91 protein-coding genes, 35 pseudogenes and 1 riboswitch (1 of these 127 running past the window's edge) are annotated in these 112,978 nt (G+C 68.7%); of the genes and pseudogenes, 57 read left to right on the forward strand and 69 right to left on the reverse strand.

Going from position 1 to position 112,978, the window contains the following annotated elements; genetic code table 11:
- From ettA to DPM13_RS05250, 4 genes are all read right to left on the reverse strand, one after another.
- Positions 1–785, reverse strand: partial view of an energy-dependent translational throttle protein EttA gene (gene ettA, locus DPM13_RS05235; protein ID WP_112887590.1) — the 5' portion only. The gene continues 871 nt to the left of window position 1, outside the view; the window shows 785 of its 1,656 coding nt (coding positions 1–785); its start codon is at positions 783–785; the stop codon falls past the left edge of the window.
- Between the two features lie 69 nt (positions 786–854).
- On the reverse strand, positions 855–1,712 hold the full coding sequence (locus DPM13_RS05240; protein WP_112887591.1) for a sulfotransferase family protein: 858 nt from the start codon (positions 1,710–1,712) through the stop codon (positions 855–857).
- Positions 1,713–1,810: 98 nt separating this feature from the next.
- The gene (locus tag DPM13_RS20490) at positions 1,811–2,005 is read right to left on the reverse strand and encodes a hypothetical protein (RefSeq protein WP_189654845.1); all 195 of its coding nucleotides are present in this window, start codon (positions 2,003–2,005) and stop codon (positions 1,811–1,813) included.
- 144 nt (positions 2,006–2,149) lie between these two features.
- Positions 2,150–2,839 (reverse strand): zinc-ribbon domain-containing protein, encoded by a 690-nt coding sequence (locus tag DPM13_RS05250; RefSeq protein ID WP_189654846.1) that lies wholly within the window; start codon positions 2,837–2,839, stop codon positions 2,150–2,152.
- Between the two features lie 153 nt (positions 2,840–2,992).
- Between DPM13_RS05250 and DPM13_RS05255 the strand changes: the two are divergent.
- The 5 genes and pseudogenes from DPM13_RS05255 to DPM13_RS05275 all read left to right on the forward strand — a co-directional run bounded on the left by DPM13_RS05255 (position 2,993) and on the right by DPM13_RS05275 (position 7,128).
- A pseudogene (locus DPM13_RS05255) lies at positions 2,993–3,666 on the forward strand (cell division ATP-binding protein FtsE).
- Positions 3,663–4,591, forward strand: a pseudogene (locus DPM13_RS22290) (cell division protein FtsX). Before DPM13_RS05255 ends, DPM13_RS22290 begins: the two co-directional pseudogenes overlap by 4 nt.
- Positions 4,591–5,364, forward strand: a complete 774-nt coding sequence (locus DPM13_RS05265) for a lysophospholipid acyltransferase family protein (RefSeq protein ID WP_080620985.1) — start codon at positions 4,591–4,593, stop codon at positions 5,362–5,364. The pseudogene DPM13_RS22290 and the gene DPM13_RS05265 overlap by 1 nt, the downstream one beginning before the upstream one ends.
- Positions 5,365–5,521: 157 nt before the next feature.
- Positions 5,522–6,370: pseudogene (locus DPM13_RS05270) on the forward strand (ABC transporter ATP-binding protein); the annotation flags it as partial.
- The gene (locus DPM13_RS05275) at positions 6,367–7,128 is read left to right on the forward strand and encodes an ABC transporter permease (RefSeq protein WP_112887594.1); all 762 of its coding nucleotides are present in this window, start codon (positions 6,367–6,369) and stop codon (positions 7,126–7,128) included. The pseudogene DPM13_RS05270 and the gene DPM13_RS05275, both read left to right, overlap by 4 nt.
- Before the next feature lie 265 nt (positions 7,129–7,393).
- Here DPM13_RS05275 and DPM13_RS05280 read toward each other — a convergent pair whose 3' ends face one another.
- From DPM13_RS05280 to DPM13_RS05290, 3 genes are all read right to left on the reverse strand, one after another.
- A complete protein-coding gene (locus DPM13_RS05280) occupies positions 7,394–7,603 on the reverse strand; it encodes a hypothetical protein (RefSeq protein WP_112888706.1) in 210 nt (69 codons plus the stop codon).
- A gap of 108 nt (positions 7,604–7,711) precedes the next feature.
- Positions 7,712–7,918, reverse strand: coding sequence for a cold-shock protein (locus DPM13_RS05285; protein ID WP_028718976.1), 207 nt, complete (start codon positions 7,916–7,918; stop codon positions 7,712–7,714).
- A gap of 173 nt (positions 7,919–8,091) precedes the next feature.
- Entirely contained in the window at positions 8,092–8,592 is a 501-nt protein-coding gene (locus DPM13_RS05290) for a hypothetical protein (RefSeq protein WP_051578012.1), read from the reverse strand.
- A gap of 124 nt (positions 8,593–8,716) precedes the next feature.
- On the opposite strand from DPM13_RS05290, the pseudogene rimO reads away from it, so the two are divergent.
- Positions 8,717–10,092 (forward strand): annotated as a pseudogene (rimO, locus tag DPM13_RS05295) (30S ribosomal protein S12 methylthiotransferase RimO).
- 3 nt (positions 10,093–10,095) lie between these two features.
- On the opposite strand, the gene DPM13_RS24830 reads toward rimO, so the two are convergent.
- The 6 genes from DPM13_RS24830 to argH all read right to left on the reverse strand — a co-directional run bounded on the left by DPM13_RS24830 (position 10,096) and on the right by argH (position 15,786).
- Positions 10,096–11,577, reverse strand: a complete 1,482-nt coding sequence (locus DPM13_RS24830; protein ID WP_317616434.1) for a DUF4175 family protein — start codon at positions 11,575–11,577, stop codon at positions 10,096–10,098.
- Positions 11,462–12,586, reverse strand: a complete 1,125-nt coding sequence (locus tag DPM13_RS24835) for a DUF4175 domain-containing protein (RefSeq protein WP_262983259.1) — start codon at positions 12,584–12,586, stop codon at positions 11,462–11,464. The genes DPM13_RS24830 and DPM13_RS24835 overlap by 116 nt, the downstream gene beginning before the upstream one ends.
- A 123-nt stretch (positions 12,587–12,709) precedes the next feature.
- The gene (gene lysA, locus DPM13_RS05305; protein ID WP_112887595.1) at positions 12,710–13,975 is read right to left on the reverse strand and encodes a diaminopimelate decarboxylase; all 1,266 of its coding nucleotides are present in this window, start codon (positions 13,973–13,975) and stop codon (positions 12,710–12,712) included.
- Positions 13,975–14,250 (reverse strand): DUF2834 domain-containing protein, encoded by a 276-nt coding sequence (locus tag DPM13_RS05310; RefSeq protein WP_028718981.1) that lies wholly within the window; start codon positions 14,248–14,250, stop codon positions 13,975–13,977. Before DPM13_RS05310 ends, lysA begins: the two co-directional genes overlap by 1 nt.
- Positions 14,231–14,392, reverse strand: coding sequence for a hypothetical protein (locus DPM13_RS20500; protein WP_189654848.1), 162 nt, complete (start codon positions 14,390–14,392; stop codon positions 14,231–14,233). The genes DPM13_RS05310 and DPM13_RS20500 overlap by 20 nt, the downstream gene beginning before the upstream one ends.
- Positions 14,389–15,786, reverse strand: a complete 1,398-nt coding sequence (gene argH, locus DPM13_RS05315) for an argininosuccinate lyase (protein ID WP_112887596.1) — start codon at positions 15,784–15,786, stop codon at positions 14,389–14,391. Before argH ends, DPM13_RS20500 begins: the two co-directional genes overlap by 4 nt.
- Positions 15,787–15,809: 23 nt before the next feature.
- On the opposite strand from argH, the gene DPM13_RS05320 reads away from it, so the two are divergent.
- Positions 15,810–16,352, forward strand: coding sequence for a TlpA family protein disulfide reductase (locus DPM13_RS05320; protein WP_112887597.1), 543 nt, complete (start codon positions 15,810–15,812; stop codon positions 16,350–16,352).
- On the opposite strand, the pseudogene DPM13_RS05325 reads toward DPM13_RS05320, so the two are convergent.
- Positions 16,327–16,906: pseudogene (locus tag DPM13_RS05325) on the reverse strand (DNA-3-methyladenine glycosylase I). The gene DPM13_RS05320 and the pseudogene DPM13_RS05325 sit on opposite strands and share 26 nt — an antisense overlap.
- A gap of 90 nt (positions 16,907–16,996) precedes the next feature.
- On the opposite strand from DPM13_RS05325, the pseudogene DPM13_RS05330 reads away from it, so the two are divergent.
- The 3 genes and pseudogenes from DPM13_RS05330 (at position 16,997) to phbB (ending at position 19,985) form a co-directional block, all read left to right on the forward strand.
- Positions 16,997–17,823 (forward strand): annotated as a pseudogene (locus tag DPM13_RS05330) (EAL domain-containing protein).
- A 171-nt stretch (positions 17,824–17,994) separates the two neighbouring features.
- Positions 17,995–19,169: pseudogene (locus DPM13_RS05335) on the forward strand (acetyl-CoA C-acetyltransferase).
- A 90-nt stretch (positions 19,170–19,259) separates the two neighbouring features.
- Positions 19,260–19,985 (forward strand): acetoacetyl-CoA reductase, encoded by a 726-nt coding sequence (gene phbB, locus DPM13_RS05340; protein ID WP_112887598.1) that lies wholly within the window; start codon positions 19,260–19,262, stop codon positions 19,983–19,985.
- A 91-nt stretch (positions 19,986–20,076) separates the two neighbouring features.
- On the opposite strand, the gene DPM13_RS05345 is transcribed toward phbB, so the two are convergent.
- The 3 genes from DPM13_RS05345 to DPM13_RS05355 all read right to left on the reverse strand — a co-directional run bounded on the left by DPM13_RS05345 (position 20,077) and on the right by DPM13_RS05355 (position 21,268).
- Positions 20,077–20,241, reverse strand: a complete 165-nt coding sequence (locus DPM13_RS05345) for a YdcH family protein (protein WP_080620993.1) — start codon at positions 20,239–20,241, stop codon at positions 20,077–20,079.
- A 69-nt stretch (positions 20,242–20,310) separates the two neighbouring features.
- Complete coding sequence (locus tag DPM13_RS05350; protein WP_112887599.1) at positions 20,311–21,063, reverse strand: tRNA1(Val) (adenine(37)-N6)-methyltransferase; 753 nt, start codon at positions 21,061–21,063, stop codon at positions 20,311–20,313.
- Positions 21,053–21,268 carry a putative signal transducing protein gene (locus tag DPM13_RS05355; RefSeq protein WP_112887600.1) on the reverse strand — a complete coding sequence of 72 codons (216 nt, stop codon included), beginning with the start codon at positions 21,266–21,268 and terminating at the stop codon, positions 21,053–21,055. Before DPM13_RS05355 ends, DPM13_RS05350 begins: the two co-directional genes overlap by 11 nt.
- A gap of 74 nt (positions 21,269–21,342) precedes the next feature.
- On the opposite strand from DPM13_RS05355, the pseudogene DPM13_RS05360 reads away from it, so the two are divergent.
- A pseudogene (locus DPM13_RS05360) lies at positions 21,343–22,343 on the forward strand (polyprenyl synthetase family protein).
- A gap of 67 nt (positions 22,344–22,410) precedes the next feature.
- Here DPM13_RS05360 and DPM13_RS05365 read toward each other — a convergent pair.
- On the reverse strand, positions 22,411–23,853 hold the full coding sequence (locus DPM13_RS05365) for an ammonium transporter (RefSeq protein WP_112887601.1): 1,443 nt from the start codon (positions 23,851–23,853) through the stop codon (positions 22,411–22,413).
- Positions 23,854–24,109: 256 nt separating this feature from the next.
- Between DPM13_RS05365 and DPM13_RS05370 the strand changes: the two are divergent.
- Positions 24,110–26,461, forward strand: a pseudogene (locus DPM13_RS05370) (transglycosylase domain-containing protein); the annotation flags it as partial.
- Between the two features lie 69 nt (positions 26,462–26,530).
- On the opposite strand, the gene DPM13_RS05375 reads toward DPM13_RS05370, so the two are convergent.
- Complete coding sequence (locus DPM13_RS05375) at positions 26,531–27,127, reverse strand: MlaC/ttg2D family ABC transporter substrate-binding protein (RefSeq protein WP_028718994.1); 597 nt, start codon at positions 27,125–27,127, stop codon at positions 26,531–26,533.
- A gap of 129 nt (positions 27,128–27,256) precedes the next feature.
- Positions 27,257–27,706, reverse strand: coding sequence for an MlaA family lipoprotein (locus DPM13_RS05380; RefSeq protein WP_223252366.1), 450 nt, complete (start codon positions 27,704–27,706; stop codon positions 27,257–27,259).
- A 272-nt stretch (positions 27,707–27,978) separates the two neighbouring features.
- Here DPM13_RS05380 and DPM13_RS05385 point away from each other — a divergent pair.
- Together DPM13_RS05385 and DPM13_RS05390 are read left to right on the forward strand one after the other, a co-directional pair.
- Positions 27,979–29,720, forward strand: a pseudogene (locus DPM13_RS05385) (type I secretion system permease/ATPase).
- The gene (locus DPM13_RS05390; RefSeq protein WP_112887602.1) at positions 29,717–31,120 is read left to right on the forward strand and encodes an HlyD family type I secretion periplasmic adaptor subunit; all 1,404 of its coding nucleotides are present in this window, start codon (positions 29,717–29,719) and stop codon (positions 31,118–31,120) included. The pseudogene DPM13_RS05385 and the gene DPM13_RS05390 overlap by 4 nt, the downstream one beginning before the upstream one ends.
- A gap of 158 nt (positions 31,121–31,278) precedes the next feature.
- Here the strand turns inward: DPM13_RS05390 and argF are convergent, their stop codons facing one another.
- From argF to DPM13_RS05405, 3 genes and pseudogenes are all read right to left on the reverse strand, one after another.
- Positions 31,279–32,205, reverse strand: a complete 927-nt coding sequence (gene argF / locus DPM13_RS05395; protein WP_028718998.1) for an ornithine carbamoyltransferase — start codon at positions 32,203–32,205, stop codon at positions 31,279–31,281.
- A gap of 90 nt (positions 32,206–32,295) precedes the next feature.
- A complete protein-coding gene (locus DPM13_RS05400) occupies positions 32,296–33,462 on the reverse strand; it encodes an aspartate aminotransferase family protein (protein WP_112887603.1) in 1,167 nt (388 codons plus the stop codon).
- 162 nt (positions 33,463–33,624) lie between these two features.
- Positions 33,625–34,444, reverse strand: a pseudogene (locus DPM13_RS05405) (ABC transporter permease).
- 143 nt (positions 34,445–34,587) lie between these two features.
- Here DPM13_RS05405 and DPM13_RS05410 point away from each other — a divergent pair.
- The 5 genes and pseudogenes from DPM13_RS05410 (at position 34,588) to rocF (ending at position 38,639) form a co-directional block, all read left to right on the forward strand.
- Positions 34,588–35,228, forward strand: a pseudogene (locus DPM13_RS05410) (GcrA family cell cycle regulator).
- A 19-nt stretch (positions 35,229–35,247) separates the two neighbouring features.
- On the forward strand, positions 35,248–35,700 hold the full coding sequence (locus DPM13_RS05415; protein WP_080622797.1) for an NUDIX hydrolase: 453 nt from the start codon (positions 35,248–35,250) through the stop codon (positions 35,698–35,700).
- Positions 35,701–36,138: 438 nt separating this feature from the next.
- Positions 36,139–36,547: pseudogene (locus DPM13_RS26655) on the forward strand (class I tRNA ligase family protein); the annotation flags it as partial.
- Positions 36,548–36,667: 120 nt separating this feature from the next.
- A pseudogene (locus tag DPM13_RS05425) lies at positions 36,668–37,687 on the forward strand (methionine--tRNA ligase); the annotation flags it as partial.
- A gap of 38 nt (positions 37,688–37,725) precedes the next feature.
- Positions 37,726–38,639, forward strand: a pseudogene (rocF, locus tag DPM13_RS05430) (arginase).
- Positions 38,640–39,071: 432 nt separating this feature from the next.
- Here the strand turns inward: rocF and DPM13_RS05435 are convergent.
- Positions 39,072–39,748, reverse strand: a pseudogene (locus DPM13_RS05435) (energy-coupling factor ABC transporter permease).
- A 30-nt stretch (positions 39,749–39,778) separates the two neighbouring features.
- A riboswitch (cobalamin riboswitch) is annotated at positions 39,779–39,998 on the reverse strand.
- Between the two features lie 812 nt (positions 39,999–40,810).
- Here DPM13_RS05435 and DPM13_RS05440 point away from each other — a divergent pair.
- The 5 genes and pseudogenes from DPM13_RS05440 (at position 40,811) to lpxK (ending at position 43,280) form a co-directional block, all read left to right on the forward strand.
- Complete coding sequence (locus DPM13_RS05440; RefSeq protein WP_080621007.1) at positions 40,811–41,056, forward strand: DUF4170 domain-containing protein; 246 nt, start codon at positions 40,811–40,813, stop codon at positions 41,054–41,056.
- 35 nt (positions 41,057–41,091) lie between these two features.
- On the forward strand, positions 41,092–41,478 hold the full coding sequence (locus tag DPM13_RS22295) for a hypothetical protein (RefSeq protein WP_223252367.1): 387 nt from the start codon (positions 41,092–41,094) through the stop codon (positions 41,476–41,478).
- Positions 41,475–41,939, forward strand: a complete 465-nt coding sequence (locus tag DPM13_RS22300) for a glycosyltransferase family protein (RefSeq protein ID WP_262983260.1) — start codon at positions 41,475–41,477, stop codon at positions 41,937–41,939. The genes DPM13_RS22295 and DPM13_RS22300 overlap by 4 nt, the downstream gene beginning before the upstream one ends.
- Positions 41,933–42,160 (forward strand): hypothetical protein, encoded by a 228-nt coding sequence (locus tag DPM13_RS24840; RefSeq protein WP_262983261.1) that lies wholly within the window; start codon positions 41,933–41,935, stop codon positions 42,158–42,160. Before DPM13_RS22300 ends, DPM13_RS24840 begins: the two co-directional genes overlap by 7 nt.
- A 134-nt stretch (positions 42,161–42,294) precedes the next feature.
- Positions 42,295–43,280: pseudogene (lpxK, locus tag DPM13_RS05450) on the forward strand (tetraacyldisaccharide 4'-kinase).
- Between the two features lie 40 nt (positions 43,281–43,320).
- Here the strand turns inward: lpxK and DPM13_RS05460 are convergent.
- Both DPM13_RS05460 and DPM13_RS05465 read right to left on the reverse strand, forming a co-directional pair.
- On the reverse strand, positions 43,321–43,989 hold the full coding sequence (locus DPM13_RS05460; protein WP_080621009.1) for a DsbA family protein: 669 nt from the start codon (positions 43,987–43,989) through the stop codon (positions 43,321–43,323).
- Entirely contained in the window at positions 43,986–44,543 is a 558-nt protein-coding gene (locus DPM13_RS05465) for a DUF721 domain-containing protein (RefSeq protein WP_028718339.1), read from the reverse strand. The genes DPM13_RS05460 and DPM13_RS05465 overlap by 4 nt, the downstream gene beginning before the upstream one ends.
- 151 nt (positions 44,544–44,694) lie before the next feature.
- Here DPM13_RS05465 and DPM13_RS05470 point away from each other — a divergent pair, with 151 nt between their 5' ends.
- Both DPM13_RS05470 and DPM13_RS05475 read left to right on the forward strand, forming a co-directional pair.
- The gene (locus tag DPM13_RS05470) at positions 44,695–45,708 is read left to right on the forward strand and encodes an A/G-specific adenine glycosylase (protein WP_112888707.1); all 1,014 of its coding nucleotides are present in this window, start codon (positions 44,695–44,697) and stop codon (positions 45,706–45,708) included.
- A gap of 4 nt (positions 45,709–45,712) precedes the next feature.
- A pseudogene (locus DPM13_RS05475) lies at positions 45,713–46,841 on the forward strand (alkane 1-monooxygenase).
- Here the strand turns inward: DPM13_RS05475 and DPM13_RS05480 are convergent.
- The 8 genes and pseudogenes from DPM13_RS05480 to DPM13_RS25790 form a co-directional block, all read right to left on the reverse strand.
- Positions 46,836–47,618, reverse strand: a complete 783-nt coding sequence (locus tag DPM13_RS05480) for a hypothetical protein (protein WP_112887605.1) — start codon at positions 47,616–47,618, stop codon at positions 46,836–46,838. The pseudogene DPM13_RS05475 and the gene DPM13_RS05480 overlap by 6 nt on opposite strands.
- Positions 47,615–48,205: a GSCFA domain-containing protein gene (locus DPM13_RS05485; protein ID WP_262983262.1), complete on the reverse strand. Its 591-nt coding sequence runs from the start codon at positions 48,203–48,205 to the stop codon at positions 47,615–47,617. The genes DPM13_RS05480 and DPM13_RS05485 overlap by 4 nt, the downstream gene beginning before the upstream one ends.
- Positions 48,154–48,663: a hypothetical protein gene (locus DPM13_RS20505; RefSeq protein WP_189654850.1), complete on the reverse strand. Its 510-nt coding sequence runs from the start codon at positions 48,661–48,663 to the stop codon at positions 48,154–48,156. The genes DPM13_RS05485 and DPM13_RS20505 overlap by 52 nt, the downstream gene beginning before the upstream one ends.
- 127 nt (positions 48,664–48,790) lie before the next feature.
- On the reverse strand, positions 48,791–49,921 hold the full coding sequence (locus tag DPM13_RS05490) for a site-specific DNA-methyltransferase (RefSeq protein ID WP_080621015.1): 1,131 nt from the start codon (positions 49,919–49,921) through the stop codon (positions 48,791–48,793).
- Positions 49,922–50,007: 86 nt separating this feature from the next.
- A pseudogene (locus tag DPM13_RS05495) lies at positions 50,008–50,638 on the reverse strand (ribonuclease HII).
- Positions 50,635–51,114 (reverse strand): ureidoglycolate lyase, encoded by a 480-nt coding sequence (locus tag DPM13_RS05500; protein WP_080621017.1) that lies wholly within the window; start codon positions 51,112–51,114, stop codon positions 50,635–50,637. Before DPM13_RS05500 ends, DPM13_RS05495 begins: the two are co-directional and overlap by 4 nt.
- Positions 51,115–51,175: 61 nt before the next feature.
- Complete coding sequence (locus DPM13_RS25785; RefSeq protein WP_317616387.1) at positions 51,176–51,718, reverse strand: MFS transporter; 543 nt, start codon at positions 51,716–51,718, stop codon at positions 51,176–51,178.
- A gap of 14 nt (positions 51,719–51,732) precedes the next feature.
- Positions 51,733–52,362 carry an MFS transporter gene (locus DPM13_RS25790; protein WP_317616388.1) on the reverse strand — a complete coding sequence of 210 codons (630 nt, stop codon included), beginning with the start codon at positions 52,360–52,362 and terminating at the stop codon, positions 51,733–51,735.
- Between the two features lie 330 nt (positions 52,363–52,692).
- Here DPM13_RS25790 and DPM13_RS05510 point away from each other — a divergent pair, with 330 nt between their 5' ends.
- The 3 genes from DPM13_RS05510 to DPM13_RS05520 all read left to right on the forward strand — a co-directional run bounded on the left by DPM13_RS05510 (position 52,693) and on the right by DPM13_RS05520 (position 55,938).
- Positions 52,693–53,373 (forward strand): GntR family transcriptional regulator, encoded by a 681-nt coding sequence (locus DPM13_RS05510; protein ID WP_223252369.1) that lies wholly within the window; start codon positions 52,693–52,695, stop codon positions 53,371–53,373.
- Positions 53,374–53,504: 131 nt separating this feature from the next.
- A complete protein-coding gene (locus DPM13_RS05515; RefSeq protein ID WP_223252370.1) occupies positions 53,505–55,094 on the forward strand; it encodes a L,D-transpeptidase family protein in 1,590 nt (529 codons plus the stop codon).
- A gap of 1 nt (position 55,095) precedes the next feature.
- Positions 55,096–55,938, forward strand: coding sequence for an extensin-like domain-containing protein (locus DPM13_RS05520; RefSeq protein ID WP_112887608.1), 843 nt, complete (start codon positions 55,096–55,098; stop codon positions 55,936–55,938).
- Positions 55,939–55,944: 6 nt separating this feature from the next.
- Here DPM13_RS05520 and DPM13_RS05525 read toward each other — a convergent pair whose 3' ends face one another.
- The gene (locus tag DPM13_RS05525) at positions 55,945–56,676 is read right to left on the reverse strand and encodes a Crp/Fnr family transcriptional regulator (protein ID WP_028718349.1); all 732 of its coding nucleotides are present in this window, start codon (positions 56,674–56,676) and stop codon (positions 55,945–55,947) included.
- 126 nt (positions 56,677–56,802) lie between these two features.
- Positions 56,803–58,113: a FliI/YscN family ATPase gene (locus DPM13_RS05530; RefSeq protein ID WP_112888708.1), complete on the reverse strand. Its 1,311-nt coding sequence runs from the start codon at positions 58,111–58,113 to the stop codon at positions 56,803–56,805.
- Positions 58,114–58,219: 106 nt separating this feature from the next.
- Between DPM13_RS05530 and DPM13_RS05535 the strand changes: the two genes are divergently transcribed.
- The 17 genes and pseudogenes from DPM13_RS05535 to DPM13_RS05615 all read left to right on the forward strand — a co-directional run bounded on the left by DPM13_RS05535 (position 58,220) and on the right by DPM13_RS05615 (position 67,556).
- Entirely contained in the window at positions 58,220–58,507 is a 288-nt protein-coding gene (locus DPM13_RS05535) for a flagellar basal body protein (protein WP_223252371.1), read from the forward strand.
- Between the two features lie 97 nt (positions 58,508–58,604).
- A complete protein-coding gene (gene flgC / locus DPM13_RS05540; protein WP_112887609.1) occupies positions 58,605–58,997 on the forward strand; it encodes a flagellar basal body rod protein FlgC in 393 nt (130 codons plus the stop codon).
- 11 nt (positions 58,998–59,008) lie between these two features.
- The gene (gene fliE / locus DPM13_RS05545) at positions 59,009–59,287 is read left to right on the forward strand and encodes a flagellar hook-basal body complex protein FliE (protein WP_028718353.1); all 279 of its coding nucleotides are present in this window, start codon (positions 59,009–59,011) and stop codon (positions 59,285–59,287) included.
- Between the two features lie 59 nt (positions 59,288–59,346).
- Positions 59,347–59,556, forward strand: a complete 210-nt coding sequence (locus DPM13_RS05550; RefSeq protein ID WP_112887610.1) for a flagellar biosynthetic protein FliQ — start codon at positions 59,347–59,349, stop codon at positions 59,554–59,556.
- Positions 59,557–59,560: 4 nt separating this feature from the next.
- Positions 59,561–60,277 (forward strand): flagellar hook-basal body complex protein, encoded by a 717-nt coding sequence (locus DPM13_RS05555; protein ID WP_112887611.1) that lies wholly within the window; start codon positions 59,561–59,563, stop codon positions 60,275–60,277.
- Between the two features lie 13 nt (positions 60,278–60,290).
- Positions 60,291–61,076, forward strand: coding sequence for a flagellar basal-body rod protein FlgG (gene flgG / locus DPM13_RS05560; protein WP_028718356.1), 786 nt, complete (start codon positions 60,291–60,293; stop codon positions 61,074–61,076).
- Positions 61,073–61,483: a flagellar basal body P-ring formation chaperone FlgA gene (gene flgA, locus DPM13_RS05565; RefSeq protein ID WP_112887612.1), complete on the forward strand. Its 411-nt coding sequence runs from the start codon at positions 61,073–61,075 to the stop codon at positions 61,481–61,483. Before flgG ends, flgA begins: the two co-directional genes overlap by 4 nt.
- Before the next feature lie 15 nt (positions 61,484–61,498).
- Positions 61,499–62,250: pseudogene (gene flgH / locus DPM13_RS05570) on the forward strand (flagellar basal body L-ring protein FlgH).
- Positions 62,251–62,269: 19 nt separating this feature from the next.
- On the forward strand, positions 62,270–62,824 hold the full coding sequence (locus DPM13_RS05575) for a hypothetical protein (protein ID WP_112887613.1): 555 nt from the start codon (positions 62,270–62,272) through the stop codon (positions 62,822–62,824).
- A gap of 122 nt (positions 62,825–62,946) precedes the next feature.
- Complete coding sequence (locus DPM13_RS05580) at positions 62,947–63,957, forward strand: glycosyltransferase (protein WP_189654851.1); 1,011 nt, start codon at positions 62,947–62,949, stop codon at positions 63,955–63,957.
- A gap of 294 nt (positions 63,958–64,251) precedes the next feature.
- Complete coding sequence (locus DPM13_RS05590; protein WP_145963315.1) at positions 64,252–64,782, forward strand: hypothetical protein; 531 nt, start codon at positions 64,252–64,254, stop codon at positions 64,780–64,782.
- Complete coding sequence (locus DPM13_RS05595) at positions 64,776–65,444, forward strand: hypothetical protein (RefSeq protein WP_112887616.1); 669 nt, start codon at positions 64,776–64,778, stop codon at positions 65,442–65,444. Before DPM13_RS05590 ends, DPM13_RS05595 begins: the two co-directional genes overlap by 7 nt.
- Positions 65,445–65,470: 26 nt before the next feature.
- Positions 65,471–66,052, forward strand: a complete 582-nt coding sequence (locus tag DPM13_RS24845) for a calcium-binding protein (protein WP_189654852.1) — start codon at positions 65,471–65,473, stop codon at positions 66,050–66,052.
- Positions 66,030–66,377 (forward strand): calcium-binding protein, encoded by a 348-nt coding sequence (locus DPM13_RS24850; RefSeq protein WP_112887618.1) that lies wholly within the window; start codon positions 66,030–66,032, stop codon positions 66,375–66,377. The genes DPM13_RS24845 and DPM13_RS24850 overlap by 23 nt, the downstream gene beginning before the upstream one ends.
- A pseudogene (locus DPM13_RS24855) lies at positions 66,347–66,640 on the forward strand (calcium-binding protein); the annotation flags it as partial. The gene DPM13_RS24850 and the pseudogene DPM13_RS24855, both read left to right, overlap by 31 nt.
- A gap of 5 nt (positions 66,641–66,645) precedes the next feature.
- A pseudogene (locus tag DPM13_RS26665) lies at positions 66,646–66,762 on the forward strand (calcium-binding protein); the annotation flags it as partial.
- Between the two features lie 122 nt (positions 66,763–66,884).
- Positions 66,885–67,556 (forward strand): calcium-binding protein, encoded by a 672-nt coding sequence (locus DPM13_RS05615; protein ID WP_189654854.1) that lies wholly within the window; start codon positions 66,885–66,887, stop codon positions 67,554–67,556.
- Here the strand turns inward: DPM13_RS05615 and DPM13_RS25795 are convergent.
- A complete protein-coding gene (locus DPM13_RS25795; RefSeq protein ID WP_317616390.1) occupies positions 67,553–67,912 on the reverse strand; it encodes a phosphohexomutase domain-containing protein in 360 nt (119 codons plus the stop codon). The two genes, DPM13_RS05615 and DPM13_RS25795, sit on opposite strands and share 4 nt — an antisense overlap.
- Positions 67,897–68,916 carry a phosphohexomutase domain-containing protein gene (locus tag DPM13_RS05620; protein WP_317616391.1) on the reverse strand — a complete coding sequence of 340 codons (1,020 nt, stop codon included), beginning with the start codon at positions 68,914–68,916 and terminating at the stop codon, positions 67,897–67,899. Before DPM13_RS05620 ends, DPM13_RS25795 begins: the two co-directional genes overlap by 16 nt.
- Positions 68,917–69,088: 172 nt before the next feature.
- On the opposite strand from DPM13_RS05620, the gene DPM13_RS05625 reads away from it, so the two are divergent.
- The 3 genes and pseudogenes from DPM13_RS05625 (at position 69,089) to DPM13_RS26670 (ending at position 70,936) form a co-directional block, all read left to right on the forward strand.
- A complete protein-coding gene (locus DPM13_RS05625; protein ID WP_028718361.1) occupies positions 69,089–69,490 on the forward strand; it encodes a ketosteroid isomerase-related protein in 402 nt (133 codons plus the stop codon).
- Positions 69,487–70,068 carry a GNAT family N-acetyltransferase gene (locus DPM13_RS05630; protein WP_112887620.1) on the forward strand — a complete coding sequence of 194 codons (582 nt, stop codon included), beginning with the start codon at positions 69,487–69,489 and terminating at the stop codon, positions 70,066–70,068. The genes DPM13_RS05625 and DPM13_RS05630 overlap by 4 nt, the downstream gene beginning before the upstream one ends.
- Before the next feature lie 66 nt (positions 70,069–70,134).
- Positions 70,135–70,936, forward strand: a pseudogene (locus DPM13_RS26670) (hypothetical protein).
- A gap of 39 nt (positions 70,937–70,975) precedes the next feature.
- Here the strand turns inward: DPM13_RS26670 and DPM13_RS05640 are convergent.
- A pseudogene (locus DPM13_RS05640) lies at positions 70,976–72,397 on the reverse strand (MORN repeat-containing protein); the annotation flags it as partial.
- A 139-nt stretch (positions 72,398–72,536) separates the two neighbouring features.
- On the opposite strand from DPM13_RS05640, the pseudogene DPM13_RS05645 reads away from it, so the two are divergent.
- Both DPM13_RS05645 and DPM13_RS05650 read left to right on the forward strand, forming a co-directional pair.
- A pseudogene (locus DPM13_RS05645) lies at positions 72,537–74,206 on the forward strand (NAD+ synthase).
- Between the two features lie 738 nt (positions 74,207–74,944).
- Positions 74,945–75,546 (forward strand): annotated as a pseudogene (locus DPM13_RS05650) (Hint domain-containing protein).
- On the opposite strand, the gene pncB reads toward DPM13_RS05650, so the two are convergent.
- Positions 75,543–76,853, reverse strand: coding sequence for a nicotinate phosphoribosyltransferase (gene pncB / locus DPM13_RS05655; RefSeq protein WP_080621033.1), 1,311 nt, complete (start codon positions 76,851–76,853; stop codon positions 75,543–75,545). The pseudogene DPM13_RS05650 and the gene pncB sit on opposite strands and share 4 nt — an antisense overlap.
- Positions 76,850–77,446, reverse strand: a complete 597-nt coding sequence (pncA, locus tag DPM13_RS05660; protein WP_112887621.1) for a bifunctional nicotinamidase/pyrazinamidase — start codon at positions 77,444–77,446, stop codon at positions 76,850–76,852. Before pncA ends, pncB begins: the two co-directional genes overlap by 4 nt.
- Before the next feature lie 94 nt (positions 77,447–77,540).
- Between pncA and trhO the strand changes: the two are divergent.
- Positions 77,541–78,429: pseudogene (gene trhO / locus DPM13_RS05665) on the forward strand (oxygen-dependent tRNA uridine(34) hydroxylase TrhO).
- Positions 78,430–78,518: 89 nt separating this feature from the next.
- Here trhO and DPM13_RS05670 read toward each other — a convergent pair.
- From DPM13_RS05670 to DPM13_RS05685, 5 genes and pseudogenes are all read right to left on the reverse strand, one after another.
- Positions 78,519–80,799 (reverse strand): annotated as a pseudogene (locus DPM13_RS05670) (NADP-dependent malic enzyme).
- Positions 80,800–80,883: 84 nt separating this feature from the next.
- A complete protein-coding gene (locus tag DPM13_RS05675; RefSeq protein WP_112887622.1) occupies positions 80,884–82,239 on the reverse strand; it encodes an oligosaccharide flippase family protein in 1,356 nt (451 codons plus the stop codon).
- 13 nt (positions 82,240–82,252) lie between these two features.
- Positions 82,253–82,534 (reverse strand): hypothetical protein, encoded by a 282-nt coding sequence (locus DPM13_RS22315; protein ID WP_223252373.1) that lies wholly within the window; start codon positions 82,532–82,534, stop codon positions 82,253–82,255.
- Between the two features lie 18 nt (positions 82,535–82,552).
- Positions 82,553–83,734, reverse strand: coding sequence for a GumC domain-containing protein (locus DPM13_RS05680; protein ID WP_223252374.1), 1,182 nt, complete (start codon positions 83,732–83,734; stop codon positions 82,553–82,555).
- A gap of 91 nt (positions 83,735–83,825) precedes the next feature.
- Positions 83,826–84,512 carry a P-loop NTPase family protein gene (locus tag DPM13_RS05685; protein WP_223252375.1) on the reverse strand — a complete coding sequence of 229 codons (687 nt, stop codon included), beginning with the start codon at positions 84,510–84,512 and terminating at the stop codon, positions 83,826–83,828.
- Between the two features lie 94 nt (positions 84,513–84,606).
- On the opposite strand from DPM13_RS05685, the gene DPM13_RS05690 reads away from it, so the two are divergent.
- Both DPM13_RS05690 and DPM13_RS05695 read left to right on the forward strand, forming a co-directional pair.
- The gene (locus DPM13_RS05690) at positions 84,607–85,626 is read left to right on the forward strand and encodes a glycosyltransferase family 2 protein (protein WP_112887623.1); all 1,020 of its coding nucleotides are present in this window, start codon (positions 84,607–84,609) and stop codon (positions 85,624–85,626) included.
- Positions 85,623–86,450 (forward strand): glycosyltransferase, encoded by an 828-nt coding sequence (locus DPM13_RS05695; protein WP_112887624.1) that lies wholly within the window; start codon positions 85,623–85,625, stop codon positions 86,448–86,450. Before DPM13_RS05690 ends, DPM13_RS05695 begins: the two co-directional genes overlap by 4 nt.
- Here the strand turns inward: DPM13_RS05695 and DPM13_RS05700 are convergent.
- Complete coding sequence (locus DPM13_RS05700; RefSeq protein WP_112887625.1) at positions 86,447–87,226, reverse strand: hypothetical protein; 780 nt, start codon at positions 87,224–87,226, stop codon at positions 86,447–86,449. The genes DPM13_RS05695 and DPM13_RS05700 overlap by 4 nt on opposite strands.
- 274 nt (positions 87,227–87,500) lie before the next feature.
- On the opposite strand from DPM13_RS05700, the gene DPM13_RS05705 reads away from it, so the two are divergent.
- Complete coding sequence (locus DPM13_RS05705) at positions 87,501–88,208, forward strand: sugar transferase (RefSeq protein ID WP_028718377.1); 708 nt, start codon at positions 87,501–87,503, stop codon at positions 88,206–88,208.
- Between the two features lie 31 nt (positions 88,209–88,239).
- On the opposite strand, the gene DPM13_RS19640 is transcribed toward DPM13_RS05705, so the two are convergent.
- Positions 88,240–88,428: a hypothetical protein gene (locus tag DPM13_RS19640; RefSeq protein ID WP_080621041.1), complete on the reverse strand. Its 189-nt coding sequence runs from the start codon at positions 88,426–88,428 to the stop codon at positions 88,240–88,242.
- A 174-nt stretch (positions 88,429–88,602) separates the two neighbouring features.
- Here DPM13_RS19640 and DPM13_RS05710 point away from each other — a divergent pair, with 174 nt between their 5' ends.
- Positions 88,603–89,808 carry a glycosyltransferase family 4 protein gene (locus DPM13_RS05710; RefSeq protein WP_112887626.1) on the forward strand — a complete coding sequence of 402 codons (1,206 nt, stop codon included), beginning with the start codon at positions 88,603–88,605 and terminating at the stop codon, positions 89,806–89,808.
- On the opposite strand, the gene DPM13_RS25800 is transcribed toward DPM13_RS05710, so the two are convergent.
- The 12 genes and pseudogenes from DPM13_RS25800 to DPM13_RS05740 form a co-directional block, all read right to left on the reverse strand.
- Entirely contained in the window at positions 89,789–90,592 is an 804-nt protein-coding gene (locus DPM13_RS25800) for a 4'-phosphopantetheinyl transferase family protein (protein ID WP_317616435.1), read from the reverse strand. The genes DPM13_RS05710 and DPM13_RS25800 overlap by 20 nt on opposite strands.
- A 55-nt stretch (positions 90,593–90,647) precedes the next feature.
- Positions 90,648–94,163 (reverse strand): annotated as a pseudogene (locus DPM13_RS05720) (MupA/Atu3671 family FMN-dependent luciferase-like monooxygenase); the annotation flags it as partial.
- Positions 94,106–94,891, reverse strand: coding sequence for a formyltransferase family protein (locus tag DPM13_RS22320; RefSeq protein WP_223252377.1), 786 nt, complete (start codon positions 94,889–94,891; stop codon positions 94,106–94,108). The pseudogene DPM13_RS05720 and the gene DPM13_RS22320, both read right to left, overlap by 58 nt.
- Positions 94,892–95,054: 163 nt before the next feature.
- Positions 95,055–95,825: a glycosyltransferase family 2 protein gene (locus DPM13_RS05725; RefSeq protein ID WP_317616436.1), complete on the reverse strand. Its 771-nt coding sequence runs from the start codon at positions 95,823–95,825 to the stop codon at positions 95,055–95,057.
- Positions 95,732–96,043: a glycosyltransferase family protein gene (locus DPM13_RS22325; RefSeq protein ID WP_223252378.1), complete on the reverse strand. Its 312-nt coding sequence runs from the start codon at positions 96,041–96,043 to the stop codon at positions 95,732–95,734. The genes DPM13_RS05725 and DPM13_RS22325 overlap by 94 nt, the downstream gene beginning before the upstream one ends.
- A 4-nt stretch (positions 96,044–96,047) precedes the next feature.
- Complete coding sequence (locus DPM13_RS26675) at positions 96,048–96,566, reverse strand: hypothetical protein (RefSeq protein ID WP_397245805.1); 519 nt, start codon at positions 96,564–96,566, stop codon at positions 96,048–96,050.
- Positions 96,512–99,901 (reverse strand): SDR family oxidoreductase, encoded by a 3,390-nt coding sequence (locus DPM13_RS26680; protein WP_397245808.1) that lies wholly within the window; start codon positions 99,899–99,901, stop codon positions 96,512–96,514. The genes DPM13_RS26675 and DPM13_RS26680 overlap by 55 nt, the downstream gene beginning before the upstream one ends.
- Before the next feature lie 46 nt (positions 99,902–99,947).
- Positions 99,948–100,448, reverse strand: a pseudogene (locus tag DPM13_RS26685) (acyltransferase domain-containing protein); the annotation flags it as partial.
- Positions 100,430–101,233 carry a ketoacyl-synthetase C-terminal extension domain-containing protein gene (locus DPM13_RS26690; RefSeq protein ID WP_397246287.1) on the reverse strand — a complete coding sequence of 268 codons (804 nt, stop codon included), beginning with the start codon at positions 101,231–101,233 and terminating at the stop codon, positions 100,430–100,432. The gene DPM13_RS26690 and the pseudogene DPM13_RS26685, both read right to left, overlap by 19 nt.
- Positions 101,210–102,318 (reverse strand): annotated as a pseudogene (locus DPM13_RS26695) (beta-ketoacyl synthase N-terminal-like domain-containing protein); the annotation flags it as partial. The pseudogene DPM13_RS26695 and the gene DPM13_RS26690, both read right to left, overlap by 24 nt.
- Positions 102,319–102,417: 99 nt before the next feature.
- Positions 102,418–103,362, reverse strand: a complete 945-nt coding sequence (locus tag DPM13_RS05735) for a hypothetical protein (protein WP_112887628.1) — start codon at positions 103,360–103,362, stop codon at positions 102,418–102,420.
- Positions 103,359–103,820, reverse strand: a complete 462-nt coding sequence (locus tag DPM13_RS05740) for a hypothetical protein (protein WP_145963316.1) — start codon at positions 103,818–103,820, stop codon at positions 103,359–103,361. The genes DPM13_RS05735 and DPM13_RS05740 overlap by 4 nt, the downstream gene beginning before the upstream one ends.
- A 119-nt stretch (positions 103,821–103,939) precedes the next feature.
- On the opposite strand from DPM13_RS05740, the pseudogene DPM13_RS05745 reads away from it, so the two are divergent.
- Positions 103,940–104,706: pseudogene (locus DPM13_RS05745) on the forward strand (WecB/TagA/CpsF family glycosyltransferase).
- Here the strand turns inward: DPM13_RS05745 and DPM13_RS05750 are convergent.
- The 9 genes and pseudogenes from DPM13_RS05750 to DPM13_RS05785 all read right to left on the reverse strand — a co-directional run bounded on the left by DPM13_RS05750 (position 104,642) and on the right by DPM13_RS05785 (position 112,878).
- Positions 104,642–105,784, reverse strand: coding sequence for a glycosyltransferase (locus DPM13_RS05750; RefSeq protein WP_112887630.1), 1,143 nt, complete (start codon positions 105,782–105,784; stop codon positions 104,642–104,644). The pseudogene DPM13_RS05745 and the gene DPM13_RS05750 sit on opposite strands and share 65 nt — an antisense overlap.
- 242 nt (positions 105,785–106,026) lie before the next feature.
- Positions 106,027–107,127 (reverse strand): Hint domain-containing protein, encoded by a 1,101-nt coding sequence (locus DPM13_RS26700; protein ID WP_397246290.1) that lies wholly within the window; start codon positions 107,125–107,127, stop codon positions 106,027–106,029.
- Positions 107,128–107,391: 264 nt separating this feature from the next.
- Positions 107,392–108,216, reverse strand: a pseudogene (locus tag DPM13_RS26705) (hypothetical protein); the annotation flags it as partial.
- The gene (locus tag DPM13_RS05760) at positions 108,183–109,229 is read right to left on the reverse strand and encodes an ABC transporter ATP-binding protein (RefSeq protein WP_112887632.1); all 1,047 of its coding nucleotides are present in this window, start codon (positions 109,227–109,229) and stop codon (positions 108,183–108,185) included. The gene DPM13_RS05760 and the pseudogene DPM13_RS26705, both read right to left, overlap by 34 nt.
- Positions 109,226–110,008 (reverse strand): ABC transporter permease, encoded by a 783-nt coding sequence (locus DPM13_RS05765; protein WP_028718389.1) that lies wholly within the window; start codon positions 110,006–110,008, stop codon positions 109,226–109,228. Before DPM13_RS05765 ends, DPM13_RS05760 begins: the two co-directional genes overlap by 4 nt.
- Positions 110,005–110,848, reverse strand: a pseudogene (locus DPM13_RS05770) (ABC transporter permease). Before DPM13_RS05770 ends, DPM13_RS05765 begins: the two are co-directional and overlap by 4 nt.
- A 48-nt stretch (positions 110,849–110,896) precedes the next feature.
- Entirely contained in the window at positions 110,897–112,000 is a 1,104-nt protein-coding gene (locus tag DPM13_RS05775) for an ABC transporter substrate-binding protein (protein ID WP_112887633.1), read from the reverse strand.
- Positions 111,945–112,100, reverse strand: a pseudogene (locus DPM13_RS05780) (IS21 family transposase); the annotation flags it as partial. The pseudogene DPM13_RS05780 and the gene DPM13_RS05775, both read right to left, overlap by 56 nt.
- Positions 112,101–112,116: 16 nt before the next feature.
- A complete protein-coding gene (locus DPM13_RS05785) occupies positions 112,117–112,878 on the reverse strand; it encodes a fumarylacetoacetate hydrolase family protein (protein WP_080621050.1) in 762 nt (253 codons plus the stop codon).
- Between the last annotated feature and the right edge of the window lie 100 nt (positions 112,879–112,978).

The raw sequence follows: 112,978 nt of genomic DNA on the forward strand, positions 1-112,978 counted from the left end.
TGCTTGGCCTTGTCCTCGCGCGCTTCCTGTTCCAGCCGCTTGGCCTTCTGTTCCAGCCAGGCCGAATAGTTGCCTTCGTAGGGGATGCCGCGGCCGCGATCCAGTTCCAGGATCCAGCCGGTGATGTCGTCCAGGAAATAGCGGTCGTGGGTGACGCAGAGGATGGTGCCCGGGTATTCGATCAGGTGCTTTTGCAGCCAGGCGATGGTTTCGGCGTCCAGGTGGTTGGTCGGTTCGTCCAGAAGCAGCATGTCGGGCTGTTCCAGGAGCAGCTTGCACAGCGCGACGCGCCGCCGCTCGCCGCCCGAAAGGCTGTCCACGTCGGCGTCGTCGGGCGGGCAGCGCAGCGCCTCCATCGCGACGTCGATCTGGCTGTCGAGATCCCACAGGTTCTCGGCGTCGATCTCGTCCTGCAGGCGCGCCATCTCGTCGGCGGTCTCGTCCGAGTAGTTCATCGCCAGTTCGTTGTAGCGGTCGAGCTTGGCCTGCTTGGCCTTGACGCCCTCCATCACGTTGCCGCGCACGTTCAGGGCAGGGTCGAGCTGGGGTTCCTGCGGCAGATAGCCCACGGTCGCGCCCTTGGCGGCCCAGGCCTCGCCGGTGAAGTCCTTGTCGATGCCGGCCATGATGCGCAGAAGCGTCGACTTGCCGGCGCCGTTCACGCCCACGACGCCGATCTTGACGCCGGGCAGGAAGTTCAGGCGGATGTTCTCGAAGGTCTTCTTGCCGCCCGGATAGGTCTTGGACACCCCGTCCATGTGGTAGACGAACTGGTAGGAGGCCATGATCTTTCCCCGTGTTCTGGAAGCGCTGCGTTCGGGGCTATGTAGTGCAGGCCGGGCGAAAGGGAAAGCCTAGCGGAACTGGCTGGTGAAGGCGCGGCCGAAGGTTTCCTCGAGAAAGGCGAACTGCGGTTCGAGCTTTGCGCGCAGCGCGGCGCGGGCCTTGTCGGGCACGACCAGGCTGTTGTCCGAGGCAAAGACCTTGCGCCCGGTGTCGCGATAGTCGTGCGGCGGCAGGCCGAGGAAGGTTTCGACCTGGCGCAGCAGGCCCAGGGGGTCGCGGGCGATGCGGCCGAAGGGCAGGTACAGCATCCGGTCGGCGCCGAAGCGGGCGTTCCAGCGCGGCACATAGGTCCTGTAGTCGCCGCGGTCGACCAGCACCGGGTCCTGGACCTCGGTCAGCCAGTCCTCGACCGAGGCGGGTTTGCGGCGCGCCCGCGTCAGGTTCATCTTGAGCTGCGAGATGGCGCGGTCCACCGGATGGCGGATGATGTAGATGAACTTGGCCTCGGGCAGGAATTTCGCGATGAAATCCACCCCTTCCTCGGGCAGGGTCGAATATTCGGGGGTGATGTCGATGGTCTTGCGACCTTCGGGGGCGGGCGCGAAGACGGTCTTGTACCAGTGGTTGGTGAACATCGGTTCGCGCATCACGCGGTCGAGGTATTTCACGACCGGGGCGGGCACGTCCTCGCCCCGCGCCTCATAGCGTTTCTCGATGTTCTGGCGGGCGCGCTTGAAATGCCAGGGCAGCCATTTGCGGTGCTCCTCGACAAAGCGGTGGTTGAAGAACTGCACCTCCTTGAAGGGGGGCGTCCACAGGCCGGGATGCTGGCCCAGCATCTGCGACAGCCAGGTGGTCCCGGCCTTTTGCGCGCCGATGCCCAGGAAATCGGGTTTGCGAGGCTTGCCGTTCGGGTCCCAGTCCATGCGTTCCGCCTTGATTGCCGATCAGGAGCAGCCCCTCCTTAAGGCAGGGCCGGGGCGAGGGGAACCCGCGGCCAAAAGGAATCTGCGCCAGGCGGCGCTCAACCTGCGGTCAGCAGGCCGTGCAGCCACAGCCGAAGCTGATCGACGCCGTCCCGCAGCGCGCCCAAGGCGCCGCCGCCGTCCTGCCCGGCGGGCAGGCGGGGGGCAAGCGCGTAAAGCGCCAGGAAAGCCAGCGCCAGCATGACGGCAAGGCCGAAGCCCGCCGCATAGCCGCCGCGCCGGGCGGGAACCACGGCCGGCAGGGCGGCGGCGGGCGCGGGGCGGGTGGGCGCGGGGCGGGCCGGCCGGGCCAGGGGGCCTTCGGGGCGGGCATCCCTGTCGCGGGCCTGTCGGGCCGGGCGGGTCGTCCGTGGACGGGGCGGGCGCGGCGCGCCGGGTCAGGGTCGCGGCCAGCAGCGCCGCGTCGGGCAGCCGGCGCGGCGGCTGGTCCGGGGCCGCGTCGGATTCGGGGTCGGTGATCGAGACGGCGGGCTCGGGCAGCGGGCCAGCCTGGGCCGGGGCGCGGGGGCGGGCTCGGGTTGCGGCTCGGGTTCCGACGTGGATGCGGGCGCGGGGGCGAACGCGGGCGGCGCATCGTCGGGCGGCGCATCGTCGGGCAGCGTCACCGTCGCAACCGGCCAGTCGAAATCCGCGCGCGGGGGCGTCGGCGCGGTCGTGGGCTGTTGGGGCACGGGGTGCAGTTCGGGTTCGGCGATGGTCTGCGACGGCGGCGGAGCCGGGGAAATAACGGGAATGTGATCGGCCGCCGGGGCCGGCTTGCGGCCCTCGGCCTGGCGGGCGGAAAGCTCCCGGGCGGCTTCCTCGCGCAGGATGGACAGGATGGAATCGTCCAGCGGGCGGCTCAGCGGCGCGGGTTCGCTGGGGTATGCCGCCCCCTGCCCCGCCGGCGCCGGTTGCACGGCGGGCGGCGGATTCCCGCGTGTTTTCGGGGCTGCGACGGGGGCTGCGGCCGGCATCTGCAACCAGACATGGGCGCAGGATGAACATTCGACCTCGCGTCCGGCGGCGGGAATGGCCGTATCGGGGATCTCGTATTCGGCTCTGCAACGGGGGCAGGTCAGGCGCATTCGGTCACTTTCATCGTCGCTTGGGGGCGGTGCGGGCGCCAGCGTGGCTGCGTCTCGCATTCGCCGCGCGACTGTTCTATCAAGCCGCGAACCGCACGCCAAGCAGCCCGGCCGCCCGCCCGAACGGCCGGCCCGGAAGGAAGGAACCGCCCCGTGATCGAGATGCAGAACCTGTCTTTCGGCTATGGCGGGGACGATCCCCTGCTGGCCGACATGTCGCTGACGCTGCCGCCGGGATCGTTCCATTTCCTGACCGGGCCGTCGGGGTCGGGCAAGACCACCTTCCTGCGGCTGTGCTATGCCGACCTGCTGCCCAGCGCCGGGCGGATGACCGCCTTTGGCCAGGACGTGCGCGAACTGTCGCGCGACGGCATCGCCGCCCTGCGCCGCCGCATTGGCGTGGTCCACCAGGACACCCAGTTCCTGGACCACCTGCCGGTCGCCGAGAACATCGCCCTGCCCCAGATCGTCGCCGGCGAGACGGTGGACATGCAGGCGCTGTCGGCCTGCTGAGCTGGGTGCAGCTGACCGGCCACAGCCGCGCCATGCCGCCGGCCCTGTCGGGGGGCGAACGCCAGCGCGCGGCCCTGGCCCGCGCCGTCATCATGTCCCCCGACCTGGTCATCGCCGACGAGCCGACGGGAAACCTGGACTGGGACATGTCGATGCGGCTGCTGCAACTGCTGATCGAACTGAACCGCTCGGGCAAGGCGGTGCTGTTTGCCACCCATGACATGAACCTGATCCGCGCGGCCAAGCAGCAGGTGCAGGCGCGGGTGCTGCGCATCGCGGGCAAGCGGCTGCAACTGGCGGGGGCCGACCTGTGAAAAAGACCGATCTGAAATCGCTGGACCTGGGCGCGCTGTGGCGCGGGCTGACGCGGCCGGATGCCACCGGCGCCGACCGGGTGGTGCCGCCGACCGGCTATACCGCGCAGCTGACGCTGTTCTCCGCCGGGGCGATGGCCTTTCTGGCGGTCTTTGCGCTGGCCCTGGCGCTGGCCACGGGCCGGCTGGCAGAACGCTGGTCCACGGAACTGGCGCAGACGGTGACGGTGCGGCTGTCCGCCCCCGCCGACCAGATCGACGACCAGACGGCGACCGTGCTGGAGGTCTTGAAGACCACGCCCGGCGTGGCCGAGGCGCGGCTGCTGCCCGACGCCGAGGTCGAAAAGCTGCTGGAGCCCTGGTTCGGCCCCGATGTCCCGGTCGAGGCCCTGCCAGTGCCGCGCCTGATCGAGGTGAGCGAAGGCCCCGAGGGGTTCGATTCCGCCGCCCTGGCGCTGCGCCTGCAGGGCGAGGCGCCGGGCGCGGTGCTGGACGACCACACCCGCTGGCGCGAGCCGCTGGTGCGCGCCGCGGGCCGGCTGCGGGCGCTGGGCCTGTTCTCGCTGCTGCTGATCGCGGCCACATCCGGGGCGATGATCACGCTGGCGGCCAAGGCCTCGCTGGCGGCGAACGGGCAGGTGATCCGGGTGCTGCGGCTGATCGGCGCGCGCGACATCACCATCGCCACCGCCTTCGTGCGCCGCTTTACCCGCCGCGCCGCGCTGGGCGCCGCCGCGGGCACGGTGCTGGGCATGCTGGCGGTCTGGGCGCTGCCCGCCGCAGACGAGGCCGGGGGCTTCCTGACCGGCCTGGGGTTCCAGGGCTGGGGCTGGATCTGGCCGCTGCTGATCCCGCTGGCCGCCGCCGCCATCGGCTTTGCGCGACCCGCTGGGCGGCGCTGCGGATGCTGCGCGAGGTCGCCTGATGGCGTCCCGCCGGCCGGGTCGGGGCGGCGCGCTGGCCTGGGCGCGCACGCTGGCCTATTACCTCTACATCGCGCTCGCGACGCTGGTGCTGGGGCTTTGGGGCTTGCCGCAGGGCCTGCGCGGACGCGCGGCGGCGAACCGCGTCGCCACCGTCTGGCTGCGCCAGATGCTGGGCGCGGCGCGCGTCATCCTGGGGGTGCGGGTCGAATATCGCGGCGCGCCTCCGGTGGGCGACGTGCTGATCGCGGCCAAGCACCAAAGCTTTCTGGACATCCTCGCACTGGCGCAGGCCTGCCCGCGCCGTGCCTTCGTGATGAAGCGCGAGGTGCTGAACGTGCCGATCATGGGCTGGTTCGCCCGCAAGGTCGGCTGCATCCCGATCGACCGCACCAGGGGCAAGGACGCGCTGCGCCAGATCACCGCCGAGGTCGAGGCCGCGCGCCGCTCGCCCGAGGGGCTGGGCCAGCTGATCGTCTATCCCGAGGGCACGCGCACCCTGCCCGGCCACAGCCTGCCCTATAAGCCCGGGGTGGCGATCATCCAGCGCGCGACCGGACTGCCCATCGTTCCGGTGGCAGCCGATTGCGGCCTGTTCTGGCCCAAGCGCGGCTTTCCGATCCGCCCCGGCGTGGCCGTGGTCCAGTTCCTGGAGCCCGTCCCCCCTGGCCAGCGGATCGAGCCCCTGCTGGCCGATCTGGCCGGCCGGATCGAGCCCGCGAGCCTTGCGCTTTACCACGAGGCCGGGGGCGAGGCCGCGCTGGCGGGGCGCTGATCTGGGCGCTTGCCATTGCCGGATCGGTCCGGCGCGCCTATCTGGGCTGGGCTGCCCGCTTTCGGCCGGCGCCCGAGGGGATACAGGGCTGGCTGCGCACGGAGCGCGACCGGCTGTCGAAGCACAAGCCGCTCGCCAAGGCGGTCGACTACATCGTTCAGGGCGGAGCCTGGCCCTGCTGGGCCCCAATGGCGCCGGCAAGACCACGCTGATTTCCATCATCTGCGGGCTGGTCAGGCCCACCGGGGGCACGGTGCGCGTGGGCGGCCACGACATCCGCAGCGACTGGCGCGCGGCCAGGAAGCTGATCGGCCTGGTGCCGCAGGAGATCGCGCTGGAGCCCTTCGAGAAGGTCATCGACTGCGTGCGCTTCACCCGCGGGCTTTACGGCGAGGGCCCGGACGAGCCCTATCTGGAAAGCCTGCTGCGCAGCCTGGCGCTGTGGGACAAGCGCGACGCCCGCACGCGCGAGCTGTCGGGCGGCATGAAGCGGCGCGTGCTGATCGCCAAGGCGCTGTCGCATCGCCCGAAGGTGCTGTTCCTGGACGAGCCGACGGCCGGCGTCGACGTGACGCTGCGGCGCGAGATGTGGCAGGTGGTGCGCGACCTGCGTGCCCAGGGCGTGACCATCATCCTGACCACGCATTACCTGGAAGAGGCCGAGGACATGGCCGACCGCATCGGCGTCATCAACCGGGGCGAGCTTTTGCTGGTCAAGCCCAAGGCCGAGCTGATGGGCGAATTCGGCAAGAAGCGCCTGACCATATCGCTGTACGAGCCGCTGGCCGCCCTGCCCGAGGAACTGGCCGACCGGCTGGCGCTGTCGGCGGACGGAATGGAGCTGGGCTATGACTACGACACCCGGGCCGAGCGGACCGGCATCGCCCGGCTTCTGGCCGAGCTGACCCAGCACGGCATCGCGGTGCGCGACGTCGCCACCAAGCAAAGCAATCTGGAAGAAATCTTCATGTCGCTGGTCGAGGACCGGCAGGAGGCGAGCGCATGAACTGGAACGCCGCACGCGCGATCTATGACCACGAGATGGCGCGCTTCTTTCGCACGGTCTGGCAATCGCTCGCCTCGCCCGTGCTGTCCACGGTGCTGTATTTCGTCGTCTTCGGCGCAGCCATCGGCGGGCGCATCCAGTCGGTCGAGGGCGTGGCCTATGGCGCCTTCATCGTGCCCGGCCTGATGATGCTGACCGTGCTGCAGCAATCGGTCAGCAACGCCAGCTTCGGCATCTATTTCCCGAAATTCTCGGGGACGATCTATGAATACCTGGTCGCGCCGACCGGCTGGATCGAAGTCACGCTGGGCTTTGTCGGCGCCGCCGCCTCGAAGGCCGTGCTGATCGCGCTGGTGATCCTGGTGACCAGCTTCTGGTTCAACGGCATCCACATCGCCCATCCGGTCTGGATGCTGGCCTTTCTGACCCTGACGGCGCTGGGATTTTCGCTGCTGGGCTTCATCATCGGGCTTTGGGCCAAGTCCTTCGAGCAGTTGCAGATCGTGCCGATGATGGTCATCACGCCCCTGGTGTTCCTGGGCGGCGCGTTCTATTCGGCCTCGATGCTGCCGCCGTTCTGGGAAGGCGTGGCCAAGCTCAATCCGGTGCTTTACCTGATCTCCGGCTTTCGCTGGAGCTTCTTCGACATCGCCGACGTGCCGGTGGGCGTCTCGCTGCTGGCGGTCGCGGGGATGATCCTGGTCTGCCTGGGCATCATCCGCTGGATCTTCGTCACCGGCTGGCGGCTTCGCGAATAGGCGGGGCCTTGGGCGCCGAAAGGGCCAAAGGGGCCGCGAGGCGTTTCGTGGCGAACATCGCGGCCAGGCGGCGCTGATCCTGATGCTTGCGGGCGGTCTTTCTGCGGGTGGGTCGTCTGGTGGTCATCGAAACCTTTCATGAGTGTTGAATACGGCAAGGGGGCCGCAGGCGGCGACCCCTTGCCGGGCGGGCAGGATCACCTGCCCCATGCATCGGGAATCCGTCCGTCCCCGGTCTGGCCGGGTCAGGTCGGTCTGCCTGTGATCAGGTCTTCTTGCCGCGCTTGGCGGCGGGCGCCGGTTCCGGCGTGGCTGCCGCCTGGGCCAGGCGCGCGGCGCGCAGTTTTGCGGTCAGCTGCTGGCGACGCTCGGTCTGGTCGGCGATGATCTGCCGCGCCTCCGAGGTCGTGCGGTCCATCGCGGTCAGCGGGGCCGGCGCGCGGAACAGCCCCTTGGTCCCGTCCTTGGGTGCCATGGTGGCCTCCATCAGGGGTTCGGGCCGGCCGGGATCGGCCGGTCCCATCATCATGCCGCAGGCGGGCCGGCGCTAGGGGCGCCATGCCGCCGCAGTCGGTCCCGAGGCTTAGGCCAAGGCCAGGTTGCGCGCCGACTGGCGGCCGTCGCGACCCGATTCGATGTCGAAGGTCACCGCCTGGCCGTCAGCGACGGTGCGCAGGCCGGCGCGCTCCACGGCCGAGATGTGCAGGAACACGTCCTTGCCGCCATCTTCCGGGGCGATGAAGCCGAAACCCTTGGTTGCGTTGAACCATTTCACGGTGCCATTGGCCATCGTGAGATCTCCTTTTGTATGTCGCCCGCGAAATTGCGGCGACCCGGCTCGGTCAGATCAAAACGCAGTCTGAAGCCGAAAAGGAGACAGTGCAGAAGAAATAACGTTGCCCGCCCAAGATAGGGGGCACCGGCGCCAAAAACAACCCCCGACTGCGCATGCCGTGCCCGGCTTCAGCGCGGACACAGCTTGGTCTGCGGGTCCAGCCGGACATAGTCGCGGGCGCTGATCTTGTGCATCTTCAGCGAATGCTTCCATTCGCTGTTCCACTTGCGCAGGATGCCGCCACGGTAAAAGCGGCCCATGATCTCGTCCACCAGGGGCGGGATGATGGTGGTGCCGGGGATGCGCGGGGCGTGAAAGCCGATGGTGGCGTTCGGGCCCAGGCAGGCGTTGGGCAGCGTCGTGTAGATCGTGCAGGCCGAGCGGCAATAGCCCCGCACCTGCACCGGACGCCCGCTGGCCGCAAGCCTGTTGCGGTACTGCACCGCCTCGAGCACGTTGCCGCCCTTGTTGTTCAGGATGATGATCGGCTCGGCCTTGCCGCGCGGCTGGGCGGGGGCGGGACCGGGCAGCAGGGCCGCGACCAGGGCGGCGGCGACAAGCGGAAGCAGGCGGGACATGGCCAGTCTGGCCGGGGTCAGTCGGGGCATGGTGAGGGGGCGCGTGGTCATGGCGCCAGCTTATGCCGCGAAGCCCGCCGGCGTCAAAATGACGTTCCGGCGAGCGCGCCGCCGGCCGCCGGGCCTGCGCTTGGCGCTTAACAAGCGCCCCGGCCCGCACTATATGCCGCCCATCATGAGCCAGAACCCGCCCCTGCTGCGCCCCGATCTAGCCCCCAGCCCGATCTTCGACACCACGCGAAGGGACGGGCAACCGACCATCGGCATGGTCAGCCTTGGCTGTCCCAAGGCGCTGGTCGACAGCGAACGCATCCTGACGCGCCTGCGCGCCGAAGGCTATGCCATCAGCCCCGACTACAAGGGCGCGGGCGCGGTGATCGTGAACACCTGCGGCTTCCTTGATTCGGCCAAGGCCGAAAGCCTGCAGGCCATCGGCGAGGCGCTGGCGGAAAACGGCAAGGTCATCGTCACCGGCTGCCTGGGGGCCGAGCCCGAATACATCACCGGCGCGCATCCGTCCGTGCTGGCCGTGACCGGCCCGCAGCAATACGAACAGGTGCTGGACGCGGTGCACCATGCCGTGCCCCCCAGCCCCGACCCGTTCGTGGACCTGCTGCCGGCTAGTGGCGTCAAGCTGACGCCGCGCCATTACAGCTATCTGAAGATTTCCGAAGGCTGCAACCACGCCTGCAAGTTCTGCATCATTCCCGACATGCGCGGGAAACTGGTCAGCCGCCCGGCGCACGCGGTGATGCGCGAGGCCGAAAAGCTGGTCGAGGCCGGGGTGCGCGAACTCCTCGTGATCTCGCAGGACACCTCGGCCTATGGCCTTGACCGCAAGTTCGCGACCGAGCGCGGCCACCGCGCCCATATCACCGACCTGTCCCGCGACCTGGGGTCGCTTGGCGCCTGGGTGCGGCTGCATTACGTCTATCCCTATCCGCATGTGCGCGACCTGATCCCGCTGATGGCCGAGGGGCTGGTGCTGCCCTATCTGGACATCCCCTTCCAGCACGCCCATCCCGACACGCTGAAGCGCATGGCCCGCCCGGCGGCGGCGGCCAGGACGCTGGACGAGATCGCGGCCTGGCGCGCAGCCTGCCCCGAGATCACCCTGCGCTCGACCTTCATCGTCGGCTATCCGGGCGAGACCGAGGCCGAGTTCCAGACCCTGCTCGACTGGCTCGACGAGGCGCAGCTGGACCGCGTCGGCTGCTTCCAATACGAAAACGTCGCCGGAGCGCGGGCGAACCTGCTGCCCGACCATGTGCCCGCCGAAGTCAAGAGGAGCGCCGGGACCGCTTCATGGAAAAGGCGCAGGCGATTGCCGAGGCGAAGCTCGCCGCCAAGGTCGGACGCCGCATCGAGGTGATCGTCGATTCGGTCGATGAGGACGGGGCGACCTGCCGCACCAAGGCCGATGCGCCGGAAATCGACGGCAACCTGTTCATCGACGACGGGTTCGAGGCGCTGACACCGGGCGACATCGTGAGCGTGACGGTGGACGAGGCCGGGGAATACGACCTCTGGGGCCGGCTCGACGCGGGCTGAGCCCTAGAAGCGGTCCAGAAGCCGGCCCAGATAGTCGCGTTCATCCTCGGGCCGGGTGCGCTCGCCGCTGCGGCGGCGGATTTCCTCTTGCAGGTCGCGGGCGCGGCGCGCGGGATCGGGCCCTTCGGCCAGGGGGTCGCCGGTCGCGATCTGGCCGCCCTGCCCCTCGGTCGAGCGGCCCAGCGGATCGGTCTGGGGGCGGTTCTGATAGGGCTGGGCCAGGCCGCGCTGGCCGTTTCCTTCGCGGCTCTGGCCTTCGGGGCCGCCTTCCTGCCCACCCTGCTGGGGCGCGCCCTCCTGCCCCGGCTGGTTCTGGGCCTGCATCTCGCCCAAGGCGCGCATGCCCTCGCGCATGTTCTGGATGGCCTGGGCCTGGCGCTCCATCGCGCCGGCGGGGTCGCCGTCGCGCAGGGCCTGTTCGGCCCCCTCCATCGCGCGGCCGGCGTCGTCCAGCGCCTGCCGCGCCTGGTCGCCGGGCTGGGTGCCGCGCCCCGGCGAAGCCGCGCTGGCGGCCCAGCGCCTCGCGCAGCTCGCGCTGGCGGTCGGCCAGGACCGGTTCTGCTGATCGCCCTGGCCCTGCTGGCCGTCCTGTCCGGGCTGCCACTGGCCGTACTGGTCCTGCATCTGGCGCATCGCCTCGTCCGCCAGGCGCTGCTGGTCGCGCAGCGTCTGCGCCAGCCGGTCCGAGGGACGCTCGCCCTCGCCGCCCTCGCCCGGCTCGCGGGTGACGCGCATATTCTGCATCATGCGGTTGAACTGGTCCAGAAGCTCCTGCGCCTCGGCCATGCGACCCTCGTTCATCAGGCGCTGGATCTCGTCCATCATCTGCTGGATCTGGTCGCCGGTGATGCGCTGGCCCTGCGCCTTGGGCGAGCGGTCGAATTTCTCGGCCGGGTCCTCGCCCTGCTGGGCCAGCATGTCGGTATAGGCGTCGGTCGCCTCGCGCAATTCGTCCATCAGGCGCTGGATCTCGTCGGGGCTGGCGCCGTTGCGGATCGCCTCGGACAGCCGCTCCTGCGCCTGCTGCATCCGCTCCAGCGCGTCGGCAAGCCCGCCGTCCTCAAGCGCGACGGCCGCGTCCCACAGGACCTGGGCCAGGTCGTTGCGCGAGTCCTCGGTCAGGGGACCGACCTCCAGGACGCCGATCGCGCCGCGCAGACCCTGGGCCAGGGCCGGGTCCATGAAGCCCTCGGGCTGCCAGCTGACGGCGCGCAGCAGCTGGGCGCTGCGGGCCGCGTTCTCGCGCGACCACAGCAGGTCGCGGCGCAGCTCGATCAGCGCCGCCGCCAGCGGATCGAAAAAGCGCCGCCCCGGCAGGATCATCGCCACCGGCTGCGCGCGGCCGGCCTGGTCGATCCCGTCGCGCACCTCAAGCGAGACGGTGACCGGCAGGTTCGCCCAGGGGTGGCGCGACAGGTCGGCGGTCAGCTGGCCCCGCAGGTCGCGGCGCGCCCAGGTCGCGGGCAGGGGCAGGTCCAGTTCGATGGCCGCGCGCGGCTCGGGTTCGACGGCCGGCCAAGCGGCGGTCGATCCCCGACATGTCCAGCGCGATCACCGCCCGGCCGCGCGCGACGCCATTGTCGTCGCTGGCCGAAAAGGGCTGGACGAAGCGGCCGTCGGCGCGGCGGTCGGGCTGGACCAGCGGCCCGACGGTCGGCGCGGCATCGGGGATCACCGTCACCGGAAAGCGCCGGCCGGCGACCTCGACCGTGCCGTCGCGCTCGGCCAGGAACTCGGGCGCGGCGGGATCGGTGCCCGGCAGCGCCGCGCCGATGTCCTGCGCCACCGCCGTGCCCTCGCCATAGATGCGAAAGCTCAGCACCGTGCCCTCGGGCAGGCTCAGGGCCTCGCCCTCGGGCAGCGCGTTCAAATAGATCGTCGGCCGGCGGGTATAGGCGGGGGGCTCGGCCCAGCCCTCCCAGCCGGGCGCGGCCTCGACGTCGGGCCGGGTTTCGGGGGCGGGGCGAAAGGTCGCGCCCAGGGCCGCGATCCCCTGTCCGAAGCGGCCGGCGGGGGCAAAGACCAGCGCCATGACCAGCGCGACCATGCCCGCCAGCCGCAGCGCGACCGGACGCGCCAGCGCAGCCGGCGCGGGCGCGCGGGCCGGGTCGGCGGCCGGCCGCCCGCGCTCACCGCCGTGCAGAAGGCGGAGGCGCGGCGGATGCTCGGCGACGACGGCCGCTCGATCGCGCAGCGCCGCAGGGGCCGCCCCGGCAGGGCCGCATGACGCGGTCCCGCGCCGCCTCGGCCGAGGGCGCCGGAACCGCCGCCAGCCCCGCACTGCAGCGACGACCAGGACCAGCAGCGCCAGGCCCATCGCCCAGGGCAGGACGGACAGGGGCAGGACATCGGCCAGGCCAAAGGCCAGCGCGGCGACCACTGCGGCCAGCACCACGCCCAGCGGCCAGAAGGCAACGGCCACCGCCTCCCACAGCATCGCCGCGCGGGTCAGGCAGACCGCGCGACGCACCTGGGGGGGATCGGGCCTATCCACGGGCAGTCATTCTTTCTTGTCCAAATATCCCACGGGGGTCCGGGGGTGTGAAACCCCCGGCTGCTTGGCACGGGCCCGGAGGGTTGATCCCCCCGGCACCGAGCCTGCGTCCGGGATAAGCGCCTAAAGCCATTCCGGGATGGTATCGCGTCCCAGCATTTCCTCAAGCGTCGGCCGCGCGCGGATGACGGCGAAGTGATCGCCCCGCACCAGAACCTCGGGCACCAGGGGCCGGGAATTGTATTCCGAGGCCATGACCGCCCCATAAGCCCCGGCCGAGCGCAGCGCGACCAGATCGCCCGCCGAAAGCCGCGGCAGGTCCACCGCCTTCTCGAACGTGTCGCCGGTCTCGCAGACCGGCCCGACCACATCGTGGGGGGCGACGGGCGTGCCCGGCGCCTGCTCGACCACCGGAACGATGTCGTGATGGGCGGCATACATGGCCGGGCGGATCAGGTCGTTCATCGCCGCGTCGAGGATCAGGAAATCCCGCCCCTCGCCCTGTTTCAGGTAGATCACCGAGCTCAGCAGGATGCCCGCGTTCCCCGAGATGTTGCGCCCCGGCTCGATCTCGATCTCGCAGCCCAGATCGCCCACCGCCTCGCGGATGACCTGGCCGTACTCGATGGGCAAGGGCGGCGCGTTGTTGTCGCGGCGATAGGGGATGCCCAGGCCCCCGCCCATGTCGAGGCGCCGGATGTCGTGCCCGTCGGCGCGCAGGGCCCGGGTCAGGTCGGCCATCTTGGCATAGGCCAGCCGGTAAGGCTCGAGGTCGGTCAGCTGGCTGCCGATGTGCATGTCGATGCCGACGACCTCGATCCCCGGCAGGGCGGCGGCGCGGGCATAGACGTCGCGGGCGCGGGCGATGGGGATGCCGAACTTGTTTTCCGCCTTGCCGGTCGCGATCTTTTCGTGGGTTTTCGCGTCCACGTCGGGGTTCACCCGCACCGCGATGGGGGCGACCACCCCCAGCGAGGATGCCACCTGCGACAGCAGCTCAAGCTCCGGCTCGGATTCGACGTTGAACTGGCGGATGCCGCCGTCCAGCGCCATGCGCATCTCGGCCCCGGTCTTGCCCACGCCGGAAAACACGATGCGCTCGCCCGGCACGCCGGCGGCCCTGGCCCGGGCGTATTCCCCGGCCGAGACGATGTCCATCCCCGCCCCCAGGTCGCCCAGAAGCTTCAGCACCGCGAGATTGCTGTTCGACTTGACGGCAAAGCAGACCAGGTGGTCGGTCCATTCCAGCGCCTGCTGGAACAGCCTGAAATGGCGCGTCAGGGTGGCCGCGGAATAGACATAGACCGGGGTTCCGACCTGGGCCGCGATGACGGTCAGGGGCACGTCCTCGGCATGGAGCAGGCCGTCCACATAGTTGAAGTGATCCATCAGACGATCCTGCGAGAGCGGATGAAAAGATAAAGCGGCAGCGCGCAGCCGATCCCCAGCGCCAGCGCCGGCAGGGTCAGAAGCGCCGCCCAGTTGCGCCGCACCATGGTCTCGACCAGGCACCACAGCGCCAGGGTGATCTGGGCCACGATCTCGCCCGCGCCGATACCCGACCACAGGTATTCCTCCGACAGCAGTTCGGCCGCACCGCCGAACAGCGCCAGCGCCAGCCAGACAAGCCGCAGGGGGGTCAGGTCAAAGCCCTGTTGTGACACCGATCCGCGCCTCTCCGCTGGCATGGACGCCCGGCTGGGTCCGGGCTTCGGGATCGGGCCGCGTGGGCGGGCCGTCGACGCCGCAGGCGGCCAGGGTCGCCAGCATCAGGGCCAGCGCGGCGATCAGGATGGAATGGGTCATGCCAGCTTCTCCTTCCAGCGCGCGATCTGGGCGCGAACCTGCGCCGGCGCCGTCCCGCCATAGGACATGCGCGAGGCAACCGAATTATGCACGCCCAGAACGTTGTAGACATCCGCCGTGATCGCCGGATTGACCGATTGCATCTGCGCCAGCGTCAGTTCGGGCAGGTCCACGCCCGATTTCTCGGCCATGGCGACCAGCGCGCCGGTGGCGTGATGGGCGTCGCGGAAGGGCAAGCCGGCCTCGCGCACCAGCCAGTCGGCGAGGTCCGTCGCGGTGGAAAAGCCCGAGCCCGCCGCCGCCTCCAGCCGGTCCTTGTTGGCGCACAGGTCGGACAGCATCCCGGTCATCGCCGCCAGCGCCAGCATCAGGTTGTCGGCCGCGTCAAAGACCTGCTCCTTGTCCTCCTGCATGTCCTTGGAATAGGCCAGCGGCAGACCCTTCATCACCACGAACAGCGCCACGGCGGCGCCCAAGATGCGGCCAATCTTGGCGCGGATCAGCTCGGCCGCATCGGGGTTCTTCTTCTGCGGCATGATCGACGAGCCGGTCGAGAAGCGGTCCGACATGGTGACAAAGCGGAACTGGGCCGAGGACCAGATCACCAGTTCTTCGGCCAGCCGCGACAGGTGGACGGCGCAGATCGCCGCGCTTGATAGGTACTCCAGCGCGAAATCCCGGTCGCTGACCGCGTCGAGGCTGTTGGCCATCGGCCGGTCGAACCCCAGCGCCTTCGCGGTCGCCTCGCGGTCGATGGGAAAGCCGGTCCCGGCCAGCGCCGCCGCGCCCAGGGGCGATTCGTTCATCCGCCTGCGCGCGTCCTGGAAGCGCGTGAGATCCCGGCCGAACATCTCGACATAGGCCATCATGTGATGGCCCCAGGTCACCGGCTGCGCGGTCTGCAGATGGGTGAACCCCGGCATCACCCAGTCCGCGCCCCGTTCCGCCTGAGACAAAGCCGCGCGGATCAGCGCGTCCAGCCCCGAAATCGCCGCGTCGCACTGGTCGCGCACCCACAGCCGGAAGTCGGTCGCCACCTGGTCGTTGCGCGAGCGGGCCGTGTGCAGCCGCCCCGCCGGCTCGCCCACGATCTCCTTCAGGCGCGATTCCACGTTCATGTGGATGTCTTCCAGTTCGGTGCGGAAGGGGAAATCCCCCGCCTCGATCTCTGACAAGACCGTGAGAAGCCCTTTCCCGATCGCCTCGGCATCGCTAGTGCTGATGATGCCCGTTGCTGCCAGCATCGCCGCATGGGCGCGGCTGCCCCGGATGTCCTGGGCATAAAGCCGCCGGTCGAAGCCGATCGAGGCGTTGATCGCCTCCATGATCGCGTCCGGGCCGGCGGCGAAACGTCCGCCCCACATCTGGTTGGCGGTGGAGGGCTGCTCGGTCATGGATTGGGCCTCAAGGGGGTGGAATGCGTTGGCTGGTTCTTTATACGGCACTGCTGATCGGTGCAAACGCCGGATGGGCGGGCGAGATCGACTGGCAGGCCGCGCATGACGGCGGGCTTGCCAAGCTGCAACAGACCGACCCGAGGCCGGTGCCCGCGACGACCTTCACCGACCCCGAGGGGGGCACCCATTCGCTGGCCGATTACAAGGGCAAGGTGGTGCTGCTGAACTTCTGGGCGACCTGGTGCGCCCCCTGCCGCGAGGAGATGCCCTCGCTCGATGCGCTGCAGGCCGAGATGGGCGGCGAGGATTTCGCCGTGGTGGCGATTGCGGCCGGGCACAATCCCCCGCCCGCGGTGCGCAAGTTCCTGGACGAGGAAAACATCACCCACCTGCCGGTCCTGCTGGACCCGCGCCAGGCGCTTGCGCGCGAAATGGGGGTAATGGGCCTGCCGGTGACGCTGCTGATCGACCGCGAGGGCAACGAGATCGCCCGGCTGATGGGCGGCGCCGACTGGTCGTCGGATACCGCCAAGGCGCTTATCCGCCAGGCGACAGCGCCTTGACGCGGGCGTGACTGGGGCAACTGGTCATGTGGTCGTTGATCGGCCCATTGCCTGCATGAAGGCATAAGTGATGCCGGGCCGCAGAAATTGAAGCCGCGCTTTTTCAAGGCCTTGGACATGGCTGCGGATTCGGGCGTACTGGCCGGCACCTCCTTCATGCTGGCAAAGGCGTTCTGGATGGTGCGGCCGCCGGTGAAGGACCAGATGAAGGGCGTGAAGCCCTCGGCCGATTCGATCTCCAGAAACAGCCGCGCGCCCTTGACCGTCGCCTCGATCTTGCCGCGGTGGCGGACGATGCCGGGGTTCTTCAGCGCCGATTCGATCTGCGGCTCGCCCCAGCGGGCGACGCGCTCGGGGTCGAAGCCCTCGAAGGTTTCGCGAAATGCCGCGCGCTTGCGCAGGATGGTGATCCAGCTCAGGCCCGCCTGGAACCCGTCCAGCACCAGCTTTTCCCACAGCGCGCGCGGGTCGCGTTCCGGCACGCCCCATTCGGTGTCGTGATAGGCGACATACAGCGGATCGGTCCCGCACCAGGCGCATCGGCCGTCATTCATTTCCGTTAACCCTGAGTCGAGAAATCCCCTGCGGTTTACCCGATGTTAGCGGATAATCGCCAGACTGCTGCTGAAGACAGGAGCCATGGCATGACCGACCCGATTGATCCCTCTGACGAACTCGGCTCTCCGCTGGACTTTGCCGTGGACCAGCAGTCCCGCCTGACGATGGCCACCGTGCGCCGCGCCGTCGCCCGGGGCGACGCGGTGCTGGCCTATCAGCCCGTCGTGCAGTCCGGCCGTCCCCAGCATGTCGCCTTTCACGAAGGGCTGATCCGCATCATCGACGAAACCGGCCGCATCGTGCCGCTGCGCGACTTCATGCCGCTGGCCGAAACCACCGAACTCGGCCGCCAGATCGACGTCTCTCGCTGTCGCTGGGCCTGAAGACCCTGGCCGAGGAGCCCTCGATCCGGCTGTCGATCAATATGTCGGCGCGCTCGATCGGCTACCCCGCCTGGATCCGCACGCTGCGCCAGGGCATGAACGGCGACAGCAGCATCGGCGAACGGCTGATCCTGGAAATCACCGAAAGCTCGGCCATGGGCCTGCCCGAGATGGTCGGCAGTTTCATGAGCGAATTGCAGGCCAGCGGCGTCAGCTTCGCACTGGACGATTTCGGCGCGGGCTATACCTCGTTCCGCTACCTGCGCGACTTCTGCTTCGACATGATCAAGATCGACGGCCAGTTCGTGCGCGACATTTCCGCCCAGCGCGACAATCAGGTGCTGGCCCGCGCGCTGCAATCCATCGCGCATCAGTTCGACATGTTCACCGTCGCCGAAATGGTCGAAACGGCCGAGGATGCGGCCTATCTGATCGACATGGGGATCGACTGCCTGCAGGGCTATTACTTCGGCGCGCCGACCATCGTGCCGCCCTGGCGCTCTCCGGGCACGGCGGCGAAACGGTTCTAGGCCGCGGGCCCAAGGCGGTGCGGAACGCTCCGGGCCGGGGGCATGGGCAAGACCCGGCGGACTGTCAGCGTTATCATCCATCAAGCCTGCCCAAGTGCGCTTGACGCCACGGCGCGAAACGGCAACCTGTCCTCGACGCCGACATTTCGGCACTCAGGGAAGGAGCCTGACATGACCAAAGCCGTGATCGTATCCGCCGCCCGCACTCCGGTGGGCAGCTTTCTCGGATCATTCGCGAACACGCCCGCCCATGATCTCGGCGCCATCGTCATCAAGGCCGTGCTGGAGCGCGCCGGGGTCGATGCATCCGAGGTGTCGGAAACCATCCTGGGCCAGGTGCTGACCGCCGGCCAAGGCCAGAACCCCGCCCGCCAGGCCCATATCAAGGCCGGACTGCCGCAGGAATCGGCCGCCTGGGGGCTGAACCAGGTCTGCGGCTCGGGCCTGCGGGCGGTGGCGCTGGCGGCCCAGCAGGTGATCCTGGGCGACGCCAAGGTGGTGATCGCGGGCGGGCAGGAATCCATGTCGCTGGCCCCGCATGCCGCCTATATCCGCTCGGGCCAGAAGATGGGCGACATGAAGATGCTCGACACCATGATCCGGGACGGGCTGTGGGACGCCTTCCACGACTATCACATGGGCACCACGGCGGAAAACGTCGCCGGCAAGTGGGAGATCTCGCGCGCCCAGCAGGACGAATTCGCCGTCGCCTCGCAGAACAAGGCCGAGGCCGCGCAGAAGGCCGGCCGATTCGCCGACGAGATCGTCCCGGTGACGATCAAGACCCGCAAGGGCGAGACGGTGGTGGATGCCGACGAATACATCCGCCACGGCGCGACGCTGGACGCGATGGAGAAGCTGCGCCCCGCCTTCAGCAAGGATGGCTCGGTCACGGCGGGCAACGCCTCGGGCCTGAACGACGGCGCGGCGGCCGTGCTGGTCATGTCCGAGGACGAGGCGAGCCGCCGCGGCCTGACGCCGCTGGCGCGCATCGTCTCCTATGCGACGGCCGGCGTCGATCCGGCCATCATGGGCACCGGCCCGATCCCCGCCAGCCGCAAGGCGCTGGAAAAGGCCGGCTGGACCGTCGCCGACCTCGACCTGGTCGAGGCGAACGAGGCCTTTGCCGCCCAGGCCTGCGCGGTCAACAAGGACATGGGCTGGGACCCCTCGATCGTGAACGTGAACGGCGGCGCCTCGCGCTCGGCCATCCCATCGGCGCCTCGGGCGCGCGCGTCCTGAACACGCTCCTGTTCGAGATGAAGCGCCGCGACGCCAGGAAGGGCCTGGCCACCCTGTGCATCGGCGGCGGCATGGGTGTCGCGCTCTGCGTCGAACGTCCCTGATCAATCAGGTCTTGCGCGCAACTATGTTGCGTGCAAGACATTTATTATGAAATTCTATTTTACGATGACTCTTGAGAAGGGGGGAAGGACATGACGAAAGTGGCTCTGGTGACGGGAGGGTCGCGCGGCATCGGCGCGGCCATCTCGAAGGCGCTGCAGGCGGCGGGCTTTCAGGTGGCGGCGAACTATGCCGGCAATGACGATGCGGCCCGCGCCTTCACCGAGGAGACGGGCATCAAGACCTACAAATGGTCGGTCGCCGATTACGACGCCTGCGCCGCCGGCTGCCGCCAGGTCGAGGAAGAACTGGGCCCCATCGCCGTGCTGGTCAACAACGCCGGCATCACGCGGGACGCCATGTTCCACAAGATGACCCCCCAGCAGTGGAAAGAGGTCATCGACACCAACCTGACCGGCCTGTTCAACATGACCCATGCGGTCTGGGGCGGGATGCGCGACCGCAAGTTCGGCCGGGTCATCAACATCAGCTCGATCAACGGGCAAAAGGGCCAGGCCGGTCAGGCGAACTATTCCGCCGCCAAGGCGGGCGACCTGGGCTTTACCAAGGCGCTGGCCCAGGAAGGCGCGCGCGCCGGCATCACCGTGAACGCGATCTGCCCGGGCTATATCGCCACGGCGATGGTGCGCGCCATCGACGAAAAGGTGCTGAACGAACGCATCATCCCGCAGATCCCCGTCGGCCGCCTGGGCGAGCCCGAGGAAATCGCCCGCTGCGTCGCGTTCCTGGCCGCGGACGACGCGGGCTTCATCACCGGCTCGACCATCAGCGCGAACGGCGGGCAGTTCTTCGTCTGACGCCCGGCGCCCCAAAGGCAACGGCCCGCGGAGATCCGCGGGCCGTTTCTCATTGAGAATGATGATTTCGTGTCGATGGAGTAGCCCTGGTTCAGTGAGACAGGCGCGTAATCTCTTCCTTGAGGCGCAGCTTTTCCTTTTTCATCTGCGAGATCGAAAGTTCGTCCATGCCGGGGCTGCGATGCGCCGCCTCGATCTGGTTCGACAGTGACTGATGTTTACGGCGAAGCTCCTGAACATGGGATTCAACCGACATATCGTCCTCCTCGTGGATTGATCGAACGGTTACGATAGCAACACAGAATCGTCGCAATGTCACCGAAAATCACCCCTCCCGCAGGTTGAGCGGCGCACCCTCGCGCAGGACGGCGCAGGCAGCCGGAGTCAGGTCCTCGCCATCCGACAAATGTGACGGTTTTTCATGCATGATGAAGGGGTAAAGCAAGCGCATGGGGGCACGCGCGCCCTTGCGGGCCAGGACGATCACCCGGCCTGCCGGACGCCCTTGCCGGGCACTGACTGGCAGGATCGTGATCTGGCCCGCCCCCGCGCCCAGGGCCGACAGAATCGCCCCCAGCCGTTCCGCCCGGTGAATCAGCGTCAGCCAGCCGAAGGGCTTCAGGCGGCGCAGCCCGGCCTCGATCCATTGCGACAGGGGGGTGTCCTCGTGGCGGGCGGCGCCGCGGCCGGCGTCGGGCGCCGGGGTGCCCGCGTCGAAATAGGGCGGGTTCGCGATCACATGGTCGAAGCCCTGCCCGCGCAGGGGCCCGGGCATCCGCGCCAGGTCCCCCGTCAGGACGCTGGCCGCGATGCCGTTCGCCGCCGCATTGTCGCGCGCCAGCGCCGCGTAAGGCTCCTGCAGTTCCAGCCCGGTCAGGTCCAGCCCCGGCACGCGCGCGCCCAGGCACAACAGCGCGACCCCCGCCCCGCAGCCCAGTTCCAGCACCGACTGCCCCGCTTCGGCCGGGCAGGCCGCCGCCAGCATGACCGCATCGGCGCCCGCGCGATAGCCGCCTGCCGGCTGCGCGATCCGCAGCCGCCCGCCCAGGAAGCCGTCGCCGCGCGGTTCAGCCGCCATCGCCGATCTGGTTGTCGCGCAGGATGGCGCTGGCCATGAAATGATCGCGGTCCGCGACCATCAGCCGGCGCGGCAGGATGCCCAGCGATCCCTCCAGCACGCTCATGTGCTGGTCCAGCGCAAAGGCCGCGATGCCCTCGGCCTCCAGCAGGTCGGCGGCGCGGGTAATGGTCAGCGGGTCGGTGGTGCGCAGGACTTCCTTCATGGCCTAGACGTTAAGCGGCGGTTGCGCCTGTGTCCATGGCGTGGCAATGGCTTGCCAGCGAAAGGGATTGGCAGATGGGCATGAACGAAAATGTTTCCAAGCCGCTCGACCGGCTTTCCAGCGAGCTTGCCGGGGATATGGATGCGGTCAACGCGTTGATCCGCGAGCGGATGGCCAGCCGCCACGCCCCGCGCATCCCCGAGGTGACGGCCCATCTGGTCGAAGCCGGCGGCAAGCGGCTGCGCCCGATGCTGGTGCTGGCGGCGGCGCGGCTGTGCGGCTATGCCGGCGAAAGCCATCTGGCGCTGGCTGCGGCGGTCGAATTCATCCACACCGCGACGCTGCTGCACGACGACGTGGTGGACGAAAGCCGCCAGCGGCGCGGCCGGCCGACGGCGAACCTTCTGTGGGACAACAAGTCCAGCGTGCTGGTCGGCGACTATCTGTTCGCGCGCAGCTTCCAGCTGATGGCGGACACCGACAGCATGCAGGTCATGCGCATCCTCGCCAATGCCAGCGCCACCATCGCCGAGGGCGAGGTGCTGCAGCTGACCGCCGCGCAGGACGTCTCGACCACCGAGGACACCTATATCCAGATCGTGCGCGGCAAGACGGCGGCGCTGTTTTCCGCCGCGACCGAGGCGGGTGCGGTCGTGGCCGGCGCCCCGCAGGCCGTGCAGCGGGCGCTGTTCGACTATGGCGACGCGCTGGGCATCGCCTTTCAGATCGTGGACGACCTGCTGGATTACGGCGGCGCGACCCAGGCCATCGGCAAGAACGTCGGCGACGATTTCCGCGAACGCAAGCTGACGCTGCCGGTCATCAAGGCCATCGCCGCCGCCGATGCGGACGAGCGCGCCTTCTGGGACCGCACCATCGGCAAGGGCCAGCAGGACGAGGGCGACCTGGAGCGCGCGCTGGACATCCTGCGCGGCGGGGCGCGCTGGATGCGGCGCGGGCCGATGCCATCGCCTGGGCCGGGCGCGCCAAGGCGGCGCTTGCGGCCGCGCCCGACCACGGGCTGCGCGCCATCCTGTCGGACCTGGCGGATTACGTCGTCTCGCGCCTGTCCTGACAGGGCGCGCACGGAAACGCAAAAAGCCCGGCCTTGCGCCGGGCTTTTTCCTGTCTGGACGCGGATCTCAGTTGTTGTAGGCGTTTTCGCCGTGCACGGTCACGTCCAGCCCCTGGCGTTCGTCGTTCGCGGCCACGCGCAGCCCGATCACCGCCTTGACGATCATCAGCGCGACAAAGGACACGACCCCTGACCAGACCACCGCGACGACGACGCCCAGCGCCTGCGTCGCGACCTGGCCCGCGATGCTGTAGCCCTCGGCCACCGCGCCGGTCGCATAGTCGAAGACCCCCGACCCGCCCAGCGAGGGCGCGGCGAAGACGCCCGTCAGGATGGCGCCGACGATGCCGCCGATGCCGTGGATGCCGAACACGTCCAGGCTTTCGTCGATGCCCAGCCGGCCCTTCAGCGAGATCACGAACCACATGCACAGGAAGCCCGCCGCCAGGCCGATCACGATCGCACCCATCGGTCCGACGAAGCCCGCCGCGGGCGTGATCCCGACCAGACCCGCGATGGCCCCCGAGACGCCGCCCAGAAGCGAGGGGTGGCCGCGGAACAGCCATTCGCCGAAGGCCCAGGCCAGCGCGGCGGCCGAGGTGGCGACAGTGGTGTTCAGGATCGCCATGGCGGCGGTGCCGGTGGCCTCCATGTTCGAGCCCGCGTTGAAGCCGAACCAGCCGATCCACAGCAGGCAGCCGCCGAGCAGCGTGAAGGGCAGGTTGTGCGGCGCCATCAGCTCCTTGCCGAAGCCCAGGCGCGGACCCACGACCAGGGCTGCGACCAGGCCCGCGACGCCCGCGTTGATGTGGATGACGGTGCCGCCGGCAAAGTCCAGGTCGCCATGGCCGAACAGATAGCCCGCGGGCGCGTCATAGGCGCTGGGGCCGCCCCACCACCAGACCATGTGGGCCATCGGCAGGTAGCTGAAGAAGAACCAGATCACCACGAACAGCAGCATGGCCGAGAACTTCATCCGCTCGACGGTGGCGCCCACGATCAGCGCCGGCGCGATGCAGGCGAAGGCCATCTGGAAGATGACGAAGACATATTCCGGGACAAAGACGTTCTGCGTGAAGGTTTCGGCCAGGGTGCCGGTGTTCACGCCCGCAAGGAAGGCCTTGGACAGCCCGCCGATGAAGGGCGTCAGCCAGGTCGCGTCCTCGGCCGAGCCCGCCCCGGTGAAGGCCAGCGAATAGCCGAAGCAGACCCACAGCAGCGACATGATGCAGAACACGGTAAAGACCTGCATCAGCACCGACAGCATGTTCTTGGCCCGCACCAGACCGCCATAGAACAGCGCGAGCCCCGGGATGGTCATCATCATCACCAGGATGGCCGAGACCATCATCCAGGTCGTGTCGCCCTTGTCGACGATCGGCGCCACGGTTTCGGCCACGGCTGCCGCCGCCGGGGCGGGTGCCTCCTGCGCCCAGGCCGGCGCGGCCAACCCGACCAGCGTCAGGGCCAGCGCCGGGATCATGGGTGGGATCGCGGGTAATCTTTTCATGGTTCCTGCACCTTCTCTCTGCTTGCAGCAGTTCCGTGTCGCTGCCAGAAAATCCGGCGATTTCGCGCAAGCACAAGCTTTGTGCAGGTTTTCCCCCGCCCCGCTTGCAGACAGCCCGCTTTTTCATCACGGCGTCGGCGGAATGCGGCCTGCGGCGGCAGTTCACTGATCGGTCATCGCGGTTCTCAATCCCGGGGCTTTCCTGTATCCTGCGCGCCAATCAGGCCGGAGCACCCGGCTGGGCAGGATTACAGGCATGAAGAAACCCACCGGCCGGGGCCGGATCGTCGCCGACAAGCGCAATTTCGACCAACCCCAGAAAAACACGCAGAAACAGCCGGCCAAACCGACCCGCAGGCGGGCCGCGCGGCCGCCCCGGCGCGGCAATGTGCTCAGCCGGGGAATCGCCGGGATCGTCAGCCTGGTCTGGCGGGTGGTCTGGGGCTCGTTCTGGCGCCTGGGGCTGACCATGGTCGCGATCCTCGCGGCGGCCAGCTTCTATTACTACACCACCCTGCCCGAGGCTTCGGCACTGTTCGACGGCCGTGCCCGGGGTTCGGTCACCATGCTGGACGGCGACGACCAGGTCTTTGCCTGGCGTGGCGAAACATTCGGCATGGTCAGCGCCGACAAGATCGCGCCGGTGCTGAAGAACGCCGTCGTCGCGACCGAGGACAAGCGATTCTACCGCCACATCGGCGTCGACCCGCAGGGCATCGCGAGCGCCGTCAAGATCAACCTGGCCGCCGGGCGCGGCCCGCTGGAGGGCAACGGCGGCTCGACCATCACCCAGCAGGTCGCGAAGCTTCTGTGCCTGGGCGAGACCTTCGACCCGATCCGCTGGAAATCCGAGGCCGAGTACGAGGCCGAGTGCCGCAAGTCCTCGATCTGGCGCAAGGTCAAGGAAGTGCCCTATGCCCTGGCGATGGAGTTCAAGTATTCCAAGCAGGACATCCTGAACATCTACATGAACCGCTCCTACCTGGGCGCCGGCGCGCGCGGGTTCGAGGCGGCCTCGCAGCGCTATTTCGACAAGTCGGCCGCCGAGGTGACGGCGCCCGAGGCGGCGATGCTGGCGGGCCTGCTGAAAGCGCCCAGCTATTTCGCGCCCACCTCGAACCTGGAACGGGCGCAGGACCGCGCGACCGTGATCCTGGGGCTGATGCACGACCAGGGCTATCTGGACGACGCGCAATATGCGCAGGCCAAGGCCCATCCGGCCGTGCTGTCGAAGGCCGCCGCCGCGCGCGCGGGCGGCTATTTCGCCGACTGGGTGATGGAATCGGGGCCAGGCTTCCTGACCAGCGAGACGACCGAGGACGTGACCATCAAGACCACCTTCGACCAGCGCATCCAGCGCGCGGCCGAACGGGCGCTGAAGCGCGTCTTCGACGAAAAGGTCGCCAAGGGCTCGACCGCGCAGGCGGCCGTGGTCGTGATGTCGCCCGACGGTGCGGTGCGGGCGATGATCGGCGGGCGCGACAACACCGCGACCGGCACCTTCAACCGCGCGACCCAGGCCAAGCGGCAGGTCGGCTCCAGCTTCAAGCCCTTCGTCTATGCGGCGGCGCTGGACCAGGGCTACGGGCCGAACGACCGCATCCTGGACGCGCCGCTGACGATCAACGTGCGCGGCTCGGGTCCCTGGTCGCCGCAGAACTATTCGCGCCGCTACATGGGCGAGGTGACGCTGACCCGCGCGCTGGCCAATTCGCTGAACACCGCGACGATCCGGCTGCAGGAAATCGCCGGGCGCGAAGCCGTGCGCCGCGTCGCCGCCGACTTCGGCTTTTCCGCCAACGAGGACATGGCCAGCGGCCCTTCGCTGGGGCTGGGGGTGTCGGAATCGACCCTGCTGAACATGACCGCCGCCTATGCCGGCATCCGCAACGGCGGCACCGCCGTGCGCCCCTACGGCCTGGTCGAGCTGCGCATCAAGGGCGACGACCAGCCGCTGATCGGCCAGTCGGGCGGCATGGGCCAGCGCGTCATCTCGCAGAAGGCCGCCGGAGAGCTGATCGGCATGATGGAGCAGGTGATCCAGCACGGCACCGGCGGGCGCGCGAAACTGGGCAACCGCCCGGCGGCGGGCAAGACCGGCACCACCAACAGCTATCGCGACGCCTGGTTCATCGGCTTCACCGGCCAGTATGTGACCGGGGTGTGGCTGGGCAACGACGACAACAAGCCGCTGAAGGGCGTGACCGGCGGCGGCCTTCCGGCCGAGATCTGGCAGGCCGTGATGGCCGAGATCCACGACGGCCTGCCGGTCGAGCCGCTGGGCAACTTCGTCTTCGACGCCTCGGGGGCGGTGCCCAGCGTGGTCAGCTCGCAGACCCCGGACGGATCGACCGACCCGCTGGCGGCGGCGCTGTCCGAGGCGCTGGGCCAGCCCCAGCCGCAGGGCACGGCGCCCCGGACCGAGGGCAGCACGCTTGCCAGCGACGGTGCCCAGCCCGGCCGGACCCTGCCCGATCCGGGCGTGCCGGGCACCACGCCCCCCACCTTCCCGGCCGAGACCTCCTCGGCCGACGGCATGGATACCGAGGTCTCGCCCGACGACCCGCTGACCCAGGCCCTGCGCGGCATCGAGGGCGTCTACAGCAGTGACGCCCGCGCGACATGCCAAGGGCCGGCCCCCAAGGCCGGCCCTTTTTCTGTCGTCCCCCTCCGGGCTTCAGCCGGCCTGTTGCAGGTCCGCGGTCAGCGCCGCCATGTCGCCCTTGCGCCGGGCCAGCATCGCCCCGATCTCGGCCCGCTCGGACGCCAGCATGTTCACCCCTTCGATGATGATGTTGAAATAGCGGCTTTTCCCAGACTTGTCCGAGACGTGCCACTCGACCTCCATCGGGCTGCGCCCCTTGAGATAGGCGATCGAGGTCACGGCGAAGAAGCTTTTCACCGGCCGCGCGTCGGTCACCTCGATCTTCGATCCGATGAACTCGCGGAACCGCTTGCCGTATTTGCGCCCGATATAGCCCTGGAACGCCTGCCGATAGGCCGCGAACTCGGCCGCGCCGGCCTGCCGCGCCGCCGGGCCCAGGGCGGACCGCGCGATGATGTCCACGTCGGCGTAGCGCGCGAAGATCGCCTCGAACGCCCGGTACATCTGCGCCGGCGGCTGGCCCGCGTTGATGACGGCATAGACCTCGTCCAGCGATTGCTGGACCAGCGCGCGCGCGCTCTCGGTGTTCAGCGCAAGCGCGGGGGTGGCGGCCAGGGCGCAGCCCGCGGCCATCAGCCCCAGGAACCCGCGGCGGGTCTCATTCGGCATAAGGGTCAATCTCGTCTCCTTGCGCACCCAGCCTGGCGGCGATGCTGGGTCCAGATCAGCCGCGTCTGGCGCATAACTATCGGCGCGTTCGTGAGGACGCTATCGACGGAATCGCCGAACCGCGCCCGATCACCGGCTTTCTGAGTCGGCGCGCATCCCCAGCCCGATCAGGTATTCGTCGCGGTTCAGCACCGCATGCATCGGGTCGATGACCAGATCGACCAGCCGCCCCGCCGTGTCGCGCAGGGTCGAGGGGCCCAGCACCGGCAATTCCAGATAGGCCCCCTCGCCCACCCCCCAGACGGCAAGCGTCTGGCCGAAATCGGTGTCCAGTTCGGGCAGGGCGAAATCGGCCGTGGCCGGGTCCAGGAACCCGCCAAGACCCAGCGAGGTGTTGACCAGGAACCGCAGCCCGGTGCGGATCGCGGGCTCGGGCCGGCCCTGCAGCAGGTGGTTCACCGCCTTGCCGGGCTGCCCCAGGTTCGAACCGAAGTTCCCGATCCCCGCAAGCACCGCGCCGCCCGCCCCGGACCCGCCGCCGCCGCCCATGCCCGAGGTCAGCGGCCTGAAGACAGGCAACTCGCCTTTGCCAAGAGCGGCCGGCGTTTCGTGCTCAAATTCGGCAACTTGGATGCCCCCCGGCACCAGGTCGAGATTCGGCAAAAGCTGTGTGTCACATCGATGATCCAGCGCGTCAATCTTGTGATAACCTTTCGTTGCTATGCCCGGTCGGGCAACTGGCGGATTCAGGCCGGGGGGCGGGAATAGTTCCTGTTCCGGGCCGTAGCTTTGGGATATGCGCTGCAACGACTCCGGGCAAGCCCGGCGGGACGATCTGGGAAGGAAGCGGCATGGCCCTGGCGCCGATGCGACACGACGGCCGAAACGAACTGCTTCAGGCGCGCGGCAACGCCTGGCATCTCTACGCCTTTGTCGGCGTGTTCTCGTTTGCCGTGAACCTGCTGATGCTGACGGGCCCGCTGTTCATGATGCAGGTCTACGACCGCGTCCTGGCCTCGCGCTCGGTGGAAACGCTGACGGCGCTGTTCCTGCTGGTGGTGTTCCTGTTTTTGCTGATGGGCCTGCTGGACCTGGCGCGCAACCGCGTCATGGCCCGCGTCGCCGCCCGCTTCCAGGAACGGATGGAGGGGCGGGTGTTCACCGCCGCGCTGCAGGACGGCGGCGTCACCGGGTCCGAGGCGGTGGTCAAGGGCGGCATGCGCGATCTCGAGGCCGTGCAGCGCCTGATCGGCTCGCCCGTGCTGATGGCGCTGTTCGACCTGCCCTGGGCGCCCTTCTTCCTGGCGGCGGTCTTCCTGTTCCACTGGTTTTTGGGCGCGGTCGCGACGGCGGGCCTTCTGGTCCTGGTCGTGGCCACGCTGCTGAACCAGTGGATGGGCCGCGAATCGCTGCAAAAGGCCAGCATCGCAGCGCAATCGGCCGAACGCATGTCCGACCTTTACCGCGAGGAGGGCGAGCTGATCGGCTCGCTCGGGATGCGGCAGGCGGCCTTCCGGCGCTGGCAGGCCGCCCGCGACACCGCGACCGAGGCCGCGATGCAGGGCCAGGACCGCGCCACCGGCTTCACCGTCTTTTCCCGCACCTTCCGCCTGTTCCTGCAAAGCGCGCTTCTGGCCGCCGGCGCTTGGCTGGTGCTGCGCCAGGAGGTGACGCCGGGCGCGATGATCGCCTCCTCCATCCTGATGGGCCGCGCACTCGCGCCGATCGAACAGGTGGTAGGCGGCTGGTCCATCGTCCAGCGCGCCCAGGACGGCTGGAAGCGGCTGGGCGACCTGCTGTCGCGCCGCCCGCCCAGCCCCGCCCGCACCCCCCTGCCCCGGCCCCGCGCCCAGCTCGAGGTGCGCAACCTGACCGTGGTGCCGCCGGGCCAGACCGCGCCCACCCTGCGCGGCGTCAGCTTCGACCTGGGCCCCGGCCTTGCGCTGGGTGTCATCGGCCCCTCGGGCGCGGGCAAGACCACGCTCGCCCGCGCGCTGATCGGGGCCTGGCCGGTGGCCGGCGGCTCGATCCGGCTCGACGGGGCGACGCTCGACCAATACGATCCCGACGTGCTGGGCGGCCTGGTCGGCTACCTGCCCCAGCAGGTGACGCTGTTCGACGGCACCATCGCCGAAAACATCGCCCGCCTCTCGCCCGACCCGGACCCGCAGCGGATCGTCGCCGCCGCCACCGCCGCCGCCGCGCATCGCATGATCCTGGATCTGCCGCTGGGCTATGACACGCCCGTCAGCCACAGCGGCGGCCGGCTTTCGGGCGGGCAGATCCAGCGCATCGGCCTGGCGCGCGCGCTTTACGCCGACCCGGCGATCTTTGTCCTGGACGAGCCGAACTCGAACCTCGACAACGAGGCTCGGCGGCGCTGAACCTGGCGATCCGCACCATCAAGGCGCGCGGCGGCGCGGTCATCATCATGGCCCACCGCCCCGCCGCGATCAGCGAATGCGAACTGCTTCTGGTGATGGAACAGGGCATGCGCCGCGCCTTCGGCCCGCGCGACGAGGTGCTGCAGTCCGTGGTGCGCAACGCCGAACAGATCGCGCGGTCCAAGGGCCAGGGCGGAGGGGTGACATGACCGACCTGAAACGCGCGCGCGCCGCCGTCGAAAAGCTGCCCCACGACCCGGCCGCGGCCCGTCCGGCGCCGCAGCCGGCGCCACCCGCCGCCGCCCCGCCGCCGGCGCGACCGGACTGGTCGGCCCGGGGCGCCATCCTGCTGGGGGTCCTGTCGCTGGCCCTGCTGGTCGGCGGCTTCGGCCTCTGGTCCGTCGCCGCCCGCATCAGCGGCGCCGTGGTCGCCTCGGGCCAGGTCGAGGTCGAACAGCGCCGCCAGATCGTCCAGCATCCCGACGGCGGCGTGGTCGCCGAAATCCTCGTGCACGAGGGCGAGACCGTCGCCGCCGGCCAGCCGCTGATCCGGCTGGACGGGGCGCTTCTGGGTACCGAACTCGCCATCGTCGAGGGCCAATATTTCGAGATCCTCGCCCGCCGCGGCCGGCTCGAGGCCGAGCGCTCCGACCGCACCGAAATCGTCTTCCCCGAGGAACTGGTCGCCGCCTCCCGCACCCATCCCGACTATCGGGCGCTGATGGCGGGCCAGCAGGACCTGTTCCGCGCCCGCATGGACACGCTGAACCAGTCGCTCGGCCAGCTCGCCAAGCAGGCCGAACAGATCGGCTCGCAGATCAAGGGCATCGACGCCCAGAACGACGCCCTGCAAAAGCAGCGCGACTTCATCGCCCAGGAACTGCGCGACCAGCGCACGCTGCTCGACAAGGGCCTGGCCCAGGCGCCCCGCGTCCTGGCCCTGGAACGCGAGGCGGCGCGCCTCGACGGGCTCCTGGGCGAAACCACCGCCAGCCGCGCCCAGGCGGAAACGCAGCTTGCCGAGATCGACCTGTCGCGGCTGGAAAAATCCGCCGCCTATCGCGAACAGGCCGAAACCGAGCTGCGCGACCTCGGTTACCGCGAACTGGAACTGGCCGAACGCCGCCGCGCGCTGACCGAACAGGTGGCCCGGCTGGAAATCCGCGCCCCGGTCGCAGGCGTGGTGCAGGAATCCCAGGTCACGACGCCGCGTTCGGTGATCCGGGCGGCGGACCCGATCCTTTACATCATCCCGCAGGACCGCCCGCTGGTGGTGGCCGCCCGCATCGCCACGATCAACATCGACGAGGTGCATCCGGGCCAGCAGGTCGTGCTGCGGTTCTCGTCCTTCTCGTCGCGCACGACGCCGGAAATCGACGGCGTGCTCAGCCGCGTCTCGGCCGACACGCTCGTCGACCAGGCGACCCATGTGCCCTATTACCGCGCCGAGGTGACGATCCCGCCCGAACAGATCGCCAAGCTCAAGGGCCTCGACCTGGTGCCCGGCATGCCGGTCGAGGTCTATGTCCAGACCGGCGAACGCAGCCCGCTGGCCTATCTGATGAAGCCGCTCAGCGACTACTTCACCCGCGCCTTCCGGGAAAACTGACGGCGCGCGCCCGCCGGTCCCGCCCCGGGCTTCTGTCGTGTCGAAATATCCCGGGGGAACGCGCCCGCCGGGCGCGTGGGGGCAGAGCCCCCGCCACCCTCGGCCGCCTGCCACACGGGCAGGCACCATCGCAAGCGGTCCCGGGCCGACGGCCGCCTTCAGACCCCCAGGCACCAGCGCATGACGGCCTTCTGCGCGTGCAGCCGGTTTTCGGCCTCGTCGAAGATGACCGAATTGGGCCCGTCCATCACCGCGCTCGTCACCTCGTCGTCGCGATGCGCGGGCAGGCAGTGCATGAACAGCGCATCGGGCTTGGCCCGCGCCATCAGCGCCTCGTTGACCTGATAGCCGCGCAGCTGGTTGTGGCGCCGCTCGCGCGCCGACTGCGGGTCGTGCATCGACACCCAGGTGTCGGTGACCACCAGGTCCGCCCCCTCGACCGCCTTCATCGGATCGCGCTCGATGGCGACGGTCACGCCCTGCGCCCGGGCAAAGGCCACGGCCTCAGGCTCGGGGTCCAGGGTCGAGGGTCCGGTGAAGGTGAAGTCATAGCCGAACTGCCCCGCCGCATGGATCATCGAGGCGCAGACGTTGTTGCCGTCCCCCGACCACACCACCTTGCGGCCCGCGATCGGGCCGCGATGCTCCTCGAAGGTCATCACGTCGGCCATGATCTGGCAGGGATGGGTGCGGTTCGTCAGCCCGTTGATGACCGGCACGCTGGCGTATTCCGCCATCTCCAGCAGCGTCGCCTCCTCGAAGGTGCGGATCATGATCAGGTCGACATAGCGCGACAGCACCCGGGCGGTGTCGGCGATGGTCTCGCCATGGCCCAGCTGCATCTCCTTGCCCGACAGCACCATGGTCGAGCCGCCCATCTGCCGCACCCCCAGGTCGAAGCTGACCCGCGTCCGCGTCGAGGGCTTCTCGAAGATCAGCGCCACCATCCGGTTCTTCAGCGCCAGGTCCGCGTCCAGCGCGCCCCGGGGCTGGCCCGCGCGGGCGTCCTTCATCCGGCGGGCGCTGTCGATCATGCCCCGCAAGGCGGCCTTGTCGGTCAGATGGATGTCAAGGAAACTGTTCATTGTCACTGTCTTTCGATGCTTGCGGCCAGCAAGCCGCGTCGCCGGCGCAAGGTCAAGGCCCCGCGCCGGCCTTTCCGCCCCGGAAAGCCGCTATTCCAGCCGCCCGGCGGCCCGGTCGAGCCGCTGGACGGCCTCGGCGATCTCCGCGTCGGTGATGGTCAGGGGCGGCAGCAGGCGCAGCACGCCGTCGCCCGCCGGCACCGTCAGGATGTGCTCGGCATAGCCCGCCTTGACCAGGTCGGCCGGCGCCACCTTGCACTTCAGCCCCAGCATCAGCCCCTGGCCGCGCACTGACTCGAAGACCTCGGGATGGGCTGCGACCAGCGCCTCCAGCTTCTGGCGCAGCAGCCCCGCCTTGCGGTTCACCTCGGCCAGGAAGGCCGGGTCGGCGACGATCTCCATGACGCGCGCGCCCACCGCGCAGGCCAGCGGGTTGCCGCCATAGGTCGAGCCATGCGTGCCCGCCGCCATGCCCGCGGCCGCGGCCTCGGTCGCCAGCACCGCGCCCAGCGGAAAGCCGCCGCCGATGCCCTTGGCCACCATCATGATGTCGGGGCTGACGGCCGCCCATTCATGCGCGAACAGCTTGCCCGTCCGGCCCATGCCGGACTGCACCTCGTCCAGGATCAGCAGCGCCCCGGTCCGGTCGCACAGCGCGCGCACCCGCCGCAGGTCGGCGTCGGGCAGCGGCCGGATGCCGCCCTCGCCCTGCACCGGCTCCAGCATGACGGCGGCGGTGCGCTCCGAGATCGCCGCCTCCAGCGCATCCATGTCGCCCCAGGGCAGGTGGACAAAGCCCGGCATCAGCGGCCCGAACCCCTTGACCATCTTCTCCCCGCCCGAGGCGGCGATGGCCCCGGTCGAACGGCCGTGGAACGCCCCCTCGAAGGTCAGGATCTCGCTGCGGTCCTCGCCCTTCTCGGACCAGTATTTGCGCGCCATCTTGATCGCCAGCTCCGCGGCCTCGGTGCCGGAATTGGTGACGAAGACGGTGTCGGCGAAGGTATGGGCGACCAGCAGGTCGGCCAGCCGCTCCTGCTCGGGGATCTGGTACAGGTTCGAGACATGCCAGATCCGCCCCGCCTGTTCGGTCAGCGCGGCGACCAGGGCGGGGTTCGCATGGCCCAGCGCATTGACCGCGATGCCCGCGCCCAGGTCCAGGTATCGCGTGCCGTCCGTGGCGATGGCCCAGGCACCCTCGCCGCGCTCAAAGGCGATGGGCGCGCGGTTGTAGGTCGGCAGGACGTGCGAAATCATGGGATTGTCCTCGCGGAATGCCGCGGCAAGGCGGCGCAGGTTGACAGGAAGAAGGGCAGGCAGGATCGGACGTCGAACAGGTCAACGTCGGGGACGGGCAATCTGGGCGGTCCGAACGATCATGGCCGCCAGATAGCGCGAAACCGCCCCCGGCGCAAGGTTTCAGGCCTTCATGCGATAGCCGCGGTCCAGCCAGCGCCAGGCCAGTGCCAGGACCAGCGCCACGGCAAGCCCGCAGACCAGAAGCCCGCGCAGCGCCGGCGCGTCCGACACGCCCGCAAAGCCGTAGCGCGCCCCGTCGATCAGATAGAAGATCGGGTTCCAGTGCGCCAGCGTGCGGAACGGCTCGGGCAGGGCCTGCACCGAATAGAAGGTGCCCGACAGGAAGGACAGCGGCGTCACGATGAAATTGGTGATCGCGGCCATGTGGTCGAACTTCTGGGCGACGATCCCGCCCAGCAGACCCAGCCCCCCCATCAGAAGCGCCCCCAGCACGACGAAGGCCAGCGCCCAGGCGGAGCGCGATCCCCTGGCCGATGACCAGCGCCATGCCCAGGCCGATGGCCCCCGCCACGATCAGCGCGCGCACCAGCGCCCCCGCCAGATAGCCGGTCAGGATCTCGCCCGCCGACAGGGGCGGCATCAGCGTGTCGACGATATTGCCTTGCATCTTGGCCGAGATGATGCTCGACGAGGTGTTGGCGAAGGCGTTCTGGATCACCGTCATCATCAGGATGCCCGGCCCCAGGAAGGCCAGATAGGGCAGGCCCATGACCTCGCCCCGGTTCTGGCCCAACGCCAGGGCAAAGACCACCACGAACAGCGCCGAGGTCATCAGCGGCGCAAAGATGGTCTGCTGCCAGACGTTCATGAAGCGCATGATCTCGCGCTGCGCCAGGGTATAAAGCCCCAGCCAGTTCACGCGGCCGAACCGGCGCACGCCCATCTGGCGAAATCCTGGAATCGTCGGGTCGGGTTGCATCGGCGCTCCTTGAATTTGCGGGTTCGTGCGGGTAAATCTGGCTATCCCCATTCCCGGACCCCGGTTCTAAGGCGGGGTCCCGCGGAATTGAAGACACGAACAGATGTGCACCGGCGACCGTCGCGGTGCAGGAAAGGCAAGCCATGTCCTGGACCGACGAGCGCGTCGAGACGCTGAAACGCATGTGGGCCGAAGGTCAATCCGCCAGCCAGATCGCCAAGGAACTGGGCGGCGTGACCCGCAACGCGGTGATCGGCAAGGTCCACCGTCTGGGCCTGTCGAACCGGGCCGAGGACGAGGCCGCCCCCGCCGAGGCGGCGCCCGCTGCCCCCGTGGCCCCCGCCCCGACGGCGGCTCGGCCCAGCCTCGCCCCGAACCCAAGGCCGCGCCCCAGCCCGCCGCCGCGGCGGCCCCCGCGCCCCAGCCCGACCCCGAGCCCGAGGATGAGGCGCAACCCGCCGCCCCGGCCGAGCCCGCAGCCTCCCAGCCGGCCGGCTTCAACCGCCGCACCATCGTGCCCGCCGGCCAGCCGCTGCCGCCGCAGCCCTCGGCCAACGAGATCAGCCCCGAGGCGCTGGCCTCGGTGCGCGAGGTCGAAAAGCGCGCCCGCAAGCTCACGCTGATGGAACTGACCGAACGGACCTGCAAATGGCCGATCGGCGACCCGGCGACGGACAAGTTCTGGTTCTGCGGCCTGCCCTCGGCCCCCGGCAAGCCCTATTGCGAGGCGCATGTCGGCGTGGCCTTCCAGCCGATGAGTTCGCGGCGCGACCGCCGGCGCTGACCCGGGGATGGCGGCCCGCATGGATGCCGGCGCCTCCCGCCCGGTGCTGGCCGCGCTGGCCGTCCTGCTCGACCCCGGGCCTGACGGCGGGGCGCGCGCGCTGCTGGTGCGCCGCCGCAACCCGCCCGATGCCGGGCTCTGGGGCTTTCCGGGCGGCCATGTCGAACCGGGCGAAACCGCCCTTGCCGCCGCCGCCCGCGAACTGCACGAGGAAACCGGCCTGACCGCCAGCCCGCTCTGCTACATCGACAATATCGACGTGATCGAACGCGACGCCGGCGGCGGGCTGCGCTTTCACTTCCTGCTCGCGGCGGTGCTCTGCCGGCCGACCGGACCGGCGCGCGCGCCCGTCGCCGCCGACGACGCGCTGGACGCCGCCTGGTTCCCGCTGGACGACCTCCGCGCGGGCCGCCTGCCGCTCAGCGCGCGCGTCATCGAAACCCTCGACCGCGCGCTGCAACTCCACCCCTGAAGTCTTTCGTGTCCCAATATCCCGGGGGGACGCGCCCCTTGGGCGCGTGGGGGCAGAGCCCCCTTCCTTCGCCCCCGATGCCGTCCCGTCCGACGCCCGGTGTACGCCCCGTGTACGCGCGGTGCACGCGGGTCACCCCCCGAAACCCCATGTTTTCCCGGGCTTTCGGACCCTTTGCCCGCGCCCCGTTGCGCGGCCAGGCCCTGCAACGCCCGCAGGACTTTCCAAGCCGCCCCATCGCGGCTAGACAGGGCGCCGACCCCTTAGCCGCACCGCATGGACCGGGATGCCGAGGGCCGTGAAGCGATTCATGACCGCTGCGCGGATCTGGACCTCGGCAACCTGGCGGTCGAAGTCCCGTGACATCAGCCGCAGGCCAAGCCGCTTCACGCAGTTCATTTTCGTTTTCACCCACCGCTGCGGCGGGACTACCGGCTCGAACTGGCCGCCAGAAGCGCGGGCAAGCCGGTCGCGGTCTATTGCGCGGAAATGCATGAAATCCAGGCGGAAATCGCCCGGAACTTCGGCCTGTCCTTCGACCATTTCGGCCGCTCCTCCTCGGAACGCAACCACGTCCTGACCCAGCATTTCGCCGGCAAGCTCGACGAAAACGGCTGGATCTCCGAAGTCGAGGAAAGCCAGATCTATTCCATCGACGACGGCCGCTTCCTGCCCGACCGCTATATCGAGGGCACCTGCCCGAACTGCGGCTACGACAAGGCCCGCGGCGACCAGTGCGAGAACTGCACCAAGCAGCTCGACCCCACCGACCTGATCGAGCCGCGCAGCGCCATCTCGGGCTCGACCAATCTCGAAGTGCGCCGGACCAAGCATCTCTACCTCGCCAGCGCGCCTGAATGATCAGACCATCACCAATGGCTTGACAGGGGACCCGCTTCGAGACCGATCCTGACCACCGGAAAGCCGAGCTCGGCAAAGTGCCGCGACAGGGCTTCCGGCGCGCTCGCCACGCGATCTCGACTGGGGCATCCCGGTCAAGAAGGGCGATCAGCCCTGGCCGGGGATGGAGGGCAAGGTCTTCTACGTCTGGTTCGACGCCCCCATCGAATACATCGCCGCTACCGCCGAGGGCACCGACAAGCGGGGCGAGCCCGACAGTGCCTGGCGCCGCTGGTGGCGCCTGGACGAAGGGGCGCAGGACGTGACCTATACCCAGTTCATGGGCAAGGACAACGTGCCCTTCCACACCCTCAGCTTCCCGGCCACGATCATCGGCTCGGGCGAACCCTGGAAGCTCGTGGACTATATCAAGTCATTCAATTACCTCACTTATGACGGCGGCCAGTTCAGCACCTCGCAGGGCCGCGGCGTATTCATGGACCAGGCGCTGTCGATCCTGCCGGCCGATTACTGGCGCTGGTGGCTGCTGTCGCACGCCCCGGAATCCGGCGACAGCGAATTCACCTGGGACAACTTCCAGCAATCCGTGAACAAGGATCTGGCCGACGTTCTGGGCAATTTCGTCAGCCGCATCACCAAGTTCTGCCGCAGCAAGTTCGGCGAGACCGTCCCCGAAGGCGGCAGCTACGGCCCCGAGGAACAGGCCCTGATCGAGGCGCTGACCACCCGCATCCGCGCCTATGAAACCTTCATGGACCATATGGAGGTCCGCAAGTCCGCCGCCGAACTGCGCGCGATCTGGGTCTTGGGCAACGAATACCTGCAATCCGCCGCGCCCTGGTCCACGGTCAAGACCGACCCCGAAAAGGCCGCGATGCAGGTCCGGCTGGGCCTGAACCTGATCCGGCTTTATGCCGTTCTTTCAATGCCTTTCATTCCCTTCGCCAGCGATGCGATGCTGGACGCGATGCGCAGCGGCAACCGCGACTGGCCCGACGACCTGGCCGCCGCGCTGCGGGTCCTGCCGCCCGGCCACGCCTTCACGGTCCCCGAGGTCCTGTTCGCCAAGATCACCGACGAGCAACGCGACGAATGGCAAGAGCGTTTCAAGGGCATCCGGAGCTAGACCGGCCGCGTCCCGCGGCCCCCACCGCAGGAGAACCGATGACCCATTGCATCCTGGTCGGCGCCCCCGTCGACGAAGGCCAGCGCCGCCCCGGCTGCCTGATGGGCCCCGCCGCCTACCGCGTCGCGGGCCTCGCGCGCACCCTGTCGGATCTCGGCCACACGGTCGAGGATCGCGGCGATGTCGCGCCGACCACCCCGCGGGGGTGTCCTGGCGCCTCGCCGTCCACCACCTGCCGGGACGTCGCCTGGTCCAAGGCGCGGTCGGCCGCGCCGCGACCGCCATGTCCGACGGGCTGCCGATCTTCATGGGGGGCGATCATTCGCTGTCGCTCGGCACCGTGGCGGGCGTCGCCTCGCACGCGATGGCGGCGGGCAGGCCGCTGTTCGTGCTGTGGCTGGATGCGCACAGCGATTTCCACACCGTCGAGACGACCAGTTCGGGCAACCTGCACGGCACGCCGATGGCCTATGCGGCGGGGCGGATGGGGTTCGATCCGTTCCCGCCCTTTCCGGCGCCGGTGCCCGGGGAAAACATCTGCCTGTTCGGCATCCGCTCGGTCGATCCGGCGGAACACGCCATGCTCGAGGCGACCGAGATCACCGTCAGCGACATGCGGGTGCTGGACGAACAGGGCATCGCGGCCCCCCTGCGCGCCTTCCTGGACCGGGTCCAGGCCGAAAACGGCCTGCTGCACGTCAGCCTGGACGTGGACTTCCTTGATCCCTCGGTCGCGCCAGCAGTGGGCACCACCGTGCCCGGCGGCACCACCTTCCGCGAGGCGCATCTGGTCTGCGAACTGCTGCACGAATCGGGGCTGGTCACCTCGTTGGACCTGGTCGAGTTGAACCCCTTTCTTGACGATCGGGGCAAGACCGCGCGGCTGATGGTCGATCTGGTCGGCTCGATGATGGGGCGCAAGGTCTTCGACCGCCCGACCCGCAGCTTCTAAGGCTTGCAATGCCCGCCCGCGCCCGCAGGGGCACGCTTGGGGGTTTGGCGGAATGGTAGACGCGGCAGACTCAAACTCCCTGGGGCGCAAGCCTGTGCGGGTTCAAGTCCCGCCGCCCGCACCAGATTTCCTTTCCTATTGAACAATTTGAATACGACAAGCCGGCATCGGAATTCGTGCCGTCTGCGGCCCCTTTTCCGGCGGACGCTTGGCCAAGGTGGTGCGCGGAGTAATACGGCATGCCAAGTCGAATTGAAGCCAGTTCAATCGGCATAAAATCCATTTTGTACATGGCCATGACGCCCGGCTTGGGCGGCGAGACGCGGAGCAAGCCGCGCGTAGCTCTGGCGCAGCTGTATCCCGGCTTCAGGGACGAGTTCTGGCCCGACCGGCAGCGTTTCTGAACACGAAACGCTGCCGCTCAGACAGGCATCAGCCAGCCGAGTGAAGACGAGGGGTGACCCATCCCGATCCTTTGAGGCCCCGGAGTGCCTTGGCACTGGCGAGCACCAGAAGATCGACCACCGGCTCGATCAGGACCACAAGAAGGTAGGCCCCGCCAAAGGTGCTGATGGCGGCCAGGTTGGCTGCGGTCATGCCCTGACCGTAAAGCGCCCAGAATGCCACCCAGGCCACGATGCCGCTCTGATAGGCCAGAGATAGCGACAGGACCTGGCCATAGCTCAGATCCACATAGGCCATGCCGGACGGAATGATGCGGCGGGCGAGGGCCTCAAGTGCAAAGAGCGGCACCAGCAGGGTGGTCACGTTCATGCCGTATTGGGGCAGGTCGAAGGGTGCGAACAGCAGCCCCTGCAGGAGCAGCCCCAAGGCCAGGCCGAACGCCGCAGGCGCCACGCCGAAGATCAGAAACAAGGTCGAGCCGAGGATGAGATGGACCCGGATACTCCGACGGGAAAATGGGGCAGTATCTCGAAGAACGAGAACACTAGGGCCGTGCTGGCAATGGAGCGTGCAGCGAATGACGCTGCCCCTTGCTCGCGCAGCGTGGTCCGAGCGCGCTGGATGGCATAGGCGCCGGCGCCGGCTGCCGTGACATAACTCAGAAGAATCTTGGCCCCATCCACGAGGCCTGGTTCGATATGCATTCGTCTCTCCTTGCCGTCCCACCGACAGCGTTTGACTTCATCTGCATGGCCGGTCTCCTGACTCGCGGGTCACAGCAGCCCTCCCCCTTCCCAGTCCTGACGGACCAGTGGTTTCCTGGAAGGCCGCTCTCCGCATACAGTCGCGGGGGCGGTTGAGGCTTGGGGCACCACTGGTGGTTTGCCCGTTCCCCATTCCCGATTAAGTCCGGGCATTTTACGCCGATCGGACACCATGAAATCTTGTGGTCATCTTGGAGTGCATGCGTCAAGCAGGATTTGACACCTCCGGATATGACATGCCGGGCGTCACCGGGGATTTGCCTAAGCGAATGACCCTTTCAGCACGTGAGGCAACGGGTGGAGATTGCGAGACGTTTCCCGCTATTCGCGCCCGCGTTCACTGATCGGATCAAGATCCGCCCGAACTTTGGCGCGGGCGTCATCGGCCCTGCGGCGCCTCGGACAAGGCACCGCAGAGAAAGACCCGGGCGCCATTTCGCAGCCTGTCGTGAACGGTGGCACGCAGCACCCACTTGCCCCATGCAGGCTCTTGCTTCACCAGCCACAGCCCCGCGCCATCAACATACTTGCCGGGACCTAGAGCCGCAGCCCCCTTGGCGCGCAATCTGCTCTTTGCTCACACAGTTCACCCTTTGCTTCTGGCAATCTGGTGGTCCTTGGCCACCCTCAGGCGGTTGCTCTTTGAGCTGCAATGAACTCGCGAGGCGAGCGCAGAGCGGAATACCAAGGTGTACTAAGAGGCGATGCGATCTGAGCGCTGATGAATCCCAATGTGTGTGTTCAATCCCCCGCACCAGTCCCGACAACACCCACCCCACCGACCGCCGCGGATGGCCCCACCACCGGCCATCCGCGGCGTCAGGCGAAACATTGTCACCCTTACCACCACGACCGGATGCTCCAGGCCCCCTGCCGCTTCCCACATTATTAGCATTGCGAACGATCTTCTGCAAATGCGAAGCGCAGCGGGCTTGATGCAAGTGACAATGCCCGACGCCTCGGCTAGGGTCGCGGCGAAATTCGACAAGCAGGAGAACACCGATGGCGCAGCGCCTTCACCTCGTCTTTGGCGGCGAACTCACCGATCCCACCCGGACCGAGTTCCGCGACACCGGAAACATCCATATTGTGGGGATCTTCCCCGATTACGCCAGCGCCTTCTCGGCCTGGAAGGCCGAGGCGCAGCGCACCGTGGACAGCGCCCACACCCGCTATTTCATCGCCCACCTGCACCGGCTGCGCGACGAGGAACGCGAGGTCAGCCCGACCGAGGAACTGGGCGCCTGATCCCGCCCGGCTGAGGCACCGGGATGGCCAGCGCCATGCAGGCGACCGCATCGCTCGCGCTTTGGCTGCACCTGCGGCGCCGGGCGGCCCTGGCGCATGAGCCCGCCGAGGCCGTCCAGCCTCCGCCGGGCGAGGCGCCGCTGCTGCTGGTCCACCTGTCCGACACGGCCGAGGACCCGCCCCCGCTTGCGGGTCTTCTGCGCACGCTGCTGGCGCGGCGGCCCGGCCTGCGCCTGGCCTTTTCCGGTGGCCCGCTGCCGGCCGCCGTGGGCGCGACCCTGCGCGCCGTGCACGTCGGCCTGCCCCAAGACCCACAGTCGGCCGAGCAGACGATCAGGCGCGGAGCCGCGCGCACGCTGCTGCTGGGCGACAGCCTGCCGTCGGCGCGATCGCGGCGGCCGCGGCCCGGGGCCTGCCCGTGATCCTGGCCGAGGCGCGGCTGGCCGATCAGGCCGACCGCGGCCGCTGGCGCCGCATCCTGGACAGGGGTCTGATGGGCCGCGTCCAGCACGTCCTGGCCCCCGACCAGACGGCGGCGACGACCGCCCGGCAGCTGGGCGCCGATCCCGCGCGGATCGAGGTGACGGGTCCCGTGACCGAACCCTGCCGCCCCTGCCCGCGAACGAGGCCGAGCGCGCGGCCCTGGCCCAGATCCTGCGCGGCCGCCACGTCTGGCTTGCCGCCTGCCCCACCCTGCCCGAGGCCAAGGCCGCGCTTGCCGCGCATCAGGCGGCGCTGCACCACAACCACCGCTCGCTGCTGGTGCTGGCGGGCCTTCCGCCCGAGACCGTCCCCGAGATCCAGGCCGAGGTCGAGGCGCTCGGCCTGGCCGCCGTCCTGCGGTCCGAGGACGACGACCCCGAGGCCGACGACCAGGTGCTGATCGCCGAGGACAGCTATGAAATGGGGCTGTGGTATCGGCTGGCCCCGGTCTGCTTCATGGGCGGCACCCTGTTCGAGGGACCGTCCCTGCCCCTGAGCCGCGCTTCGACATCCCGATACAACGCTTCCCACATCTCGCGCGGGTCCAGGGTTCGGTTGTCGAGGAGGACCAGCAGCACGGTGTCGCAGGGCGCGCCGCGCTTGATGGTGCCGAGGCGCTGACCAGGCCGTCTCGGCCTGACTGCGCCGGACCAGGCGGCGGCGCTGGCGGGCAGCGCCTGGGCGGTCAGCACCGGCGGCGCGGCGGTGCTGCGCCGCATCGCCGATACGGTGATCGCCGCGATGGAGCGCGACGCATGAGCCGGCGCGCCCCCGATTTCTGGTTCCGCCCGGCGGACCTGCAGGCCCGGTTGCTGGCGCCCATTGGCGCGGCCTATGCAGCGGCGACGGCCCGGCGGCTGGCGCGCGGGACCCGGAGCCGCGTCGGCGTGCCGGTGATCTGCGTCGGCAACATCAATGCCGGCGGCACCGGCAAGACCCCCACCGTCATCATGCTGGCGCAGCGCCTGCTAGCGCGGGGGATTGAGGTCCATGTCGTCTCGCGCGGCTATGGCGGCACCGAAAAGGGCCCGCTGCGGGTCGATGAGGCGTGCCACAACGCCGCCCAGGTCGGCGACGAGCCGCTGCTGATGGCGGCCTTTGCCCCGGTCTGGGTCTCGGACGACCGGGCCAGCGGCGCGCGGGCGGCTGTCGAGGCCGGGGCGCGGGCGATCCTGCTGGACGACGGCTTCCAGGACCCGGCGCTGTCCCACGACCTGTCGCTGGTGGTGGTCGATGCGGCGCGCGGCTTCGGGAACGGCCTGTGCCTGCCCGCCGGTCCCCTGCGCGAACCCGTGGACCGCGGCCTTGCCCGCGCCGACCTGCTGCTGTCGATCGGCGGACCCGAGGCGCAAGCCCGCTTTGCCGCCGACTGGGGAGCGCGCCTGGCCCTGCCGCATCTGCGCGGCCATTCCCTTAGATCATAAGAGTCCGATTTTTCAGGTCGGTGATGTCATTGGCATGAATCCGTTTACCCTGCGCACTCATCAGTTCGCCACCCTGCGCACTCTCGGTGCCGAGTCGCGCGGGCCGAGGGCGAGATCTCCAGCTCTGCACCCCAGCGCACTAGCGGACCCGACTTCAGACCGAATCGCGCCTGCTGGGCGCGCAGCTTGTCACCACGGAAAAGGACGCGGCCCGCCTGCCCCGCAGCTTTCGCCCCCAGGTCCTGGCCCTGCCCGTGCGGCTGGAGCTTGAGGACGCCACGCCCCTGGACGACCGGCTGGCCGCCTTGGGGCTGTAGGGGCATGAAAAACCCCGGCGCGAGCCGGGGTTCCTGCGTCTCAGCCCTGCTTGCCGGCTTCGGCCAGCTTGGCGTCGATGATCTTCTTCATGTCCTCCCACGGCTGGTTCTGGACCTTTTCGCCACCGATGACGAAGCTAGGCGTGCCGTCGATCTTGTCCTCGGTCGCGTGCTTCTGGAAGGTGGCGACCAGGTCGGCGACCTTCTGCTTGTCGGCCCAGCAGGCGTCCATCTGGTCGGGCGTCATGCCGGCCTTGGCGCCGATCTTGCGCAGGTTCGCGGCGATCTCGTCTCCGGTCTTGGCGTCCAGCCAGGTCTTTTGTTCGTCGAACAGCATGTCGGCGACGGGATAGTATTTCTCGTCCCCGCCGCAGCGCGCCAGGATCCCGGCCCACAGGCCCACCGCGTCGAAATAGACGTCGCGCTGGATGAAGCGAACCTTGCCGGTGTCGATGTATTCCGCCTTCAGCTTGGGCAGGTTCTCGTCATGGAAGGCGGCGCAGTGCGGGCAGGTGAAGCTTGCGTATTCCACGATGGTCAGCGGCGCGTTCGCCTCGCCCAGGGCGATGTCGGGCAGGACGCGGCCCTCGGGCATCTGCTCGGCGGCCTGGGCGTTCTCGGCGGGCTTGGCGTCCTGCGCCACGGCCGGCACGGCGGCGACGGTCATCGCGGCAACCAGGGCTGCGATCACGGGGCGGAAAAGGGTCATGGATTGGCCTTTCGGTCGTTGGCGTCCCGGCGGGACAGGATGTTCAGGGCCATCTGCCGCATGGCGGCGGAAAGCCGGGGGTCGTCGAAGGCGCGGGCGACCGCCTCGGCCTTTTCCGTCTTGGCGGGATCGGCGGGCACGGCCCGGCGGGGCGCGGGGGCAAAGCCAGCCTGGGCCTCGGCAAAGCCGTTCGCGTCGGCAAATCCGGTCGGCGCCGTCTGGGTCAGGGTGATGCGGGCCACCGCGTTGAAGCCATAGCAGGCATTCACCCGCGCCCGGATCTGGTCCAGCTGCATGGTGATCATGGGCGCCCGCGCGCCCGCGACCAGCAGCACCAGCGTCGCGCCGAAGCCCTTGCCATGGGTGATCTTGACCGGGCGGGTATGGGCGGCAAGCTCCGGGCCCACCACCTCGGGCCAATGGGTCAGCAGGCGGGCGACGGCGAATCCCCGGCCCTCGCCGACCGAGCGGATGCGGTTCGCGACAAGGCTTGCCGCAGCCTCGAACCCGCGCATCCGGCGGCGCGGGGGGGAATCGGCTTTCTTTGGGGCCATGCCGTGACCATATGGTTAGACTGGCGCGCAGAATGGACCCTGCCGCGCCCGGACGCCAGAGCGGAGAGACTGAAAATTGCGTGACCTTCCGGTGATATCGGCCGAGCTTCTGGCCTGGTACGACCGCCATGCCCGCGTGCTGCCCTGGCGGATGCCGCCGGGCGCCGGCGGGGCCGATCCCTATCGCGTCTGGCTGTCCGAGGTGATGCTGCAGCAGACCACCGTGGCGGCGGTGAAGTCCTATTTCGAACGCTTCACCAGCCTGTGGCCGACCGTGCGGGACCTGGCGGCGGCCGAGGACGCCCGGGTCATGGCGGAATGGGCGGGGCTTGGCTATTACGCCCGCGCCCGGAACCTGCTGGCCTGCGCCCGCGCGGTGGCCGCCCGAGGCGGCTTTCCGGACACCCGGGCCGGGCTTGCCGCGCTGCCGGGGATCGGGGCCTATACCTCGGCGGCGATCGCGGCCATCGCCTTCGAACGGCCCGAGACGGTCGTGGACGGCAATGTCGAGCGGGTCGTGGCGCGCCTGTTCGCGGTGGAAACGCCCCTGCCCGGCGCCAAGCCCCGGCTGGTCGCGCTGGCCGAAACGCTGACGCCCCAGGCCCGGCCAGGCGATTTCGCGCAGGCGATGATGGACCTGGGGGCGACGATCTGCACCCCCCGCAGCCCGGCCTGCGGCATCTGCCCGCTGGTCCTGCATTGCGACGCGCGACGCCTGGGCATCGCGGCCGACCTGCCGCGCAAGGCTCCGAAAAAGCCCAAGCCTTTGCGCCAGGGCACGGTCTGGATCGGCCTGACCGCCGACGCCGTCCTGGTCGAGACGCGTCCCGACCGCGGCCTGCTGGGTGGCACGCTGGCCTTTCCCTCGACCGGCTGGGACGGATCGGACCTGCCCCCGCCCGCCCCCGCCGACTGGCAGGAGGTCGGGCTGGTGCGCCATGTCTTTACCCATTTCGCGCTTGACCTGACGGTGATGCGCGCCCGGTTGACCGCGCCGCCGGAACGGGGCACCCTGTCGCCGCTTGGCGCATTCGACCCCGGCGCGCTGCCCGGTCTGATGCGCAAGGCCTGGTCGCTGGCCCGTCCCGGTGCCAATGGTCCCATGCAAGCCCGCCCTGCGACGACGCGTCCCGCTGGCCAGCCGTCCCCCAACCCTTATGAATGAGCCCATGCAGACTGCCTTTCGCGCCCGCCTGATCGATGCGCTTCCCTTCTGGCTTTCCCTCGGGATGGTGCCGCTTGCCCTGATCGCCATGCGCTGGGGGGGCTGGTGGTTCCTGCTGATGCCGCTTTACGCCTGGTATCTGATGACGGTGCTGGACAGCGTCCTGGGCCTGAACGACGAAAACCCCGATACCGAGACGCCGGAATCGCAGCTGTTCTGGTATCGCGCGATCACCATCATCTGGTTCCCGGTCCAGGCCGCGCTGATCTTTGGCGGCATCTGGTGGGCGACGCGGGGGGGCCTGTCCGGCTGGGAAAGCCTTGGCCTGTTCTTTGGCATCGGCGTTGCCTCGGGGACCATCGGCATCGTCTATGCGCACGAACTGCTGCACCAGAAGAACCCGCTGGAGCGCTGGCTGGGCGACCTGCTGCTGGCCTCGACGCTTTATTCGCATTTCAGGACCGAGCACCTTCTGGTGTATCATTCGCGGGAAATGAGCGATGCCGCCGGAACCGTGCAGTACCGGCTCAACAACGGCTTCACTGTCGTCCGCGATGGGAACGGCCCCTGGAAGGCCGAGAAATCGCAGGAACGTGTTGGCCCGGGCGGGCCGCTCGTCCCTCGACCGCAGGAACCCGTTCTGGCGCTACGGCGCGCTGCAACTGGGGATGCTGGCGCTGGCCGCGCTGATCGGCGGCTGGTGGGGCGTGGGGCTGTTCGTCTGGCAGGCCTTTGTCGCGATCTGGCAGCTTGAACTGACGAACTATGTCGAACACTACGGGCTGAGCCGCAAGCACCTGGGCGATGGCCGCTACGAACACGTCATGCCGCGCCACAGCTGGAACAGCTCGCACACCGCGACGAACTGGCTGCTGATCAACCTGCAGCGCCATTCGGACCATCATTACAAGCCCGACCGCCGCTTTCCCCTGCTGCAGACCTATTCCCAGGACGAGGCCCCGCAGCTGCCGATGGGCTATCCCGCGATGACCTTCCTGGCCATGGTCCCGCCCCTGTGGCGGCGGCGGATGAACCCGCGTGTGCGCGCCTGGCGCCGGCAGTTCTATCCCGAGATCGAGGATTGGCAGCCCTATAACCGGGGCGCCTTGCCGATGCCCCGCAACGCGCTATGACCCCAGCGCCGCCACGATCAGGTCGATCTGGCGCGCGCCATAGGCGGGATTGGCGTGGCCGTATTCCGTCGATTCGTGCGGGACGTCGCGGCGCGGCTGCATCCGCATGGACCCCCGCATCCATTCCGGCGCGGTGAAGACCTCGTCCAGGATCGTGTCGGCGGGCTGCGGCACATGGCGCGCGTCCTGTCCCAGCGCCTGGCGCAGCAGGCGCAGATAGCGGGCGTGATAGGACGCCCCGTCGCCCCGCGCCGCCATCTCGACATGGGGAGCGAAGGTCTGCGGATCGTCCCGGCAATCGGCCGAGGGCAGAACCGTGTCCATGAAGACCACAGGCCCCTGCCCCAGCCCCGCCAGCGCCCGGATCAGCCGCAGCGCCGGCGACCGCTCGATCCGTTGGGCGACCAGCGCATCGGCAAAGCCGGTCGAGATCAGCGTGCAGTCCTCGCCCCGCGCGACCGAGGGGAAATCGCCGCTGCGATGCGTCTCCTGCAGGGCGGGCAGCGAGGAAAAGGACAGGCAGCCCAGCACCACGAAGGCGTCGTAAGCCGCCACCGGCAGGTCGGGCACGCCATTGTAATAGACCATCTTCTTGCGCACGTCGTCATTCGCCGGATGAAAGACGCGGTCGCGCAGGTCGAGTTCGGCGATGGTGTGGCCCGGCATGGCAAAGACATCGGGCGCAAAGCCCGGCCAGCGGCCGGGGTTGTCGCGCAACGCGATGCGGGGGGCAGCCGTGTGCGAATTGCCCAGCACCAGCACGTTCCGGGGGCTCATTTGCGCATGGCCTCCAGCAGGATCTCCTCGCAGATGACATCCTCGGCGGCGTCGGCTGCATCGGGGGATGCCACGGCACGGGCCTTCGGCTGCGGGGCAAGGCCGTGGGCGGCCAGAAAGGCCCCCATCACGGCCTGCACGCCCGCTGCCGTCACCTCGCGCAGGTTCGGCTGAAAGAATGCGCCCCGCGCGGCCGGGTTGGTGACGATCTCGTAGGACGGGAAATAATCCACATCCGCATGCGCGGCGGCGAATTCGTCGGCCGCGGCGCGCAGCACCGCCTTGGAGCGCGCGGTCGCGGCCAGCACATGCCCGCCCGAGGCCGTGGCCGTCAGCGGCACCGGCGAGACGGTCAGGATCATCCGCATCCCCGGGCTGAACCCCTGCAATAGCGCGCGTGTCCGCTCCAGGTCGGCCAGCACGTCCTGAAAGCCCAGGTTCAGGAACATGTGGCGGGCGGCGTCGAAGCGACCGGCGACCACGCCCGGGCAGGTCGGCCAGACACGCCCGTCCAGCCGATCGGCCCAACATTCCGTCAGCCCGAGCGTAAAGACGAAATGCGTGCATCGCGCAAACAGCGCCGCCACCGCCCGCAGATGCGCGCGCCGCAACGCGAGGACTTCGGCGGCCTGCGCCAGTCCGCCGGGTTCCACCGTGGGACGCAGCGCGTCGTAGAACCGCCCGTCCCGCTGCCGAGAACCTGCGCCGGATCGCCGCAGACCGTGCGCGCATCCTCGTCAATGGACCAGCTGGCGAGTCGTGTAGATGTTGCCGTAGCGCCCGAATAGACGCCATAGCCGTAGGCCCGCGCCAGGTCGCGCCCGGCCAGCCGCGGCGGCGGCTCGACATCCAGAACGTTCAGCCCGGCGCCCGCCAGAGCCCGCCCGACATGCTGGGCAAAACAGCTGCCCGCCGTGGCGATGGCGGCGTCGCGGTCCAGCGCGAACTTGGGGCGGTGGATGTCCTGGGGGGCCGTCGGGTCGGCCTCGGCCACGCCGCTGCGCCAGAAGGCCCTGTCGGAAAGATCGGAATAGGGATGCGACATGGCGCGACCTTCCCACATTCGCCCGGCAACGAAAAGGCCCCGCCGTGCGGGCGGCCGCAAGGCGGGGCAAGGCGGTCCCGCCAGCGGCCGAATGGCGCGGGTCGACGGGACCAGGCGAATGCGGGGATCAGTGCGGGCGGCCTTCCTCGCCCTCCATCTCGGCGCGGATCTGCTGGCGCAGGATGTCGATGGGGATCATCTTGCCCTCGCGCCGGAAGTGCCAATAGGTCCAGCCGTTGCAGCTGGGCGCGCCCTCCAGCGCGGCGCCCACCTGATGGATGCTGCCCTTGACGTCGTTGCCGATCAGGCTGCCGTCGGCGCGCACCTTGGCCTTGTGGCGGCTGTTCATCGAATACAGTTCCTCGCCCGGACGCAGCATGCCGCGCTCGATCACCTGGCCGAAGGGCACGCGGGGTTCGGCGCGCTTGGGCCTGACGGTGGCGATCGCCTCGCTGTCCAGACGGCGCACACGGCCGATGCGCTTTTCGGCGACCGCGCGATAGGCCGCCTCGCGCTCGATCCCGATGAAGTCGCGGCCCAGCATCTTGGCGACGGCGCCCGTGGTGCCGGTGCCGAAGAACGGGTCCAGCACCACGTCGCCCGGATTGGTCGAGCCGACCAGGATGCGGTGCAGCAGGGCTTCGGGCTTTTGCGTCGGATGGGCCTTGGCGCCATCCTCGTCCTTCAGCCGCTCGGCCCCGGTGCAGATCGGCAGCACCCAGTCCGAACGCATCTGCACGCCCTCGTTCAGGGACTTCAGCGCCTCGTAGTTGAAGGTGTATTTCGCGGCTTCTGACTTCGACGCCCAGATCATCGTCTCATGCGCGTTCGTCAGGCGCTTGCCGCGAAAGTTCGGCATCGGGTTCGACTTGCGCCAGATCACGTCGTTCAGGATCCAGAAGCCCTGGTTCTGCAACTCGGCGCCGACGCGGAAGATGTTGTGATACGAGCCGATCACCCAGATCGCCCCGTCCGGCTTCAGGATGCGGCGCGCCGCCGCCATCCAGTCGCGGGTGAAGCTGTCATAGGCGGCAAAGCCGGAAAACTGGTCCCAATGGTCGTCCACCGCATCGACGCGGGAATTGTCCGGCCGGTGCAGTTCGCCCCGAAGCTGCAGGTTGTAGGGCGGGTCGGCAAAGATCAGGTCGACGCTGTTTTCAGGCAGCGCGTTCATCACCTCGACGCAATCGCCCGCCAGGATCTGGTTCAACGGAAGGGGTCGCACAGCAGGGCGGATCTTGCTTTCGGTTTTCGTCATCGCTGCCTCAAAGTCCCGGCAGTCTGGCGCCGTGGTTGCCCGCAATGATGATTCAGACCCGATTCGCCGTCAAATTCTTTATTGAATCAACAGCTTGCTATTTCGGCTTTACACAAGATATTGTGGACGGGCGCAAAGCTGCGTCTATGGTATGGGGTTATCCCCAGATCCAGCAGCGCCTGTCGATGGGCCGGCGTCGGATAACCGGCGTTGACGTCCCAGCCATAGCCGGGATGCTGTTGCGCCAAATCCACCATGATCCTGTCGCGAAAGACCTTGGCGATGATCGAGGCGGCGGCGATCGACAGGCAGCGCGCATCGCCCCCCACCACCGCCTGCCCCGGCAGGTCCAGGTCGCGCGGCAGCATGTTGCCGTCGATCAGCGCCACGCAGGGCCGCCGGCGCAGCCCCGCCAGCGCCCGGCACATCGCCAGGTGCGAGGCGCGCAGGATGTTCAGCCTGTCGATCTCCTCGACGCTGGCATGGGCCACGGCCCAGTCGCAACGGGCCATGATCGCCTCGGCCAGCAAGCCGCGGCGGGAAGGCGTCAGCTTCTTGGAATCGTCCAGTCCATCCGGGATGCACGGACGTCCAGGATCACCGCGGCGGCCGTGACCGGCCCCGCCAGCGGCCCGCGCCCGACCTCGTCCACGCCGGCGACATGGCGCGCACCGCGCAGGATCGCGTCCTCTCCAGCGTATAGTCGGGCCCGCTCATGCGGTGACGGTCACCGGGGCGATGGCGACCTCTTCAAGGTTCAGGCCCTCGCCCTCGCGGTCCACGACCAGGAAATCGGCCGGCCGGTCCAGGGGCGTCAGCACGCCGTGCCAGACCCCGGCCCGCAGGTTCACCCCCATGCCCGCGGGCACAAGGAAGGCCAGCGGCGCACCGGGCCGCCCGCCTTCATCCGGGGCCACGATCGACAGCCAGGGATCGGGCCCCAGCGGCACGAAGGCCTGGCTGCCCAGCGGATGGCGTTCCAGCAGCGTGCAGTCATAAGGCAGGCTCACCGGCTCGGACCGGAAGATCGAGAGGATCGCCTCGCCCCCCGACCGTTCTACGGTGGCAAGCGCGTGATGCCGCTCGCAGCGGCCGGCGTTGATCATCTTGGTGGGCGCCTCGCGCGGGGTCAGCAGTTCGCCGAAAGGGGCGAAATCCTGCGCGGTGATGGGCTGGGCCTTGATCGTGCTCATGCTTCTTTCGTGTCCAAATATCCCGCGGGGGTCCGGGGGCGCGAAGCCCCCGGCGCCGCGCTCACAACCGTTCCACTCGTGGCAGGAAGACCGTCAGCAGTCCCATCAGCGGCAGGAAGGAACAGATCTTGTAGACGAACTCGATCCCCTTCGCATCCGCGACCACGCCCAGGACGGCGGCGGCGATCCCGCCCATGCCGAAGGCGAAGCCGAAGAAGATGCCCGCGATCAGCCCCGTCCGGCCCGGCACCAGTTCCTGCGCAAAGACCACGATGGCCGGAAAGGCCGAGGCGAGGATCAGCCCGATGATGACCGTCAGCACCCCCGTCGCCACCAGTCCAACATGGGGCAGGGCAAGCGTAAAGGGCAGGATGCCCAGGATCGAGAACCAGATCACCTTGAGCGGCCCGATCCGATCTCCGACCAGCCCGCCCAGCATCACGCCCCCTGCCATGCCGGCCAGGAACAGGAACAGCATCAGCTGCGCCTGCTGCGTGCCCAGCTGGAACTTCTCGATCAGGAAGAAGGTGTAATAGCTGGAGATGCTGGCGGTATAGATGTTCTTGGTGAAGGTCAGCAGCGCCAAGACCAGGATCGCCGCCATGACCCGGCGCCGCGTCAGGCCCGGCAGGGCGGCGGGCTTGGCGCCGCCGGCCTTGCGCCGGCCCTCGGCCCAGGTGCCGATGCGCCACGGACGCCGAGCCCAGCATCGCCATGGCCGAGAACAGCGCGATCGAGGGCCGGCCCAGCGGCACCACCACGAAGGCGGCCAGCAGGGGCCCCAGCGCCGTGCCGAAGTTCCCGCCCAGCTGGAACAGCGACTGCGCCGTCCCGAGCGCCCGCCCGCGGCAAGCGCGCCATCCGCGTGGCCTCGGGGTGGAAGATCGACGAGCCGATGCCGATCAGCGCCACCGAGACCAGGATGACGCCGTACTCATGCGCCAGCGCCAGCATCAGCACGCCCACCACGGTCGCGCCCATGCCCACCGCCAGCGAACGCGGCATCGGGTTCTTGTCCGTCACCGCGCCCACCACCGGCTGCAGCAGCGAGGCCGTCACCTGAAAGGCGAAGGTCATCAGCCCGATCTGCCAATAGGACAGCGCGAATTCCTGCCGCAGCAGCGGATAGATCGCAGCCAGCATGGACTGCATGATGTCGTTGATCATGTGGCACAGGCTGATCGCGACCAGCACGGCCCATGCCGTCGTTGCGGGGGCAACGCCCCGATAGGATGTCGCGTCGGCCATTGACCAAACCTCGTGCAGATCGGCGGGACATTCCTCCTCGGTGCCGCAATTGTCAACTCGCCCGCCACAGTGCGGGGGATTTAGGCGGATAGGGGTCTTGACCTCGACCCCCCATTAGTCTCAAAAAGTGAACCGAACAGTTCACATTGTATCAGGCGACAGTCCTGCCTCCGCGATGCATTCGCCAGGATTTTCAAAGCGAAATCGCAGATAGACCGAGTTTCCTTTCATAGCCCCCCTCCGCTGATTGGCAGTCCCGATATGTACGAATCCCCTTCTCCGTCCGTCCCCTCCTCACCCGTGTCCCTGCTTGGAAAGAAGCGCAAGGGCATGACCTGGCAGGCCGTGCAGGATATCGTCCTGGAGCGCATCCAAAGCGGCGTCTGGGCCGAAGGCGCGCTGATCCCGACCGAAACCGAGCTTGCCGCCGAATTGCAATGCGCGCGCGCCACGGTGAACCGCGCCATGCAGGCCCTGGCCGAGACGGGCGTGGTCGAGCGCCGCCGCAAGGTCGGCACCCGCGTCGCCATCCATCCCAAGGTGCAGCTGGTCCGTTCGCTTCTGCGCCGCGAGATCGAGACGGCGGGCCGCGAATACGGCTATCGCCTGATCTCGGCGCAAGAGGACCAGCCGCCCCCGGACGTGGCCGCCGCCATGCTGCTGCGCACCAGCGAGACGCTTTTGCGCAGCCGGTCGCTGTTTCTGGGCGACGGCCAGCCCTATTGCTGCGAGGAACGCTGGACAAACACCTATTCGGCCCCGGGCCTGAAGGCCGATGTGCTCGAGACCACCAGCGCCTGCGAATGGCTTCTGGGGCATGTGCCGCTGAACCGGGCCTCGACCTCGCTGGGGGTGACGCTGGCCGACGACAAGTTGATCGCCCCCGCCCTTGGCGTCCCCGTCGGCGACCCGGTCCTGATGCTTGAGCGACTGGAATGGCTCAACAATATGCCCGTGTCCCATTACCGGCGGTATTTCCCGCCGGACCATCGGTTCGAAGGCGAGGTCTGATCCGCGACCCGGGGCGGCCCAACCTTGGCTTGCCTTGCGCGGGCCAAAGGGTCAAAGCTTTCCCCAACGACAAGAAACCAAGCAAGACGACCGGAACCCGGCATGTTCCACAGCACCCTGCCGGCGCAGCGATGCGCCTGACGCTTCTTGCGGCGACGATGCTGCCTGCGGCGGCCGTGGCGCAGCAACCGATGATGCTGCTGGAATCGAACCCGCCGCCGCGTCCCCCCGCGCGCGCCGCCGCGGTGACCGCCACGCTGCCCGCGCAGACCGCCGCCACCCCTGCCCCGCCCGCCACCGCCATCGGCACCACGCCCGCCGGCACGGCCAAGCCCGGCCCCCTGGCCTCGATCTCGGCGGCCGAGATCGAGACGGCCACCTACACCGGCGGCGACCTGCCGCCCGGCCAGTCGGCGCTGACGGCTAAGGTCCAGATCCTGCTGGACCGTTCGGGCATCTCGCCCGGCGTGGTCGACGGCTGGCGCGGCGGCATGAGCGAAAGCGCGATCAAGGCGTTCCAGCGCCGTGCGGGCCTGCCGATGACCGGGCGGATGGATTTCGCGGTCTGGGACCTGCTGCACGGCTTTGCCGCCGAGCCGCTGACCAGCGCCTATACGATCACCCCCGAGGATGCCGAGGGGCTGGTCGACCGCATCCCGACCGACTATGCCGAAAAGGCGGCGATGACCTCGCAAGGATACACCAGCGTTCTGGAAAAGCTGGGCGAGCGGTTCCACATGGACGAAAAGTTCCTGGCCAAGCTGAACCCCGGCATGGCCTTCCGCCCCGGCGAGACGATCAGCGTCACCATGCCCGCCAAGCCGATCCGCGCCACGGTCACGCGCATCATCGTGGACAAGCAGACCCGCCGCGTCGCCGCCTATGACGCGCGCGGCAACCTGATCGCCGACTATCCGGCGACGGTCGGGTCGTCGGACACGCCCTCGCCACACGGGACACATGTGGTGAACGCGGTCGCGCTGAACCCGACCTATACCTACAACCCGCAGCGCAATTTCAAGCAGGGCGACAACGACCGCGTGCTGATCGTGCCGCCCGGTCCCAACGCGCCCGTGGGAAACGTCTGGATCGACCTCAGCGAGCCGACCTATGGCATTCATGGAACCCCGACGCCGTCGCAGCTGTTCGTGAACCAGTCGCACGGCTGCGTGCGGCTGACAAACTGGGATGCGTGGGAACTGGCCCATATGGTCAAGGCCAAGGTGACGACGGTCGAGTTCCTGGACCCGGGTGTCAGCATCGCCGACGTGACCGGAACGACGCCCGCGCCGGATGCGGCGACGGTCCTGGCGACCAGCGTGATAGCCGCGACCCGGCCGCCGATGCGCTCGGCCGGCGTCCTGGCTCGGGCGGCGGCAAGCGCCCTGCCTGCCACGGCCGTCGCGGCGACCGGAGCCGTCGCGGCCGCCGCCGCATCCCCGACCCTGCGGAACCCGTCCCCGCGGCGCCCGCTGACCTCGCACCGCCGCCGCGGATGCTGCGGCCGGGCCTGCCGTTCCGGCGCCCGCCGCGCCTGCCGTCCCGCCCCGAGCCCCGGCGCCGTCAGCCTGTCCGAGGCGCTGGCCCGGGCCGAGGCGCTGGCCGACGAAATGATCGCCCGGCAGGTTCCGCAAATCGCGCCGGAGGAGCCCGAGTATCCCTCGGACGCGCCCGTGCCTGCGCAGGTGCTGCCCCCCGCAACCCCTGCACCGGCGCGATAGGATGCTGCGGGCCGCCCTGCTTGGTCTTCTGCTGACAGGGTTGGCCGGCCCGGGCGGCGCTCAGGACAGCCCACCGGCCCCCCGACCCGCGGCCCCGGCGTCGGAAAGCCCTCGGCCCGAGGCGCGGCCCGAGCGGACCGAGCCGGATACCCTGCCTCCCGAAAAGCCCCAGCCCGCACCTCAGCCCAAGGCACCCGCGCCCCCTGCGCCCATTCCCGCGCCCGAGCCGATCCCGGAACCACAGGGTCCGCCCGCCCCTCCGCTGCGCGAGACATTGCGCGAAAGCGACTTCGTCCATTCCGTCTGCCTGCTGGACCTGTCGCTTCTGGGCGCGGTCTATGACGAGCCCGCGCCCGTCACCGACCCGGACCAGCGCGATTGCGGTATCGCGCGGCCGATCCTGCTGCATGCGCCCCTGCCGGGGATCGAGATCCCGGGCGGCGCCCTGATGCGCTGCGAAACCGCCTGGCATCTGGCCCATTGGCTGCGCGACTTCGTGCGCCCGGCTGCGGCAACGCTGGGCCAGCCCCCGCTGACCGCGCTGGAGCCGGGATCGGCCTATCAATGCCGGGCGACGGTGGGCGACAAGGACCGGGACCTGTCCGAACACGCCTTCGGAAACGCACTGGACATTGCCGCCTTCCGCTTCGCTGACGGCAGCCGGATCGAGATCCGGCCCCGCGACCGGGACGGCGACCGGGGGGCCGCCTTTCAGGCGGCGGTCCGGGGCGCGGCCTGCCTGCACTTCACGACTGTCCTGGGCCCTGGGTCGAATGCCGCGCATGGCGACCACCTGCACCTGGACATCAAGGCGCGTTCGGGCGGCTGGCGGCTGTGCCAATAGGAACGTCTAGCGGCGGGCCCGGTCCAGCTGCAGGTAATCCGGCTTGAACCGGGCCATGTGAGCCAGCCGCGACCAGTTCAGGATCTCGACCTGCTGGCCGGTCCAGCGGATCAGCCGGGCGTCGCGCAGGTCGCGGACGGCGCGGTTGATGTGGATGGGCGTATAGCCCAGGATGTCGGCCAGTTCCTTCTGCAGCAGGGGCAGCGTGAAGACGTGGTTCTGCGCCGCCCCCACGCTGGCAAGCCGGGTATAGATCTCGCACAGAAGATGGGCCAGGTGCGCGCTCGAGCGCAGCGAGGCCGCTGCCACCAGCCATTGCCGATGGACCGCCGCATCGATCACGGTGGACATCCACAGCAGCCGCGTCAGATGGGGGAAATTGACCGTGATCTCCTGCAACTCGTCATGGTCAATGAACTCGACCTCGGATGCGCCCATCGAGACCACCTCGTGGTCAAGACACTCCAGCACGAAGCTGTGCAGGTCCACGAAATCGCCGGGGACATGCAGCGCCGTGATCGCCCGTTCGGTCGGGCGGTCGTTCAACATATGCTGGCGGGCCGACATGCCGCGCAGCATCATGCAGCTTTGCCGGGGGGAAACGCCCTTCGGCACGATGATCTCGCCCGGCTTGAAGGCCGCATGGGTGGTCTTGATCGCCCGCAATCTTTCCAGGTCCGACAGGCTGAGTTGATCACGGCGTTGCAGGTATCGCACGAAATATTCAGTAATTGCCATGTCTTCCCTCAATCGAGCCGCAGGAGATTGTCAACTCGTTCCAAGGCGCGCAATCTGAGTTGTAACGTCTTAACTTACATCAATGCCCCTTCGTTTCGGTGATCGCGCACTTTCTTTCCCTCCGGCTCAGCGCGGCGGCGGCAGACCCAGGGTTTCGGCCAAGGCGCGAAAGCTTTGCCGCGCATCCGGGCACTTGCGGGTGAAGAAAACGTCCAGCCCCGGGTAAAGCCGGACGGCCTCGTCCAGCTTGGGATCGGCGCCCGAGGCGTAAAGCCCCGCGCGAATCATCAGTTCGGATTCCGCATAGGTGCCCAGGGCGTCGCGAGCCTTGGCGATCAGCGCGTTTTCCTGCGCGCTGGCCGCATGCGGCAGCGAACGCGAGACCGAGCGCAGCACATCCACCGCCGGAAACCGTCCGCGCTCGGCAATGGCGCGGTCCAGCACGACGTGCCCGTCCAGCACGCCGCGCAGAATGTCGGCGACCGGCTCCTCCATGTCGGAGCCCGCGACCAGCACGCTGAAGATCGCGGTGATGTCGCCCGCGCCCTGCGGCCCGGGACCCGACCGTTCCGCCAGCGACATGATCAGATGCGAGGTCGAGGGCGGAAAGCCGCGATAGCTGGGCGCCTCGCCAGCGGACAGCGCGATCTCGCGATGCGCCTCGGCAAAGCGGGTGATCGAATCGGCCAGGAACAGGACGTGCCGGCCCTGGTCGCGAAAGTGTTCGGCCACGGTCATCGCGGCCCAGGCGCAGCGCCGCCGCATCAGCGGCGACTGGTCCGAGGTCGCGGCGACCACGACGGCGCGGGCCATGCCCTCGGGGCCCAGGGTTTCCTCGACGAACTCGCGCAGTTCGCGGCCGCGTTCGCCGATCAGGCCGATCACCACCACATCGGCGCTGACCCCCTTGGCCAGGGCCGAAAGCAGCGTGGACTTGCCCACGCCCGAGCCCGCGAAAAGCCCCATCCGTTGGCCTCGCACCAGGGGCAGGATGGTATCGAAGACCGCCAACCCGGTGTTCAGGCGGGCCCCCAGCCGGTTGCGGCTGGCGGCCGGCGGGGGCGGGCTGCGAAAGCCGCGCTCACGCGTGCCGCCGGCCAGGGGCCGCCCGTCCAGGGGCTGGCCGAAAGGGTCGATGATTCGCCCGATCCAGGCGTCCGCCGGGGCCAGCACGGGCGCGAACAGCAGTTCGACCCGCATCCCGATGGACAGCCCGTCGGTCGGCCCCTCGGGCAGGACGGCCGCGGCATCGGGCAGCAGGGAAACAACCTCTCCGAACAGGGGCGCGGCGGAAGCCGTTGAAAAGATGACCCGATCCCCCAGGGCCGCGTGACCGTTCAGCCCCGCGACCAGGATGATGCCCCCCTGGATCGCGCCGACCCGCCCGAAATAGCGCGCCAGCCGCACCTGCCGCAGCCGCGCTGCGGCCGATCGCATCCCGTCCATTCCCGTCCCCCTTTTTTCGCCCCAAGCGGGCAGCTCGAAAGGGTTTCTAAACCTATTGGAGTTAAGACCCGGTTATCGGAACTGAGGAGAAACCTCGATGTTTGACCGAATCGAAACCCTGCGGATGGCCAGCGCCCTGACCGCGCACGCATCGGAACGGCAGAGGCTGATCGCCCGGAACGTCGCCAATGCCGACACCCCCGGCTTTCGCTCCCAGGACCTGGGGCGCTTTGCCGAAACCTATCGCTCCGACGTGGCGACGGAACTGCGCGCGACGCAGCCCGGCCATCTGACCGGCATCACCTGGGGCGGCGACGGGCAGCCAAGGGACGCCGGGGGCGAGCCTGCGCCGAACGGCAACACCGTCACGCTTGAGGACGGATGATCCGCACCGCCCAGGCGCGGCGCGAATTCGATCTGTCGCTGGCCGTCACCCGCTCGTCGCTGTCGATGATCCGCACCAGCCTTGGCCGGAGGGCGTGATGACCGATTCCCTTTCCGCCACCGAAATGGCCGCCTCCGGCATGCGCGCACAGGCGATCCGCCTGCGCCATGTGTCCGAAAACATCGCCAACGCCGACACGCCCGGCTATCGCCGCAAGCTCGTGACCTTCGAGGAGCAGATGGATTTCGGCCGCAGGACCGGCGCGGTCGAGGCCAGCCCGACCCGGCTGGACCAGCGCGAACCGCCCCAGGTCTATGACCCCGCCAACCCGATGGCGGACGAGAACGGCTATTACGACGGCTCGAACGTCGATCTGGTGGTCGAGGTGGCCGACGCCCGCGAAGCCAGCCGCAGCTATGAGGCGAACCTGCGCGTCTTTGAACAATCCCGCCAGATGGGCAGCGCCCTTCTGGACCTGATCCGCCGCTGAAGGGGACGACGATGATTGCCAACCTGAACGCCGCCAGCGCCTATAGCCGCGCCCGGCCGGCCGTCTCTCCGGCCGAGGGGCTGCCGCAAGGTGTCACGAACGCCGCCGCCGATTTCGCTAGGGTGATGGAGCAGGTGGACCGCTCGGCCACCGGCGCGATGACCGGAACCACCGACACGCACCAGCTGGTGCAAAGCATCGCCCAGGCCGAGGTCGCCCTGGAGACCGCGGTCGCCATCCGCGACAAGGTGGTCGAGGCCTATCAGGAAATCCTGCGGATGCCGGTCTGAGCCATGGACGAGAACCGATCTTCGACCTGACCCGGCAGGCGCTGTGGATCGCGGTGCGGATGTCGGCCCCCATGCTGGCCGTGGCGCTGGTCGTGGGCGTCGTCATCGGCCTGTTCCAGGCGCTGACCTCGGTGCAGGAGATGACGCTGACCTTCGTGCCCAAGATCGGGCTGATGCTGGTCGTCTTCTGGGTCAGCATGAGCTTCATGACCTCGACGCTGGCCGGGTTCTTCATCGACCAGATCCTGCCCCAGATCGCCGGGTCCTGAGGCCATGGACAACGCCATCTATGCCTCGCTGACCCGCCAGTCCGGCCTGATGCGCGAAATGCGCGCGGTCGCCAACAACATCGCCAACGTCAACACCTCCGGCTTTCGCCGCGAGGGGGTGGTGTTTTCCGAATACATGGTCCCTCTGCAGTCGAACGGCGAGACGCTGGCCATGGCCAATGTGCGCGGCCGGATGGTGGACCTGAGCCAGGGCGGCATGACGCTGACGAACGGCGCCTATGACCTTGCCATAAACGGCGACGGCTTCTTCATGGTCCAGACCCCCCAAGGGAACCGTCTGACCCGCGCCGGCGCCTTCCAGCCCAATGCCGAGGGCGAGCTGGTCAACCCCGACGGCTATCCGCTGCTGGACGACGGCCAGGCTCCGGTGGTGATCCCGCCCGGCACCCGCAGCGTCGGCATCGGCGAGGACGGGACCGTCTCGGCCGACGGGCAGCCCATCGGCCGCGTGGGCGTCTTCGCCAGCCCCGACCCCGCGGACCTGCGCCACGTGGGGGGCACGCTGTTCGATCCGGGCCGCGCGCCCGAGCCGATGGACGACGCCCGCATCCGCCAGGGCTTCATCGAGGAATCCAACGTCAACCCCGTCACCGAGATCGCCCGCATGATCGAGGTCCAGCGCGCCTACGAACTGGGCCAGTCCTTCCTTGACCAGGAAGACCAGCGCATCCGCCAGGCCATCACCTCGCTGACACGATGAAAGGAAGACATCCATGAGGGCCCTGCAGATCGCCGCCACCGGCATGAGCGCCCAGCAGATGCGCGTCGAGGTCATTTCGAACAACCTCGCGAACATGTCGACGACCGGCTACAACCCGCGTCGCGCCGAATTCGCCGACCTGCAATACCAGCAGGCGACGCGGCCCGGCACGCTGACCGCCACCACCGGGGCGATGGTCCCGGCCGGGGTGCAGCTGGGTCTTGGAGTGCGCCCTGCCTCGGTCACGGTCATGCTGGGCCAAGGCTCCCCGGTCCAGACCAACGGCGACCTTGACGTCGCGATCGAGGGGAACGGCTATCTCGAGGTGACGATGCCCTCGGGGATCTCGGCCTATACGCGCGACGGCAGCCTGAAACGCTCGGCCGAGGGGCAGTTGGTGACCTCCGACGGCTATCCGCTGGTTCCCGACATCACCATCCCGCAAGAGACCAGCAGCATCTCGATCAGCCCCTCGGGCGAGGTGATGGCCTATTTCAACGACCAGGTCGAACCCGAGAACCTGGGCCAGATCACGCTGGCGAACTTCGTCAACCCCAAGGGGCTCGAAGCGATCGGATCGAACCTGTTCCTCGAGACCACCGCCTCGGGCGCGGCCCAGGTCGCCGCCCCGGGCGAGGAAGGGCTGGGCACGCTGCGGGCAGGCTATCTCGAGGAAAGCTCCGTCGACCCGGTGCGCGAGATCACCGAGCTGATCAAGGCTCAGCGCGGCTATGAACTGAACTCCAAGGTCATCACTGCCGCCGACCAGATGCTGAGTGCGACGGTGCAGGTCCGATGAGGGTGCTGGTCCTGATCCTGGCGCTGCTGCCGGCCCCCACCCTGGCGGGCGAGGTCCTGGCCGCCCGCACCCTGCGCGCAGGCACCGTGCTTGCGCCCGAGGACCTGCGGCTGGCCGAGGCCGGCGCCGCCGGGCTGGACGCGATGGAGGCCATGATCGGCCAGGAAACCCGCGTCATGGTCATCGAGGGACGCCCCATCGAGCCCGCCTTCCTGCGCGCGCCCCGCATCGTCGAGCGCAACCAGATCGTCGTCCTGGCCTATGACCGGGACGCCCTGCGGATCGAGGCCGAAGGCCGCGCGCTGAGCGACGGCGCCCTGGGCGACACGATCCGCGTCATGAACAACCTCTCCCGCGTCACGGTCAGCGGCCGCGTCGCCGCCGACGGCTCGGTCATCGTCCATTAGAACAAGGAACCGATCATGTGGCAGAATGCCCGTCTTTCCCCCTGCCTGGCGGCAGGCTCCATCCTTCTGGTGCTGGGCGCCTCGGCCTGCGGCCGGGTCGGCCAGGTCGGGCGCGTCCCCCAGATGACCGAGGCCCAGCAAAGCGCCGAGTTCGACGCCATGACCTCGCCCGAGTTGGCCGTCGAAACGCTGCCGGTGCGGCCAGACGGGGTGGCGTCGCTGTGGACCACGTCGCAGAATTCGCTGGTCGCCGATCGGCGCGCGGCGAACCGGGGCGACATCCTGACCGTGGTGATCGAGATCAACGACCAGGCCACGATCCAGAACAGTTCGGGCCGCAGCCGCAGCGCCTCGGACAAGGTCAGCATCCCGGCAATGGCCGGCCTGCCCCAACGCATCGACGAGGCCCTGCCCGAAGGCGCCAGCATGGACGAACTGGCCGAGGCCAGCGGATCGTCGACCTTCAAGGGCAGCGGCAACATCTCGCGCAAGGACAAGATCACGCTGCGCGTCGCCGCCACCGTGATCGAGCGCCTGCCGAACGGCGTCCTGCGCATCGAGGGCACGCAGGAGGTCCGCGTCAATACGAGGTGCGCGTGCTGACGGTCAGCGGCTTCGTGCGCCCCTCGGACATCGGGCGCAAGAACGAGATCGCCTATGACCGCATCGCGGGCGCCCGCATCTCCTACGGCGGGCGCGGCCAGATCAGCGACGTGCAGCAGCCGCGCTATGGCCAGCAGGTGGCCGATATCCTTCTGCCCTATTAAGCCCGAACGGAATCGCGCGATGAAGAAGATCCTTGTCCTGATCCTTCCGGTGATCGCCTTTCTGGGCGGGGCGGTCGGCGGCGACATGCTGCACGCAGACAAGACATCGTCCGCCGAAGCCGCGGCCCCCGGCCACGAGCCCGCCTCCGGGGGCGGCCACGATGCGGCCGGTGGCGAGGCGGGCCATGACGCGGCGGCCGAGACCGCCGAGGCAACCCCGAGCCACGGCGAAGAGGCGGCGGGCGGCGACTCGGAGGACTGGTTCCATTTCCCGAACCAGTTCTTCGTGCCGATCCTGCGCAACGGCACGACGACGGCGGTGATGGTCATGTCCCTGACCATCGAGATGCCCGCGGAAAAGCGCGCCGACATCGAAGCAAGGGAACACCGGCTGCGCGACGCGCTGCTGAACGCGCTGATGGTGCAGGCGAACACCGGGGGGTTCGACGGCAACTTCACCGCCGAGCCGAACCTTGAACGGTTGCGCAAGGCGCTGCTGGCCGCCGCCCAGAAGGCCGCCGGTCCCGAGGTCACGCGCGTCCTGATCGAGGACATTGCCCGGCAGGACCAATAGCGCGGCCCCCGCGCGCGGAGAGCCGGGCCTGATGTTCTCGGGGCGGGCGGAGCGTCGGCTGCGCCCCTGCAACCCTCCCGCATCGGAGGCGCGCCTCACGCTTGCAGGCAGGGGCTATGGCCATGCTCGTCGCCGGGTATTGTCGGGCGGGCCAGCAGCGGGATTGCGCCTTGTCTTCGATCATCACCATCGCCATGGCGACCTATAACGGCGCCCGTTCCTGCCGCCGCAGCTGGACAGCATCCTGGCGCAGCAGCCGGGCGGACTGGCGACTGCTCGTCTCGGACGACGGCTCGACGGACGGGACGCTGGACATTCTGGACGGCGTTGCCCGGCGCCATCCGGGGCGCATCGCGGTGATCCAGGGGCCGCGCCAGGGAGCCACGCGGAACTTCCTGCACCTGATCGCCAAGGCCGATCCCCAGGGCTGGATCGCCTTTGCAGACCAGGACGACCTGTGGCGGCCCGGCAAGCTGGCCCGCGCCGCGCGCTGGCTGGAGGGGCAGCAGGGCCCAGCGGTCTATGCCGCGCGAACCACCATCTGCGACGAGGACCTGCGCGAACTGGCCCCCGCCCCGCATTTCCCCGGCCCCTTCGGCTTTCGCAACGCGCTGGTTCAGGCCTGCCTGCCGGGCAACACCACGGTCGCCAACGGCGGCGCATTGCGGCTGATGCAGGCGGCGGCGGGGGCGGCATCGGCGGCCGACGTCATATCGCATGACTGGTGGGTCTATCAGGTGATGTCGGGCGCCGGGGCGGCGATCCACCGCGACGCGGCGCAGGTGGTGCTGTACCGCCAGCACCGCGAAAACCTGATGGGGCGCAACGACACCGCCAAGGCACGCGCGGCGCGGCTGTCGATGCTGTTCGACGGCCGCTTTGCCGACTGGCTGGCGCGCAACCAGCGCGCGCTCGAGCCGGTGGCGGACCTGCTGACCCAGGAAAACCGGGCGATCCTGCAGCGTTTTGGCGCGCTGCTGGAATCGCGCGGACCTCGGGCCCTTTCGGCCGCGCTGGCTCTGGGGCTTTACCGCCAGACGCGGGCGGGAAGCTGGGCCATCCGGGCCGCGGCCCTGGCGGGACGGCTGCGGACGCGGAGCCCCGCGCCGGCGGCTTTCGGCAAGGCTGGTTAAGGCCGCCGCCGGCCGCAACCAGGGCCATTCCCGGCAAACCGGCAACCGAAATCAACCTTTTGATTGCCAATGACAAATGGATCAGGCACTGCCTGCTCGAACCCCGCAGCGGTCGTAAACCGACGTAAACGAAAGATAAAATGCCGGGCGATTAGCGAATGACGACGCGCGCGGAATGGCGCCTGAATAGGGCCAGGCACGGTATCACCACGGGCTGACCCTTTCGCAACCTTCGCCAATGCCATGCTCAGCTATCGTCTTGTCGCGACATATCTCGGGTCGAAGATCCCGTTCGTGACGGCCGTCACCGACCTGCGGATCGTCCAGACCCAATCGGGCCAGATGCTTTATTCCGTGACCCAGATGGGCGGCGGGATCAGCGCCTATCGCCTGGGGGACGCCGACCAGGCGGTGCAGCTTGCCGGGTCGCGCGCCTATGCGCCGGCCCTGGGTTATCTGGACACGCCCCAGCTCTCGGTCGCCCAGATCGGCGGCACGACGGCGGTCTTCGGCACCGGCCTGACCAATGGCACGGCGCTTGGCTTTGCGCTGGACGGCCAGGGAAACCTGGCGGGCGGCCTGTCCCTGGCGGGCGCGGGCCGGCTGCCGGGCGACGTGACGATGCTGGGTTCGTTCCAGTCGGCATCGGGGGATTTCCTGTATTCCGCGCGCAACGGCTCCACCGGCTATGACATCTGGCAGGTCAACCCCTCGGGCGCGATCAGCCGGGTTGCCAGCGCCGTCATCCCCTGGGGAAACGAGGGCCAGGGCGCCGAACTCAGCGACATGCAGATGGTCGGGGTCGGCGGGCGAAACACATGGTGACGACCTCGGCCATGGGCAACTTCGTCGCGATCCAGCAGGTCGGCGCCAGCGGAGCCCTGGGGAATGCCCTGGTCCTGTGGGCGGATCGGGGCGACGGCATCGCGGCCCCCTCGCATCTGGGCACGGTCACGGTCGCCGGGGTCACCTACCTGATCGTGGCCTCGGCGCAAAGCTCGTCGCTGACGACCATGCGCATCACCTCTGACGGCACGCTGGTGCCGACCGACCATGTCGTCGACGAACTGACGACCCGCTTCAGCGGCACCACCGCGCTGGAGACGGTGATGCTGGACGGGCGGGCCCTTGTCTTTGTCGGCGGCAGGGACGACGGCATCTCGGTCTTTACGCTCATGCCCGACGGGCGGCTGCTGCATCTGGCCACCCTGGAGGACAGGGGCGATCGCACGCTGGCCGATGTCTCGGCCATCAGCGCGACGGTGATCGACGGCAAGATCGCGCTGTTCGTCAGCTCCTCGTCCGAGCGTGGCATCACCCATCTGATCATCGGCGGCGGCCCGTGCGCGAGACGCGGATCGATGTTGCCGGGACCGATGTGCTGCGACAGCGATCTGCCGACATGCCATGCAGGGGCCGGGACGACCGAGCTTGGCGGCGGCGCGGGCGACGACATCCTGATCGCCGGCATGCCGGGGTCGGGCTGAGCGGGGGCGACGGCGCCGACCTGTTCGTGATCGGCGCGGCCCAGGGCACCATCATCATCCGCGACTTCGAAAAGGGCGTCGACCAGCTGGACTTTTCAAACCTGGGGATGATCCGCAGCACGCTGCAGCTGTCCTATCGCTGGCAATGGGACGGGATTCGCATCGCCTTTGGCGACACGATCATCATCATCCGCACCCGGGACGGCAGCACGCTGCAGACATCGGATTTCGACAATTCGATCTTTCCGGTGGCGCATTACCAGCCGCCCGCGCCTTCGGCCAACCGGCTGGGGACGGGGCTGGACGACAGGTTGTTCGCGGGTGCGACGGGCGGCGCCATCTATGGCTTCAACGGGTCGGACCTGCTGGGCGGCGGCATCGGCAATGACACGATCCTGGGCGGCATGGGGCTGGACACGCTGCTTGGCGGGCCGGGCCGGGACAGGCTGCTGGGCGAATGGGGCACCGACCTGCTGCGCGGCGGGGATGGCGACGACGAACTGTACGGCGGCGATGCGAACGACACCCTGTTCGGCGGCAACGGGCTCGATTCGCTTTATGGCCAGGCGGGCAATGACCTGATCTATGGCGGGCGGGCAACGACCTGATCCAGGACGGCTTGGCGCGAACGTGGTCTGGGGCGGCCTTGGCGACGACGAGATCCGGACCGGCCTGGGCAACGACCGGCTTTATGGCGATGACGGCCGCGACACGATCGACGGCGGCGGTGGCAACGACCTGATCCTGGGCGGCGCGGGCGACGACAGCCTGATGGGCGGGATCGGGTCGGACACCCTGTCCGGCGGCCTGGGCAATGACCTGATCGACGGCTCTGCCGGCAACGACCGGCTCGAGGGCGGGGACGGCAATGACAGGCTTCATGGCGGGCCTGGCCTGACACGCTGCACGGCGGCGCGGGCGCCGATCTGTTGATGGGCGGCCTCGATGCGGACCTGATGGCAGGGGAAGCGGGCAGCGACGTGCTTTACGGCGGCCTTGGCAACGACACGCTGCAGGGCAATGCCGACAATGACAGCCTTTACGGCGAGTTGGGCAACGACCTGCTGACCGGAGGCGACGGCAACGATGTCCTGCTGGGCCATGCCGGGAACGACAGCCTTCACGGCCAGGCCGGCAACGACATGCTGAATGGGCAGGCGGGGCTCGACCGGATGTTCGCCGGGGCGGGCAACGACACGCTGTGGGGCGGCGCCGGGAACGACTGGCTGGAGGGGACGACGGCAATGACCGCCTGTGGGGAGAGGCCGGCAACGACATCATGCAGGGCGGGGCGGGGAACGACGCGCTGGGCGGCGGGGACGGCAACGACCGCCTGATCGGCGGGCTGGGCAACGACATTCTTCCGGCGCGACCGGCGACGACATCCTCGAAGGGGGTGACGGGGCCGACCTGCTGAAGGGAGAGGGCGGGAACGACCGCATGCTGGGCGGCACCGGCAACGACACGATCCAGGGCCATACGGGGGACGACCGGATGCTGGGGGGGACCGGCAGCGACCGGATGTTCGGGGGCGAGGGTCAGGACGTGATCCAGGGCGAAGCCGGGTTCGACCTGCTCTATGGCGGCGGCGGCAACGACACCATGCTGGGCGGCACGGAAAACGACCAGCTGTGGGGCGAGGCCGGAAACGACCGCATGGACGGCGGCGCAGGCAGCGATACGCTGAACGGCGGCTTGGGCAACGACGTGCTGACCGATCTTTACGGCAACAACCGGCTGTGGGGCGCGGCCGGGGCGGACGTGCTGCAATGCGGGGCCGGCAGCGACACGCTGTCGGGCGGCGCGGGCGCCGACCGGCTGACCGGAGGGGCCGGCGCGGATGTGTTCCTGTTCACCGCCCCCACCGATTTCGACAAGAGCCGCGATGTCATCACCGATTTCGCGCTGGGGCGCGACCTGATCGACATGCGCGGCCTGGGGCTGAGCTTCATCGACAACGGGGCGTTCAGCGGCGGGCGCCAGGTGCGCAGCATCCTGACCGCCACCGGTGAAAGCCTGATCCAGGTGGACCTGAACGGCGACCGCACCGCTGACCTGATCATCTCGCTGGGCGCGGGCGGGCGGGCGGACGCCGACGACTTCCTGCTTTAGCCCTGGGGCCCGGTCAGCAGCGCCCCGATCCGCCGCGCCTGCCGGGCCACCAGCTCGGCATCCCCCGCCGCCTCGACGTTCAGCCGCACCACGGGTTCGGTGTTCGAGCGCCGCAGGTTGAAGCGCCAGTCGGCGAACTCCAGGCTGATCCCGTCGGTGTCGTCGCGCGACCGGGCCTCTGCGGCATAGGCCGCCAGCACGCGGGCGATGGCGGCATCGGGATCGTCCAGGCGAAAGTTGATCTCTCCCGACGAGGGAAAGGCCGCGATGCGCTGCGACAGCAGGTCGGCCAGCGGCTGGCCCTTGCGCGACACCAGTTCGGCCACCAGCAGCCAGGGGATCATCGCTTCGAGCACAGGCGAGTCCGGAGAATGTGTGCGCCGACATCTCGGCGGCTAGCGGCCCGATCCCGCATCGCCTTCTTGACGAAGGCATGCCCGGTGCGTGCCTGGACCGCCTGCCCCCCCGCCTCGGCGATCATGGCGCGGGTGTTCATCACCACGCGCGGGTCGTGGACGATGCGCTCGCCGGGGTGCTTTTCCAGAAAGGCCGTGGCGAGCAGGCCGACGATGTATTCGCCCGGAATGAACCGCCCGCCCGCATCGAAGAAGAAGCAGCGGTCGAAATCGCCGTCCCAGGCCACGCCCAGATCCGCGCCATGCGCCCGCACGGCATCGGCCGTCATCGGCTGGTTTTCCGGCAGCAGCGGGTTCGGGATGCCATTGGGGAAAGCCGCATCGGGATCATGGTTGATGCGGATGAAGCGCAGGGGCGCGCCGCGCCGGTCCAGCTCCGCCGCGATGGCATCGAAGGTCGGCCCGGCGGTGCCATTCCCGGCATTGACCAGGATGGTCATCGGCCGCAGCGCCGCGACATCGACGAAATCGACCACGGCGCGGGCATAGCTTTCCCGCGCCTCGGGGAACGGGCGGGCGGTGCCGGGCGTGGCGGGTGAAAACGCACCCGCCTGCGCCAGATCGGCGAGCCGGGCAAAGTCGGTGTCGGGGTCCAGCGGCGCGGCGCCCGGACCCACCAGCTTCATGCCGTTGTAGTCGATGGGGTTGTGCGACGCCGTCACCTCGATCCCGCCATCGGCGCCGTAATGGGCGGTCGCGAAATACATCTCCTCGGTGCCGGCCAGGCCCAGATCGCGCACGTTCGCGCCGCCCTCGGTCAGGCCGCGGATCAGCGCGGCGGCCAGCGCGGGCGAGCTTTCGCGGCTATCGCGGCCCACGATCACCTCGCGCCGGGATGCGGCAAAGGCGCGGCCGACGCGCCAGGCCACGTCCTCGTCCAGGTCGATCCCCAGGCGGCCGCGAATGTCATAGGCCTTGAAACAGTCGATCCGGCGTCGCGTCATGGGCTGTCCTTTCCTTGCCGCCCCTTGGCTATATCAGCTTGGCGGTCTTGAAAATCCGCATCGCGCCCAGCCATAGCCGCAGGAGGTGAAGAAGTGCTCAAGTCCATCCAAATGCTCAGGTGACGCCTTGCGCCCAAGCGGCTAGAAAACAGGCCCAGCACATGAGGAGCCCATGGACAGCAAAGCCCTGATCGCCGCCTATTACGACGCCTTCAACGCCGGCCGCACCGACGAGATGCTGACCTATCTGCATGACGAGGTCGAGCATCACGTCAACGAAGGCGGCATCCGCCGCGGCAAGGACAAGTTCCGCGACTTCAACGCCAAGATGACGGAAAGCTACCGCGAGCACCTGACCGACATCGTGATCTTCGCCAACGAGGCGGGCGACCGCGCGGCGGCCGAGTTCACCGTCAACGGCACCTATCTGAAAACCGACGAGGGCCTGCCCGAGGCGCGCGGCCAGACATACGTGCTGCCCGCCGGCACGTTCTTCACGATCCGCGACGGCAAGATCGCGCGGGTGACGACCTATTACAACCTGTCGGACTGGACGGCACAGGTTTCGGCGTGACCCTGACACGCATCCTGACGGGCGATTCGGTCGGGGCCGTGCTGGACGACCTGGCACGGCTGCGCATCGCGGTGTTCCGCGACTGGCCCTATCTTTACGACGGCGATCCTGCCTATGAACGCGACTATCTGCGGGCCTATCAGTCGCCCGGCGCGGTGGTGGTCGCGGCCTATGACGGGGCGCGCATGGTCGGTGCCGCGACCGGCGCCCCGATGGAGCATCACGCGGGCGACTTCGCCGCAGCCTTTGCCAACCGCCCTGAAAGGCTTGAGGAAATCTTTTACTGCGCGGAATCCGTGCTGCTGCCGGCGTATCGCGGCCATGGTCTGGGACACGCCTTCTTCGACGGACGCGAGGCGCAGGCGCGCGCCCTTGGCCGGCGCTACAGCGCCTTTTGCAGCGTGCAGCGCCCCAAGAACCACCCGCTGCGCCCGGCGGGTTACCGCCCGCTGGATGACTTCTGGCGCAAAAGGGGCTATGAGCCCCTTTCCGGCGTGGTTGCAGAGTTCGACTGGAAAGACATCGACGCGCCGGTTTCGACCCGAAAACCGCTGCAATTCTGGATGAAGACCCTGTGACACGCGAAATCAAGATCGCCGCCGCCGCCTACAAGTTCGACTGGTTCGACGACTTTGACGCCTATCGTGCCAAGCTGACCCGCTGGGTCGAGGCTGCATCCGACTGCGACCTGCTGGTGTTTCCCGAATACGGCGCGATGGAACTTGCGTCGCTGGGCGGCAAGGACATCGCCTCGGACCTCGAAGCGTCGCTGCACGAGGTCGCAAGGACGCAAGCGGCCCGCGACGCGCTGCATGCCGAGCTTGCAGCCGCGCATGGCATCCACATCCTGGCCGCCTCGGGCCCGGTGTTCGTGGGCGAACGGCCCTTCAACCGCGCCGTCCTGTTCGGCCCGGATGGCGTCATCGGCCATCAGGACAAGCAGATCATGACGCGGTTCGAACGCGAGGAATGGAATGTCGTGGCCAATCCGGGCCTGCGCGTCTTTGACACGCCCGTCGGCCGGCTGGGCATCCTGATCTGCTATGACAGCGAATTCGCCCTGACTTGCGCGGCAACTGTCCGAGTGCTAAATCGAGGTAATTTAGCAACTTGCACAGTATCAACGGCGGCGTAAAACCAGGTCATTCGGTGAAGGTGTACGCCATGGCGCGAGCGCTTCCGACATAGCTGGCGCGTTCCATGGCGCACTGACCGGTCAGGGCCTGCGCTGGAACCCCGCCATCGACGAGAACCGCGGCCGGGCCCATCTATGCGCCGTCGGACGGGCTGTGGCCCGAAACCGGCATCCTGGCCGAGGGCGAGATGGACAAGCCCGGCTGGGTCAAGGCCCGCGTCGACCTGGACCGCGTGCGCGAAAGCCGGCAGGACGGCCGCGTCCTGCCCTTTGCCCATTGGCCCGAAAGCGCCGCCAGCGGGGTCATCTGACGCGCGCTCGGGCTGCGCCGGCTCGGCGGGCACGCGCCCGTCGGGGGTCGCGCCCGGCGCCTCGCCCCGGGACGCGACGCCGCCCACCGGCTCGGGCCGGGCCAGCCGGTTGTCCTGCCATTCGCCCGAGGCGACCTGCCCCGTGGCATAGCGCATGACCCCCGCGCCCTGCCGCTTGCCCATCACGAAATGGCCCGTGTAGACGTCGCCATTGGCATAGGTTGCAACGCCTTCGCCGTCGATCTCGCCGGCCTTCCAGCTGCCTTCGTAGCGGAACCCGTCCGGCGCGATCAGCCGGCCCTTGCCCTGGCGCAGCCCGGCGACGAAGGACCCGTCATAGGTCGTGCCGTCGGGATAGGTCGCCTGACCCTGGCCCTGGCGCTGCCCGTCGTGCCAGGCGCCGTTATAGACATAGCCGTCGGGATAGGTCATGCGTCCCTGGCCTTCGTTCCGGCCGCGCCGGAACCCGCCCTCATAAACCAGTCCGTTGGCATAGCGGGCGACGCCCTGCCCCTCGATCACGCCGGCCAGCCAGTCGCCATCATAGCTCGCGCCATCGGGATAGGTGATGATGCCCTTGCCCTCGGGCAGGTCGTTCCTCAGCGCGCCCTCATAGACCGAGCCGTCGGGATAGGTGATGCGGCCCAGGCCCTCCATCCGGCCTTCGACCCAGTCGCCGGCATAGACATAGCCGTCGGTGCCGGTGAAGGTGCCGGTGCCGTGCCGGCGGTCGGCGCGGAAATCGCCTTCGTAACGGTCGCCGTTGGCATAGGTAGCGGTGCCGCGCCCCTCGCGCCGGCCATTGGCAAAGCGGCCCTCGTAGCTGTCGCCCGAGGGCTGGACCAGCCGCCCCTGCCCCGCCATCTGCCCGGCCATCCAGCCGCCCTCATAGGTCAGCCCATCGGCCATCACCAGCTTGCCCTGCCCCTCGCGCTGGTCGGCCCGCATCTCGCCCTCGTAGGTGGCGCCGTCGGGATAGGTGATCTTGCCGCGGCCTTCCTTGACCCCGGCCTTCCAGTCGCCTTCGTAGCGATAGCCGTTCGGCTGGGTCAGCACGCCCTTGCCATCGTGCAGCGCGTTCAGGAACCCGCCCTGATAGACTGAGCCGTTGGCGTAATGCGCGACACCCTGGCCGGTGATCTGGCCTTCGACCCAGTCGCCTTCATAGGTGCCGCCGTCGGCATAGGTGATCTTGCCCTTGCCATGCGGCTTGCCCTGGGCAAAGGCGCCCTCATAGACCGAGCCGTTCGGGAACCTGGCGATGCCCTGGCCCAAGATCTCGCCCTCGACCCAGTCGCCGGTGTATTCGTAACCCGAGGGCAGGCGATAGGTGCCGCGCCCGTGCTGCTTGCCGCCGCGGAACGTGCCCTCGTAGACGCCGCCGTCGTCGTATTGCTTGGTCACGACACCCTGCGCCGCGGCCATGCCGACCCCGGCCAGCACCATCGCGCAAGCGAACATGGCTGCTTTCATCGGTCTGCCTCCGCCTCGTGCCTTGTTTGCGCCGGGTTTACCGCAAGCGCCGCGGGTCGCAAAGGCCGACTTTCCCTTTGCCCGTCCCTGCCCTATCAACAGGCCCACAGCCGGACAGGAGCACGCGATGACCGACCGATTTCGCATCACGCTTGGGCAGTTGAACCCGACCGTCGGCGACCTGCCGGGCAACGCGGCCAAGGCGCGGGACGCCTGGGCGCAGGCCAGGGCCGCCGGCGCGCAGCTGCTGGCCCTGCCCGAGATGTTCATCACCGGCTACCAGACCCAGGACCTGGTGCTGAAGCCCGGCTTCACCCGCGACGCGATGGTCGCGATCGAAGGGCTGGCGCGGGACTGCGCCGACGGCCCCGCCATCGGCATCGGCGGCCCCTTTGCAGAAGGGGGCAAGCTTTACAACGCCTGGTGGGTGCTTCAGGGCGGCAAGGTGCTGACCCGCGTACTGAAACACGAACTGCCCCACAAGCAGCTGTTCGACGAATGGCGGCTGTTCAATCCCGGTCCGCTTGCCGGCCCCTTCAGCCTGGAGGGGCTGCGCATCGGCAGCCCGATCTGCGAGGACGCCTGGTGGCCCGACGTGGCCGAGACCCTGGCCGAAAGCGGGGCCGAGATCCTGCTGGTGCCGAACGGCAGCCCGTATCACCGCAACAAGCTGGACCTGCGCATGGGCCACATGGTCGCGCGCGTGGTCGAAACCGGCCTGCCGCTGATCTATCTGAACGCAGTCGGCGGCCAGGACGACCAGCTTTACGACGGCGCGAGCTTTGCGCTGAACCCGGGCGCAGATGGCGGTGCCGACAAGGTGATGCAGATGGTGCCCTTTGACCAGGCGGTCCTGCATCTGGACCTTGAACGCACGGCCCACGGCTGGCGCGTGGTGCCCGGCCCGATGGAGCATCAGCCCGACGAATGGGAACAGGACTATCGCGCCATGACCGAGGGTCTGCGCGACTACATGCGCAAGTCGGGCTTTCGCAAGGTGGTGCTGGGCCTGTCGGGCGGCATCGACTCGGCCCTGGTCGCCACGATTGCCAGTGACGCCGTGGGGCCGGAAAACGTGCGCTGCGTCATGCTGCCCAGCGAATACACCTCGCAGACCAGCCTGGATGATGCGGCCGATTGCGCGGAAGGCTGGGTACGCGGCTGGACACCGTGCGCATCGACGGCGCGCGCGACGCGGTGGGCGCGGCCCTGGCGCCCCTGATGGCGGGCACGAGCCCCGACATCACCGAGGAAAACATCCAGTCCCGTCTGCGCGGCGTCATGCTGATGGCGCTGTCGAACAAGTTCGGCGAACTGCTGCTGACCACCGGCAACAAGTCCGAGGTCGCGGTGGGCTATGCCACGATCTATGGCGACATGGCCGGCGGCTACAACCCCATCAAGGACCTGTACAAGACCCGCGTGTTCCGCACCTGCCGCTGGCGCAACGAAAACCACCGCCCCTGGATGCTGGGCCCGGCGGCCGAGGTGATCCCGCCCCGGATCATCGAAAAGCCCCCCTCGGCAGAACTGCGCCCCGACCAGAAGGACGAGGACAGCCTGCCCCCCTACGAGGTGCTGGACGCAATCCTTGAGGGGCTGGTCGAAAAGGACCTGGCGCTGCGCGATCTGGTCGAACAGGGCTTCGAGCCCGAGACGGTCAAGCGGGTCGAGACGCTGCTTTATGGCAGCGAATGGAAACGCTATCAGGCCGCGCCGGGGCCGCGGATTTCCACCAAGGCCTTCTGGCTGGACCGGCGTTATCCGCTGGTCAATCGCTGGCGCGACCGGATCTGACCGCCGCCCGGTCGGGCGGATTTGAAGCGTTTTTTCAACAGTTGGGATTCGCCTGACCGGGCGCAAGCGGCTATGCCTGATCGCAGACGGCCGGGCATCGGCCGACGTTTTCAGGCACCCTTCGGCCGGCACCAGCCGCCGTCGCGACCGCGTCGCGACGACGAATGGCACCGGCCGCCCCTGGCCCAAGGCCCCGCGACCAACCGGAACGAACCCATGTCGACCGACACCACCATCCAAGCCATTTCCCTGGGTTCCTTTGCCGAACTCGACACCGATGAAAAGCAGATGGGGGCAGACAAGGCCGGCTCTCTGGTCGGCAGCAGCTTCGGCAGCAGCACGGCGCCGCTGGCGAACTCGATCCTGCACCTGGGACTGCACGACGCCGATGCCAACGGGTCGCTGGCCTTTGGCAATCACACCGTCGGGGCCGAATACATCACCATCAACGGGACGCGGCAGGCGGTCGATGCTGGCGTTCAGTATCGCGGGACGGTGACCTACATGGACGGCACCTCCACCGCCGGGGTAACGCTGCGGATCATCCAGGACGGCACGGGACAGCTGTATCTGCTGCCGCCGCCCACGGACGCCGGCCGCCCCGAAATCGAGGCGCTGACGCTAAAGCCCATCGCGGCGATCACGCTGACGGCGGTCAAACAGAACAACTTCGGCGCGCTGACCAGCAGCCGCTATGGCCTGCAAAGCCCGACCTTCCTGTGCTTTCGCCATGGAACGATGATCCTGACCGACCAGGGCGAACGCGCGGTGGAAACGCTGCGCCCGGGCGACCGGGTGATGACCCGCGACCACGGCTGGCAGGCGATCCGCTGGATCGGGTCGCGGCGGGTGGACGGCAGCCTGCGCGCGCCTTTCCCAAGATGCGCCCCGTGCGCATCGGCGCGGGCACGCTGGGGCCGGACCTGCCCCGGCGCGATCTTTACGTCTCGCAGCAGCACCGGATCCTGGTCGGCTCGCGCATCGCGGAGCGCATCTTCGGCCAGCCCGAGGTGCTGGTTGCCGCCCGGTTCCTGACCGGCATTCCGGGCATCGCGGTCGATGAAAGCGACGATGGCCTGGACTATTTCCACCTGCTGTTCAACCGCCATGAGATCGTGATCTCGGAAGGCGCGCAGACCGAGTCGCTGTTCACAGGGCCCGAGGCGCTGAAGGCCGTCTCGGCCGAGGCGCGTGCCGAGATGCTGGCGCTTTTCCCCGACCTGCTGCGCGGCGACGGCCCGCCCGTCCCGGCGCGCCCCATCGCCAGCGGGCGCCAGGCGCGGGAACTGGCCCGCCGCCACCGGGACAGGGGCAAGGTCATGCAGGGGGCCCGCGCCTAGACGACGACCGCGCTCGCCCGCTGCTGGCCGACCTCGAAGACCTGGCGATAGCGGGCGATATCCTGCGCGGGGCCGGTCGCCTTTTCCGGGTTGTCGGACAGCTTGACCGTGGGATGGCCGTCCGCCGCCACTGCCTTGCAGACCAGCGAGAACGGCGCCAGCCCGTCCCCGGGCACCAGCCCGCGAAAGTCGTTGGTCAGCAACGTGCCCCAGCCGAAACTGACCTTGACTCGGCCCTGGAAGCGCAGGAACAGCTCGGACATCTTGTCCACGTCCAGCCCGTCCGAAAAGATGATCAGCTTTTCACGCGGGTCCTCGCCCCGGCTTTGCCACCAGGCGATGGCGGTCTCGGCCCCCTCGGCGGGATCGCCGCTGTCGATGCGGATGCCGGTCCAGCCCGCCAGCCAGTCCGGCGCCTTTTCCAGGAATCCCTTGGTGCCGTAGGTATCGGGCAGGATGATGCGCAGGTTGCCGTCGTGCTCCTCGTGCCAGTCGGCCAGGACCCGATAGGGCGCCTCGCGCAGCTCCTGATCGTTGCGGGCCAGCGCGGCATAGACCATCGGCAGTTCGTGGGCGTTGGTCCCGATCGCCTCGATGTCGCGGCGCATGGCGATCAGACAGTTCGAGGTGCCGGTGAACCGCTCGTCGCCCAGGCCCTCGATCATGGCCTGCACGCACCAGTCCTGCCACAGGAAGCTGTGCCGCCGCCTGGTGCCGAAGTCGGCGATGCGCAGATCGGGCCCCAGCTCGCGCAGTTGCTCGATCTTTTCCCACAGCCGGGTCATGGCGCGGGCGTAAAGCACCTGCAATTCGAACCGGCCCAGTTCCTTCAGCACGGCGCGCGAGCGCAGTTCCATGATGATCGCCAGCGCCGGGATTTCCCACAGCATGACCTCGGGCCAGCGGCCCTCGAAGGTCAGCTCATACTGGCCGTCGCGCTTTTCCAGCTGATAGGGCGGCAGCCGCAGCCCTTCCAGGAATTCCATGAAATCGGGGCGGAACATCTGCCGCTTGCCGTAGAAGGTGTTGCCGCGCAGCCAGGTGCTTTCGCCCCGCGTCAGCGACAGGCCGCGCACATGGTCCAGCTGTTCGCGCAACTCGCCTTCGTCGATCAGTTCGGCCAGCCGGATGCGGGTCGTGCGGTTGATCAGGCTGAAGGTCACATGCGTGTCGGGGCGGTTGCGAAACACCGACTGGCACATCAGCAGCTTGTAGAAGTCGGTGTCGATCAGCGAGCGCACGATCGGATCGATCTTCCACTTGTGGTTATAGACCCGGGTCGCGATATCCACCGTCGCCGTCATCATAGCAGCCGCACCCCCGCTTCCAGCATGGTCTGCCGCGCCCCTTCGCGCGAGCCGTTCAGGTCGATGGCCCGCGTCGCCGCCTCGATCACCGAGACCTGGAAACCCAGCCGCGCCGCATCGACCGCCGACCAGGCGACGCAGAAATCATAGGCCAGGCCCACGAAATACAGGTCGTCCAGATCGCGTTCGCGCAGATAGCCGGTCAGGCCGGTCGGCGTCTTGTAGTCGTTTTCAAAGAATGCCGAATAGCTGTCGATGCCCGGACGAAAGCCCTTGCGGATAACCGCCTCGGCACGCGATGTCTGCAGCGCCGGGTGAAATGCCGCCCCGTCCGAGCCGATGACGCAATGCCGGGGCCACAGCACCTGCGGGCCGTAACCGGTCTGGACCAGCGAAAACGGCTGGGCGCCGGGATGGTTGTCGGCAAAGCTGCTGTGGCTTTCGGGATGCCAGTCCTGGGTCATCACCACATGGTCGAAATCGGCCATCAGCCGATTGATCGGATCGACGATCTCGTCCCCGCCGGCGACAGCCAGCCGGCCGCCCGGACAGAAATCCACTTGAACATCGACGACGATCAGGGTCCGGGGCATGCGCTTCTCCTTTCGGAGATTGGTAGGGGGCGCCCGCCGGGGCGTCAATGCCCGCAGGCTTGATCCGGCAGGCCCGCGAGTCTAAGGCCGGATCATGCTGACCGTCGCCGCGCTTTACCATTTCACCCGCTTTCCCGACCCCGCCGCGCTGAAGCCGCCGCTGGCGCGGCTTTGCTGCACGCTGGGGGTGCGCGGCACGCTGCTGCTGGCACCCGAGGGGATCAACGGCACCATCGCCGGATCGCGCGAGGCGATCGACGCGGTGCTGGCCCATATCCGCGCCCTGCCCGGCTGCGCGGAGCTGGACTGGAAGGAAAGCGCCGCCGAAACCATGCCCTTTGGCCGCATGAAGGTCCGCCTAAAGCGCGAGATCGTGACCATGGGCCAGCCGGACGTCGATCCCGGTACGGCGGTCGGACGCTATGTCGCGCCCGCCGACTGGAACGCGCTGATCGCGGCGCCCGATGTGGCCGTCATCGACACCCGCAACGATTATGAGGTCGAGATCGGCACCTTCGCGGCGCCATCGACCCCGGCACCCGCAGCTTTCGCGACTTTCCGGCGTGGTGGCGCGACAATGCCCACCGCTTCGCTGGCAGCGCATCGCCATGTTCTGCACAGGCGGCATCCGCTGCGAGAAATCCACGAATTTCCTGCTGGGCGAAGGCGTCCCCGAGGTGTTCCACCTGAAGGGCGGCATCCTGAAATACCTTGAGGAGGTGCCCGAGACGGAAAGCCTGTGGCAGGGCGAATGCTTCGTCTTCGACAAGCGCGTCAGCCTGGGCCACGGGTTGCGGCCCGGCCATTACGACCTGTGCCACGCCTGCCGCCGCCCCCTGGCGCCCGAGGACCGCGACCGTCCCGAATACGAGATCGGCGTCAGTTGCCACCGCTGTCACGCCGAATACTCCGACGCCGACCGGCACCGGTTCCGCGAACGCCAGCGGCAGGCCGAACGGGGCGAATGCTTCGGCGAGGGCTGACGGCCAGGCCGCTTCTTTCGTGCCCCAATATCCCGGGGGGCGCCTTGCCTGCCTGCAGGGCGGGCAAGGGGTGGGGGCAGAGCCCCCCTTTACTTCACCTGCCCCACCCGGCCCGCCGCGATGGCGGCCATGTTCAGGATGTCGTTCACCGTCGAGCCGGTCGAGCAGATCTGGATGGCATCGGGCACGCCGGTCAGGATCGGACCGACCACAGTGGCGCCCGCCATCTCTTGCAGCAGCTTGACCGAGATCGAGCCCGAGTGCCGCGCCGGCCCACCAGACGTTCGCCGGCCCCGTCAGGCGCGAGAACGGGTATTTGGCCGCCTGCACCGGGTTCAGCGCCACGTCCACCGTCATCTCGCCCTCGTATTCGAAATCGGCGCCGCGGCGGTCGAGGACCTCCGTGGCGTGGGCCATCTTGACCGCGCGCTCGCTGACCGGATAGCCGAAGTTCGAGAACGACAGGAAGGCCACGCGCGGCTCGAGCCCCAGGCCGCGGGCGACATGGGCGCCGCGGGTGGCGATGTCGGCCAGGTCCTCGGCCTCGGGCCACTCGTGGACCAGCGTGTCGCCGATCAGGATGACGCGGCCATTGTGCAGGACCGCCGTGATCCCCACCGCCCCCGCCGCCGGGGTCACGTCGAAGACCTTGCCGATCTGGGCCAGCACATGGGCGTTCTTGCGCGTGGCCCCGGTCACCAGCCCGTCCCCGTGGCCATGCGCCAGCATCAGCGCGGCAAAGACATGGCGGTCGCGGTTCGCCAGCTTGTTGGCATCCTCGCGGTCATAGCCCTTGCGCTGCAGCCGGTTGTACAGCGTCTGGTGATACTGCTCCAGATGGCGCGAATTCGAGGCGTTGACCACCACGATCTCGCGCGCCGCATCGCCCAGCCCCACCGCGTCGAGCTTTTCGCGAACATCCGTCTCGCGCCCGACGACCAGGGACTGACCCATGCCGCCGCGCTGCCAGGCGACGGCGGCGCGCAGCACGCGGGGGTCGTCGCCCTCGGCAAAGATCATCCGGGCCTGGGCCTGACGGGCGCGGGCGTGGATGCCTTGCAGGATGGCGGCGGTCGGGTCCATGCGCGCCTTCAGCGACTGGACATAGCCCTCCATGTCGATGATGGGGCGACGCGCGACCCCGGTGTCCATGCCGGCCTGGGCGACGGCCGGCGGGATGACATGGATCAGGCGGGGATCGAAGGGAGTCGGAATGATGTAGTCGCGCCCGAACTGCAGCTTGCGGCCATAGGCCACGGCAACCTCGTCCGGCACATCCTCGCGCGCGAGTTCCGCCAAGGCGCGGGCGCAGGCGATCTTCATCTCGTCATTGATGGCGCGGGCATGGATGTCCAGCGCGCCGCGGAACAGATAGGGAAAGCCCAGGACGTTGTTCACCTGGTTCGGATAGTCGCTGCGTCCGGTCGCCACGATGGCGTCGGGGCGGACGGCGTGTGCCTCTTCGGGAGTGATTTCCGGGTCGGGGTTCGCCATGGCGAAGATCACCGGGTTCTCGGCCATGCTTTCCACCATCGCGGGCGTCACCGCCCCCTTGGCCGATACGCCCAGGAACACGTCCGCGCCCTTCATCGCCTCTTCCAGCGTGCGCGCCGAGGTATTGGCGGCGTGGGCGGACTTCCACTGGTTCATGCCCTCGGTCCGGCCCTGCCAGATCACGCCCTTGGTGTCGCACATGATGCAGTTGTCGTGCTGGGCGCCCATGGATTTCAGCAGCTCGAGACAGGCAATGCCGGCCGCGCCCGCGCCGTTCAGCACGATGCGCACGTCCTCGATCCGCTTGCCCGACAGTTCCAGCGCGTTCAGCAGGCCCGCGGCGCAGATCACGGCGGTGCCGTGCTGGTCGTCGTGGAACACCGGAATGTCCATCAATTCCTTCAGCCGTTGCTCGATGATGAAGCATTCCGGGGCCTTGATGTCCTCGAGGTTGATGCCGCCGAAGGTGGGGCCCATCAGCTTGACGGCATTGATGATCTGGTCCGGGTCTTCGGTGTCCAGCTCGATGTCGATGGCGTTCACGTCGGCGAAGCGCTTGAACAGCACCGCCTTGCCCTCCATCACCGGCTTCGAGGCCAGCGCGCCCAGGTTCCCCAGCCCCAGGATGGCGGTGCCGTTCGAGATGACGGCGACCATGTTGCCCTTGACGGTATAGTCATAGGCGGTCTCGGGGCGCGCGGCGATGGCTTGGACCGGGACGGCGACTCCCGGGGAATAAGCCAGCGACAGGTCTCGCTGGGTGGCCATGGGAGTCGAGGCGACGATGTCGTATTTGCCCGGCCGCGGTTCGAGGTGATAGGCCAGCGCCTCCTCGGGGGTGATCCGGGACCTGTGGGGGGTGTTGTCGTCGCTCATGCGCGTCTCCTCCTGACTTTCCGTCTCATTAGCGCGGAGGACGGCGGGGCAGAAGGGGTTAACGGCGCCCGGGCGGGCGCCGGATCAGACCAGCAGCGCCGCCACGACGACGTCGCGATGCAAGGTCAGGGCCAGCGCCGCGCCCAGGACGGCCAGCACGGTCGCAGCGATGTCGTGGCGCGGGTCCCAGGCCTTTTGCCGCCGTGCCATCCAGACCGAAACCGGATAGCAGAACAGCTGCGCGATCGCCTGCGCCGCCAGCAGGCCCATCAGCCCGTAAAGCCAGGCCCCGATGACGACCAGCGTGAAATAGATCAGCGCCCGGCTGGACTGCATGACGAAGAAGGCCCGTGAATCGCCCGCGGCCAGGGCAGCCGTCTCATAGCTCAGCGGGATGATCAGCAGCATCTGGATGCAGGCGATGGCAACCAGGATGCCGCCCGCCCGATGATAGCGCGAATCGTAAAGGGCATCGACCAGCCAGGGCCCGATCAGCGCCAGAACGATCGCAACCACCATCAGCAGGCCCGTAAAGGCCGCCCGGGTGCGGGCCAGCGTCCGAAAGTTCGCGGCGCTGTCGCCGGGCGGGTGTTCGCGGTACATCGGGATGAACAGCCGCCCCGCGATGGCCGTGCCCAGAAGGCCCGGCACCGTCGCCAGAAACTGGCCGATGTTGTAGATGCCCAGGTGGTCCAGCGTCAGCACGCGGCCCAGGATGATCCGGCCGCCTCGGATCGCGAAAGCCGGGATGGTGCTGAAGAAGATCCACTTGCCGAATTTGACGATCTCGTCCCGCGCGGCCTTTTCCATGCGGAAGCGGTCGACATGGCCCGGCAGCATGTAGTGAAACAGCGCCAGCTGGACGAAGGCGCCCAGAACCTGGCCCCAGACCAGCGCCCAGACGCTTTGCAGGATCAGGGCGGCGGCGATGGTGATCAGGATGCCGATCATCTGATTGGCAAGTTCGATCAGCGTCAGGCGGCCGATCTGCAGGTGTCGCCCGGCGCTGTCGATGCGCGTCGGAAAGAAGCCGCCCACCAGCATCGAGATCGCGGCAGCCGGAAAGACCCAGGCGAATTGCGGCGCGTCGTAGAACAGCGCCAGCGGCCAGGCCAGGACGCAGGCCGTGCCGAAGATGATGAAGCCGCGGATGACCTTGATCGTCCAGGCCGTGTCCAGGAAGGCCGGGTCGTCCCCCCGCTTGCTTTGCATGATCGAAGGGCCAAGCCCCATGTCGCTGAACATGTTCAGCCCGATCAGGAAGCTGCCGACCAGGGCCATCAGGCCGAAGTCGTCCGGGCTGAGAATGCGCGTCAGCACCAGATTCGAGGCGAGCCGCATGATCTGGCCCAGGCCGAAATTGGCCATGGACCAGGCCCCGCTGCCCAACGCGCGCGAGGCGAAGCTTTTGCGCGGAGCGTCGGTCGAGGTGTCGCTCATCTCCAGCCCTCCCTCAGCCCATGCCGGCGGTCGGGGCCGGCACCACGGCCGGCGAGGGCAGGCCCGGGATCCGGCCCAGCAGCCACAGCGCCACGAAGGCCCCCGCGATCAGCAGCAGCAGCATGTAAAGCACCCGCAGGCGCCGCATCCGCAGGTCGCGGGCGCTTGGCCGATAGGGCAGCGCGATGACTGGGCGGGTGCCGGTCGCGCGGGCGAACTGGTCGGTCCGGCGCAGGACGGGGTTCATCAACTCGAGGACGAAAGCGATGGCAAAGGACAGGCCGATGCTGCCCATCGCGCCCAGGGCCGCCTTTTACTTGCGGCTCGAGATGGCGGGGTATTCCGGCGGCAGGGCGCGTTCCAGCATCCGAAGCGTTCGGCCTGGTCGTTGTTGATCAGAAGCGCTGGGTCTCGACCTGGGCCAGCTGGCGCGAAATCTCGGCGTGCGGTCCTGAAGCCGGCGCTGTTCGCGCGTCATCGCCTCGAGGTCGCGGGCGACCTGGGGCGCGCGGGCACGGGCGCGGTCGATTTCGTTTCGGCGCTCCTGCACGCGGTTCTTTTGCTGGGCCAGCTGTTCAAGCTGGCGGTCGTAGAGCTGCGCCTCGCGCTCGGTCAGGTTCGAGCTGTTCTCGTCGCCCGCGTTCAGGCGGCGCAGGTTTTCCTCGAGCCGCGCGATCTCGGGATGGTCGGGGGCCAGGGTGCGCCGGGCCTGGGCCAGTTCGATCTCGGCCGTGCGGATCTGCTGGACCAGCGTGGCCGAGGCCCGCGTGTCCGCGGTCAGGCTCGGGCGCTCAAGCCCCAGGCGGCTGCGTTGCAGCGCCATGATCTCGCGGTCGAGGGTGTTTTCGGATTCGGCCAGTTGCGCCAGTTCGGTCTGCAGGAACTCCTGCGAGCTGGGCAGGGCGTCCTCATTGCGGGTGCTGAACTCGGCCAGACGGCGGTCCTGCACGGCCAGCGCCTCGCCCAAGCGCGCCTCCTCGCGCATCAGGTAGTTGCGGGCCTCGACGATACGGGCCTCGCGGTTTTCGCGGTCGCGGCTGACCACGCTGTCGGCGAAGTCGTTGGCGATGGCCGCCGCCATCATGGCCGTCTCGGCCTGCGAGGTGATGATGATGGCTGCCAGCGACATGCGCGAACCCGCCGCGACCCCAGGGGCCGCGACGCTGTTGATGCGGGTCGAGCTGCGCACCGCGGCGATCTTGTCGGTATCGCTCATCCCCGGGGTGTTCTTGAACATGCCTAGCCGGTCGATCACGTCCAGGATGTTTTCCCGCGCCATCAGCCGCTGTTCGATCAGCTGCACCCGCTGCGACGCGGGCAGCGAGGCGTCGCCCCCCGGGTCCACCGCGGCGGGCATGTCGATCTGGATCACGGCCGAGGCCTCATAGACCCGGGGCGAGGAAACGATCAGATAGAAGGAAAACAGGATGCCCAGCACCACCACCGTCAGCATCAGCGGCAAGCGCCGCCGGATCATCGAGATGATGTCGGCCAAAGATTGAATTGGTCCCAAACGCCTGAATCCCTAATCGCTCGTCAGTCTTCGGATTTGTTCAAAATAAGGCCCAGGACGGGCGGCATGCCGGTCAGCAGCCGCTGCGCCTCGGCCATGTTGGCGGCGGTGTTGCGTCGTCCGTCCGCCACCAGCAGGTCGCGTCGGCCATCGGCAGCGTCGCCAGCGCCTCGTCCTCGGCCAGCAGGGGCCCGGTGTCCATCAGCGCGATCCCCTCGGCGGGCATCGCCTCGACCAGCGACTCGAGCGCCTGCGCCAAGCCACGGTCCTGCAAGATCTCGGACGCATCGGGCTCGGCCCGGCCGGGGGCCAGGACAGAGAGGTTCGGCGCCTCTTCCACCAGCCTGATCAGCGTTCCGATCGCGCCACCCGACGTCAGCGTGGCCGACACGGAATCGCAACCCGGGATGCCCAGGGTCGATGCGATGGCGGGCCGCGCCAGGTCCATGTCCAGAAGCATGACCTGGGTGTGCTTCTGCCGGGCCAAGGCCAGGGCCAGGTTGACCGTGACGAAGGTCGCCCCCGCGCCCCGGGTCAGCGGCGCCACGGCCAGCTTGCGCCAGCCCCGGTCGCGCATTTCACGCAGAAGGCGTGTGCGCAGGATGGAGAAACGCTGGGCGATGACCTTGGCGTGGTCGTCGTCCGAGGCGCGCGCGCCTTCGCGGCGGATGAACTTGCTCGAGACGGGCTGGCGCGCCGGCGCAAGCCCAGAAACGCCGGCCGGCGTCTCGTCCGGTGTCTTTCCTGTTTCGGCCTGCACCCTGTGGCCCCTCTGCCTCTGGTAGAACGACGACGACACAAGCCACGCACCGGGACGATGACTTTGCCGCTGCGCGCATGGTAACGTCCCGGCCATGAGCGCGACAACCGAAAACCGTCCAGATCACGACAATGCTCGGCAATTCCCCTGCGCGGGTGCGAACCGGGTCACAGCCATCGCCATCGGCCGCAACGAGGGCGAGCGGCTGATGCGCTGCCTGCGCTCGTTGCTGCCGCAGGTCGGGCGGGTGATCTATGTCGATTCCGGGTCGACCGACGACAGCGCCGCCCGGGCCGAGGCACTGGGGGCCGAGGTGGTGCGGCTGGACATGACGCGTCCCTTTACCGCCGCCCGAGCGCGCAATGCGGGCCTTGCGCTGGTGGCCGAGGCCGATTTCATCCAGTTCGTCGACGGCGACTGCGAGGTCGAGCAGGGCTGGATCGACACCGCGCTGGCGGCGCTGGCCTCCGACCCGCGCCTGGCCATCGTCGCCGGGCGCCGGCGCGAGCTGTTCCCCGACCGCTCGATCTACAACCGCATCTGCGACGACGAATGGGACACGCCGGTCGGCCCGGCCCGCGCGGTCGGGGGCGACATGCTGGTCCGGCGCGCGGCGCTGACGGACATCGGCGGCTTCGATCCCACGCTGATCGCCGGCGAAGAGCCCGAGATGTGCCTGCGCATGGCCCGGGCCGGCTGGACCATCCGGCGGCTGGACGCGCCCATGACGATCCACGACGCGGCGATGACGCGCTTTGGCCAGTGGTGGCGTCGGTCGCGCCGCGCCGGGCACGCCTTCGCCGAGGTCTCGTGGCGTTATCGCGACGGACCCGAGGGGTTCTGGCGGCGCGAGACGCGGCGCGCGGTCCTGTGGGCCCTGGCGCTGCCCCTGGCCATCCTTCTGGGCGCGCTGCTGACGCCCTGGGCCTGGCTGCTGCTGGCGCTTTATCCCCTGCAGATCGCCCGCATGGCGCTGCGCGACCCCAACCCCCGCGACCGCTGGCGCCGGGCCGGCCTGACCATGCTGGGCAAGTTCGCCGAGGCGCGGGGATTGCTGGAATTTCACCTGAACCGCCTGGCAGGCCGCCGCGCCGGATTGATCGAATACAAATGACCCCTTGCACCATCATCATCCCCGCCCATGACGAATCGGCCTATATCGACGGCTGCCTCGACAATCTGCTGGCCCAGGACTACGCCGGGCCGGTCGAGGTCATCGTCGTGGCCAACGGCTGCCAGGACGATACCGCCGACCGCGCCCGCGCCCGCACGGACGACTTCGCCCGACGCGGCTGGTCGCTGCGGGTCGAGGAACTGGCCCAAGGCGGCAAGATCGGCGCGCTGAACCACGGCGACGCCTGCGCCGGCCCGGGCATCCGCTGCTATCTGGACGCGGACCTGCGGATGGCGCCCCGCCTTCTGTCGCGCATGATCGAGGTGCTGGACGTGCCCGAGCCGCGCTATGCCGGCGGCAGGCTGGTCGTGGCGCCCGCGAAAAGCTGGGTGTCGCGCCGCTACGGCCGGTTCTGGCAGACCCTGCCCTTTGTCGCCAGGACGGTCACGGGGGCCGGCCAGTACGGCGTCAATGCCGCGGGCCGGGCCCGCTGGGGGGCGTTCCCGCAGATCATCTCGGACGACACCTACGCCCGGCTGCAATTCGACGAATCGGAACGCATCCTGATCGACGAGCCCTTCTACTGGACCATCGTCGAGGGCTTCGGCACCTTGGTCCGTGTCCGCCGCCGCCAGGACAATGGCGTGGCCGAGCTTGGCCGGCTTTACCCCGAACTGCTGTCGCGCCAGGGCCATGTCCGCCCCGGCAAGGTCGCGCTTCTGCGCCTTGCCGCGGCGATCTCCCTGGGCTTTGCCACCTATGCCGCCGTCGCCCTGGCGGTGCGGCTGGGCCGCAACGACCAGGACTGGGCACGCGGCCGCTAGTCGGGCTTGTCGAAGGCCGCGACCGTTTCCTGCGCCAGCTGCTGCAGGACCTCGACCTGATCCTTGGGAACCGGGGGATAGGCCCCGTATTCGCCCATCAGTTGCCGCGGCAGGCCGACCGGGCTTTTCCCGGTCAGGACGGCATAATGGATCATGGTGACATAGTAGAAACCGGCATCGGTCGGGTGGATGTCGTCGCGAAAGAAGTCGCGGATGGAATCGGCCCCGGGCACCCGCCCCTCGGCGATGGCGTCATGCAGCCGCACCATGCCCAAGCCGGCCGGGATCAGCTGCATGGGCGCGGCGTCCGCCGGCAGTCCGGCGTTGACCTTGTCCACGATCCCCTGCCATTGCGGCAGGTCCGACAGGATCCGGTCGCGCCAGGTCCGGGTGGTGCCGGTCTGCGCGTCGTCGATGTCGTCCCAGGTCTGGTAAAGATAGCTTTGCACGCGGGGGTTGGCGTCCAGCGCCAACTTGACCCAGCGCGCCGCATAGCCCGCGCTGTCGTGATATTCGATGGTCGGAGCCAGCGGCACCCGTTCGGTCAGCACCAGAACGTCGACCGGATGGTCGGGGATCCAGGACCGCCCATCAACGCCCTGTGCCACGGCGCTTTCCTTCCACTGCACCTCCAGGGGCGCGCCGTTGATGATCTGATACTGGATCGTGGCCTTGGTCACGTCGCGCATCATCTCAGGCAGGGTGGGACTGACAAGGCTGTGGCCCAGATAGAAAGCCGTGATTCCCTCGGCAAGAAACTGCAGGACACTCGTCAAAATACAACTCCAAATTGATAACCCGACTCTGGCGAGTGTGGGGGAATGGCCGGCCCGCGACAAGCCAATTCAATTCAAGGTTGTTTCAACTTTTAAAACGCAACCGAGGCTTTGCAGCGGGGCATGCTGCCTGGGTCCGCGCTCCAGCCCAAAAACGCACATAAGCCATTGAAAACAAACCAACCTATCCTTTTGGGCAACACAGCATTTCGTTCTAGTTTTATTAAAAGTCGCGGCTATACTGCCCGATGTACCGATTACACAGGTTAAAGAAATGCAGCACATCCATAGTTTTGTTGCGCAAGCTGATTTGGACCCCGTTGTTTCCATTCTGCAAAACACTTCCACCGCAACTCCCGAACCCGTCGGCGTAAGCTCTGCCTATGCCCGTTTCATCAAGCGTCCGCTGGATATCGCGGCGCTTCTTCTGGCAGCGCCCATCGTCCTGCCGGTCGTCCTCATCCTGGCGCTGATCGTGGCGTTCCAGGGTGGCAAGCCCTTCTACTCGCAGATGCGGGTGGGCCGCTCGGGCCGCGCCTTCCGCCTGTGGAAGCTGCGCACCATGGTGGTCGATGCCGATGCGCGCCTGGCCGAATACCTGGCCGCCAATCCGGCCGCAAAGGCGGAATGGGACGCGACCCAGAAGCTGAAGAAGGACCCGCGCATCACCCCGGCCGGGCGCTTCCTGCGCAAGACCTCGCTGGACGAACTGCCGCAGCTGTGGAACGTCCTGATCGGGGACATGAGCATCGTGGGCCCGCGCCCGATGATGCTGGACCAGGCGCAGCTGTATCCTGGCGCGGATTACTACCACCTGCGGCCCGGCGTCACCGGCCTGTGGCAGATCTCGGATCGCAACGACAGCACGTTTGCCGCCCGAGCCACCTTCGACGCGAAATATGCCGCAGACCTCAGCTTCGCGGGGGACCTGTCGATCATCGCGCGAACAGTAGGCGTTGTGGTGCGCTGCACCGGCTACTAAGCGACGATCGGGCGGCCTTGGCCGCCCTTTTCTATTTTTCGTGATATTCCATGCACCGATAGCGGCGCCATGCCAGGAACAGCAGCGCCAGCGTACCGCTAAGCGAATACAGCCCGAGCGCCGCCAGCAGCGACAACTCAAGGGCGAACATGCCCCAGGCGGCGCAGACCATCGCGATCACGATTGCTATGGTAAGAATGCCGCTCAGCGGAGCCTCCAAGACCTACTCAGGGTTGTCTTGCCAATATAAACCCGAAATGCTACGGAATCTCTACTCTTTTCGTATCATGGCCTATCAAGGCCTGGTTTCGCCTAACGGCGTGGTTTGCTAGGCAGAAACCAGCTTAAATCGCCGCTTCGGTGTGCCTCGGGTGTTTGATAAAGGTTTACAGCCTTGCGAATCGGCTATCTCGTCAACACCTATCCCCGTCCCTCGCACAGCTTCATCCGGCGTGAGATTGCCGCGCTGGAAGCCTTGGGTTTCGACATCCATCGGTTTTCCATGCGGGGCGATGCCCAAGCCCTGAAGGACCCGGCCGACCGCCAGGAACACGACCGCACCGAACGCATCCTTGAGGCGGGCGGCCCGCGCCTGCTGGGCGACCTGGCCCGCGCGGCGGGCGCCAATGCCGGGCAACTGCGCCGTGCCGTTTCCATGGCCCACGCCCGAGCGCAGGCGGGCGAATCCGGCCTGGCGCGGCAGCTGATCTATCTGGCCGAAGGCGCCCGCATCGCGGCGCGGTCCAAGGCCCTGGGCTTGCAGCACATCCACGCCCATTTCGGCACGAACTCTGCGCGGGTCGCGGCCTTTTCGCGGCTGCTGGGGGGGCCGCCCTTCAGCTTCACGGTGCATGGGCCCGAGGAGTTCGACCGCCCCCAGCCCCTTGACCTTGGGGGCAAGCTGGCCCTGTCCGAGTTCTGCGTGACGGTCAGCAGCTTTGGCCGGTCCCAGATGTATCGCTGGGCCGATTCGGCGGACCTGGACAAGGTCCGGGTCGTTCATTGCGGCCTGGATCTGGACCGCTGGCGCGACCCGGCGCCCATGCCACAGGGGCCGCTGCACCTGGTCGCCGTAGGCCGCTTTGCAGAGCAAAAGGGCTTTGGCCTGCTGATCCGGGCCTTTGCCCAAGCGTGGGGGAAGAACCCTGCCCTGCGCTTGTCGCTGGTCGGGGATGGAGAGCTGCGCCCGCTGATCCAGCAGGTCATCGCGGCCGAGGGCATGGAGCCCGCGGTCTCGCTGCTGGGCTGGCAGGATGAAACGGGCGTCCGGGACGCCATCGACGCGGCCCACGCCCTGGTCACCCCCAGCTTTGCCGAGGGCCTGCCCGTCGTGCTGATGGAGGCCATGGCCCGCGCCCGCCCCGTGATCGGCACCTATATCGCCGGGATCCCCGAACTGGTCCGGCCCGGGCAGGATGGCTGGCTGGTTCCGGCGGGGGATGCCGATGCGCTGGCCCAGGCGATGCTGGACGCCGCTGCCTGCGCGCCGCAGGCTTTGTCCGAGATGGGGCAGTCGGCCTTGGCCCGGGTCACGGCCCGTCACGACATCCGCGAATCGGCCCGGCGGCTGGCGGCGCTGTTCACCCGCGCCACAGGCTGATCGCCAGGTAATAGCCAGCGGCCACGCCCCAGCGGCCGCCGATCAGGCGATGCCCCAGGCAGGCCCGGATGCGGTCGCCGCGCACCACCGCTGGCACGGCCGAGAAATCCAGCATCCGGCCGCTTGCCGGATATTGCGCCTTGAACATCGCCTCCTTGCCGCAAAAGACCAGCAGCGGGTCTGGATCTGCCATGCGATAGGGCATGACCACCTCGGACAGCCCTTCGGGCGGGGCACGGTCCAGGGGTTCGATATCCACGCCAACCCAGGGCCCGCCCCGGGGGGCCGCGATGGCGATGCAATGCGCGCCGCTGTGCGACAGGCTGGCGCGCTGCGCCTGCGGCAGGTCCGGGCGTCGGTCCGGACGCTGCGTGATCGGGGCGGACGCGGGCCTCTCGTGGCCCGCCTCGGCCAAAGCCCGGCGCAGGGCCATGCGGCCCAAGGCGAATTCGCGCCGGCGCTTGGGGACCGCGCGCGCCATCGCCACCTCCTCGGCCGGAAGCAGCGGATCGGGGTCCTGCGCCAAGGACAGGACAGCGCAACCGAAACCCGGCGGCATCAGGCGCAGCGCCAGATCGCGCAGCGCCTGTTCGGGGTTCACCGGCCCCCGCGCAACTGCGCCCGCAAGCCCGGCGCCGGGCCATGGCATCGTCGCCGCCCTGCCCGGACGGCGTCTCTGCGGCGGCGGCGGGTGCTGGCGCCGCGGCAGGAGCCGCTGGCGCGCCCACCGGGGCCGACGCCGGCACCGGCGAGGCGCTGTTGGCCGGGGCCAGCGTGGCGACATGGCGGATGAAATCGCCCATCACCGGAAAGCGGAAGATGTCCGTCACCCCCAGGCGGGGCAGGGCCAGACGGTCGCGCATGGTCCGGTGCAACTGGATCGCCAGCAGCGAATGGCCGCCAAGCGCAAAGAAGTTGTCCCGTGCGCCGATCTGGGGCACGCCCAGCACCTCGGACCAAAGCGCATGGACCGCCGAAGCCAGTTCCTCGGTCGAAGCGGCGGCCGAGGACGTGGCCGCGGCCTCGGCCGCCGGTGCGGCCGCGGTCGCGGCGGGGGCGGCAGCAGCGGCGCCCGGCACCGGCAGCTGCTTGCGGTCGATCTTGCGGTTCGGGGTGAGCGGCATCCGGTCCAGCCGGATGATCCGGCCCGGCACCATATGGGCGGGCAGATGCGCCACCAGCGCCTCGCGCAGTGCCTTTTCCGCCAGCGACGCATCGCCCGTCACATAGGCCACCAGGCGCTTGTCGCCGGGCGTATCCTCTCGGACCAGGGCGACGGCCTCGCGCACGCCGGGTTGGTCGGCCAGGGCGGCCTCGATCTCGCCCAGTTCGATGCGGAAGCCGCGCAGCTTGATCTGGTGATCGGCCCGGCCGATGTAGTCCAGCCCGCTGTCGTCGCGCCAGCGCACCAGATCGCCCGTGCGATAGATCCGCGCGCCCCAGGGCGCACTGCGATCCGCCGGAACGAAGGGATCGGGGCGGAAGGCCGCCTCGGTCAGGTCCGGGCGCTGCCAATAGCCGCGCGTCACCCCCTGCCCGCCGATCCACAGTTCGCCCTGGGCGCCCGGAGCCACCGGCACGCCCTCGGGGTCCAGCACATACAGTTGGGTGTTGGCAATGGGCCGGCCCAGCGTCACCTCGGCCGCTTCGGTCACGTCGGCCACGGTGGACCAGATCGTCGTCTCGGTCGGGCCATACATGTTCAGGATGCGCGCGCCCGTCGCCTTGCGAAGATCGGCCAGAAGCGCGGGGGGCAACGCCTCGCCCCCGACCATCATGCATTTCAGCCCCGCCATGGCATCGGCCACGACCGGGTCCGACACCAGGATGCGCGCCATGCTGGGGGTGCATTGCAGGTGCGTCACCTTCCACCGGCGGATCTGCGCGGCGATCGAGAAATCGCGCGGGTCAAGCTCGGCCTCCGCCGGGTTCACCTCGGCCCGCAGCCGTGCGAGCAGCGGAAAGCCCGCGACGACCTGCTCGGGCGCGATGCCATAGTCGATCAGGCAGGCCACCTCGCCCACGCCGATGGTCTTCAGATGCTCGACCCGGGCGATGGCGTCGTCCAGCGAGCCGAACAGGCCCGAATCCTCGAAATAGCGCAGGAAGGCGAATTCCAGAATGCCGTCCAGTTCGTCCTCGCTGAGCGAGCCGAGGTCGATAGCCATGGGGTTGGTCATCCCTTCGGGCTTGCGGAAGGCCGGAAAGTCCCAGGCATATTGCTTGACCAGGGCGGCCGCGCTGCGCAGGTAGTTCTTCATCGGCTCGCGGGCGATCTCGCGCGCCGTCTCGCGATCCTCGGCCAGGCAGGTGTGCAGCATCAGCGTGACGGTGAAGTTCGCCGGGTCATGCCCGACCGAGCGCAGCGCCGCGTGATAGTCCTTGATCCGCTGCGCCACCACGTCGATGCTTTGGCCCAGCAGGTGGGTCAGAACGTTCATGCCCAGACGCCCGGCCTCGACCCAGGTGTCGGGGTTGCCGGCGACGGTCATCCACAGCGGCAGGTCCCTTTGCACCGGGCGCGGCTGGGTCACGACGCCAAAGGGGGTGCCATCCTTGCGCGGGAATTCGACCGCCTCGCCGCGCCACAGCCGGCGCAGCTGGTCGATGCCCTGGATCATCGCCGCCTTGTTGGTCGGCGGCGCGTTTTCGGGGCGCAGGACAAAGTCGTCCGGCTGCCAGCCCGAGGCGATGGCCAGTCCCGCCCGGCCGCCGGTCAGGTTGTCGATCACCGCCCATTCCTCGGCCACCCGCGCGGGATGATGCAGCGGCAGCACGCAGCTGCCGGCACGCACGGAAATGTTCTTTGTCACCGCCGCAACGGCCGCACCGGACACTGCGGGGTTCGGATAGGGTCCGCCAAAGGCGTGGAAATGGCGCTCGGGCGTATAGACCGCGACGAAGCCGTTCTGGTCGGCAAAGCGCGCGCCATCCAGCAGAAGCTGGTATTTCTTGGGCCCGGGCCCGTCGTCGTTGCCCCAATAGAACAGGCTGAACGCCATGCCGCCCTGCACTTCGCGGCGCGGCTGGGCGGGGGCGCTGGACACCGCCAGCCGCGATTCCTCGCCCGCGATCACAAGCCGCAAGCCGCGCGCCAGCGACCAGAAGATTTCCAGCACCGAGATGTCGAAGGACAGGCTGGTGACGGCCAGCCAGCCGTCCCCCTCGGCATGGGGAATGACCGCGTCCATGCCGGCGAAGAAGTTCGCGACGTTGCGGTGTTCGACCATCACCCCCTTGGGCCGGCCGGTCGAGCCAGAGGTGTAGATCAGATAGGCCAGGTTCTGCGGCTGAACGCCCGTGGCGGGCGCGGCGACCAGCCCATGCGGCAGGTCGGTCGGAATGGTCACAACCTGTGCACCATGCGTCGGCAGCCGGTCGGCAAGCCCGTCCTGGACCAGAACGACCCGGGCGCCGCTGTCCTGGATGTAAAGCTCGATCCGGTCGGCGGGATAGTCGGGGTCAAGCGGCACATAGGCGCCACCCGCCTTCCAGATCGCCAGCGCGCCGATCACCAGTTCGGGCGAGCGCTTCGCGAACAGCCCGACCGGCTGGTCGGGGCCGACGCCCATCTGCACCAGCCGCGCAGCAAGCGCGTTCGCCGCCCGGTCCAGCTGACCACGGGTCAGCACCCGGTCCTCGAAAATCAGGCCGGGCGCATCAGGATCGGCCGAGGCCCGTTCGGCGATCAGTTCGTGGATGCAGGCCAGGCGCACGTCCACCAGGGTGTCGTTGCGCGTCACCAGCAGGTCCCGCAGCTCGGCCGCGTCCAGCAGCGAGATGTCACGCAACGCCGTGTCGCCGGGCAGAGCCAGGCCGGCGTCCAGGGCGCGGGCGATGCGACCCGCCTGGGCCGGGCTGACGCGGTCCGGGTCGTGCAGCAGGGCCGCGCCACCCTCGGTCAGGGCCACGGTCAGGGCCGCGCCCGCAACGGGTTCCAGGTCGCGCAGGTTGATCGCCAGGTCGGGCGTCGCCGCATCGCGCAATTCGGGCGCGCGCTGGATCAGGTCGGCCAGGAAGTATCCCCGTTTTCCGGCCTCGGCCTGCCGGTCGGCAAGCTGCGCGGCGAGATCGGCCAAAGTCATGGCCGAACGCGCCTCGACCGCCAGCGGCTGCCAGCCGGCCACCAGCGGGTCGCGCGGCGTCCGGGCGGGCAGCAGCGCCAGATCGAACTGCGGCTGCGCGGCCAGCCGCCCCAGCAGCGCCGCGGCCAGCGCCACCCGCTGGTCCGAGGCTCCGGGCATCAAGGCAATCCGCTCCATCCGGCCCGAGGGCTCGCCCTGGATGACGGCCGGGCTCATCCGGGCCAGGCGCCTGCGCCACCAGCCGTCGTGGCGGGCGGCCGCCTCGGCCATGCCGTCAGATGGGCGCGATCCTCGGGCGACAGCGGCGGGATCACCGTCCCCAGGGCGGGCAGATCACCGCGAAAGATCAGCCGGACCGCACCGTCGCCCGTGGCGATGGTCGCGATCTCGCCATGATGGGCCAGGACGGTGCCGGGCGCGGCGGTCGCGGGTTCGGTCCCGGCCGAGGCCGTCACCCCCAGCAGCCGCCCGTCCGCCAGCCTGACCTTGGCCTCGGTCAGCGGGTTCCAGTAGCCACCGTGGTCCAGGCCCCGGACCAGCGCGCAGATGCGCCCGGCGGGCTGGGAAAAGTCGATGACCCCGCCGGCCTCGGGACGCTTGTCGCGACCAACGTAGCTGCGCTGCGACAGGTCTTGCGGCACCCGGCGCGGGCCTTCGCCCTCAAGCTGGGCCACGACCTCGGGGAAGCTTTCGGCGGCGCGGGCAAAGCAGCGCGCGTTCAGCGTCAGCGCGGTGTCGTCCGGGCGCATGTCGAACAGGACCTGCGCCAGGATGTCGCCTTCGTCGACGCCACCCTCGATCATGTGCCAGGTGACGCCGTGCTGCGGTTCCTGCCCGATGATCGCCCAGACCGGCGCGTTCAGCCCCGCCAGGCGCGGCAGGGGGCCGTCATGGAAGTTGATCGCCCCCTTGCGCCCGCGCGCCAGCATCTCGGGCTTGAGGATCGACAGGTTCGCGACGCTGAACAGCCAGTCGGCCGCGGGCGCATCCGCCGGCATCGGCGCGTCCTGGTCCTCGACCGCAAGGCCCGCGCCGCTGCCCAGGCCTGCAATTCGGGGTTGCGCGTCACCACGGCGGCGATGCTGTGCCCGCGGGCCAGCAAGGTCTCGGCCGCGTGGCGCAGAAGCAGCTCGTTACCGACCAGAATCGCGGAAAATTGCGTCATGGCTTACCCTTTTCAACATGAACCGGCCTTGGCTGGCGACGCAAGGCGTGGCGCGTCAGCTGGCCCAGTTGGCCCTGCTGGACCCCGGTGTCGCGGCGCTGGACCAGGCAGCGCAGGCGCCAGACCCCCTCGCCCGCCAGGTTCGCCGCGGTGGCCCAAAGGGCGCCCGCACGGCCGTGGTGCTTTTCGAAATAGCGGCGGCGGGAGTCGTACCAGTAATCCGGCACCCGTTGCCATGTCTTCATCCCCGTGCTGGCCGAGCCGATATGCTCGACCTCGCTTTCGACGACGTAATGCGTCTGCCATCCGGCATCGGCGGCGCGCCGGCACAGGTCCGTTTCCTCGAAATAAAGAAAGAAACCTTCATCGAACAACCCGATCCGGTCCAGCACGTCCATGCGGATCATCATGGACGCACCGGCCGACCAGTCCACGCGACCCGATGTCACGGGCTGCGGCATGGCCACCACGCGGTCGCGGAACAGTCGCGTCACCGGGCCGCTGCGGCTGGCCGCCTCGAAGTCGCCGGCGGCCGAGGGAAAGCGAAAGGCGGTCAGGTGCGGTTCGCCATCGGTGCCGCGCAGGCGCGAGCAGGCGATCCCCGCCTCCGGGTGCCGGCCGAGGTAGTCGACCAGCGTCCGGATCGCGCCCGGCTGCGGAATGGCGTCCGAGTTCAGCGATAGACCAGATCCGGCCGCCGCCCGTCGGGCAGGCCCTGGCGGATGCCGTGGTTGTTGCCGGCGCCGAAGCCGCCGTTCCAGCCCGATTGCACGACCGCCACGCGGTCGGCAGGCCAGCCGCGCGCCGCTGCCTCGGCCCGGATCCGTTCGAACGAGCCGTCGCCCGAATCGTTGTCGACGATGGTCACGCCGCCGTCCATCTCCGCCAGTCCGCGCAAGGCGGCATCGGCCGCATTCAGCGACAACTCGGGCGTGCGCCAGTTCAGCACGACGACCTGCACCGCAGGGGTTTGCGTTCCCGCCATGGCCCTACTCCGCCGCCTGCGCGCGGGCCGAGGCCTCGCCGTCGGCATCGCGCAGCAGTTCGCGCAGGACGCTGGCCATGCGGCGGACGTTCGGCTCGAGCACCATCGAATCATGGTCGCCCGGCACCTCGATCACCCGCAGCTTCGGCATCCAGGGCCCCCAGCCGTTATCCTCGAGCAGGTATTCCCGCGCCGAGGTCACATGCCGCCCGCCCGAAACCCGGAAGCGGGGATCCAGCGGCGGGCGGAACATGGCCACCGGCCCGTCCCACTCCGTCAGCGTCATGCCGGGCAACCAGGACAGGAAGGCCGCCTCGATCGCCAGATCGTGGAAGGCCCCTTCGGCCGCCTGGGCGCCGGCCTCCAGCGCCTGGGACTTGGCCCGGCGGCTGACTTCATAGCGGATGCGGTCGCCGACCCATTGGCGGATATAGCCGAAACCGCCCTCGCGCGTCTCGGCCAGGCGGATCAGCAGTCGGCCTTGCGGCTCAGCTTCGCGAAGGGGCAGCGGCGTGTCAAGCATGACCGCATCGCCACCTCCTCGCCCGAGGCGCGCAGCTGCCGCGCCATTTCATAGGCCGTCAGCCCGCCGCCCGAAAAGCCGCCCAGCAGATAGGGGCCCTGCGGCTGCACCTCGCGCAGTTCGGCGATATAGTCGCGCGCGGCATCGGCAAAGCTTTCGTGAGGCTTGTCATCGCCCAGAAGCCCCCGGGCCTGAAGCCCGTAGAACTTGCGGTCCGCCCCCAAGCGCTGCGCCAGCTGACGCAGGTTCATCACGTTGCCGAACATGCCGGCCACCATGAAGAAGGGGGTGCCGTCGCCCCGCCCGCCCATGTCGACCAGGAAGCGGCGCCGCGCACGACCCTCGGCCGCCGGAAGGGCGCGGACATTGTCCGCGACGGGCAGCCGGGGGCCGGTCCGTTCCTCGACCAGGGCGGCGAGCTCGGCGATGGTCGGCGCCTCGAACAGGGTCGAGATCGGCAGGTCCACGTCGAATTTCTTGCGCAACTGCCCGAACATGCGCACCGCGATCAGCGAATGGCCGCCCAGGTCGAAGAAGCTGTCCGCCGCGCCGACCTGGGCGATGCCCAGAAGCTCGGACCAGATGGCGGCAAGCTCCGCCTGGGTGCCGGGCGTGGGTTCGACGAAATCGCTGTCCAGGTCGGGCCGCTCGAACCCGCCCTCGGCCGGGGCGGCATCGGTGACCACCGCCGCCTCGGCCATCAGCGCGTTCAGGTCCAGCGACGAGACATAGACCTGCGACAGCCCGGTCGAGATGGCGCGCGACAGCATCGCGGGACCGACCGCCGCAGGGATGCCCTGGCTGATGTTGTGGTGCAGCCGCCGTTCGGCCGGCGACATGCTGCGGCCCGCCTGCGCCCGGCGCGGCTGGGCGCTGATCGCCGCCGTCAGCTTGCGCAGGGCAAAGCCGCGGATTTCGGCGCAGACGGTGCCGTCGGGCGCGGCCAGGGTGATGTCGAACTGCGCCATGCCCAGGGCATCGGTGTTCTCGCCGGCATTGCGAATGCGGCTGACCACCTCGGCCGGAAGCGGCCGGTAAAGCCGGATCGAGCGATAGCCCATCGGCACCCACAGGTGCCCCGGGCCCCAGCCGCGGATCAGCGCCATGGCCCAGCCGGTGGCGATGTCCATCAGCGCCGGATGCGCCAGCCAGCCCTGGTCCAGATCGGAACGGAACTCGGGGTCCAGCGCCAGTTGGGCCAGGCCCTCGCCCGCGGACAGGCGGAAACGGCGCAGCACCTTCCAGCGCGGGCCGAAGTCCATCTGCCCCTCTTGCGCCGAAGGCAGCGCCGCACCCTGTCCGTCCTTGTCCCACGGGCCGGTGGTTTCCAGGGGCGCGGGCGCGGCCTCTTGCAGGGGGGCCAGCAGGGCGGTGACATTGGGCGCGCCCTGCGGGTCGTCCAGGATCGTCACCCGCAGGCTGTCGCCCGCAGGCTCGACCCGGGTGGTGACAAGGGCGGTGTCATCGACCAGCACGGGGCGCTGGAACTCCAGGTCGCGGATGACGAACGGCAGCGACAGGCCCGATTCCAGCGCCGCCTCGGCCACCAGCTCGATCCAGCCGGTGCCGGGCATCAGCGCCTGGCCCTGCGCGGTCTTGTGGCCGCCGATGATCCAGTGCTCCATCGAACCGGTGCGGAATTCGCGCCCGACCGGCATGGGCATGACCTGATCCAGCAGGGGCCGGTCGACGACGGCGCCGGCGGGCGGCGGCTGGTCCAGACCCAGCGCCCGCGCGGCCATGCCGGCATCGGCCCAGACCCCCCAGTTGACCGCGACCACCCGACCCAGCGCCGCCGGCGCAGAACGCGCGACCGCGTTCAGGTATTCGTTCGCCGCCACGTAATCGGCCTGCCCCGCCGGCGCGATCACCGAACTGGTCGAGGCGAACAGCACCGTCAGCTTGGCCGGATCGTCCGCCAGCGCATCGGCCAGGGCGCGGGTGCCCAGCAGCTTCGGCGCCAGCACGTCCCAGCTTTCGTCGTCGGTCTTGGCGGCGATCAGGCTGTCGCGGATCACGCCCGCCGCATGCAGCACCACGTCAAGGCTGCCGAAGCGCGCGCGCACCTCGGCCGCGGCGCGGGCCATGTCCTCGGCGCTGGTCACATCGGCCCGGATCGCCAGGACCTGGGCGCCCAGCGATTCCAGGTGCCGGACCGCGGCAGTCACGGGCGCGGCGTCCGTCCGCCCGCGCGTGGTCAGCGCCAGCTTCACCCCGCGCGGCGCAAGCTCGCGCGCGATGGCCTGTCCGATGCCGCCAAAGCCCCCGGTGATCAGGCAGACGGCACCGTCCGGGATGCCCGCCATGCCGTCCTCGGCCAGGGCGACGCGTTCCAGCGACTGTTCAAAGCGGCGCCCGTCGCGCCAGGCGGCCAGCGCCCCGCCCGAAGGCGCCAGCGCCTCCTCGAGCAGCATGGACGCGGCGGCGTCCTGCCCCTTGCGGTCGGGCAGGCGGATGTCGACCAGCCGCGCCGAAACCTGGGGCATTTCGTGGGGCAACACGCGGATCGGACCGGCGGCGCAGGCCTTTTCGGGCGCGCTGGCGGCTTCGCCCGCGACCTGCAGCGCGTCGTTGCAGACCGCGATCAGGTCGAGCCGGGCGTCCGGCAGTTCGGTTCCCAGCGCCTGCGCCAGATGCAGCAGGCTGAAATAGCCGCGTTCCAACTGGCTGTTGAGCAGGCTGGACCCGGCGCGGAAGCTGGCCCCGCGGGTCAGCGACCACAGATGCAGGATGCGGTCTGGCACGCGATCCTGCGCCGCAAGCGCGGCCAGCAGCATCTCATAGCCCTCGCGGTCGGATTCGACGGGCAGGGTAAAGCGCCCCTCGCCCTTGTCGGCGAAGGTGTCGGCGATCGAGACCACGGCCACGCCCTGGTCCAGCGCGCGCAGCAGTTCCGCCAGCCGGTCGCCGATGCCCAGATCGTCGGCAAAGACCAGCCAGTTGCGCCGCTGGGATGCGATGGGACCCTTGGGCCCGATCTCGATGGCGGGCGAGGCGAGCTTCCAGGCCGGGCGCCATCCCCAGGCGGCCGGATCCTCGATCCGGGCCAGTTCCGCCTCGGCCTCGGCCACTGCCGTGGTCGAGCGTTCGATGAAATAGCGCTTGCGCTGGAACTGGTAACCCGGCAGCGACAGCCGACGACGCCGCGCACCGCCCCAGATCTGGTCCCAGTCGATATGGCCGCCGCAGGCCCAGACCCGCGCCAGCGCCGCCATGAAATAGGCGTCGTCCGCCGTCGCGTGGTCGCGGTGGCGCAGGGTCGAGATGACCTGCCCCGCATTGACCGCAGGAGCGCCTTGGCCATGGCCGCATGGCCCGGCCTGGCCCGACCTCAAGGAAGATGCGGTCCGGGTTCTGCGCCAGATGCGCGATGCCGTCGGCAAAGCGCACCGTGCCGCGCAGGTGCTGGACCGCAATAATCGGGCTGGTCGCCTCGGCCTCGGTCAGCGGCTGGCCGCTGCGGTTCGAGATGATCGGGATCTGCGGCGCATTGAGCGGGATCGAGGCCAGATAGGCGCGGAATTCGGCCAGGATGCCTTCGAGCATGCGCGAATGGGCCGCGATCGAGATGGCGATGCGCTGGCATTCGACCTCGCGCGCGGCCATGCGGGCGGCGAACTGGTCCAGCACCGCATCGGGGCCCGAGACGACCGACATCGAGGGGCCGTTGACCGCCGCCAGGTCCAGTCCCAGCGTATCCAGTTCGGCCTGGAATTCGACCGGCTCCAGCGGCACGGACAGCATCCCGCCGGCGGGCACGCGGTCGAACAGCAGCCCGCGCAGCCGGACCAGGCCGATGCAATCCTCGAAGCTCATGACCCCGGCGATGCAGGCGGCGGTGTTTTCGCCCATGGAATGGCCGATCAGCGCCGTGGGCCGCACGCCCCAGCTGATCCACAGCTGCGCCAGCGCGTATTCCGGATCATCAGCAGCGGCAGTTGCAGCGAGGGCTGCAGCAGTCGGCGGTCCGCCTCGGCCTCGGCCCCCGGTTCGGGCAGCCACAGCGCGCGCAGGTCCGTGCCATGCGCCTGCGCCATGTGGTCAAGGCCGCGGTCCATCCATTCGCGGAAAACGGGCTCGGTCTGGTAAAGGCCGCGCGCCATGCCGGCGTATTGCGCACCCCCGCCCGGCAGCATGAAGACCGGCTCGGCCCCCTCGGCCACCAGCTGATGGTCGAACACCAGCCGGTTGTCGCCCCCGTCCAGCAGTGCCGCCGCCTCGGCCGCGTCATGGGCGACCAGCACCCGGCGGCGGTCGAACTGGCGCCGCCCTTGCGTCAGGGTAAAGGACAGGTCGGCCATGTCGACGCCCGGATTGGCCCGCAGCCAGGCCGCCAGCGCCGCGCCATTGGCATCGACCGCGGCCTTGCTGCGCCCGGACACGGCGACGATATGGAAGGGCCAGTCGGAGTCCTCGGCCGCCACAGGCGCCGGGGGCTGTTCCAGCACGCAATGGGCGTTGGTGCCGCCCACCCCCAGCGAGTTGACGCCCGCCCGGCGCAGGCCCGCGACCGGCCAGTCGCCCAGGCGGTCGTTGACCTGGAACGGCCCGCCCTCGAAGTCGATGGCGGGGTTCGGCGCCTCATAGCCCAGGCTGGCGGGGATGCGGCCGTGATGAACCGCCAGCGCCGACTTGATCAGCCCGGCGCTGCCCGCCGCCGTGTCCAGGTGCCCGATGTTGGTCTTGACCGAGCCGATGCGGCAAGGCCCCTGCCGCGTGCCGTCGGACACCCGCGCATAGGCCTGGTTCAGCGCCGCGACCTCGATCGGGTCGCCCAGGGCGGTCCCGGTGCCATGGCATTCCACATAGCCGATGCTGTCCGGCTGACGCCCGACATCACCAGCGCCTCGGCGATGGCCTGGGCCTGGCCCTCGACGCTGGGCGCAAGGTAGCCGGCCTTGGCCGCGCCGTCGTTGTTGATCGCGCTGCCCTTGATGACGGCCCAGACATGGTCGCCGTCGGCGATGGCATCCCGCAGCCGGCGCAGCACCACGACGCCCGCGCCGCTGCCGAACACCGTGCCCTGCGCCCGGTGATCGAAGGCGTGGCAATGGCCGTCGGGCGACAGGATCTCGTTTTCCTTGTAGAGATAGCCCAGACCATGCGGCATCTCGATGGTGACGCCGCCGGCCAGCGCCATGTCGGTTTCGCCCGAGTTGAGCGACTGGCAGGCCATGTGGATCGCCACCAGCGAGGTCGAGCACGCCGTCTGCACGTTGATCGACGGGCCGGTCAGATCGAAGACATGGCTGACGCGGGTGGACAGGAAGTCCTTGTCGTTGCCGGTGTGGCGCAGCAGGAAATGGCCGACGCCATCGACCAGGTCGCGGTTCGAGCAGACGTTCCAGTAGAAATAGCTGCCCATCCCGCAGCCTGCCCAGACGCCGATATTGCCCGCGAAACGTTCCGGGACATGGGCCGCATCCTCGAGCGCGTGCCAGCAGGTTTCCAAAAACTTGCGGTGCTGGGGATCCATGATCGCGGCTTCCTTGGGCGAGAGGCCGAAGAATTCCGCGTCGAATTCGTCGTACTGGCCCAGGATCGCCGCCGCCGGCACATAGTTCGGGTCCGACAGCCGCGCCCGCGATTCGCCCCGCGCGATCAGCTCGGCCTGGGGGATGCGCTGGATCGATTCCACCCCCCGGCACAGATTGTCCCAATATTCCGTGACATTGGACGCCCCAGGAAGCTGGGCCGCCATCCCGACGATAGCGATATCGGTTTCGGAAATCTGACTTTCGTCGAAGGCCATGTCATGCCTCTTCAATGTGGACACGTCGTTTCTGGCAGAAATTAATTTAACAACTGTTGCGCGTATCAGGGGATAGCGAATCCGGGTCCTTTGACCAACCTATAAAACCGTCTGGATGCCTGCCTTTTTAGGCAGATACTGCGGGACCGCGGCCGATGTGCCCGTCGCTTCGACGCCGACGAGCAGCCTTCGGGCATTGCCCAGCAGGGCGCCCGCGGCCAGCCAGGTGATGGGTGTCTGCGTCGCGTTGGGAATCAGGTCCAGGCAGTTCATCGCCAGCATCAGGGACAGGCAGCCCAGCGACAGGTATTCCTGCCGCACCGGCCCCCCGCCGCCCTTGGGCATGGCCCGAAGCATGGTGAAGATCGGCACCAGCAGCAGCAGGAAGATCGCCAGATAGCCGTAGATCCCCTTGGCCCCGATCCAGATCACCCACTGCCCGTCCGGCACCGAGCTGAGCCGCCCGTCATAGGGATCGTAGAACAGCGGCCGCCCCCAGCCGCCCCAGCCGAACAGGGGCCGTTCCAACGCACGCTCCAGAAGCTGCTCTTCGTTGGTCAGGCGGAACTCCAGCGACCGGCCCCGTTCGGGCGAGATGGCCATCGCGGTGTCGAGGATGCCCTGCATGGGCGAAAACGGCGTTGCCCTGAGGGTCGGATAGGTAAAGGCCACCGTGGCGACCAGGGCTGCGACAAGCACCATCAGCCGGGGCCGGGCCAGCGCCACCAGGGGCGCGGCCATCAGCGTCTGGATCAGCGCGCCGGCGGACTTGCACAGCAGGACGATGCAGCCCAGATAGCAGGCGATCAGGATGTTGCGCCCGGTCGGATTGCCGCGCGCCAGGGCGATGGCCGCCAGGAACGCCCACATGGTGATCAGCGCGACCCACAGGGGATGTTCCAGGAACACGATGGGTCGATAGCCGCCATAACGGATGGTCTGGATGAAGTCGTGCTGGAAATAGCCATAGACGATGATGTTCGTCTGCGGGCTGAAGCGCAGTTCGAACAGCATCAGCGCGCTGTAGCACAGGATCCCCGTCACCAGCGCTTTGAGCAAAACCTCGAGGCCCGCGTGAGCACGATATGCGCAGCTTCGTAAAGTGCGGTACGCACCATCGTGTCGCCGACCCTGGTGATCGACATGTTCGGACGCACGTTGATGCCGTCATACAGCGTGTCGGGATTGGTGATCGTGGTCAGCATGGGGCTGGTGAAGTTCATCACCAGCAGCAGGCTGACGACCAGGCCCATGGGTGGCGGATGCGGGTCGTCGCGGCGCTGGTCGCGGCTCAGGAACAGCATCAGCCCGGCGCAGAGCGCGGGGATCATCGCCTTGTTGATGCCGGGAAACAGCGGCAGGTCGATCTCGATCAGCGGGGGCAGGATCAGATAGCCGGACAGCATCGTCCAGACCAGCGCGCGCTGGTGGTCCATGCGCGAAAAGATCACCGCGGTGACCACCGGCCAGATCAGCAGCATCAGCAGTGCGAATGCGGGCAAAACCCTGTCTCCCTTGGCCGAAGCGGTGCGGCCTGTTGCGGATCCGGGCGGAAAGAAGATTGCATTCCCGGCCCGCGCGACCCATCCTGCCCGCAGTCAAGGCCGGATAGTTCCACATCATGCATTTCAGCTTTCCCGACGGCAATGCCGTTCGGATCAATTGTCCAGATTCCGCATCCCTGCTGTCGCAGGTCCGCACCCGCCTGAGCCGGGGCCAGGGCTTTGCGCTGGCCACGATCAACGTCGACCACCTGCAACGGCTGGCCGAGGATGCGGCCTTCCGCCGGGCCTATGCGGCCCAGGACCTGGTCTGCGCCGACGGCAACCCCATCGTGTGGCTGTCGCGGCTGGCCGGCAGCCCGGTGCAGCTGGCGCCCGGCTCGGACCTGGTGCTGCCGCTGGCGGCCGAGGCGGCGGGCCGGGCCTGCCGGTGGCGCTGATCGGCAGCAGCGATGAATCGCTGGCCCTGGCCGCCCGCGCCATGCAGGACCGCGTGCCGGGGCTGACGGTCGCGCTGGCCCATGCGCCGGGCTTTCCCTTCGACCCGGATGGAGAGGAGGGCGCCCAGATCATCGACCGCATTCGGGCATCCGGCGCGCGGCTGTGCTTTCTGGCGCTTGGCGCGCCGCGCCAGGAACGCTTTGCCATCCGGGCGCGGGATGCGCTGGGGACCGTGGGCTTCGCCTCGATCGGGGCGGGGCTGGATTTCCTGTCGGGCCACCAGAAGCGCGCGCCCCGGCTGGTGCGGCAGGCCAAGATGGAATGGCTGTGGCGGGCGCTGTCGAACCCCCGCCGGCTGGCGCTGCGCTATGCCAAGGGCTTCACGATCCTGCCAGGCCATGCCGTGGCTGCCCTGCGGCAGAGGCGCTCCGGCCCGAACGGCTGAACGCCTGCGCCAGGTGACGCATCCGGGCGTCGAACTCGGCCGCGAAATCGTGCCCCTGGGCATAGCACAGCGCCGCATCCGCCCGAGCCAGCAGCGACGCGCGGTCGCGTTCCAGCCCGCCGATCAGCGCGGCCATGGCCGACAGGTCCCCCATCGGCGCGCACCAGCCGCCCCCGCTGTCGGCGACCAGCGCCGCCAGCATCCGGTTGGCAAAGCCCACCACGGGCAGGCCGCAGCCCATCGCCTCGAGATAGGTGCAGGACGGGTCGGACTGCACATGACAGCTGACGAAAACATCGGCCGTCTGGCGCGACAGAGGCACAAGCCGGGTCTCGAAGGGCACGGGTCCGTGCAGCCTGACCCGGTCCGACAGCCCGCCGGACGCGATGCCTGCGGCGATGTCGTCCTGCAGGCTGCCGGCGCCATAGATGTCCAGCGTGAATGCCACCCCCGCCGCCTGCAACGCGCGGGCCAGGGGAACCAGCAGGTGCCCGCCCTTCATCGGCTCCAGCCGGCCCGAATGGATCAGCCGCAGGGGCTCGCCCCGGGCATGGCGGTCGCGGCGGGCCTGCATGTCCGCCGGGACCGCCATCATGTCCAGCGTCATGCGGTTGTCCAGATAGCGCAGCGGCAGCGGGTTCAGGCCGGCATAGTCGCGATCCGCGGGGAAGCCGTTCATCTGGATGCCGTCCGCCGCCCGCAGCGCCGCGCGGCGGTGCCGCTCCTGGCGCAGGTTCCACAGCATGGACCACAGCCGTCGGGCCGGACCCCGGCTGCGGTCCAGCCGCGCCACCTGCATCCGGGTGTCCAGCGTGTATTCGATGCCATAGACCACCGACAGGCCCCGCGCCCGCGCGGCCGGGCCAAGGGCCAGCTGCTCGGTCACGTCGGCGGAACACAGCACCAGCCCCGGCCCGTCGCGCAGGGCGGATTCCAGCGGCGCATCCGGGGCAAGCAGGGTCGCCTGGAAGGGCAGCGACGCCGGATCGACGGCCGAGGCAAAGGGGAGCCCCTCTGCGCGAGTCTCGCGCAGGACGGCGCGGACCGGCCCCGCCCATTGCGCGGCATGAAGCGCCATCCCCGACCCGAACTTGTCATCCAGAGCAGGCGGCCATCGGCCCGCGCCCGGCGGGCACGGCAGCGAAAAGCGTGAGCTCGGGTCGGGCGGACATGGCCATCATCCTTTCGATCGGCATCGCCGCCAGAATGGGGCGAAGGCCGACGGGCAACAATGAAATAATCGCCGTGATTTGCGGGATTGCCGGGGTCCTGTCGGGCCAAAGGGGCGACGGGGCATCGCGGCCCTGTCGCCCGAAGGGTTCAGCGCGCGACCAGTTCCTTGTGGTTGCGCTGGTGCCGTTCCGCCATCTGCCGGGCCTTGGCGCCGGGAACGAAGGGACGGGCCGCCGGGGCGGGCGTCTCGCGCAGTTCCGGGAACAGGGCAAAGATCTCGTCGCGCGCCGCGGCGCCCAAGGCCTTCAGCGCCTCGGCCCCGGTGTAAAGCGATTCGGTCTCGGCCCCGTTCGACAGGACGATCTCGTGCCGGTCGAACAGGATGTGGAAATACTCCACCGTGTCGACGCGAAGCTCCTCGATCCCCTCGATGGCGGTCAGCTGGCGCGCAGCGACCAGAACCTCGGCGGCGCCGAACATGCGCTGCGCGATGGTCGAACGGACCAGCACCCGATGCTGGGGCGAGACCAGCAGATCCTGCCGCGGCAGCCCCTGCCCCAGCGCGCCGGCCCGGATGCGGATCGGGTTCAGCCTGGGCGCCAGCGCCAGGTCGACGCGGTCCAGCGCGCGGCCGCCGATCCAGCGGATGGGTTGCAGCCCGTTGTCGCGGGTCACGACCAGGTCGCCCGCGCGCAGGTCCTGGACGGCGACCTCTCCGCGCGCCGTCAGGATCATCGTGCCGGCGCAGAAGCAGGGGATGCCGATCGACACCAGCTTTTCGCGGGTCAGGCTGTCGGGATCGACCCCAGCCAGCCACAGTTCCTCGCCATTCGGGAAGGAAATGACGGCATAGGGATTGCCATACTGGTCGGTATCGGCCCGCACCACCACGTCGTCCACCTTGATCGGGTTGCCGTCGGCGTCATGCAGGTCGCTGACATCCAGCCGGTCGGCCGGCGCGGGGTTGCCGTCGCTGTCGCGATCCCCGCCCAGCGAGAACGCCCGCACCGAATCCGCGCCGAAGCCATCCTGCAGGACCAGCGTATCCGACGAGGCGTCATAGACGTTGCGCCCCGAAAAGATGTCGCCCGTCATCGAGATGAAGTCATTGCCCTTGCCGCCGCTGATGGTGTCGGCGCCCCAGCCGCCCTCCAGCGTGTCGTCGCCATTGCTGCCGATGATGGAATCGTCGCCCCAGTCGGCGAACACGCGATAGCCGTCCACGTTCGCGTTCGACCCGTCGATCACGTCGTTGCCGTTGCCGGTGCGCATGTTCTGCATGTTCAGGAAACGGATATGCCCGTCAACCCCGCCCAGCGCGTCGATATCGCCCGAACTCGAACTGTCGAAGACCAGATGCACACCCGCGCTGACGCCATTTGCGTCGGGCGTGGCGCATTGCCAGGCATTCAGCGTATTGAAGCCCGCGCCGCCGTCGTAAATGTCATTGCCGACCGAGGCGTTGCTGTTGCCGTTGCCCCAGCGAAAGCCGTCGTCGCCGCCCTCGCCATAGGCCACGTCGTCGCCGCTGCCGGTCTCGATGACATCGTTGCCCTCGCCGCCGTGAACCACGTCGTTGCCGCCGCCGCTTTGAATATAGTCGGTGCCGGCGCTGCCGTGGATCGTGTCCTCGCCTGCGCCGGAATACAGGCGGATGCCGACCGAATGGATCGGCTGGCCCTGGCTGTTCAGCCCGTCGTGGTAAAGGATCTGCGCGCCGCGGGCATCGACCAGGTTGTCGCCGTCGCCCAGATAGACACGCTCGATCCCGTCAAAGGAAATCTCGTTGCCCAGCGCGTCGGTCGCCTGGCCGTCTTCGGTGTTGGAATAGGTGACGGTCAGCCCTTCCGAGGTGCCCAGGTTCAGGCCCAGCGAATCGCCGCCGTTGTGGTTGTAGGGGTCAAAGGTATAATTCTCGGAGCCGGCGACCGAGGTGACATGCGTATGGCTCTCGTCCCAGACCGGCTGGTGGTCGTCGCCGCCGACATAGACGTCTCGGTCGGTGCCATCGGCCGAGCCGTTCCAGTACAGCTTGTCGGCCCCTTCGCCGCCCCTCACCAGGTCGTCGCCCGCACCACCATCCAGGATGTCATTGCCCGCGCCGCCGGTCAGCGTATCGTCGTCAGGGGTTCCGATCAGGGTATCCGCACCATCGGTTCCGTCGATAACTGCCATTACTCGCTCCTGAAAAATCTTTATACAATCCGCCCTGGCCCAGTGACGGGGCTGCCGAATCCTGTCGGCACATATCTGCCGGTGTAAGCCGAATGTCGCCGGAACAAGAGCTATCCTTTTGGACAGGATCAGGGGGTCGCGGCACCCGCCAGCACCAGCCATCGGCTGCCCTGGGCCGTGATATGGACGGCTTCGCCCGGCTGGGGAAGCCGCGCCGAGGGGGCGTTGAAACGGTCCACGACGATATCCTGCCCGGCCACGCGCAGCCGCAGCCTCTGGACCGAGCCCAGGAACTCGGCCCCCGCCACCTCGGCCGGGATGCCGCTGTCGCCAAGCACCAGCCCCTCGGGGCGCGCGGCCAGCGTCAGCGGGCCGGACGGAACGGCGTGATCCAGCCGCACGTCGACCCCCGCCACGCGCAGATGGCCCGCCGCGCCATCGACCACCTCGGCCGGGAAGCGGTTCAGGGTGCCCACGAAGCCTGCAACGAAATCCGTCGCCGGATGGTCGTAGATCTCGCGCGGGGTGCCGGTCTGGTCGGCCACACCCTGATGCATGACGACGATGCGGTCCGAGATCGACAGCGCCTCCTCCTGATCGTGGGTGACGAAGATGGTGGTGATGCCCAACTGCCGCTGGATCTCGCGGATCTGGTTGCGCAGGGACACGCGGATCTTGGCGTCCAGAGCCGACAAGGGCTCGTCCAGCAGCAGGACGCGGGGGCGCGGCGCCAGGGCTCGGGCCAGCGCCACGCGCTGCTGCTGACCGCCCGACAGCTGCCAGGGATAGCGCCCGCCCAGGTCGGGCAGGCCGATCAGTTCCAGCATCTCGGCCACGCGGGACGCGCGCTCGGCCCGGGCCACGCCCGCGACCTTCAGCCCGAAGCCCACGTTCTCGGCGACCGTCAGGTTCGGGAACAGCGCATAGTCCTGGAACACCATGCCGATGCGGCGCTGGTTCGGGCGCGCCCGCGTGACGTCCTGCCCGTCGATCAGGATGCGCCCGGCGCTGGGGCTTTCGAACCCCGCCACCATGCGCAGCACCGTGGTCTTTCCGCAGCCCGAGGGGCCCAGGAAGGACACGAACTCGCCCTTTTCGACGGACAGGCTGAAATCATGCACCACCTTGGTCGGCCCGAAGGATTTTTGCAGGTGGTCCAGGGTCAGAAAGCTCATCTTTGGGTCCTTCGCACGCCCGCGAGGCGAGAGATCAGTTGCATCAGCCCCATGCAGCCCCAGGTGGCGGCAAAGGCGATCACCGCCAGCGCCGCCGGCTCATAGGCGCGGTTCGCGCCCAGAAGCTGCATGTAGGGGCCGAAGGCCGGGCGGTTCAGCAGCGCCGCCATGGTGAATTCGCCGATGACGATGGCGAATGACAGGAACGCCCCCGACATCACCGCGCCCAGCACATTGGGCAGGATCAGCCGGCCGATGATGCGCGCCCACCCCGCGCCCAGCGATTGCGCGGCCTCGGTCAGCGAGCGCACGTCCATGGTCGAAAGCCCGGTGTCCACCGCGCGGTACATATAGGGCAGCGCCAGGGTGGCGTAGCCGCAGAGCAAGAGCAGGTTGGTCCCGCCCGCCGTGCCGGTCAACGGCAGGATCGAGCTGGTGTTGTAAAGCCGGATATAGCCGAAGACCACGACGATGGCCGGGATGACCAGCGGCAGCAGGGTGATGAACTCGATCACCGGGCGCAGGCGCGGCAGGCGCAGGCGCACCCAATAGGCGGTCGGCACCACCAGAAGCACCCCCAGCACGATGGTCAGCAGCGCCATCATGACCGAATAGCCGAAGGTTTGCCGGAATGCGGGGTCCGACAGGACCGATCGGTAGGCGTCCAGCGAATACTCGCCCCGCCGCATCCGAAGCGAGAATTCGACCGTGCCGATCAGCGGCAGCAGGAAATAGAGCGCGCCAAGGATCAGCGCCGCCCAGGACCAGACCCGTCTCATCGCAACCACCGCTCGGCGCGGGCGCGATGAGACATAGGCGAGGTTCGCAAGCCCGGTGATGACGATCATGCCGAAGGCCATGGCATAGCCCAGATGCGGGTCCTGCAGCACGTCGCCCCGGATCTGCGCGAACAGCATGATCGGCACGATGGACAGCGACGAGCCGGTCAGCGCATAGGCCGTCGCCACTGCCCCGAAGCTGTTGGCAAAGAGCAGCGCGAAGGTGCCCAGAAGCGACGGGAACAGGATCGGCAGCGCCACCATGCGCCAGTACTGGAAGGTCGAGGCGCCCAGCACCTCGGCCGCCTCGCGCCATTCGCGCCGCAGCCCCTCAAGCGCCGGGGTGATGATCAGGATCATCAAGGGGATCTGGAAGAACAGATAGGTCAGCGTCAGGCCCCAGAACGACAGCAGGTTGAAGCCCATGGCATAGATGTTGATGCCGAACCACTGCCGCAGCAGCATGGTGACCAGCCCAACGCGCCCCAGCGTCGAGATGAAGGCGAAGGCCAGCGGCACCCCGGCAAAGTTCGAGGCGACGCCGGAAAAGGTCATCAGCGGCGCCTTGATCCAGCCGGGCAGGCCGCCCATGACCACCGCCGCCGCCATGGCAAAGCCGATCAGGCAACCCAGCGCCGCCGAGGCCAGCGAGATCTGGATCGAGATCGTGAAACTGTCCACGATGCGCGGCGACCACAGCCCGGCCAGGTTGGCCAGCGTGAACCCGCCCTGCGGCGTCTGGAAGGCGCCGATGACGATGTTCATCGTCGGCAATACCAGAAACAACAGCGCGAAGGCGAAAAAGGGCAGGACGCCCAGCCAGTTCCAGCCCGTTCTCATCTTGTCCCCGTCCGACTGGCCCCGCCCGCTGGGGGCGGGGCCGATGGATCATTCCTTGACCGCGGCGCCGACGACGCCGTCCCAGCCCTCGGTCACGACCTTCTTGTTGGCCTCCTGCTGCTCCAGCGTCGGAAAGATCGCCTTTTCATAGGCCGCGGCGGGGGGCAGCGCGTCCAGCAGCTCCTGCGGCACCTTGCCCTGCGCGACCAGGTCGTTGAAGCGGATCGGGTGGCAATAGCCCTTGAGCCAGCCCAGTTGCCCCTCGTCGGAATACAGGTATTCCATCCACAGCTTGGCGGCATTCGGATGCGGCGCATAGGCCGAGATCGCCTGGACATAGACGCCCGCGACGACGCCATCCTCGGGGATCACCACCTCGACCGGCGGGTTGCCGTTCAACCCGTCGCGCCAGGACAAAAGGTTGTAATCCCAGGCGGTGACGATGGGCGTCGCGCCCTGGGCGATGGTCGCCGACTTGCCGATGACCGGGACGAAGTTGCCGGCCTTGTTCACCTCGGCCATCAGCTCCATGCCCTTCTGGCCCGAAGCCTCGCCCGGCTCGCCGCCATTGGCGATGCCCGCCGCCATGACCGAGATGATCGCCTGGGCCGAGGCGCGCGGATCGCCCGCCAGCGCGAAGGCATTGGCGTATTCCGGCTTGGTCAGGTCCTTCCAGGTCTTCGGCACGCTGTCGATCAGGTCCGAGTTCACGCCGAAGGCCATGACGCCATAATAATCGCCGTACCAATAGCCGTCGGCGTCCTTGGCATCGTCCGGGATCGAATCCCAGGTCGCGACCTTGTAGGGCTGGATCAGCCCCTCGGCCTTGGCCTGCGGGCCGAAGGACAGGCCGACGTCGATCACGTCGGGCGCCTGCGGGCCCTTGTTGTCCTTGTTGGCGCGGATCGCCTCAAGCTCGTCGGCCGAGCCCGCGTCGGGGTTCAGCTCGTTGACCTTGATCTCGGGGTATTTCGCCTTGAAGCCCTCGATCACGCCGCCGTAGTTGCACCAGTCATGCGGCAGGGCGATGGTGGTCAGCATCCCTTCGGCCTTTGCCGCCGCCTCCAGCGCGGCCAGGTCCTGGGCCGAGGCCGCGCTCCGGCATCGGCACCATGAAGTTACGCCGCGAATAGCCCACCAGACCCTCGACATTACCCTTGTCGTTTCCCTTGCCCGGGCGGCCATAGCGATCCCGGATCAGGTAATGCGACAGGAAGCCGCTGAACAGCTCCGCCCGCTTGCGGGTGCCGTCGGCAGGCCGGGCGGTATCAGGGCACCAGCGTGACCGAGGCGCGCATCGGATGCCCGGCTATGTCGTATTCCGCCTCGATCCGCTGGCCGGGCAGGGCCGGGCCAAGAGTGCCGAACGACCCCAGCGAGATGATCATGCCGGGCGTCAGATCCTGCCCGCCGCGCTGGACCAGCCACAGCACCACATCCAGCGGGTGGCCCAGCAGCGCGCTGCCCTGCGCGGTGGTGACGGTCCTGCCATCGACCTTCAGGGCGACGGTCATGCGGGCCAGGTCCCCCACCGGGTCGGCCAGGTCGGCCAGGGCCACGCCCTGACCCAGGACGCCCCGCCAGGGGGTGACGCCATAGGCGGCCATCAGCGGCGCGGTCGGCACCACCCCCTGGCGCAGCGCGATGTCGGGCAGTTCGATGAAGGGGCGCACGTCGCGCAGCGCGGCCGCCGCCTCGGCCCGGGTGCGGGCGCGCATGATCGCGGCGTCGCCCACGGTCACGACCAGATCGGCCTCATAGAGCGGGCTGCGCGCGCCCCGCAGGCTGAGCCGGCTGCCGTCGCCGACCAGCATGGGGGCGAACAGCGCGCCCGCGATGGGCTCGCTGATGCCATAGCGGCTTTGCACCGCCGCCGAGGTGAAACCGACCTTGACCCCGACGGGCGGGCCGAGTTCGGCCGCAAGCACGTCGCGGAAGGGCGCGTAGGCGCAGCGCGCGTCCGCCATCGTGGCGACGACCGGGTCGGGCAACCGCTGGCCCGCGATCCAGCCGCGCGCGGCATTGCGCATCAGCGACTGGTCCGGGCAGGCAGCCTGCGCAGCATGTCCGGCAATGGCAATAAATATGACGAATATCAAAGGTTTCATCCGCCGTCCCCAAGGATAAATT

It is taken from the genome of Paracoccus mutanolyticus (assembly GCF_003285265.1).
Lineage (GTDB): Bacteria > Pseudomonadota > Alphaproteobacteria > Rhodobacterales > Rhodobacteraceae > Paracoccus > Paracoccus yeei.

Excerpts from the sequence above, each read along its gene's own strand:
- DPM13_RS05240 (WP_112887591.1), bottom strand. The coding sequence starts at position 1,712 with ATGGACTGGGACCCGAACGGCAAGCCTCGCAAACCCGATTTCCTGGGC.
- DPM13_RS05250 (WP_189654846.1), bottom strand. The coding sequence starts at position 2,839 with ATGCGCCTGACCTGCCCCCGTTGCAGAGCCGAATACGAGATCCCCGAT.
- DPM13_RS05265 (WP_080620985.1), top strand. The coding sequence starts at position 4,591 with ATGGCGTCCCGCCGGCCGGGTCGGGGCGGCGCGCTGGCCTGGGCGCGC.
- DPM13_RS05275 (WP_112887594.1), top strand. The coding sequence starts at position 6,367 with ATGAACTGGAACGCCGCACGCGCGATCTATGACCACGAGATGGCGCGC.
- DPM13_RS05280 (WP_112888706.1), bottom strand. The coding sequence starts at position 7,603 with ATGGCACCCAAGGACGGGACCAAGGGGCTGTTCCGCGCGCCGGCCCCG.
- DPM13_RS05285 (WP_028718976.1), bottom strand. The coding sequence starts at position 7,918 with ATGGCCAATGGCACCGTGAAATGGTTCAACGCAACCAAGGGTTTCGGC.
- DPM13_RS05290 (WP_051578012.1), bottom strand. The coding sequence starts at position 8,592 with ATGACCACGCGCCCCCTCACCATGCCCCGACTGACCCCGGCCAGACTG.
- lysA (WP_112887595.1), bottom strand. The coding sequence starts at position 13,975 with ATGGATCACTTCAACTATGTGGACGGCCTGCTCCATGCCGAGGACGTG.
- DPM13_RS20500 (WP_189654848.1), bottom strand. The coding sequence starts at position 14,392 with ATGACCCATTCCATCCTGATCGCCGCGCTGGCCCTGATGCTGGCGACC.
- argH (WP_112887596.1), bottom strand. The coding sequence starts at position 15,786 with ATGACCGAGCAGCCCTCCACCGCCAACCAGATGTGGGGCGGACGTTTC.
- DPM13_RS05320 (WP_112887597.1), top strand. The coding sequence starts at position 15,810 with ATGCGTTGGCTGGTTCTTTATACGGCACTGCTGATCGGTGCAAACGCC.
- phbB (WP_112887598.1), top strand. The coding sequence starts at position 19,260 with ATGACGAAAGTGGCTCTGGTGACGGGAGGGTCGCGCGGCATCGGCGCG.
- DPM13_RS05345 (WP_080620993.1), bottom strand. The coding sequence starts at position 20,241 with ATGTCGGTTGAATCCCATGTTCAGGAGCTTCGCCGTAAACATCAGTCA.
- DPM13_RS05350 (WP_112887599.1), bottom strand. The coding sequence starts at position 21,063 with ATGGCGGCTGAACCGCGCGGCGACGGCTTCCTGGGCGGGCGGCTGCGG.
- DPM13_RS05355 (WP_112887600.1), bottom strand. The coding sequence starts at position 21,268 with ATGAAGGAAGTCCTGCGCACCACCGACCCGCTGACCATTACCCGCGCC.
- DPM13_RS05365 (WP_112887601.1), bottom strand. The coding sequence starts at position 23,853 with ATGAAAAGATTACCCGCGATCCCACCCATGATCCCGGCGCTGGCCCTG.
- DPM13_RS05375 (WP_028718994.1), bottom strand. The coding sequence starts at position 27,127 with ATGCCGAATGAGACCCGCCGCGGGTTCCTGGGGCTGATGGCCGCGGGC.
- DPM13_RS05390 (WP_112887602.1), top strand. The coding sequence starts at position 29,717 with ATGACCGACCTGAAACGCGCGCGCGCCGCCGTCGAAAAGCTGCCCCAC.
- argF (WP_028718998.1), bottom strand. The coding sequence starts at position 32,205 with ATGAACAGTTTCCTTGACATCCATCTGACCGACAAGGCCGCCTTGCGG.
- DPM13_RS05400 (WP_112887603.1), bottom strand. The coding sequence starts at position 33,462 with ATGATTTCGCACGTCCTGCCGACCTACAACCGCGCGCCCATCGCCTTT.
- DPM13_RS05415 (WP_080622797.1), top strand. The coding sequence starts at position 35,248 with ATGGATGCCGGCGCCTCCCGCCCGGTGCTGGCCGCGCTGGCCGTCCTG.
- DPM13_RS05440 (WP_080621007.1), top strand. The coding sequence starts at position 40,811 with ATGGCGCAGCGCCTTCACCTCGTCTTTGGCGGCGAACTCACCGATCCC.
- DPM13_RS22295 (WP_223252367.1), top strand. The coding sequence starts at position 41,092 with ATGCAGGCGACCGCATCGCTCGCGCTTTGGCTGCACCTGCGGCGCCGG.
- DPM13_RS05460 (WP_080621009.1), bottom strand. The coding sequence starts at position 43,989 with ATGACCCTTTTCCGCCCCGTGATCGCAGCCCTGGTTGCCGCGATGACC.
- DPM13_RS05465 (WP_028718339.1), bottom strand. The coding sequence starts at position 44,543 with ATGGCCCCAAAGAAAGCCGATTCCCCCCCGCGCCGCCGGATGCGCGGG.
- DPM13_RS05470 (WP_112888707.1), top strand. The coding sequence starts at position 44,695 with ATGCCGCCGGGCGCCGGCGGGGCCGATCCCTATCGCGTCTGGCTGTCC.
- DPM13_RS05480 (WP_112887605.1), bottom strand. The coding sequence starts at position 47,618 with ATGAGCCCCCGGAACGTGCTGGTGCTGGGCAATTCGCACACGGCTGCC.
- DPM13_RS20505 (WP_189654850.1), bottom strand. The coding sequence starts at position 48,663 with ATGTCGCATCCCTATTCCGATCTTTCCGACAGGGCCTTCTGGCGCAGC.
- DPM13_RS05490 (WP_080621015.1), bottom strand. The coding sequence starts at position 49,921 with ATGACGAAAACCGAAAGCAAGATCCGCCCTGCTGTGCGACCCCTTCCG.
- DPM13_RS05500 (WP_080621017.1), bottom strand. The coding sequence starts at position 51,114 with ATGAGCACGATCAAGGCCCAGCCCATCACCGCGCAGGATTTCGCCCCT.
- DPM13_RS25785 (WP_317616387.1), bottom strand. The coding sequence starts at position 51,718 with ATGGCGGCGATCCTGGTCTTGGCGCTGCTGACCTTCACCAAGAACATC.
- DPM13_RS25790 (WP_317616388.1), bottom strand. The coding sequence starts at position 52,362 with ATGGCCGACGCGACATCCTATCGGGGCGTTGCCCCCGCAACGACGGCA.
- DPM13_RS05510 (WP_223252369.1), top strand. The coding sequence starts at position 52,693 with ATGACCTGGCAGGCCGTGCAGGATATCGTCCTGGAGCGCATCCAAAGC.
- DPM13_RS05515 (WP_223252370.1), top strand. The coding sequence starts at position 53,505 with ATGCGCCTGACGCTTCTTGCGGCGACGATGCTGCCTGCGGCGGCCGTG.
- DPM13_RS05520 (WP_112887608.1), top strand. The coding sequence starts at position 55,096 with ATGCTGCGGGCCGCCCTGCTTGGTCTTCTGCTGACAGGGTTGGCCGGC.
- DPM13_RS05525 (WP_028718349.1), bottom strand. The coding sequence starts at position 56,676 with ATGGCAATTACTGAATATTTCGTGCGATACCTGCAACGCCGTGATCAA.
- DPM13_RS05530 (WP_112888708.1), bottom strand. The coding sequence starts at position 58,113 with ATGCGATCGGCCGCAGCGCGGCTGCGGCAGGTGCGGCTGGCGCGCTAT.
- DPM13_RS05535 (WP_223252371.1), top strand. The coding sequence starts at position 58,220 with ATGTTTGACCGAATCGAAACCCTGCGGATGGCCAGCGCCCTGACCGCG.
- flgC (WP_112887609.1), top strand. The coding sequence starts at position 58,605 with ATGACCGATTCCCTTTCCGCCACCGAAATGGCCGCCTCCGGCATGCGC.
- fliE (WP_028718353.1), top strand. The coding sequence starts at position 59,009 with ATGATTGCCAACCTGAACGCCGCCAGCGCCTATAGCCGCGCCCGGCCG.
- DPM13_RS05550 (WP_112887610.1), top strand. The coding sequence starts at position 59,347 with ATGTCGGCCCCCATGCTGGCCGTGGCGCTGGTCGTGGGCGTCGTCATC.
- DPM13_RS05555 (WP_112887611.1), top strand. The coding sequence starts at position 59,561 with ATGGACAACGCCATCTATGCCTCGCTGACCCGCCAGTCCGGCCTGATG.
- flgG (WP_028718356.1), top strand. The coding sequence starts at position 60,291 with ATGAGGGCCCTGCAGATCGCCGCCACCGGCATGAGCGCCCAGCAGATG.
- flgA (WP_112887612.1), top strand. The coding sequence starts at position 61,073 with ATGAGGGTGCTGGTCCTGATCCTGGCGCTGCTGCCGGCCCCCACCCTG.
- DPM13_RS05575 (WP_112887613.1), top strand. The coding sequence starts at position 62,270 with ATGAAGAAGATCCTTGTCCTGATCCTTCCGGTGATCGCCTTTCTGGGC.
- DPM13_RS05580 (WP_189654851.1), top strand. The coding sequence starts at position 62,947 with ATGCTCGTCGCCGGGTATTGTCGGGCGGGCCAGCAGCGGGATTGCGCC.
- DPM13_RS05595 (WP_112887616.1), top strand. The coding sequence starts at position 64,776 with ATGGTGACGACCTCGGCCATGGGCAACTTCGTCGCGATCCAGCAGGTC.
- DPM13_RS24850 (WP_112887618.1), top strand. The coding sequence starts at position 66,030 with ATGGCGGGCGGGCAACGACCTGATCCAGGACGGCTTGGCGCGAACGTG.
- DPM13_RS05615 (WP_189654854.1), top strand. The coding sequence starts at position 66,885 with ATGCTGGGCGGCACCGGCAACGACACGATCCAGGGCCATACGGGGGAC.
- DPM13_RS05620 (WP_317616391.1), bottom strand. The coding sequence starts at position 68,916 with ATGACGCGACGCCGGATCGACTGTTTCAAGGCCTATGACATTCGCGGC.
- DPM13_RS05625 (WP_028718361.1), top strand. The coding sequence starts at position 69,089 with ATGGACAGCAAAGCCCTGATCGCCGCCTATTACGACGCCTTCAACGCC.
- pncB (WP_080621033.1), bottom strand. The coding sequence starts at position 76,853 with ATGATGACGGCGACGGTGGATATCGCGACCCGGGTCTATAACCACAAG.
- pncA (WP_112887621.1), bottom strand. The coding sequence starts at position 77,446 with ATGCCCCGGACCCTGATCGTCGTCGATGTTCAAGTGGATTTCTGTCCG.
- DPM13_RS05675 (WP_112887622.1), bottom strand. The coding sequence starts at position 82,239 with ATGAGCGACACCTCGACCGACGCTCCGCGCAAAAGCTTCGCCTCGCGC.
- DPM13_RS22315 (WP_223252373.1), bottom strand. The coding sequence starts at position 82,534 with ATGGGCAGCATCGGCCTGTCCTTTGCCATCGCTTTCGTCCTCGAGTTG.
- DPM13_RS05690 (WP_112887623.1), top strand. The coding sequence starts at position 84,607 with ATGAGCGCGACAACCGAAAACCGTCCAGATCACGACAATGCTCGGCAA.
- DPM13_RS05695 (WP_112887624.1), top strand. The coding sequence starts at position 85,623 with ATGACCCCTTGCACCATCATCATCCCCGCCCATGACGAATCGGCCTAT.
- DPM13_RS05705 (WP_028718377.1), top strand. The coding sequence starts at position 87,501 with ATGCAGCACATCCATAGTTTTGTTGCGCAAGCTGATTTGGACCCCGTT.
- DPM13_RS25800 (WP_317616435.1), bottom strand. The coding sequence starts at position 90,592 with ATGTCGCCACGCTGGCCCCGGCCAACAGCGCCTCGCCGGTGCCGGCGT.
- DPM13_RS22320 (WP_223252377.1), bottom strand. The coding sequence starts at position 94,891 with ATGCCGGCGGATGCGCCCGCGGCCGACTGGCTGTTCAGCGTCGCGAAC.
- DPM13_RS22325 (WP_223252378.1), bottom strand. The coding sequence starts at position 96,043 with ATGGCGGGAACGCAAACCCCTGCGGTGCAGGTCGTCGTGCTGAACTGG.
- DPM13_RS26675 (WP_397245805.1), bottom strand. The coding sequence starts at position 96,566 with ATGCTTGACACGCCGCTGCCCCTTCGCGAAGCTGAGCCGCAAGGCCGA.
- DPM13_RS05750 (WP_112887630.1), bottom strand. The coding sequence starts at position 105,784 with ATGGCGCTTCATGCCGCGCAATGGGCGGGGCCGGTCCGCGCCGTCCTG.
- DPM13_RS05760 (WP_112887632.1), bottom strand. The coding sequence starts at position 109,229 with ATGAGCTTTCTGACCCTGGACCACCTGCAAAAATCCTTCGGGCCGACC.
- DPM13_RS05765 (WP_028718389.1), bottom strand. The coding sequence starts at position 110,008 with ATGAGACGGGTCTGGTCCTGGGCGGCGCTGATCCTTGGCGCGCTCTAT.
- DPM13_RS05775 (WP_112887633.1), bottom strand. The coding sequence starts at position 112,000 with ATGTCGAGGGTCTGGTGGGCTATTCGCGGCGTAACTTCATGGTGCCGA.
- DPM13_RS05785 (WP_080621050.1), bottom strand. The coding sequence starts at position 112,878 with ATGCGCAATGCCGCGCGCGGCTGGATCGCGGGCCAGCGGTTGCCCGAC.